The following is a 101,557-nucleotide window of genomic DNA, read 5'->3' as shown; positions in this document are numbered from 1 at the left end:
TTAGATTTGTATCTCGGCCATCGGGATTCCACATCAGCTCCAGGTGGCAACTCTCCCATGTCTTAAGGCATCTTCGCGCCTAAATTCCTTCGTCCTGCCTATCCTTGGAGTGGAACGTCAGTTATGCTCTCACACTGGGTCTATCGCCCTAATGTTTCAATCCTTTCTGACTGCCCGACTGTGATATACTGTTTTTAGAGAGGTTGTTCATTAGAATTGGTTGTCACTGTGTGAAATTTTGTATTATGGCAGAGTCTGGAAGCTATTCATGCATCTAAACCGGGCTGACACAGGCACCTTGTCAATTAAGCATAACAATGCATATTATCACATATTTACGCTTATTACAGTTTCCCAATCATTTCCGCAATCACTGAAATTCAACTCTATTTTAAAGAGATAATTTACATCCATCTTCTTCGTTGCAATCTATCCTGCTTGTAAAAATGCAAAGAAGGAAGCCAAGAATGTCAAATATTTCATCAAATACCACCAGGAGATTCAATGCCCTTCACATTTTTGTCTTGGTTGCGATATTCATGATAACTGCAATGTTTCCAGGTAGTGCCCTTAAGCGAGCTGATGCTGCAGGCGGAGGTTTAACTGTTGAGATCACTGTGTTTGGAATTCCGTCCGAATCAGAAGCATCAGTTACTTTCTATAAGGTAGTGGAAGATTTACCTTATGAGATCACTAAGCAAACAACGGATCATGTAGTTTCATTCACGACGACTTTTGGAGGCGAATGCACTGGATCAGCCGGCTCCATACCTGGATACAACAAACCGGATCCGATTACAATTCCACTTACAAAAATAAAAGGTCAGTTCGTCATCAGAAGATCACTTACATATGTTGCTGAATATATTAGAGTTGAAAGTATAGATGTACACCCATCTGTGATTCGAATACTGAAGGGTTTTAGCGAACTCCTTAAGGCAGATGTTATTCCTATTAACGCATCAGTTCAGAATGTAGTCTGGACATCAGGTGATACGAATATTGCAACAGTAGCTGAAGGTGTTGTTTCAGGTATCGGCATGGGGATCACAACAATCACCGCAACTATAACAGATGGTCCTAGCTACACTGATTCATGCGATGTAAGTGTATTTGAAATCACAGATGTTTCGGATATTCCATAAACCGATGCGTATCCCGGAGAAATCAAACAGCTTCCTGCGACTGTCAGTGCAACAGCTACAAATGGAGTCGGGGATATTCAATGGGATGAAGTTCCAATAGAGTCATGGTCTTGCACCGATGCGACCATTGCAGGAAACACAGCCATCTTTAGCAGCACAGGCACATTCCAGGTCATTGGTTCGATTAACGGGACCAATCTTACAGCAGAAATTGAAGTGATTGTCACTGGCTCATCAATTATTCAACCGACTTCATTAACACTCTTGCCATCAGCAATCACTGAGATCCATCCGACGGATCTTTATCCTACTGTACTGACTATAGATTCAGTTACTCCTGCAGATGCTGACCTTACTGATATTTACTGGATTAGCACCGATCCATCTGTTGCAACAGTTGTTAAAACCGGACTTCTTACTGCAGATGTGGCAGCTAAAAGCAATGGATATGCAGCGATTCAGGTATTTAGGAATGACGGTTTATTCCTGGGAAGCTGCCCGGTTACAGTCACAACAGACGAAACCCTGACTGATCCGGTATATATCCAGGCAACTGATTTCAATGGTGTCCCATTGGATCAGTTCCCCGACAAAGATTCCATTTACATTACCTGCTATAACCTGGACACCCATCCCGGTCCATATGCAATCAGGGTTTCCGAGAAAAGCAGCGACCCGATCCTTGGCATGAACCTGATTGACGGCGTGAAAGATTTAGTAATCAGTGAAGGCCAGTCAACCTACATGTTCAGACTAATAGATTACGTCGATTTTGAGCCAACCACAAACTTCTCAAAATCAAACTTCGTAAGCATGAGCCTTTCAGACAATTTCCCGACAGGAGACTATGAAGATGGCACTGCTCAGACACTGACAGATAATTTCAAGGTCACCTCTCCTGTGCCGACTGGAGACATCGATGTGGACATAAGGCAATTAGACCAATTTGATAAAGCCAGCGCATATTTGCATCCAAGTATCATAGGTATGAATGTAATACTAGGCAGGGAAATCAAGGACCAGACAGTACTGGAAACTACCTATGAAGATTACTTGAATCCTGCATGGTACGAGGGTGCACCTTCAACCATACCTAAATACACCGATGAAGCCAAGCTTATTGGACAAGTCGCTGATGTTGATCTAGATGGTGACTATGAGGTTCATTGGAATCCACCAAAAGAACCTCTAAATATAGGTGGCTATGTACTTCTCATATAAATCCCTGAGGTCTCGGGTGGATATTTCGAAACCAACCTCAATATTGATGACCCTTTCAATGAGGAAGAACTTGTGAAAGAAGTCCACATTTCCAGAGATAGCATTGTATATAAGATGATCCTAATGAATTTCAAACAAACTCCATGAAGTTAGTTGAACCCACAGGGTGCCTGAAAAGGCACTCTTTTTTCGCAAACACCAAACGGCAGGACATCTGTCCTGCCGCCTAGAGGTTGTTCAGTTCTACCTGCCGCCATATACGCCGTTCTGCTGCTCCTGCGACTGTACTGAACCTGTTCTTGTGTCTGGTCCTGAACCTGTTCCTGCTCCTGGTTCTGGACCTCCGCCTGGATTTGTGCCTGAGACATCGTCATTTCCTGTTGCTGCGTCTGATTCTGCTGCTGCATTTCTTCCTGAGCCTGCACCTGATTCATCTCTTGCACCTGCGCCAGCACCTGATTCTGTGTCATCTCCTGCGCCTGGTTCTGTATCTGCTCCTGTGACCCTGACATTGTTTGTGTTTGCGTTTGCTCCTTACTGGTCTCTTGCACCTGATTCTGTTCCTGAGACATTGTCATAGCCTGTTCCAAGTCTGAAGAACTATCTGTAGTGCAATCCTGAAGTCTTTCCCTGTCCCTGGTCTGGTCCTTGTCCTGGTCCGGATCTTGAAGCCTGTCCCTCGTTGACATCAAATCTAAGACTACTTCCAGTCCACCTTCAAATCTGATTTTTTCCATCAGCATCTCTCTTGATTCTGTCCTGATTTCTTCACTGTATGTGTTCTTTGCTGGTGTCCTGTTAACCGTTGCAGCGCCTGCTGAAATTGAAGCGACTATGAATGCAGTTGACGTGAATACTGATACGAAAACCCTTCTTTTCATTCTGGTCACTTCTTCCTTTTCTCTGCACTACCATGATATTGGGAAGTTGTGATATGAGTGTGTAAGGAAACGCAACGAATTGTTAATTTCTAGATTTTCATTTTTTATATCGAATCTGAAGATAATTCCTTCACCCTTGTACACCATCGGCACCAAACCTGGCTATGTGAGAGCCTCTTCAAGTATTCCTACTACGAGGCCCCTAATCTTACGTTGACATTGTCACCATTTAGCTGTCGTAACTGTCTTAAAATCTCCTCAACTTGGAGATTAATTGATAACATTTCACATAAGGTTCTCTATCGACTGTTCTATTATGTACCTGTCTCATTTTAGTCTAACCACGTCCTGTGAAACACATTCGTCTGTTATTATGCTGTCCTTCACAAGCACCTGGTATGTATTTGTAAAGTACTGAACAAGGCCTCTCATTTGAACTCTTGAAATGATAGATTCCAGGGACCGCTGCAATTCGCCTGAAGTCCGTACTCCATATTTTCCAGGCACTTCTTCGTACAATAAATACAAAATCGACGAAACCTTTCCAAGGTCCCGTCGATTTGTGTATTTTCAGCGGGCGTTCCGAGAAACACCTCCAATTGATCAAGTCAATCCTGTTCTATCACTTTGTCTTTCTTCCACCGCCACCATTTGGCTCTACAACCGTAACATCAATCCAGGTAAAGTCAGCGCCATTTACAATGTAGGACAAACCTTCCTTGTTCTGTGACAAACCCTCAGCCTTAAGTCCGAGGCTGAAAACGTAATGTTCATCATTGTTTATTACGGCACCTTCAAAAGAAATAAGCGGATCATCAACGTAGAAGAATATGCGATATGTCCCAGCTTTTGTAGGTATCCAACCACCTCCAGCTGAAGCGAAATTCATCTTTCCACTAGGTCCAATTGCAGGCTCAAGATTGATCTTTGTTACACCACCGTAAGTAAGGTTGATGGCTTCTGCCCTGAATTTATTGGTCAACACTGTTGCATAGTAGCTTTCAAATTTTGCACCATTCGTTCCGTAAACCTCGTCTGCAGAGCTAGGATATTCAAGACAAGCCATCGTATACGCTGTCATGGGTTCAGTAAGCTTCGTATATAGGTAAAGCTCAATAGGGAATCGGTACCCTACCTGCGGGTAGGTATTCTCCATCGGGTTACCCCAGTCAATGAAGTCAATTGTTACCGGTTCATACGTTCTTGCCCAGTCAGCCTGCCATGCATTTTGATAAGCATCGACATAATCCGTGTTCCATACATGGTTGTTGTTAAGGCTGTCGATTGCCGCCTCAAGATTTGTCCCATCATAAGCTATAGGAGTCGGAATAACTGTGAATACGCTGGCTTGCGGATACCACGGGCCATTAGAGTCAAGATAATCAACCATCGTAATCGGTGCAGTAAGGTCAGGTTTGCCATCCGGTGTTCCAACAATAACAATCCAAGCTCCATTATCATCAAAATACTGTGTATCATAGTCGACCGTCAGATTGTTTTCAATGATATACGTTTGATACAGGTCATCTTGTCCTTCATATGAATTGTCATGCGTATCGTTCATTGACTCAGTCACTTCAATTGGCACCGGTGACCCGTCAGCATCTTTGTATATGAACAGTTCATTTCCATCCAAAACTGTATCAGCATCCGTATTTTGCCAAACCTGGTTGTAGAACACCTCTACATCATCTGTAATTATGGCAGGTGTTGACAGGTTATTGTAGGGTGCAGTCAACAGCTGTGCAATTGTTGTCTTTTTTGCCGCATTTACTGAAAGCGGAGTTGCTGTAATTAGAGAAAGAGCCAGAAACATTATCATTAGTTTATATTTCCTTTTCATGATAACCTCCAAATCTCGAATTTTTTCCTGTATGGCATTTTCAGGCTGCCTTATACGCCCCCACCATGCTTAGGATTTTCACGTTGATGCCATCCCGGCGGTCCGTCGCCTAAAGGACCCTTATCTTCCGGTGGCGGCCAATCAGCAAATACCGTCACTGCCGGCAGAATGAACATCATAATAATTGTCACAACGAGCAGATTGATAATATTCTTTTTCATCTTATCCTCCTTCACATGCTTGTGACATGTATCAGACGGATGATACTGCTGCCTATTCTGAAATTGTGTCTCATCAGATTAGAATCATGTACAGTTCCGTTTATACTCAATACGGTATTGTTTTTGATTGAAATACTGATCACCCCTGACCAAGCGTCCATAACATAAAGCTTTAGTAGCGTCCAAGAAATAAACCTTGCTTATAAAAGCTCCTACCTCATGTGCATATGAACTGCAATAGCATTGGATAGATGCAAACCAGGAACTTACCCGTTTATTCGAAATTACAGGGGTTTCATAAGGGTATGCTGAAATTAGTTTGAATTTTTCTATTGGTCCTTATTTCAGCGCCTTTGGGTAACAAGACCGGAGCAGGTACCGGACCTGTTTAAGCGAGGCTCCCGTCTCCTCTGAACCGGGAGCCCCCTGCCTTAATACAAACTATCTTTCTGTGATTTTTGATTCCAATGTGCGAATTGCTTATGGTCATAATCCGCAAATGGTACGAAACAACTTATACTATGGTGTTATATATACGCCCATTCGTTTAGTCTGCACAAAGCTGTGGTTCCTCGTGATTCGACGGAAGATTGCGTCGCTCTTGTAAATCCCATCATCCGGGTCAATGCCGCTCTCATTCCATATTGCATAGAATACATTCCCGTTCGGCGACATTCTGATCTGAGCCTCTGCCTGAGCAGGTTTGTAATCACCATGGTCTTTAGCCAGCCATTCCCAAACCTCGACAACATCACCGGCATTATTTCCGTCGCTGTCTTCACTTATGGTCTTGAAGTATGAGTAGAAATCCTCCCCCTTGTTCTTGCTGTAGCTATAGTAGAGGTCGAGAGGCCCTGCCGATATCTCCTCGTCCTCATCGTCATTGCTTCCAATATGTGTGTCAACGTTATCTTCGGTACCGTAGGTAATCCAGAAGGAGCTCGTGTCCTGGACATCCTCCTTGTAGGCATAACCACCGGTAACCTTCACCATTGCATTCTTATCATAATACGCTGATTTATCATTTGTGACTGCAACAATCGTACCAGGAGTTCCTACTACTCTCGGTTCTATGACGCTCTCCTTGTTGTTTCGGAGCAGGGAGAGGTTTCTTGCTGGTTCATACTTCCCAGTCTTGAATGACTCAGTGTACTCATATCGTTCCAATGTGACAGGGTCTCTGAATATTTCTGTGTGCGTGATTCCGTCACCCTTTGGATCGGATGTCCAGTTTTTGCCGCCATCGAAGGACCTTCGGATATAAAGGTTGTATATATCGTTCCCGTTCCTTGCTGCTGTCCAGTTTGGCGTCCATGTGTACCCGACTATCAGAAGGTCTCCCTTCAGGAATCCTCGGTGTGCCCTGGCGTCATCATTGTCATAGAGGCCAGTCTTGTCATTCAGGTTGCCTTCGGTCTGCTTCCATTTCAACATCTTCAAATTTTCTTCATTGTCGGTTGGAACAAGGATTTCAGGAGTTACGCTGCTGATATTCTGGATCTTCTTCGACAGATATTTGATGTCGTAGGGATTTCCAGTGTCAAGCTTACTTACCTCCCACCTTTGCATCATAATGTCTGATGGTCTTCCTTTTCCTTCCGCACCCATCTTGTAGAGTACAACCATGACAGTTCCCTTGACATCATCCTTCTTGCCTGCAATCGCATTGGCCTTGGACTGGACAAGGAAACGAGGTCGGCGTGCGTTCTCGTAAGCAGGTATCGGATTTTTCATGAAGTCTAGGATCGGTTTTCCGAATTCGTCCACCAGATAGACCTTCTCATCCTTTGCATTGACCTCCTGCGGATTGAGGACTACACCACCGCTTACCTTATCAACTGTCTTGAAGTCATAGCTGTGATAGATCACGTTCTTCCCGGTATCCGGATAGTAACGATCATCACCATCCCCAGATTCATCAGCAATATCGTCACAGTCATCTGCTTCATCCGGTCCTGACCCGCTACCTTTAGTCTCCTCATACCCAAGTATGGCATAGGCACTATACTTACCGTCAGCTGTCTTATAAGGCTGCAGCATCAGATTTGCTCTGGAAGCACCTGTGTCACCGTCAAGCAGCCTGCCATCCATCGTTATGGCGACGTACTTGACAGCCTCCTGGTTGTTTACCTTCTTATAGAAGCGCAGATATTCGCTGTCTGATCTGACCAACGGATTACCATCATCCTTATAGAGCAATCCCTCCAGTTCATATCCATAGGTATGAGCACCGTCTTCATCCGAAAGTGCATCTGATTCATAAGTATTCAAAAGTGGCTGCAGGTCGTCAATATGGATTCGGAAAAAGTTTGTCTGATCAACTGTCGCGTCAGCCAATGTGACTGGATAATTCATAAACGTTTTATTACCTATTCCATATGAGACATTCATCTTCATGCTGTCGGTATTCAGCACATCATTATCCGTTAGCCTTACAGGCAGTGACATCTGTATAAGCGACTTAGGTCTTCCGTCACCCTTCAGAGGATCTTCCGGATCGTACTGCGGTTCTCCGTTAGATTCGAAATCTTCATCCACATCTTCAAAACCTGTCATTTCAATAAACGAATACCAGATGTCAGTCTTCTGGTTGGTGGTAGCACCGCTCCACCCTTCCCCCGGGCCTACGGCTTTGCCTGGCATAAGTCCATCTGGGTCCTCTTGCCACACAATTCCAAAACCTGCATTTTCAGCGGATGCGATAGTAATCTGGTTGGCATCCCTGCGGCCTGAAGTCAGTCTCTCAGCCTTGAACCAGGTAACATCGCCTGTAGTGGTGTCAATGAATCCACGGGTTACCCAGACTGCGCTGAACGGCACTTCAAGTCCTGCCCAGCCATCTTCAGTATAGTCACGTGACCTCTGCGGACCTCCTACACCCCATATGTCCTCGATTCCATCCTGCGTATAGGTTGGGGTCCCGCTTCTGGCGAACTTGCTGGTCCATGCTACCACTATCTTGTTGCCTTGCACCTTTATATTGGGTTTGAAGGTATCACCAAGATATTCAATTCCATTTTCCAGCATGAATGAAGACAGGTCTGCCGAACGGGACAGGTTCACCTTTTTCCATGTACCGCCGTCATCCATTGATACAGCTGCGAAGACATCTCTTGATCTGACAGTTGCTGTCGTGCCATCAACATCATGTACTTTAACAGAAGTTCCGGCAACCTCCTCGGCATAGACTGCAACGAGAGGCTTTGCGATTTTCCGGACGCTTTCAACATTACCCGCAGCATCCCTGTATGTAAGTTCGACAAGCTCGCCATCAGCCCTATGGGCTGGAGCATAGACAGGCATTACTTCAATCTTTGCCTTGTCAGTTCCAAGCTCCTCTTCCTTGGACACATTCTTGCTGTATACCAGTTCCTTGATCTGATAGGTTAGTTTTGTTCCAGATGCGAAGTCACCTTCTATGAACAGCGCATCATCCGCATTTCCAACCCATGCTTCATGTGAGGTATCCGCAAACTTGACATTGCAGTATACTGATACATTCTGCAGCAGCTTATATGCATCCTCGGGATACCAAGTCAGATTAAGGCCACCGAACAGATCGATGCTTAAAAGGTGAACTCCTGCATCAGGGTCCAGGTCTTTTCCAAATGTAAATTTTGCCTTGTCAGGTTTAGCTTCTTCGGTCAGCGGAATTGGACCAGTTCCCGAATAAGCAAAGACTCCATCAAGAAGCCAGCCCTCTTCGAGTTTCAGGTAAATCAAGAACTCAGCTTCATTGTGTGACAACCGCGCTTCGCCGATTACATCTCGATCCCCGTTGACCCCATCGACCACGTAGATCTCCTTCACTACATCGCGGTCCCTTTCCTTGAAGAAAAGGCTCGCATCTTCCAACGGATCGAGTGTTTCCTCGGCGTTAACGGACTTTGTGAAGCCGCTGTTCAATCCTATAAGCAGTGTCATGGTTACGAATGGGGCGACTAATCTGGATAGAAATCTTATTTTTCTGGGCATCACTTTCACCTCGATTAAATATTTATCCAATTGAGACACCGACCTGCCTAGCTGTGAGAGCAAGTGACGATACGTCATAGCCTTCAGATCTGTCTTCAGAAAACTCAGTTGAATAATGTAAGTTCCAGAGTAATTCACGATTATAAGATTGTGAATCGATATCTGTTAATCCAGTTTGTCCTTATGGTAGCTTTGAGTGAGAATCGTGCACCTTAATGAGAGAGAGAAAGTACCAGATTCCTATTTGGCAAGGTAACTTATCTGAAGGGAATTCTCACAGCAACAAACAGATTGCAATAGCTATAATAGGAATTCAGTAATCTGCAAGTAACACTCAAAGATCACAGCACCATATGCATCCAACGTATAAAATCGGGGATACTGACGCAGATCCGCCACCTGAACATAGCTGACAACTTGGTATAAACCCAAACTCAATGTAACTACGTGAAAATATCTTATCAGTGTTAACAGGGCAATATTCTTAATTATGAGTTTTTTGATAATTCTGATAATTCATTTGGAAAAACACAAGCTTTTTATAGTTGAAAAATCAGCAGTGTCTGGTTTGAATACTTTTTGTTCCTGTTGTTTCAAGAAGCACATGCAATCCGGATGATAGCAAATATGAGAGCACTCAATTCATAAGTTTGACACTTAACAACTGAAGAACTCTCAATAAATTTACTTAATCTGGTTATTTATAAAACTCCTGGTCAACACATTGATCACCCCTTATCAATATGTGGCATTAACTATCTACCCAGCCTTCTCCTGATTGAATTATGCCGTATTCAACATGGTTTTTGTGGATGAACTAACAATTTGAAGTTTACCAGCCTGATGACGATCACCCTGGTCCTGCAAAAGGGCTTGTCTTGATTCGCTTTAGTAACTATAGAATGGATTTTGAAACGTGCATTCAAGTTAAGGCCAGCGCCGTTTTCAAGAAAGCGAATTGTCAATTTTTAGCGATTACATGGTTTTGATTGCCTTTGAAAGTAACTTTTCTGGTAGCGCCAAACGGCAGGATTTCAGTCCTGCCGCCTCGAGGTGTTAGGATGAAACTGTAAAGTTCACCGCTATATTATTAGCCCAGCCATCCTTCCATTGCTACTGATCCAGTAAAAGTATGAGCATCAGGTCCGGAGTCTGTTCCTGCTCCTGACGCCGGACCTGATGCTGGCTTTGGAATTGAATTGTTCCTGTGCCTGCATCTGCTGTTCCTGATCATGGCAGTGAACCTGTTCCTGCTTCTGGTTCATAACCATTATCATCCTTGAAAGCTGAATCTGTTACTGTGTCTGCAACTGAATTACGTGCGCTGCTGTTTTTGCGTCTTCATGTGATAATGTGCCATCGACTGCTTCCCTATAATATTCCGTCAGAAACCAGTAGCTGCTCCTACTCGGTTTCATGATGTTTGAAGGATCAAATCAGCAAATCTTAGATGCCGCCAATTCCCTATTTTCAAATTCAGCTGTTGTTTATACAGCTGCCAAATTTCTCGTAATGTTCTTATTTCTTCAGTTTATTCTTCTCTGCACTTTCATGATATTGGGAATTTGTGATAGGAATGTGATAGGAAACATAATGAATTGTTAACTCAATGATTCGCATCAGGAATTTCAAACCAGAAGCATGTTCCTTCATTCTGTGCGCTGTCAACTCCATAAGTCGCCTTATGTGCTTCAAGTATGTTCTTTACAATTGAAAGCCCAAGACCTGAACCATAGATTTTCCGTTTCTTAATGCCCTTGGTCCTATAATACCTTTCCCAGATCATAGGAATCTCTTCTTCAGGTATTCCGACACCCTGGTCCCTCACCTCGACTCGAACCTGATTCCCCTTCACTTCCAGCACAAGTTTTACTGCTCCTCCGTCTGGGGAATAGTTTATGGCATTTCTCATCAGATTCTCTACCGCCTGCTCCAACCTGATCCTGTCGCCCTTTATTAGTATCTTTCCCGATGATTCATATCCCACCGTGACATCGCTGGATTTAATAAGCACCTGGTATTTATCCACCAGTTCCCGGACCATGTTGTCAAGGTCGAATTCTTCAATTTCCAGTGTTATTCCATCTGTAGTCATCCTTGAATAGTCCAGGATATCGCTGACCATTACACCAAGCCTGTTTGCTTCGCTTGAAATCACATCAAGCTGTGCATTCCTCTTCGCCTTATTGTCACCTGTCACATCCCTTATTGTTTCAGCGTATCCTCTTATCACAGAAATCGGGGTTCGTAATTCATGGGATACATTCTCCACGATTTCCCTCTTTATCCTGTCCGACTTCTGAAGTCGCTCTGCCATTAAGTTGAATGTCCTCCCCAGGCTTCCAACCTCATCCCTGCTCTTCACTTTCGCCCTGGTCTCCAGATTCCCATCCCCTATAGCTTCTGCGGCAGCGGTGAGTTTACGAAGCGGGTTCGCAATCGTATACGCAACCGCATACGATGAGAGCCCTGCAATTATGAGAATCAAGGGAATCAAAGCTATCATGGCCATTGAAATGAGCCCAATGATATCTTCAATTTGCGCCAGCGGTATCGCAGCCAGCGCTACATATGGTTCTCCCTGTTTCGAATTGAAGGATATTGATAGTACCAGCAACCTGAAACCATACTTAGGATGAACAATCTCTTCAGAATCCTCTATCCCGTCCAATGCATCCTCTATGATGCTATTCCTGGGGTCGCCCTCAGGCATGAAAGGGCTTCCATTTCTGCCTTCCCCACCACCTTGAGGATTTTCAGGACCTCCAGGCTCTTCAGTTCCGCCTCCGCCCTCTGTTCCCTGCCCGTCTCCAGATCCCTCTCCGCTTCCGGATCCCTCTCCGCTGCCGGATCCCTCTCCGCTTCCGGATCCCTGACCGCTGCCTGATCCCTGATTGACAGTGCTTCCCTGACCCGCACTTTTATACTGACCAACTTCCTCATCATGTACATCGGACGCTGCCTCACCAGCTACAGTCGGCTGCGTTCGGCTGTCGAAGCTTTCACCAGCGACGGATATAAACTTCAATTTACCCGGACCGCCTGCCATGGCAAGGACAATCGGCTTGGGACTATCCTTCACCTCGACGCTCTCAAACTGGGTACCAGGATTTTCTCCCGTAATATAGATGGTTTTTCCATCCTTGTTGATTACTTCAACACTTATGTTTTTACGGTAAGCCAGAGCATCCAGCTTAAAATAGGTATCGTCAGGATTCTCTGAATCGAAACCTTCAAGAACTTGGAATACATCATTGGAAACAGATTCTACCAGTCTGTTGATATAGATATCTTCAAGTAAATATTTCTGGAATCCCCAGATCAAAATGCAGAGCAGGAGTACAACAAACATAATCCCAGCCCAAATCTTGTATGATATCCTCCTCATTCTTTGTCACCTGCCTCGAGCTTATATCCAGTACCCCATACAGTCACAAGTATGTCCCTGTACGGTCCTATGCTCTCTCTAAGCATCTTTACGTGGGTGTCCACGGTCCTGGTCTCCCCATAGTAGTCGAAACCCCATACCGCTTCAAGGATCGCCTCCCTGCTCAGTACTATCCCTGCGTTCCTTATCATGTATTCAAGCAGGTCATATTCTTTCCTTGTCAGCCTGGCCTTCTCTCCATCAACTAAAACATTCCTGGATGCGAAATCCACTGATAGTCCCTTGAACACAAAACCCTTCATTCCAATATCGTTTCTCACTTTATCACTTCTCCGGAGCGCGACCCTCACTCGTGCCAGCAGTTCCTTCGGACTGAATGGTTTTACAACATAGTCGTCCACACCAAGATCAAATCCTTTTAGCCTATCATATTCCTCGCCCTTTGCTGAGAGTATTATCACAGGAATAATTGATGTTTCCCGAATTTTCCTGAGAACTCTCCAACCGTCAATTTTCGGAAGCATAATATCAAGTATAATCGAATCGAACATAGATTCGTCAAAAAGCCTTAGAGCTTCCTCCCCATCGTAAGCAACCGTAACCTCCAAGCCCGCGGCTTCGAGGTATTCCCTGACTATGTCCGATATGTCCGAATCATCCTCAACTACAAGTATTCTGGCAGGTTCCATGCCCCCACCCCCGTTCTGTCTATTCAGATGAATATTGCACTAGCTATAATATACCACCGGAATCAGTTATTCGATATTTATCACTTAGAGATTCTAATGGTATCTGCCATAAAAGTATACAGAAATAAATCAGAGGTGCTGCCTCCTATTTATCTTAAAAAATCCTATTATATTGAACTTGATTTTATATTTCCACAACTGAACCCTTCATGGCTATTTGAATAGCTCACCGTTTTTGACGCCATCGTGGCTGCCTCTATTCTGTGCTGCAAAAAAACTTCATATTATTCATCATTATCATTCTATCATCTGTAATTGTTTCATAATAAAGGGAATTTGTGACAGGAATATGTGAAAACAAAAAAGAAAGTATGAATCTACCAATTATGATTGTTAACATATTCACACTAAACCGAATTTACAGATGAAATCAAATCAGCGGCAGATTTGCCTGCCGCTGATTTGATTTAAAGTATATTATTTTCCGCCGTTTGTTCCCTGCATCTGATTCCCTGAACCATCACCATTCTGACTCTGAACCATCTGCCCACCATCTGTTGATTCTCCGATTTGAAGCTGAGCCTGAGTCTGTACCCCCTCAGCTACTTTCGCCTGTGTCTGAGTCTGCTCTCCCTCTGCTACCTTTGCCTGTGTCTGAGTCTGTACTCCCTCTGCTACCTTCGCCTGTGTCTGAGTCTGCACTCCCTCTGCTACCTTTGCCTTGGTCTGAGTCTGCACTCCCTCTGCTACCTTTGCCTTGGTCTGTGTCTGTACTCCTTCTGCTACCTTTGCCTGCATCTGAGTCTGCTCTCCCTCTGCTACCTTTGCCTGTGTCTGAGTCTGAACCCCCTCAGCTACCTTTGCCTGTGTCTTTGCCTGCTCTCCCTCTGCTATCTTAGCCTGGATCTTTGCCTGCTCTCCCTCTCCAACCATTGCTTTGTTCATGGTTGCAGCCGCCACAGAAAAAGTGGTTGCCATAAGGGCTGTTGCAGCAATCGCAGATACTGTCTTTACAATCTTCATTATCGTCATCCTCCTTTATCTTTATAGCTTAATGATAATGGTCATTTGTGATAAGAGTGTGTTAAGATCCAGAAAAGATTGTGAAACACTGGTCGTACTGTTGAGTAATGACGATAACAGCTTCGTAAGGATTCCAACTGCATTAAGCTGACTAAGCCATCAGATTGACCATGTTCATTATTTACCGAAATATGCTTCGTTACGCTAAAAAAGGACCCTAAGATGTTTATCTCAGAGATCCTACTTCCTTACCGTCTTCTCCTGTTTCAATTATTCACAACATCCAATTCTGACTCCACCAGTAAATATCGGGAATGCAAAAGGACCCCGGCAGGGGTCCTTGCAGGAATCATCGTTTTCAGTTTTTATCCGGCGTGGTTTATCCGGACCTGTTTCGGCAATTCCAACGTTATGGTGCAGATGATGGGACTTGAACCCATACGAGCTGTGCTCGCTACCCCCTTAAGATAGTGCGTCTGCCGATTTCGCCACATCTGCGCGTTCCAACCACATTTATTATTCTATTATCAGAACCGGGTTTCGTCAAGGATTTTTCCAAAATATTTTTGAGAGCATCACTCACAAATTGTGAGTCCCTTTGAGACTCATAAGGATATTGGCAAAAAAATTGTTTCCGGATTATCTTTTGGTCACCTATTGTTAACACTGCATTCACTTTACGCTCAAAAAAAGACACTATCCTTGAATCAGGGGAGTGATGTACATGAAAATCGGTATCATAGGGGCAGGCACTGTTGGATCTGTACTTGCCAGGTCCATGGCCATGTCAGGCCATGAGGTATACATAGCAAACTCAAGGGACCCCGGAACGCTTTCTGGTGTATTCAGTGAGTTTGAGACGGTCCACCCAGTCTGGAAGGATGATCTTAAGTCAGTATCGGAAATCCTTGTCCTTGCTGTCAGGTGGAAGGACACCGGTAAGGTTCTCGAAGAGCTTGGAGACATGGGTGGCAGGATACTCATTGATGTCACCAACAACGTGGACGAGAGCTTTGACCTCATTGACCTTGGCGGGAAACCCTCAAGCATGGTGATACAGGAACTCGTGCCATCAGCAAGGGTCGTCAAGGCATTCAATACATTCAAGATAAGCAGGTACCTTGATGACCGGGGAAAGGGTATCATCTCCTTCCTTGCGGGAGATGATGGACAGGCGCTTGAAACAGTGAGCAATCTCGTCACATCAATGGGATTCATCCCCTACATCACAGGAAGCCTCTCATTCGGCGGCAGGCTGATGAATGTGAAGGGAAGGCTTGCTGGAAAGGCACGTTCAAAGGATGAGGCAGACAGCATAGTCAGGGAAGAAGCTGCCAAAGAGACCTGAAGCAAAGGAAAGGAGCCAAACTAATGGCTCCTTCCGCATTTCCAATCCTATTAACCGAGTTCCGTTCCGTCTGATTCGATTACCTTTTTGTACCAGTGGAAGCTGTCCTTCCTGTACCTGTCCAGGTTTCCGTTACCATCATTGTCCTTGTCCACGTATATGAACCCGTAGCGTTTGTGCATCTCGCCTGTGGATGCGCTTACAAGGTCGATGCAGCCCCACGGGGTGTAGCCAATGAGGTCCACTCCGTCCTGAAGCGCTTCACCCATCTGCTCGATGTGCTTCCTGAGGTAGTCGATCCTGTAGCTGTCATGCACCTTCATGTCCTCAGTTATCTTGTCAACAGCACCAAGGCCGTTCTCAACGATCATGAGGGGTATCCTGTACCTGTTGTATATGTTGTTGAGCGTCCATCTGAGTCCCTTGGGATCGATAGCCCAGCCCCAGTCGCTGACTTCTAGATAAGGGTTCCTGACTCCGCCCATTAGGTTTCCTGAGCTGGCCTGAAGGTCAGGCTGGGTGCTCACGTTGTTAGACATGTAGTAGCTGAAGGTGTAGTAGTCTACTGTCCCTTCCTTAAGGATTTCCTCGTCTCCAGGCTCCATCTTTATCTCGATGCCGTTGTCCCTGAAGAATCTCTTTGCAAACCCAGGATATTCTCCCCTTACCTGGACATCAGAGCACAGGAAATTGGTCAGGTTATCCTTCTGCTGCGCCAGGACAATATCGTCAGGATTGCAGGTATGGGGATAGAAGGTCAGGTATGCAAGCATACATCCTATCTTGAATTCAGGGTTGATCTCATGGCCAAGCTTCACTGCCCTTGCGCTCGCCACAAACTGGTGGTGAAGCCCCTGGAACCTTACCTCCGGAATGTCATCCGCATTGTTCCCGAAGATCCCGCTCCTGTCAAGGATCATGCCTCCGCCAAGGAAAGCCCCCATTGGCATGGTGAGTATGTTTATCTCATTGAAGGTCAGCCAAAGCCTGACCTTGTCCTTGTATCTCCTGAATATGGTATCGCAGTATCTGACATAATGGTCGATGCATTCCCTTCCTGCCCAGCCGTTGTATTTCAAAGTAAGTCCCAGTGGCATCTCGTAATGGGAGATTGTTACAAGAGGTTCGATATTGTGCTTCCTGAGCTCATCGAACACGTCATCGTAGAACTTCAGACCTTCCTCATTCGGCTCAAGGTCGTATCCGTTGGGGTATATCCTGGACCATGCGATTGACAGCCTGAATACCTTGAATCCCATTTCCGCGAACAGCGCGATATCTTCCTTGTACCTGTGGTAGAAGTCTATAGCCTCGTGGCTCGGGTAATGTGTACCCTCCTCCAGCTCCATCGTTATCCTTCTTGGAATAGTATGGGTTCCTCCAGTCATGACATCTGCTGTCGAAAGTCCCTTGCCGCCCTCATTGTATCCGCCTTCGTACTGGTTCGCTGCAACCGCCCCGCCCCATAGAAAGCCCTCAGGAAACTTGTAATTTGTCATTGATATTCCTCCCTTGTTCTCATTTGTATTCTACAACCCAAGATATTGAATTATTCCATCAGCTACGCCACTTGCAACTTTCTGCCTGTACTCATCGGTCGAAAGGAGCTTATCCTCATTTGGATTTGTCATGAATCCAGTCTCAATTATGGTTACCGGAACCTCTGACCAGTTGATGCCTGTATAGCTGTTGCTTGCCCTGGCTCCCCTGTCCTTCGCTCCGGTCTCCCTGACGATACCCTCAAGTATCATAAGGGATGCTCTCCTGCTGTCATCGGAGAGGTGTCCTGTCCAATTGTTTCCCGCGCCGGGATAATATGCAGAAATTCCACTGACTTCAGTGTCATCAGCGCCATTTGCATGTATCCTCACAAACAGGTCTGAATCACTCTCATTTGCTATCCTTGCCCTGTCGATGTTGCTTAGGTCAACATCATCTGTTGTCCTTGTCATGACGACCTCTATCCCCTTCTCGACAAGGATTGCCCTTACCCTCAGTGATATGTCGAGTACAAGCTCATGCTCTGGTATTTTGGTTATAATACCCAATGTCCCTGAAGACACCCTCGCCTTCATCACATCAGATTCAGGGCCTATCGGTTCGAGGATTCTGCTTTCCTCAGCCTGATGTCCAGGATCAAGGGTAACCACATATCCCGTTCCAGCTTCAGTCTCAGTGCCTGCCGGCTCCTGAGACGGCACCGGCTGTACCGGTGCTTCAGATACTGTAGGGCTTCCTCCAAATACAGGCATCGTCGCCTGTACATATCCATTTTGCGAACATCCTGCCAAACCCACAGACAGGATTATTGCCATTGCAATGGGAATTCTTCTGTAATCCAAACATCCACCTCCCTAACCACACTCCACCTTCATTATATACACCGGGAAGGCAGCTGGCTTGCCAGAAAGTGAAAATACCTGTTAATTCCAGCACTTAAAAATTCACATTTCACCTTGATGCACTTTGTCGAAACAGGTGGATTTTTGCTTTGCTTTCTGTTATTTTTAAGGAGTTACGAATTTACGGCATAAATGCCGACAGCAAGGAAGTACTATGAAGATATTAACAAGAAAATTGAAGCTTGCACATATGACCTGCACAAGCTGCGAAGCTACCGTTGAGAGGGCTCTTATGGACATTCCCGGTGTCCTCAACGCAAGGGCGGACCACCTGGAGAATGCCTGTGACATTACATTCGATGAAGACATGTGCACGATTGATGAAATAAAGGAGAAGCTTTCCGAAACAGGATATATGCCGTCAGGGAACGGGACCGTCAAGGGTTATGCGATAGCTGCCACGGCAGGCATCCTCATATTCGCCGGAAGCATGTACGGTGCATTCGATCCGCTGAGGATAAGCAGCTCGGCCTCATATGCCATGCTTTTTGCCGCTGGTTTGTTTTCCTCTTTCCACTGCATAGGCATGTGCGGGGGAATAGCGCTCTCCCAGAGCGGAAGAGGCAGCTTCCCAAGGCTTGGCATGCACGGCTCATCTATCCTCTATAACCTTGGCCGAGTTGTTTCCTATACTGCTCTAGGTGCTCTTGCAGGTCTCCTGGGATCAGCTCTTTCTCTGACTCCGGGCATGAAGGGTGCCCTTCAGTTGGGAGCTGCGGCTGCAATGGTCATCATGGGGCTCAAGATCTCAGGAATAAGGCTGCCTTCCTGGCTTTCCCTAAAACTTCCTTCATTCGGTAGGATGAACACAGGCGGCTCACCATTCATAGTCGGGCTCCTTAACGGGCTCATGCCCTGCGGAGCACTTCAGACAATGCAGATCTTCGCACTTGGAACAGGAAGTCCGGTTCTTGGTGCACTTGCAATGCTTGCCTTCTCAATAGGTACCGTTCCTCTCATGCTGGGATTCGGAATAATTTCGGGAAGCCTCTCGAGAAAATCCGGCCGCCTTATTGCACATGCCTCAGGCATCCTAGTCCTTCTCTTCGGACTTTCACTGGGCGGAAGAGGCCTGGTTTCCCTTGGGATAGACCTTTCACCCGGTTCGTTCATTGCCGGCTTCTTCTCATCTGAAAAGGATGATTCTGCAGCAAAGGCTATCGTAAGGGATGGCAGGCAGTCAATAGAGATAAGGGTGACCGCATCAGGCTTCGAGCCGCAGATAGTATATGCACTGGAAGGTATTCCACTTGAGATAAACTTCAAGGCAGAGGAACTGACTCAATGTAATTCAGCACTTACAATTCCAGCCTTCAGGAAGGAGTTCCGCCTCTCTGAAGGAGACAATTTCGTCTCGATAACACCTGGCAAGGACGACATACTGTTCTCATGCTGGATGTCCATGCTGAAGGGCAGGATAATGGTTGTAGACGACCTTAAGACAGTCGACCTGACAGAAGAGAAATCCATAAGAAAAGGTAATGTGACCGCACCACGACCCGACTCGTATGTGGGTTTCGCCGAGGACAAAGGAACCTATCAGGAGCTGAAGGTCGTCGCATCGGGAGAGGAGCTGGTCCCCCTGATACTTGTCGCGGAGCCGAAAAAGGAACTGAAGCTTGAAATGGGGCTCAAGGACTTCCTCTACAAGGACAAGGAGATTGAAATTGTAAACGCCTGGACAAATGAGGAGAACGCTCACCTCACGACAAACGGCGACAATGCATCTGCCAGCCTTATCCTTGAAAAAACCGGCACCTATGTAATCCTGGCGGACCACAAGCTTGTGGGCCTTCTATACGTACCCGAGGACATCTCGTCTGAAAGTGCCGAATCAGTATGGCAAAGATATATGGGTAAATAAACTGCCACTTTCTTGCCACAGTTGTACCGCCCTTTCAACATGTTTTGTTCATAATTGTGTACTATCATATAGTAAACAAGATAAAGGCGGTGAAAACATGTTTCCAAGATTATTCAACAATTACAGATACGATGGAAGAGGCGGGATGATGGACTGGTATTACGGCAGGATGAACCCATGGCAGATCGGCTTCATGGTCGTAGTCGGAATCCTGATGCTAGCTCTCATAGTATATCTGATAGTAAGGATCGCAAGGCGCGGACATACGTCATACCATACAGATACGATGACGAGGACCTATTCCCCCGATGCTTTGAGGATACTCGATGAAAAGTTCGCCAAGGGCGAACTTACTGAAGAGGAATACCAGAGGAAGAAAAAGCTCATCACAGGATGACATATGACACAGAAAGGAAGTGACTAAAGATGATGTTTTTTCCAATACTCTTGGTGATACTGCTCTTCATGTTCTTCAATGACAACCATGGCGGAAGAAGATACGATGATTACAGGGAAGACAGGGGCAGGGCTAAGGAGATCCTTGACAGGAGATTCGCTGAAGGCGAAATATCCGAAGAGGAATATCTGAGAAGACGCTCAATGCTGAGAGAAAGATAAGATGTGGGGAAGCCTGAGGCTTCCTCATTTTTGTTTTACACACTATGTAGTATACTGAAGCTAATTAACAGCATCATTAAGTTGATACCTAAGGAGAGGATACCGTGACCTTTTCAGAGATGCAGAAAGCATATGATACGAGGGAATTCAGGGATAGCTACACCTATGACGGCGACGACCTTGGAGTGAGGGTTTCTCAGGGAAAAACCACATTCAGGCTGTGGTCGCCCTTTGCGGATTCAGTTAAGCTGAGGCTATTCAAATCGCAGAAAGGCGGTTTGCCCTACCTGACTGAAGATATGGCAAGGAGCATAAGCGGCACATGGCTGAGCACGCTTGACGGAGACCTTTCAGGAACCTACTACACGTTCCTCGTAAGCTTTGGCGGCCATTCAAATGAGACTGCCGACCCTTATGCCAGGGGAGCAGGGATCAACGGTGCAAGGTCAATGGTAGTGAATCTCGGGGATACGGACCCCCCCGGCTTCAGGGAACACAGGAAACCTGAATCTACCGACCCCGTGAACTCCATAATCTACGAGGTCCATGTAAGGGACCTTTCAGTAAGCAGGACCTCAGGTATAAGGAATAAAGGGCTGTTCCTCGGCTTTACCGAGACAGGGACAAGGAATCCCCATGGGTTCACCACAGGGATCGACCATATCAAGGAGCTCGGGGCGACACATGTGCAGCTGCTCCCTGTCTTCGACTTCCATACTGTCGACGAGGAGAAAGGCGGCTACAACTGGGGATACGACCCGTACAACTACAACGTGCCTGAAGGCTCATACTCCACTGACCCCTTCGACGGCAATAAGCGGATCAGGGAGCTTAAGGAAGCCATAATGGCCATGCACAAAAATGGCCTGAAGGTGATAATGGACGTGGTCTACAACCATACGGGCCTGACCGAAGGCTCATGGCTAAACCTTTCAGTCCCCTACTACTACCACAGGACAAAGGGACTGGAGTTCACCGATGCCTCCGCATGCGGAAACGAGACAGCCTCCGAAAGGCCCATGGCAAGGAAATACATGGTCGATTCGGTTCTCTACTGGTTTGAGGAATTCAGGCTTGACGGCTTCAGGTTCGACCTTATGGGAATCCATGACGTAGAGACCATGGCACTCATCGAGAAGAAGGTACACGAGAAGGACCCTTCAGCGCTTATCTACGGTGAAGGCTGGACAGCAAAGGACAGCCCCCTGCCTGAGGACCAGCGGCTGGTAAAGAAGAACATCATAAGGACAAGGAGGATCGGTGCTTTCAACGATGACATGAGGGATGCGATCAGGGGACATGTCTTCAAGGCCAAAAGCAAGGGTTTCGTTGCAGGGGCCTCAGGCAGCGAGGAATCACTGAAATTCGGAATCGTCGGTGCGGTGAGCCACCCACAGATCGATACGGGAGACCTGCTCTACTCTAAAGCTCCATGGGCAGGGAGCCCGGAGCAGTCGATCAGCTACTGCGCAGCGCATGACAACCACACACTTTATGATAAGCTCAAGATAGCTTCAGGAAACCATGAGGAGTACCTCAGGGACATGAACAGGCTTTCTGATGCGATAGTCCTAACCTCCCAGGGCATACCGTTCCTCCATGCAGGCTCAGAGTTCCTGAGGACGAAGGATGGAGATGAGAACTCATACAAGTCAGGAGACAGTGTCAACATGCTGGACTGGGACCTCAAGACAAGGAACATTGACATATTCCACTATTACAAGGGCCTTGCCGAGCTCAGGAAATCAAGGAAGGCATTAAGGCTTGGATCCGCTGAAGAGATAAGGAAGAACCTGGTCTTCTACGGAAAAGGCAGTGACTCATCGCTTAGGGTCAGGGAACACAATGTAGCAGCATATGTAGTGTCATCTGAAGCACCCGGCAAAAAGGGAAGCCTGCTCGTTGCATTCAACGGGAACAGGCATGACGTCATACTTGGAATACCTCACGGCAGCTGGAGCATCCTCGCTGACAAGGAAAATGCAGGTACCGAGCCCATAGGAAGGATCGATGGCGGGTCCTGTGTGCTGAAGGGAACATCAGCCCTCATCCTCGAAGCGGATGGAGACTTCGAGCTCAAGGCTGACTACAGGAACATCCTTGATTCAAGGAACAGGAAAATCATCCTGGCGGCAACGCTCCTTTCAGCAGGGCTTATCGCTCTGCATGGAAGGTTCAGGAAAAAGAAATAGTCTGCATGAAAACGGGAGGTGAATGAGCCAAAGCTCATTCGCCTCCCGTTCCTTAAGTATCATCGGAATATGATGTTTCCGGCTATCACCAGGAGCACAAGGGCTCCGAAAAGGACCGATACCAGCACCGTCACAGAACGGTCCTCATCCCTTACCACTGCTGCCAGGCCAAGGAAGAGTGCCGCTATTGCAGATGCCATGACTGGGGCGCCAATGTAATCCCCACCAGTCATAAAAGCATCCATACGCTCGAATATAAGGTATGTCAGCGCTATGAAGGCAAAAGATATCATTGTCAGCAGCACAGCTGCCCTTCCAAGTCCGGATCCGGGCAGAAACCTCATTTTGACCATCTCCTCTAAAGCTTCCAGAAATACAGAAGCCTGTATATTTTTTTCCTTAGTTCAATTTTCTCCACATAGTCCCTTGTCTCCGCGTACGGTATCTGGAGAAGGTTCTCGCCGTCTCCATAATCATCTGACGCTATCCATTCCCTGACCCTTCCAGGCCCTGCATTGTATGCCGCAAGGGCAGTCCTCTCGGTACTGAACAACCTGCCAAGGTACGACAGGTACCAGGTACCCATCCGTATGCTGGTTTCAGGGTCATAAAGCTTATCCTGCGTGTAACCCTCAATGCCAAGTTTTCCTGCTATGAATATTCCTGTAGACCCGTTGATCTGCATCAGCCCTCTTGCATCGGCTGCAGACACCGCTTCAGGATCGAAGCCTGACTCGGCATGGATGACCGCAAGTATGAGGACCCTGTCCACTCCATACTCCTCCGAGTACTTACCGACAGCATCAAGGTACCCGATCGGGAAAACCACGGTTGCCGCATACCAGGCAGCTCCAATTGCAATGAGGAGCAACGCAAGGATCAGTCCTGCCATTCTATTTTTCTTTCTCTTCTTCACATTCAATACCCATTTTCATGAAGACCATATCGATCTCCTCCTTGGTCCGTTCCAGGTCACCGCTGTTGTCCACAACGAAATCAGCCAGCTCCAGCTTCTCTCTGACAGGCATCTGGCTTCTGATCATGCGCCTCGCCTCTTCTTCCGTGATCTCATTTCTCTTCATCAGGCGCTGAAGCTGGACTTTGGCTTCAGCATAGACAAGTATGCTGCAGTCCATGTCCTTTTCAAAACCCTCCTCGAAAAGGAGCGGAGCGTCAAGTATGGCTGCTGCGAAGCCTTCCGATTCCAGCCTGTCAAGCCGCTTTTCGATCTCAAGACGTATGTAAGGCATGATGACGTCCGTATATTCCTTCCTGTCCATTTCGCTTGAGAAGATTATCCTCCCCAGCTCCTTCCTGTCAAGCTCCCCGCCACTGAAGACCTTCTCGCCATATCTGCCTTTAAGATAGTCAAGTATCTTCGGATACAATGACAGGACCTCTCTCGCTATGATATCGGCATCTACAACTGGTATGCCCTTACCTGAGATATATTTGACCACAGTGGTCTTTCCTGAAGCAATGCCTCCTGTTATTCCTATCCTAAGCATGCTATGCCTCATACCAGGTGGAGCCATATGAGCCTTCAGCCTTGAGTTCCACCTTGAGGTCGAGCGCATGCTCCATCTCGCTCGTAACGAGCTTCTGGACTTCATCGAGCTCCTCAGCGGGCACATTCAGGATGAGCTCATCGTGTACCTGGAGGATAAGCTTTGACTTCAGGTTCCTTTCCCTGAGCGCGTTGTAGACCTTCACCATGGCGACCTTAATGATGTCTGCGGCGCTGCCCTGGATAGGGCTGTTCATTGCCAGACGGACACCTGCCGCCTGCACTATCTTGTTCCTGTCATTCACCTCAGGAATGTACCTTTTCCTGTTCATAATGGTTGTCACATATCCGTTCTGCCTTGCTACCTCCACTATGTCCTCAAGGTACTTCTTTACCTTCGGATACCTTTCGAAATAGATCCTTATGTACTCCCCTGCCTCTTTCCTTGTTATGCCAAGGTCACCTGAAAGGCTGAAGTCGGAGATTCCATACACTATGCCGAAATTGACCGCCTTGGCGTTGCTCCTCTGCAGCGGCGTTACCTCGTCGAGGGGAACGTTGAAAACCTCCGAAGCGGTCTTCCTGTGTATGTCTATGTCATTGTTGAACGCCTCTATCATATTCTCGTCGCCTGCGATATGAGCGAGCACCCTAAGCTCTATCTGGGAATAGTCGGCTGAAACCAGCAGGTCCCCTTCCTTGTCAGGGATGAACACCTTCCTTATCTCCCTTCCCATCTCTGTCCTTATGGGGATGTTCTGGAGATTCGGCTCTGTGCTTGACAGCCTTCCGGTCGTCGCCAGAGTCTGGTTGAAGTTGGAATGGATCTTCCCGTCGGTATCTATCGCAGCCTTAAGCCCTTCAATATACGTCGAATAGATCTTGGTGAGCTGCCTGTAGAGCATTATCCTGCTTATTATCGGATGCTTGTCCCTGAGTGATTCAAGGACCTCCGCATTTGTCGAGTAGCCTGTCTTGGTCTTCTTGGTTGCTGGCAGGTCAAGCTTCTCGAAAAGTATGACTCCAAGCTGCTTTGGTGACGCTATGTTGAACGTCTCCCCGGCAAGCTCGAATATCTCCTTCTCCATTCCGGCGATGTCCTTCCTGAACCTGTCACCTAATGTATCGAGCATCCTGCCGTCTACCCTGAAGCCTTCGATCTCCATGTCTGACAGTATGAAGGTCAGCGGCATCTCCACATCAAAGAGAAGCTCCCTTAGCCCTGCTTCCTCTATCGCCTTTCCGAGCTTCTCATAAAGCGAGTGAAGCCCCCTTGTCTCGTTTACCCTTCCTTCAGCACCCTCTGTCAGGGTGAAGGACTCTATGTTCTTGAGAGCCAGGTCCTTAAGCGACAGCTTGCCGTCAGCCGGGTCTAGGAGGTAGGCGGCAAGGTTTGCGTCAAACACCACGCCCTTAAGCTCAATCCCATGACTCCTTAAGGTAGTGTATGCATCCTTGACATTGAAGCATACCTTCCTTATCTCCTCATCCTCAAGGAAATCCTTGAGGATTCCCAATGCCTTCCCATCTGACATGATGAATGACAGGCTGATAGCGTAGTCCCCCTTATCAGATGCCACATATACGGAAGTCACATCCCTTTCAGTGAGCATCATGGACTGCCTTATGTCGAAGGACAATGCGACAAGGTCGCCCTTCTTGAACTTTCCTTCAAGGGCAGCTAGTTCCGAAGGACTGTCAATGGCAGTGAATTCTGAAGGCAGAGGTGCCGTCTCCTCCTTCGCAGGTTCAGCCTTGAACTTGTCAAGAAGGCTCTTGAACTGGAGCTCAGAGAACATCCTTCTTATGTTGTCTATGTCATATGCCTCCTGGCTTCTCAGCTTTGTCAGGTCTATGTCAACAGGCGCTGTCCTTATTATCGTGGCCAGCCTCTTTGAGAATATCGCATCCTCCCTGTATTCGGTAAGGTTTTCCTTAAGCTTCTTCTGGGTTATGGAGTCGAGGTTCATGAGGAGGTTCTCTATTGAACCGTACTCGGTTATAAGCTTGAACGCGGTCTTCTCTCCTATACCCGGAACACCCTTTATGTTGTCCGAGGCATCACCCATGAGACCTTTCACGTCGATGAACTGGGTAGGGGTGATCCCGAATACCTCTACGAACCTGTCATGGTCGTAAACTTCGGTCTGCGAAACTCCCTTCTTGGTTATTACGACCTTTGTGAGCTTTGACGCAAGCTGCAGGGTATCCCTGTCTCCAGAGAGCACGAAAACCTCGTCCCCGTCCTCCTCTGCCTGAAGCGACAGAGTCCCGATGACGTCATCAGCCTCAAATCCGTCTATCTCAAGTATGTCCACGGCAAAATAGGAAAGCAGTTCCTTTATCACAGGAAACTGCTGGGCAAGCTCGTCAGGCATGCCCTTCCTTCCCGCCTTGTAGTCCTCATACTCATCATGCCTGAAGGTCTTACCCGGCCTGTCAAAGGCCGCGACTATGTAGTCCGGGGCTATGTCTTCCCTGATCCTGAGAAGCATGTTCATGAATCCGTAGACCGCTCCGGTGTGAAGTCCTGTGGATGTGGTAAAGTCCGGATTGGCATAGAATGCCCTGTTCATTATGCTGTTCGAGTCTATTACAAGTAATCTGGCCAAATGTTTTCTCTCCAATCTGTTCTTCGTATTCACCATTGATTATACCTTATTTTTGGCTCTCCCGTATGTTTTTGGATATCATGTTCAGCCATTGTTCATCCAATGGCTACATTTCACATTCCACATTTTTACACTTTTTTAAACTTATCCTTGAATTTTCCCACTTCCTTTGTTAGAATCATTAAGTAAGCTTCAGAAAGCATCTTGCCGGTGTGATGGAATTGGCAGACGTGCGGGACTCAAAATCCCGTGGTAGCGATACCGTGTCGGTTCGAGCCCGACCACCGGCACCAACAGAACCCTTTGATGCAAGAAGAGCTGAGCACCATGCTGACGTGGTGAAATTGGCAGACACGCAGGTCTCAGAAGCCTGTAGGAGTAATTTCCTGTACCGGTTCAAGTCCGGTCGCCAGCACCAACAAATAAGCCGAACTTTTTCATGATGAGAAAGTTCGGCTTATTTCATTTCCCTAACCAGCCTGCCTGACGGCCATCCGCAGTTTGAGCAGCCTTATTGCATATAGAGTCATCCAGGCTATTGTCAGCAGTCCTCCTGGTGTGGCGACTGCCATTGCAAGATTTTCAGTACCAGGCACAAATGTCACCAGCAGGAAATAGAACATGAAGAAAACAGAACCCGCTATCCCAAGATATGCGTTGACCTTGCTGAAGACGCCTCCTTTCAGCATGACCAGGGATATCATGAGGCTTGCTATTACCGGCAGCAAGAATCCAGGAAAAGCACCCGGGCTTCCATGAGCGCCTCGTGCGAGCAGCGCTTCACCGGCAGCAGCAAAGAGGTTTCTCTCGGCATCTGAAGCGGCAGCTGAGTATTTGCCGCTTAAGGCAAGCATTGGAAGAGCAACGTTATTTCCGACAAATATAGCCGTACCTATGGAAAATACGACCATGGCGAATGCCGACGTGATCAGATTTTCCCGGAAATGTGCCGCGCAAAGTGCAAGGAAGGCAGGAATCATTATGATTGCAGTGGTCATGTTCAACAGGTCAAGATAGTAGAGACCGATCAGGCTGTTGCCATGAAACTGGGCAAAACGGTCAATTGCAGACTGAGGAATAAAAGAGTGGCTGCTGCTTAGAATAATGCTTATCACAATATCCGAGAGACTCGCGAGAATGACAATGAATGCGGCAATTCCTCCAATTAGATACAGGCTCCCATACTGTTCCCCGGTTACTTTATCCTCGGTTATCTGATTTTTGGCGACCATCTTATTTACCCCTTTCTTTTTTTCAGCTATTCAGAACAGGCTGTCAACACAAAGGTCCACCAGCATATCGCGCTGCTTCGGTTCTTCCAGGTCAATACCATAGGCTTCCTTAATCACATCCTTTCTCAAAAAGGCTGCCTCTATTGAGGAAACAAGCATGTGAAGCAGGAGCTTCACTTCCTGGTCCGACTTGCCGTTTCCGCATATTTCCCTTGCTATCGGAAATAGCATCCTCATAACCTGGACGCTGTTATCAGATGCATCCGGTGAGACAAAATCCCTGGTAATCGAAATCCTGGAAACTCCGGGATTAACCACCATGAATGAGGTTATTCCCCGACCTAAGGTTTTCATCTGTTCGACCGGCGTCATCTCAGTATTCTGGTTCACAGTCCCCAGCTGTTCAATCGAGCTTCGGATCAGCTCAAGTGTACACAGGTTGATTAGATTGTCTTTTGTCTGAAAATGGTAATTGATAAGTCCGGTCCCAACACCAGCACCAGCCGCTATATCCCGGACAGTGATCATTGAAGTGTCTCCGTGCTTCTTAATCAGCTCGACCGTCGCATCAATTATCTTCCCCTTGATTTCCTTATCCTTCCTTACCATGATTTTCTCCTTCGTTTCCCTTTCTGGTTATCTCCAGGTTTATATATCCCAATATTTGTTGAACAATGTATTGAACGTCGTTAAACTACATGGTATGTCTGTTCCCGCTTCTTGTCAATAATAGAATTGTAAAGTTTTTAGCCTGAACACTAAGTCATTTCTTTTTTGTTTTCTGGCTCAATATCACGGCTGACATACCTTTCTGCAAATGTTCAAAGGGCTCATTCATGCGGTGCGTGAAGCTCAGACAGATCATCAGTATTTTCCGGCAAAATAAAGGAACCTCAGATTTAGCTGCGGTTCCTTCGATTCACTTATGGGTCACTTAGCGTTGACATCAGGATGGTGTATCCCGAATACGTTGCCCTCGGTGTCAATGTAGTACCCCTGCCAGGCCATGCCTGTGAGTGCGTACTTCGGCATGGCAACAGTTCCGCCGTTCTCAAGTATCTTCTTCTCAACTGTGTCGTAGTCATCAACCTCCATGGTGCAGACGAAAGCATTGGCCCCCTGCCCCATTTGGGGACTTGAGCCCTGTCTGCCCATGAGCCCGCCGTTTATCCCCGGCGTTCCCTCTTCTCCGGTTATCACCCCGAAGTACGGGGTCCCTGTAAACTCACCGTAGTCCACATATGTCCATCCAAAGACTTCAGCATAGAACTTCTTCGCCCTTTCGATGTCATCGGCATGTATCTCAAAATGTACCGGTCTTCCCATATTATCCTCCTTGTCCGGCCCAAATGGACCAAATATTCGTTATATCACCTGTGCTGGTCGAATAGTATCTGGTTCCCGTCCGGATCCAAAAGCATGAAGTTTCCCGGACCTTCAGTATCCGGCTGGACCTCACTCAGTAAGTCTATCCCTCTTTCCTTCAGTTCCTCCTGGATCACCCTTATGTCCCTGACCGGGTCCACTTCCTTCGCATCCTGGTCCCAACCAGGATTGAAGGTCATTATGTTCCTGTCGAACATGCCCTGGAAGAGTCCGATCACCGCATCACCGTTCTTCATGATGAGCCAGTTCTGTTCCTCTTCCCCCATCATCGCAGTGAATCCAAGCTTCTCGTAGAACTCCTTTGAGGCCCTTATGTCCTTTACAGCAAGGCTGATTGAAAAAGCACCTGATCCCATTGTCATCCCTCCGTTTTCATTCTGCACCTAAATTCTACAATAACCAAAGCTCCAATTAATCTCCACATTGAAACCAATGGGTGAACAAACGGAAAACCTTTTTTGACTGGTCACCTTTCCGGTTATAAGGAAGGCGCTCCGGAATCACCGAAGCGCCATGACAAATGATCTGTTCTAATTCTTACTTCTTCACAAGCTTCTCGAGAAGGATCAGCCCCTTCCCATCGGCAGTGAATGTGACCTTGCCTTTCCTGACAACAACCGCCTCCATTGAGTAGGCATCACGGATTGTGTCACCGTCAGCGAACACCGATGATACGTCGATCGTGGTCTTCCCTTTTGCTCCGATTACAGCAACGATCCTGTTGTCCAGCCCGTCCTTTGAGTAGACCCTTGAGAAGGTGTATGGCTCCTCCTTCAACATAAGGTGGTCACCTGCGCCTACAGCTATGTTCCTGTGCCTGAAGGAAGCAATTTTCCTGTAGTGCTGAAGTACCTCCTCATCAATTGAATCCCAGTTCATTCCAGACCTTGTCCCCTGGGTGTAGTCAGACCCTCCGTCTCCCATGGGCCTCGCTGTCTCATCTCCGTAGAATACCATGACAGCTCCGGGAAGCAGCATAAGGTAGGTGCTTCCATTGATGAGCCGTTTCCTGTCATAAAGGAACGTGTCATGCTGTGAAATATAGGAGAGTACGTTGAAGGAAGTATCCTCGTTAAGTGCATCCGCATAGTTCCCGAATACGCTCTCCATGGTGTCCATGTCGTATGCAGGCCCGTTCTTCTTTTCACCCTGGAAGGTGAAGTTGATCAAGGAATCGAAGCCGCCTTCGAAGTACCTGTCCTTGACGACCCCATGTCCCCATACCTCTCCGTTCATCCAGAAGCTTTCATCCCAGTCAGAGCCGCTTTTACCTGCATTCTTATCCCTCCAGTCTTCCAGAGCCTCATCTGCCTTTTTCGAAAGCCCGGTCCACCTTTCAAGCTCAACGTGCTTTGCGGTATCGACCCTGAATCCGTCTATCCCGAATTCCCTTATCCAGGCTGTAAGCCACTCTGTGATGTAACCTGCCGGTGAAAGGTGAAGGTCAGATCTCAAATTCTTTGCTTCAGGAACGATCCAGTCATCAAAACCCTCAGCTTCCTTGGCCCATTTAGTCAGAAGTATCGGAGGAAGACCGACATCACCGGTTTCCTCGGTCCTTATGTCTGGAAGACCTGCAAGGGTCATGGTTATGTCATCAGAACCGCCCTTCTCATAGCCTTCCTTGTCAGACCTGACCCACGAGCTTCCCCACCACCTGTCCCAGGCTCCGTCACCGAAGCCGAACTCCTCCATGTCCTTATCAGCTGCGTACCCCACGTGGTTCATGACAACATCCATCACTATCCTTATGCCCTGCGAATGTGCGGTATCCACGAACTTCCTGAACTCCTCCACAGTACCCATGTTCTTGTCCATCATGGTCCAGTCAAGCGCATAGTAGCCATGGAAGGGATAGTGCTGGAACTCATCGCTTGTGCCCTTGACATATCCGTGTATCTGCTCGTAGGGTGCCGTTATCCATATGGCATCCACCCCAAGGTCCCTGAAGTAGCCTTCCTCAAGCTTTTCGGTGACCCCTTTAATATCACCGCCGTGGAAGGTTGCGATATCCCTGCCCATCTCATCAACCTTCTGCCTGCCGTACGAGCTGTCATTGGATTCATCACCGTTTTTGAACCTGTCTGTTATCGCAAAATATACAGTGGCATCATCCCATGAAAATGAATCCTCGGATGTTGTCACCATCCCTTCTGTATCTACCCTGCCGCTGCCTGTGCAGGATGAGAGGATGACAGCTGAGACCAGTAAAGAGGCAACTGACATTATTAGTCTTCTCATCTTCAATCCTCCAGTACCCTTAGAGCAAGGAAGCCCATGGGCTCAATAGTGACTCCATCCGTAATCTGTCTTGTTTCTCCCGTATACAGGTCTGCAACCTTCGAAGGGATACCCTTCCTCAGTGTCCTTCTCGAATCCGAATTGTTGAATACTGCAAGTATCCTTTCATCTCCATAGCTCCTTGAGAACGCCACAAGCCCTCCTCTTGCATGCTCCATCCTGAGGTCACCGCTGACAAGTGCCGGATTACCCTTTCTGATCGATATCAGCTTCCTGAAGAAGCCTAAAAGCTCCCTGTCCTGCCTTTCCTCATCCCATACCATGCAGCCGCGGCAGAGCGGGTCCTTGCCCCCGGACATCCCTATCTCGTCACCATAATAGATGTATGGCACGCCGATGTAGAGGAACTGGAAGGCTGCGGCAAGCATGAGCCTTTTCTTGTCCTCGAAGGCTTCAGTAAGGAACCGCTGGGTGTCGTGGCTGCCGAGAAGGTTCCACATCTGATGGTTTATCCCTTCCATGTACATTGCCCTCGATGAAGCGAGTATCCCTGAGAACCTCCCGGCGTCTATGGCCCTCTTTGCAAAGAAGTCTACACAAGCCCCCTTGAAGGGATAGTTCATTATTGAATCAAGCTCGTCACCCTTGAGGAATGATGACGCCTCGTGCATGATCTCTCCTATTATCACCGCATCCGGATTCACCGACTTCACTGCCTTCCTGAATTCCTTCCAGAAGCTGTGGTCCACCTCATCGCATACGTCGAGCCTCCAGCCGTCGATCCCCATCTCCTTCACCCAGTACTTCCCGACCTCGAGAAGATATTCCCTGACAGCGGGATTTGAGATGTTGAACTTCGGCATTGAAGGTATGTTGTCCGCAAAGGTATGGTAGTTTACCTTGTCCGTGCTTACCGGAAATCCCTCAAGATGGTACCAGTTGGCATATCCTGAATCCTCCTGCTTCTCAAGGATATCGGAAAAGGCGAAGAAATCGCTTCCCGAATGGTTGAAGACAGCATCGAATATGACCCTTATGCCAAGGTTGTGGCACCTGTCTATCAGCTCCCTGACATCTTCAAGGCTTCCGAAGCTCTTGTCGACCTCATAGTAGTCCCTGGTGTTGTACTTGTGGTTTGAGGAAGAGGCGAATATGGGGGTCATGTAAATCAGGTCGGCTCCAAGCTTCTTTATGTGGTCAAGCCTTCCTGTTATCCCCTTAAGGTCTCCGCCGAACATGCTTTTTGTCGTTGGCTTCATGCCCCACCTGAGCGTGCCGGGAGGATCGTTACCCTCATCACCATTTTCGAACCTGTCAGGGAAGATCTGGTATGCGACGGACCTCTGGAGCCAGCCGCTTTCCCTGTAGACATCCGATTCACCGATATAGGCGTACTGGAATGCGGCCGCTTCCATGTTCTCCCCGGTGTCCTGAAGCCCTCTCTCGTCAAGAAGGAGCCTCTCCCCTTTCCTGTCAGTTATCTCGAAATAATACCTGTATCTGTTCCCTGGAAGGCTGATTTTGCATTCGAACCATTCGAACAGGCTGTCCTCCGCAAAGTGCGCCATCGCCTTCTCCCTGAACTTTCCCTTCCAGTCGTACCTGTCCTTGTATCTTACCCTTACCTCAGCCCTGTCGCCCCTTGCGACCCGGAGCCGGAGGCTAAGCGAATCCTTTCCTGCCGGATACGCGTAAGGTATATCTGGAAAATGTAGAATCGCGTGTCTGTTCAATATTTCCTCCTGTATGCACGAAGGGGCAGCGCTTAAGCTGCCCCTTCGAGTGTATTCGTTCCTTTTAAGGAGCCTTTCCTTCGGTTGACTGTCTCTTGTATATCGTATATGGGATTATTATCTTCTTGCCCCTTACTCCCTTTATCGCCTCAACAAGAACCTTCACCGAGCCTTCACCCAGCGCTGTCGCGTTGATGTCAACAGAGGTTATGGGGGTGTCCGAGTACCTTGAAAGCACGCTGTTATTGAAGCTTGCCACCGCAATGTCCTCAGGGATCGAGATGTTCATCAGCCTGAATACCTTGACTGCCCCGAAGGCAATAAGGTCATCAGTGACGATCAGCGCATCCGGCCTTGGCATCATCTTTGCGATCTCTGACCCATATTTGTAGCCGGTCTCTTCATCGAACTTGCCTGTGAACAGCAGACTGTCCTCGAAAGGCAGGTTGCTCTCGGTAAGGGCCTTCCTGTAGCCCTCGATCCTCTTCTGGGTCACAGTAAGCCTCTCGTCTCCGCCGATCATGGCTATCCTTTTCCTTCCGATCATGGAAAGGTACCTGGTAAGCTCATAGGCGGCCATGTAGTTGTCATTGTCCACGTGGTTTATCTTCTCGTCGAACCTGAAAGTCGAACCGATGAGGGCGAACGGGAAATCCACGCTCCTCAGGTAATCCACGCACTCGTCGCTGACCTTGCTGGACATGAGTATTATCCCGTCCACCTTGGAGCCTCTTATGAAGTTCTTGATGACGGTGAGCTCACCGCTCTTCTCGGTATTGGTCGAAAGCAGCAGGTCATAGCCCTCAGCCGAGGCGCCCTTCACGATTCCCCTGAGAGCCTCCGGGAAGAACGGATTGAGGAACAGGTCCTCCTTCCTCGTAGGCATTATGACACCGATCGTCCCTGTCATGCTCCTTGCGAGAGACCTTGCTATGGCGTTTGGATAGTAACCGAGCTCCTCCATGCATTTCTGAACCTTGTCCCTGGTTTCCTGGCTTATCTTGGGGTTGTTGGATATGACTCTTGAAACTGTCGATGGAGATACTCCAGCCAATTCTGCCACATCATTTACCGTCACTTTTACGACGTTCTTCAAGCCCCTTCCCCCCCTTCAAAATTTATTTGCACACTCTGATATAGTAACCCGAATGCGCCGATAATAAAAGCATCAGTTTATCCTCAGACCTGTTTCAGCGTCAAAGAAGTGCAGCGCGTCCAGGTCGAACCCGAACATGTACTTGTTCCCCGGCACATAATCAAGGTATCCGGGAACTGAAATTGTAATATCCTGTCCGTTCGGAAGCTTCGTGAAGAGGATCTTCTCCTTGCCGAGCATCTCCATGACATCCAGTTCGCATTCGAACGTGTCCCCAAGCGGCTCCTTCTCGACCCTCCTGAACCTTTCCGCCCTTATGCCTAATGAAACCCTCTTACCCTCGTATCCTGAAACCTTCACCTTGTCCTCCGGCTTAGGCTCAGCCTTGATATAAGAGTCATTGGACACGAATCTCCCGTTTTCTATTTTGCCTTCGAATATGTTCATGGTAGGGGACCCGATGAACCTCGCCACGAATATGTTCGCGGGCCTGTTGTAGAACTCTTCAGGCTTTCCGTCCTGCTGTATCTTCCCCTCGTTCATGAGGACTATCTTCGTAGCCATTGTCATGGCTTCGGTCTGGTCATGCGTTACATAAATGGAGGTTGTCCCAAGTGACTTGTGAAGCCTGACAAGCTCCACCCTCATGTGCTCCCTGAGCTTTGCATCGAGGTTTGACAGAGGTTCATCCATGAGGAAAACCTTAGGCTTCCTTACCATGGCACGGCCAAGTGCCACCCTCTGCCTCTGGCCTCCTGAAATATCAGACGGCTTCGACTGCAGATAGCTCGTTATCTGCAGAAGCTCGGCAGCCTCCCTTACCCTTTCGTCTATTACGCTCTTCCTCTCCCTTCTCATGTTAAGTGAGAATGCCATGTTATCGTAGACTGTCATGTGGGGATAAAGCGCATAGGACTGGAAGACCATCGCTATGTCCCTGTCCTTTGACGGAACCTTGTTCATCCTCTTCTCTCCGAACAGGAGGTCTCCCTCCGTTATTGAGTTGAGTCCTGCTATCATCCTCAGGAGCGTGGTCTTTCCGCAGCCTGAGGGCCCGAGTATGACACAGAAGTCCTTGTCCTCTATCTCAAGGTTTATGTTCCTCAGGGTGAATTCCTCCCTGCCCTCGTATTTCTTACCTATGTCCTTTAAAGTGACTTTCATCTATGATTCCTCCTCATTCATCTCTAGCCCTTGACCGAGCCCTTTGCAAGACCCGACACAAGCTGCTTCTGAAGCGCCGCGAACAGTATGACTATCGGGATTGCCGTCAGCAGCCCTCCAGCCGCAAATGCAGGCTGGTTGAGCGTCTCCCTGTTGTTTATGAGCGTGAACAGCCCTGCCGCAAGAGTATATGACTCGGGGCTTGTAAGGAGCACGCTTGGAAGCAGGTAGTCCATGAACGGTCCTATGAACGACCACAGGGCGATTATCGCAAGCATAGGCCTTACTATCGGCATGATTATAAGCCTGTATACCTGCATGTTCGAGCATCCGTCAATCTTAGCCGCGTCATCCAGCTCTGTTGAGATGGAATCGATGTAGCCCTTGAGAATGAATGTGTTCGATGCTATTCCTCCGCCCACGTAGATCATGATCAGCATAAGCTGCCTGGTGAACACGGGGGTTATCGAATTGAGTATGGAATACATCGTGAAGTATGCTGTGATTCCAGCGAACGAAGGTATGGTCTGAATGAGCATTATGGCCATGAGTGACGGCTTCCTGCCCTTGAACCTGAACCTGGAGTATGCATATCCCGTGAATGAGACTATGAGTATCGTGAGCACTGCAGTCGTCACCGCTATGAGTATGGTGTTCTTGACCCAGGTGAGGTAAAGCGTCTCCTTGAACAGGTAGTCAAAATGTATCGTTGAGAATTCGAATACGCTGTTCGATATCAGGTAGTCATACTGCTTGCCGTTGAATGCGGATATCACCATCTGCGACAGTGGCCAGAGTATGGCGAAGGCCCAGAATATGAGTATCGCATAGCTAAGGACGAGCATTATCACTCCGCCAAGGTTCAGAGGCTGCCTGTCTGAAAGGTAAAGTTCTTTTTTCTTCTTTGCCATTATAGCCTCTCCTCCTTGAATGCCTTTGAATTCCTGTAGCCGAAGAACGTGAACACCATGAGTCCAAGGGATATGACAATGGTAATTGCCGCTCCTATTGACTGGTACTGGTTGTCCATCGTCAGCTTGTAGATGTATGAAATGAGTATGTCAGTGGACCCTGCAAGGTTTCCGTAAACGGAAGGATTGAACGGTCCGCCTCCGTTGAAGAGGTAGATTATGGAGAAGTTGTTGAAGTTGAACGTGTACTGTCCGACCAGGAGCGGAGCTGTCTGGAACAGGACAAGAGGTACCGTTATCTTCATCGTCTTCTGCCATGCGCTTGCCCCGTCGATCTGGGCTGCCTCGTAGAGGTCCTCAGGAATTGCCTGGAGCACTCCCGTTGAAAGCAGGAATATGTATGAGCTTCCAAGCCACCCCTGCATGATGATGAGCGCTGTCCTTGTGAGCATCGCATTGTTCTTTACCTCGAACCTGGATCCGAACACGAATTCAATGACGTCTGTCAGAATCCCGTTAGGCGAGAACATGATGCTGAAGAACATTATGGTTATGAACGCAGGTACGGCCCATGGAAGCAGGTATACTATCCTGAAGAACGCCTTTCCCCTTATCCTCTCATTATTGGCAATGAGCGCCAGTGCGAATCCAAGGAAAATCGCGAGGGTCGTCGAAAGCAGCGTCCAGAGCACGGTCCATCCGAATATGCTGTAGAACACCTTTCCTGCAAGTCCCCTGCCTCCCGCTATGAGAGCATAGTTCTGTATCCCCACCCATGGGAACTTGGACTGGTTCTGCGGGTCCATCCCTGTGAAGGAAAGGAGTATCGCAGTGGAAATGGGCACGAGTACGATGAATACGATTACCAGGAGTGCAGGCAGTGAGACCATGTACGGGAAGCCTTCTTCACCGACCTTTGTCCTTGTTTCGAACCAGTTTCCGGGCCTTACACCCCTTATCATACCCTTCTCCACACCCAATGCGTCACGGAAGCTGAGGAATATCAGTACCACCGCAAATATGAGGAGGAAAATCGCAATTATCCCTTCAATCATGAATATCAGCGACTTGTCTATCCTTCTTGCGCCTTCAGCTAAAGTAATGAGTCCTGCAATGCCGTTGCCCTGGTAGTTTCCATATCCAAGGACATATGGTATGGCGATAAGGTATGTGAATAGTGTCGCAAGGAAGAACAGTCCGGCCTTTACCAGCTGTCCGTTTAGCAGCTGCCCGAGACCAGGTATCGGAACCGACAGGTAGGAGTACAGTGGAGCGGTCCTTTCGATTTCAACAGGATTGTTTCTCCTTGCATCCGCAATGTCAGCGTTGACGATCCTTCTTCTCACCTTTAGGTAATCCTTGAGCTCGAACCTCTTGCTCTTTATGAGTTCAGCATTCCTTTTTCCAGGTGAGTCATATGACTTGACCCTTACATTGTTCCTGTATTCCTTCCTGAGCTCCTGGACACCGTTCTTGAGTGCCTTGGATGATATGAGGCCGCTGGCCTTCTTGTCGGTAAGCCTTTTCTTCGCTGTCTCCATTGACTTCTTCTGCTGCATCACATAGTCGTCAATGTCAAGCTTCGCATTGTTCTCATCCTCGCTGCTGAAGGTCCCCTTGAGCCTAATGGCTTCAGAAAGCTCATTCTCTAGCCTTTCTGACGTCTCTATGATATCAGGCATGAGTCTCAGGATCACATTGCTCTCATCAAGCTTAAGCTTCGCGTCATACGTGAGGTCAGTGTAATCCTTGTAGAAGCCCTTCTGAAGCTTCGCCCTTTCGAGCTCCACCCTGAACTCCTTACCTTCCTTCGAGAGTCCTGCAGGGAGGGATGAAGTGAATACCCTGGTCCTTTCCTCAAGGGCCTTAAGGAAACCCTTCTCCCTTTCCTTGAACTCCCTAAGCCTGACGTTATACGGATGACTTTCCTTCGAGGATGTGAGGTCCGCAAGAGTCTTCGTCAATCCGGCCTTTTCTTCTGAAACGGCTTCCCCGATCCTCTTCTGGAGCAGGGCCACGTCCCTGAGGTAAAGGTTTTTTCTCTCGTACGCGTTGCCTATATAGTCGTATACGAATTCGCTGTATTTAGCCAAGACATTCCCACCTTTACTTATATTTCCCGCCGGAGTATGCGTCTGATACAGACAATACCGCTAGCAGCAGGATTGCATAGCCAGCCATTACAAGATAGAAAAAAACCGATGACGTGTTCCTCCCGATAAACGCATATGCTGCACCACCAGCAACCAGGACTGACCAGATGAACACGAAGAGGCTGCTTACCCCCAAGGAGCTGCGTGATGCTGCCGCATATACTGACAAGGCGACCGGTATCATTATCTTCAGGAAATATGTCATGAAGACCGCTGATATGTAGAGGCCAAGGTCAGCTTCTGTACCGGAGTTCATCGCCCAGGCATTGTACAGACCTATATCCTTCGCTGCCATGATAGCCTCAAGTGATGAAAAGAATATTATGAAGCCTGATGCCAGGATAATGGCATACAGGTTCTTTGTCGGTAGTTTGACGGTGTTTTCCATCGGAAATTCCTTTCTTATATGGGAAAAGAAAGGCCTTGGCCTCTCTTTTCCTATAAAGTTCCTATTTTTAGAAGTTGAGCATCATGGCGTCGAATGCAGCCTTGATTTCCTTGTAAGCTGCTTCAGCGTTAGCAGGCTTTACAGCCGACCATGAAAGAAGCGAGTTCTGCCATGTATCCCAAACTTGCCCCCACTCTGTGAAGAGAGGTCTTGCAGGTGCATCAGCGTAGGATGCCAGAACGTTCTCTATTACAAGCTTGTCTGTTGCGGAGAGGTCTGAAGCTGAATATGTTGCCGCAGGTACGTTCTCCATGATCTTTCCGGTAGCCTTGAAGAAGTCAACAGCATACTTGGGGTTCATGAGCTCAGCTATGAAAGCTTCAGCAAGAGCCATCTGGTCTGCGTTTCCATCGTTCCTTGCGTTGACCGCGAGTCCCCATCCGCCTTTCCAGTGGGTGAGCGGCTTGCCGTTCAGTGTAACTGTTCCTATCGGAGCTATCTTGAGGTCAGCTCCCTCTGCAGCGAGTTTCGAAAGCTTGCTTGTATCCCATGGACCTTCAATTCTTGCTATGGCCTTTCCGCCAGTTGTGAATTCAGTGTCCATGTGGCCCCATGCCGCATCCTTGTCCCACATTACTGAAGCTCCGCCTGAAGTGTATGTCTTCCAGTAGTTGTAGATCTCAGTGATGACCGCCTGCTTGTCTGCTCCAAGGTCTTTCCATTCCTTGGTCATGTCAGAGAAGAGCTTTCCTGAAGCGTCCTTTCCAAGGAGCTCGATGTCAGCTGAGTTAAGGAGAGCAACTCCATACCATGCATTGAATGCAGGTATCAGGACTTCTCCAACCTTCGAGTCCGAGATCTCGATTGCCTTTGTGTCAACATTCGCAGCTGCAGCATTCTTTGTGTTTATGAATGCTATGAGTGTCTCGATGTTCATCGGGAATGCCAGGTAGTCTCCTTCGATCTTGAAGTTTCCGCCAAGTCCCTTGTCATAGTCTGCGAATCCGCCGACCTTGTCAGCTATGGCCTTCGCATCGATAGGCGCTAAAGCCTCGTTCTTTGAAAGTCCGTATATCCTGTCAGCAGGGATCGCGAATACGTCAGCTACATCCTTGTTTGTGACGTCAGTCTTGTCAATCGCATCGAGATGTTCAAAGGAAGGCTTTACAATAAGGTTCACTACCGCATCAGGATTGGTTGCCTTGAACCTTGCTATTGCGGCTTCGTAGTAGGATTTCCATCCTTCCTCAGCCTGTACTGAGATCGTGCCCTTAAGTCCCTTGTCAGGAGTAGTAGGAGCGGCGGTTGGTGTCGTCGGGGTCTTCTGTCCGCAGGCTGCGACTGAAAGTGCGAGCATTGAAGCTACGACCAGACTTACAATTTTCTTCATTTTCCATCCTCCTAGAATGATTCTGCCCTGAGGCAGTTTTTGATTTTGAAACTGGTGTCAATCGAATACGTTTACTGGATGTCCCTTATGCAACGCGTGCAAAAATCTCTCAGGATTCATGCACGCGTTTGCACAATTTCGATAATGAAAACGCTTTACTTCTAAAGTATACCGTACTGAAACCGTATAATCAAGGTTTTTTGCATAAAATCAGCATTTTTGACAAAATAATCAATGCAAGCCCTTGCATTAACAAAGTGATACGTAACCGTGGAATCTACTGCAAAAAAATCAATTTTCAAGGCTCCAGATTTCATCTGCATATTCCCTGATCGTCCTGTCAGAAGAGAACTTTCCGGCTCCTGCGATGTTCATCAGGCACTTAACGGCATATCCCAGCCTGTCTTTGTAAGCCTTCCCCACAGCCTCCTGCGCTTCCCTGTAGGATGCGAAGTCAGCCAGGATGAAGTAGTTGTCGGGTCTGTGCCAGCTGGCACCCTTAAGCAGCGAATCATGGAGCTCCCTGAAGGCTCCTGTGCCTCCGTCGTCGAAGGTACCGTCTACAAGCGAATCCACCACCCTTTTAAGTCCTGGTATCTCCATGTATGGCACATGCGGATCATAGCTTTCCTTCATGGCTTCGATCTCATCGACCTTCAGCCCGAATATGAAGCTGTTCTCCTCACCGGCTTCCTCGACAATCTCGATGTTTGCTCCGTCCAGAGTGCCGATCGTCGGTGCGCCGTTCAGCATGAACTTCATGTTGCCTGTTCCCGAAGCTTCCTTTCCCGCTGTTGATATCTGCTCGGAGATGTCTGCTGCCGGGAACAGCTTTTCAGCATAGGATACCCTGTAGTTCGTGACGAATACAACCTTCAGCCTGTCCTTTGTTTCAGGGTCGCTGTTTACAAGGTTCGCTATCTCATTTATGTACTTTATTATGCCTTTTGCCCTCTTGTATCCCGGAGCGGCCTTTGCCCCGAATATGAACGTCCTTGGTGCGATCCCTTCGCCATTCCCTTCCTTGATCCTGTAGTAAAGGTCGAGGATGTGGAATGCGTTCAGAAGCTGCCTCTTGTACTCATGGAGCCTCTTTATCTGGATGTCGAATATCGAGTCAGGGTCTATCTCTATCCCCTCCACCTTCCTTATATGCTCAGCAAGCTGAACCTTCTTCATCCTCTTTATTGAATTAAGCCTCAGAAGCACATCTTCGTCATCAGCATGGTCCCTGAGTCCCTCAAGCAGGTCAAGGTCAGTTATCCAGCCGTCAGTTCCAAGAAGCTCAGTCACAAGTCCCGACAGCTCCGGATTTGACATCTTCAGCCACCTTCTCTGGGTTATGCCGTTGGTCTTGTTGTTGAACCTTTCAGGATAAATGTCATACCAGTGCCTTAGCTCTGTTTCCTTCAGGAGGTCTGTATGGAGCTCCGCCACTCCGTTCGTGGAATGGGTCCCGTATATGGAAAGCCATGCCATCTTTACGCTTCCGCCATGGATTATCCTGTACCTGTCCTGTGCCTTTCCTCTTATCCCCATTGACCTCAGGTCAGACTGGAGGCTTCTGTCTATCTTCCTTATTATCTCGTAGATGCCCGGAAGAAGCTTCCTGTAGAGCCTCACAGGCCACTGCTCCAGCGCTTCCGCAAGGATCGTGTGGTTCGTGTAGGCAAGCGACCGCCTCGTGATGTCAAAGGCTTCGTCCCAGTCCATGCCATGCTCCTCGGTAAGGAGCCTCATGAGCTCAGGAACAGCAACTGCTGGATGGGTGTCGTTCAGCTGTATCGCATGGTGTTCAGGAAACGCCCTGAGGTCAAGTCCCTTTGCAATATGCTTCGCCACAAGGTCCTGCAGCGATGCTGAAACGAAGAAATACTGCTGCCTGAGCCGCAGAAGCTTACCCCTGTCTGTGCAGTCATTCGGATAAAGCACCCTGGTTATCGTCTCCGCATTGTTCTTCTCCCTTACTGAGCCTTCGTAGTCCTCGTCATTGAACTCCTTGAATCCAAATGGCCTCACTGCCTCAGCCTTCCAGAGCCTTAAGGTGTTCACAGTCTTTCCTCCGTACCCTATGACAGGCGTGTCATAGGGTACCGCAAGGACAGGACCGTCAAAGAATGTTACCTTGACTGCTTCGTCAAGCCTTCTCACCGACCATGGGTCACCGTATTCCAGCCAGTTGTCACCTTCCTCTACCTGTGCACCGTCAATTATCGACTGCTTGAAGATGCCATATTCATACCTGATGCCATAGCCGTCCAGAGGATAACCAAGGCTTGCACCCGAGTCAAGGAAGCAGGCTGCAAGCCTTCCAAGTCCTCCGTTGCCGAGTCCTGCATCCTCCTCGGCCTCCTCGATGTCATTGAGGTTCATCCCCAGATTTCCAAGGACTTCCCTTGCTTCATCATCTATGCCCAGGTTCATCAGGTTGTTTCCGAGAGCCCTGCCCATAAGGAACTCCGCTGAAAGGTAGCAGGCCTTCTTTTTTCCCTCCTGCCTTTTCTTTGTGGCTGTCCAAAGCGGGACAACCTCTTCCATTATCGCCTTGGAAAAGGCGATATGGCTCTCCTTTGTGTCCAGTTCCTCCGGTGTCCTTCCGAAGGACACTGCTGCATGGGCGTTCATTCTCTCTTTAAGTCTTTTTTTGTCAAACATCTCTATCTCCCGTATCTTTTAGTCAGCTCCCTGATCTTCCTTGAAAGGCAGCTGTTCATTTCATCCTTGTCTACTCTCCAGGTCCAGTTTCCTCCGATAGTCGAAGGCTTGTTCATCCTTGCCTCCTTGCCGAGGCAGAGGAAATCCTGCATCGGCGCTATGGCAAGGTTCGCAACGCTTGACCATGCCCCACGTATGAAGCCCCATATGAGGCCTTCGTCGTAGTTGAGCTTCAGGTACCTTACAGCCTGGCTGAAATCATCCCTCTTTACGGTATCCATCCATTCCGCGGTGGTCTCATTGTCATGGGTGCCTGTGTACACCACGCAGTTCTTGTCATAGGTGTGCGGCAGGTAGTCGTTGGATTCACGTGAATCGAATGCGAACTGGAGCACCTTCATGCCGGGGAATCCGGTATCCCTTATGAGCTGGAACACCTCCTCGGTGAGGAAGCCCAGGTCTTCCGCTATGATATCCATTTCTCCAAGCTCTTCCTTTATCTTCCTGAAAAGCTTCATTCCGGGGCCCTTGGTCCATTCGCCCTTTACAGCGTCAAGGCTTCCGTACCTGATCTCCCAGTATGCCTCAAAGCCCCTGAAATGGTCGATCCTCACTGAATCGTAGAGGTCAAGGCTTGCCCTTATCCTTTCGATCCAGAAGCTGTAGCCTTCCTTCTCCATGGCATCCCAGTCATATATCGGATTGCCCCAGAGCTGTCCTGTAGCTGAAAAGGCATCCGGAGGGCATCCTGCCACAGTCTTCGGGTTCAGCTTCTTGTCAAGGTTGAAGAACCTTGGGTTCGCCCAAAGGTCTGAGCTGTCCTCTGCAACGTATATCGGTATGTCACCTATTATCCTTACGCCGTGGTTGTTTGCATACGCCTTAAGCGCCTTCCACTGCCTGAAGAAGAAATACTGGAGGAACACATGGAAGTATATTTCCTCTTTATTGTCCTTTTCGAATTCCCGGACCTTCCTGGATGTGAAGTCCCGCAGATCCTCATCCCAGCCAAACCATGATTTCCCTCCGTTCACCGACTTTATGGCCATGAACAGCGCATAGTCCGCGAGCCATTCTCCCTGATCCTCAAGAAAGCCTTCAAGTTCACCCTTAAGGACCCCAGCCGAGTTCATGTATGCCTTCCTGAGCAAACGGTTCTTCCCTTCATGCAGCTTTCCGTAGTCAACTGACAGAGGGTCGCTCCCCAGGTCTTCCTTTGCGATGTCCTTTTCTGAAAGGTAGCCCTTCGTCAGGAACTCATCAAGGTCAATGAAGTAAGGGTTGCCGGCAAACGCTGAAAAGTTCTGGTAGGGTGAATCCCCGTACCCTGTGACGCCCAGCGGAAGTATCTGCCAGTTGCCCTGGCCGCTCTCCACAAGGAAATCGACGAACCGGTAGGCTTCCCTTCCGAAATCCCCTATCCCGTATCTTCCGGGAAGGCTTGATATGTGCATCAGTATCCCGCTTGATCTCTTTTGCATGGTACACTTCCTTTCCTATATGGTTATTGTCTTCCTTGCCCTTACCCCGTCAGTTCCGAGTATGTCGACCGCGATTTCCATGACCTTTGGATTGTCATTCCTAACCTCAACTGAAAAGTCCTGTCCGTGCCTCGTGACCTTTATGGCTGTTGTGAATGACTCCCCGTTCTCGTATCCGTAGCTTTCCCCGTCATCGTCATAGAGCTCATATTCAGCCACCCTGTCAACGAAGGCAATCGCATGGAGCTTCCCGATGTCAAGGCTCATTGTATTCTTCGCAGGAGTGCAGTATGGCAATATCGAATCCTTCCTGAGGTAGAACTTAAGGCTGTCCAATCCGTATTCGAACCTCCTCAGGCCTGCATGGACCACCTCCATGGCTGCCTTGCCATCCTTTAGTGTTACCTCAGCCATCTCCTCAGGAAGATATGCCGTTCGTCCGCTGGCGTTAGGCCTGGTCACTGGTGCAAGCATAAGCTCCTTCCCAAGCAGCAGCTGGTCTTCCGTGTCCCTTGACGATTCATCTTTGTACAGGAAGGAAAGCGGCCTGAACATCATGGAGCCATCGATTACCGACTTCATCATCTCCGAGTAGATGTATGGGATAAGGGAATATCTTGCCCTTATGATCTCACGGTTCCAGGAAGTGACCTCTTCACCGAAGATGTAGGGCTCCTGGAAGTCATTTCCTATCGCCGAGTGGTTCCTAAGAAGGGGAGTGAACGCCGAGAACTGCAGCCACCTCGTCAGAAGCTCCCATGTGGTGCTGTTCCCGAAGCCTCCGGTGTCAGCCCCCACATAGTAGAAGCCTGCCATGTTTACGCTTGGCATCATCCTCACGTTAAGCTCCAGGTGGCTCCACCATGATGAATTGTCTCCTGTCCATATGCCTGAGTGCCTGTGCATACCTGTCGAAGACGCCCTTGAGATAAGCACATGCCTCTTTCCAAGTATCTTCCTCAGGCCTTCCCCTGCAGCGACTGTCATGTTCTGGCCGTAGAGGTTGTGGACCTTCTCGTTGACCACTACCTTACCGTCAACCTGATGGTAGAAGGTCCTGTAGTACCTCTCCCTGTTCCCCATGTCCTTGAACAGGTCCTTGAGCTCGAAGTACTTTAGGACGCCGAGGTTAGCTCCCTTTGAAGCAATCGCAGCATCCACTGCCTTCTCAAGCTCCTCCTCGTCATAGAATATCGCAGGCTCATTCATGTCGTTCCAGAAGCCTTCGATTCCAAGGTCCGTAAGCACCTTGTACTTCTCCCCCCACCATTTCCTGGTTTCAGGCCTCAGAAAGTCCGGCAGGTGTACCTTGCCCGGCCAGACTGCAGCCACATAGGGCTTTCCGGCTTCCGTCTTCACAAAGTGGTCTCCTATGATCCCTTCCTCGTATATGTCGTAGCCTTTCTCGATCTTGACTCCGGCATCTATGATCGGGATGATGTAGACGCCATCCTCCCTGAACTCCCTTACCATCTCCTCCATATCGGGAAACCTTTCGTCGGATACTGAGAAGTCCTTGAAATCCTCCATGTAGTCAAGGTCAAGGTATATCCCCTCAAGAGGGATCTGAAGGTCGTCAAAGCTTTTCCTTACACGCCTCACGTCCTTCGAGGTCTCATAGCCCCATCTGCTCTGGAAGTATCCAAGCCCCCACCTCGGCGGTACGTAGCTCCTGCCAATTATGGAATGGAAGCGCTGCACCACCTCATCCTCATTTCTGCCCTCGATCTCATATACTGCGAAATCAGTTCCCGCAACGTCTATTATCAGGGCATCCTTGTCCGAGCATCCTATGTCATAGGATATGAGTCCCGGGAAGTCAATGAAGAATCCCATGACTTCATCCCCTGCCACCATAAGGAAATTGTGGGCCGCATAAAGCCTCTTCTTCTCCTCGGAATGCACCGGTTCATCAGTGCAGTAGCTCTCGTACTTCCTGCCCCTCTTGTTTATCCCTCCGAGGTTCGCTCCAAGTCCATAGACGATATCCTTCATACCCAGCCCCAGGCTCAGCCTTGAAGCTTCAGGCCCGGTTTCCACAACAAAAGCCCCTGCTGCCACGGTCTCATTTCCACGCCTGCATACAACCGCACCGGTGTCCATCGGCTCACCGTAGACAAGCACCTTAATTCCTTCTGCGATATCAAATGCTTTCAATATATCACGCTCCTGAAGTTGTGCAAGCGATTGCACTGATAACTCCAATATAGCATAAAAAAGTTATTTGTAAAGGTTTTTTCTCTGAACGGCTGAAGCACAGGCTTCCGACTTCTGGATGAAACACTATAGGGAGTGTGCCTTGGGTATCGATATTTGCTATAATTGGAGTTGAAATCAGGACTGGATGTGATATTTTGAAGAATGTTAAGACAAATGCAATGAGGCTCCTTGAAAAGGAGAAGATAGGATATGAGCTCATGACCTATGAGATCGTTGAAGGTTCAATGTCGCCTGAATACCTTGCGGGGCAGATCGGTAAGGATGTCCTTTCCATATTCAAGACCATAGTGACAGTTGGCCACAGCGGAAACCACTATGTGTTCGTAGTGCAGCTTACCGAAGAGCTTGACCTCAAGAAGGCTGCGAAGGCAGCTGACGAGAAGAACATCGAGCTGATCGACCAGAAGGACCTCGAGAAGCTTACGGGTTATGTCCGCGGCGGCTGCAGTCCTGTTGGAATGAAGAAACAGTTTCGGACATTCTTTGACGACAGGATAGGCTCCTTCGAAAAGATAGTAGTAAGTGCAGGGAAAAGGGGCTTCCAGATTGAAGCTGACCCCAAAGACCTTGTGAGGGCGACACGAGCAGTCTTAACAGACATCAGAAAGGAAACGAAGAGCATATTCAGATAGGGAGGTGCTCACTTGTCACAGATAACCGTAAAGGACCTTACCTTCTCATACGAAGGAAGCTACGACAACATATTCGAGAATGTCAGCCTGACTCTTGACACGGACTGGAGGCTTGGCCTCACGGGAAGGAATGGGCGGGGCAAGACCACCTTCCTCAGGCTGCTGCAGGGTCTTCACGAATACTCCGGCAGCATATCGTGTGGAGTCAATTTCGAATATTTCCCCTATGTGGTGGACGATATGGAACAGATGACTCAGGATGTCGTAAATGGTATAAATCCTGATTTTATGCACTGGGAGCTCATTAGGGAGCTTAATCTCCTTTCAGCAGATGAAGATGTGCTCTTCAGGCCCTTTTCCACCTTAAGCAGCGGGGAGCGCACAAAGGTACTACTTGCGGCAATGTTCCTTAAGGAAACAAGCTTCCTCCTCATAGACGAACCCACCGACCATCTCGACCTTGAAGCAAGAAGAATTGTCAGCAGATATCTGTCATCAAAGAAGGGCTTCATCCTGGTGTCGCACGACAGGGCTTTCCTCGACAATTGCATTGATCACATACTCTCCATAAACAGGACAGGCATAGAGCTCATGAAGGGAAACTTCACCACCTGGTGGAACGAGAAGGAAATGAGGGACAGGACAGAGGCTGAGGATAACGAAAGGCTTAAGAAGGAGATCGGAAGGCTGAAGGATGCTGCACGAAGGACCTCAGACTGGTCGGACAGGGTGGAGAAGACAAAGATCGGGACAAGGAACTCTGGCTCTAAGCCTGACAAGGGCTATATCGGCCACAAGGCTGCCAAGATGATGAAGCGCTCCAAGTCGATCGAGCCAAGGAAGAACCTGGCCATAGAAGACAAGTCCAGGCTTTTCAAGGATACTGAAAGGACCTGCTCCCTTAAGATATCCCAGCTTGACTTCCACTCAGGAAGGCTCGTGAGCCTAGAGGACATATCCATTTTCTACGGCGACAGGACGATCCTTTCAGGAATAGGTTTCGAGATAAACAAAGGGGACAGGATCGCCCTCCGAGGCAGGAACGGCTCAGGGAAATCAAGCCTCCTCAGGCTGATATGCGGGGAGGACATGGGGTACACAGGAACACTTTGGAAGGGAGCCGGCCTCAGGGTCTCCTTCGTCTCCCAGGACACCTCGCGTCTTTCAGGCAGCATCAGGGACTACTGCGTCCGGAAGGATATTGATGAAGCCCTCTTCAGGGCCATACTCCAGAAGCTTGGCTTCGACAGGGTGCAGTTCGAAAAGGATATCGAGGACTACTCGAGCGGGCAGAAGAAGAAGGTTCTTATTGCAGGCAGTCTCTGTGAGAAAGCGCACCTCCACATCTGGGATGAGCCGCTCAACTTCATTGACGTGTTCTCAAGGATCCAGATAGAGTCGCCTGCTGCTTGAATATGAGCCGACGATAATATTCGTGGAACATGACAGCGCATTTTGCGATGCTGTGGCCACGAGGACAGTAAGCCTGACATGATCGATCATGTGGATTCATTGAACGGCAAAACCGGCAAAGGTTACCCCTGCCGGTTTTGTCGTCTCTATTGCATCAGCTCAGTATCTTCACCCTGTCAGCTACCGGAATGGCGTTCCTGTCTCCAGGCTGTGACTCCACGCTTCCGAAAGGCATCTGGGACATGAGCTTGTATGTGTCTGGTATTCCGAAGGTCTTCCTGACCTCGTCATCTATCAGGGGATTGTAGTGCTGGAGCGATGCTCCAAGACCTTCAGCAGTGAGCCCTGCCCAGACAGTGTACTGGAGCATGCCTGAAGACTGATATGACCATGGCACGAAGTTGTCCTTATAGAGCTCGAACTGCCTCTCAAGCCCTCTGACCACATCTGTATCCTCGTAGAACAGAACTGTTCCGAGTCCTGCGGCAAAGGAATCTATCTTGTCGCTGGTTGCCTGGAATGCGTTCTCAGGTACTACCTTCCTGAGCGTTTCCTTTACTATGCTCCAAAGCTTCGAATGGTTTTCGTCAAAAAGGACGACTACCCTTCCGCTCTGCGAGTTCATGGCTGTAGGTGAATACAGCATTGCATCCTCTACGATCGCCTTTATCCTTTCCTTCTCAACAACATCCCTTGCACCTATGTTGTAGAAAGACCTTCTTGCCTTCATTATTTCATTGAAACTGTTCATTTTTTTCCTCCTGTATTATCCTAGTTTTCCATCTCTTGCGCGTTCAAGTGCCTTCCTGAAGCTTTCAGGGCTCTGGGCGCCGCTTAGTGCGTATTTTCCATCGACCACGAAGAACGGCACGCCGCTTATCCCGTAATCCCTTGCATCCTTCTGGTCCTTCTTCACCTCGTAAGAATACTCGCTTCCCTCAAGGACTTCCATCGCCTCATCATGCGGTAATCCAGCTTCTCCAGCTATTGAGAGAAGAACATCCTTTGATGATATGTCCAGTCCGTCCACGAAATACGACCTGTACATCGCTTCGGTGAATTTCGTTCCTGATCCTGTCTTTCTTGCGAGATGCCCCAGCCTGTGCGCATCGAATGTGCTTACATGGAACAGCTCTTCCGTAAAATTAAGTCCGTCCCTCGAAGCCATCATTGCAACCTGCCTGATCCTTGACTTCGCCTCTTCATCAGATATGCCATACTTTTCAGCAAGGCTCCTGTAATACGGACCGCTTTCCCCTGCTTTCGCATCCGGGTCCAGCTGGAAGCTCCTGTATGTTATCTCAGCGCCTTCCTTCAGTCCGGTTTCCTCAAGGGCCTTCATCAGCCTTGTGGAACCTATGTAACAGAACGGGCACACATAATCAGACCATATGTCTATCCTCAAGTTCATCGCTCCTTCACGGCTCAACTCTTTGCCGTAATCCAATGATACCATAGATTTTATGCAATTTCATCGCATCTTATCAAATATAGGGAATTGATACTAATTAGTACTAGTTTAGCGAAAGCTTTGATTTATAAAAGCATGTCATTGATGATTTGATAATCCGATTTGTTCCGGTGGGCTTTCTTGACATGAAAATCCGGTAAATATTGCTATTTTATCATTATCCAAACCAATCATCGTTAATTTTTGTCAATTATTCCATATACCCCCAAAACAACATGGGAAGAGGAGACGACACTGAAGTCCGCTTCCTCTTCCCATTGTTTTTTGCTTCATAACATTCTTAAGCTCTAATTTTCATGTCCTTTAGGGTCAGCTGTCTTTGCCTTAAGCTATTTCTATAAATGAGCGCCGAGATCTTCCAATATCTTAGCCATCACAGCTTCATAGTTCTTCCAGAGGACCCTTATGTCATCTTCAGTCGCATCGTCGATGTGTATGCCTGCGACAACCGTGGTCTGGCAGGAGAACCTTGCAGCGAGCTTCAGTGCCGCGGCCCTTGCCAGCTCGTCCTCCTTGTGACCTGTGACGCAGATGACGCTTGCTGAAGCTGAGGTCTTCTCCTTGTCCGCAAGGCTCATCCTCGGGGATGCAAGCGCTACGGCTCCGATATGTGGAGTATCCCCTCCGCAGATGGCTGCTGAAATATCCCTGCCCAGTACAAGGACATCCGCTTCGACCCTGTAGATCCCTTCCCCCGCTTCATAGCTCAGGTGCTTCATTGGAGTCAGCTCCTTCCCATGGTATGAACTTAGTATGCCTCATGCCGAACTGCATGAGGATCTTCCCGACAACATGGTTTATCTGGTCATCGAGAGACTGCGGGTTGTTGTAGAAGGTAAGCATCGGAGGGACGATTGTACATCCTATGTCCGCGGCTTCCTTCATGTTCCTCAGGTGCACCTTGCCCATGGGCATCTCCCTAGGTACGAGCACCACCCTCCTGTTCTCCTTCAGGCACACGTCAACAGCCCTTACCAGTAGGTTCGAGGCATAGCCTGTGCTTATGGCAGACAGTGTCTTCATGCTGCAGGGCACAACTATCATGCCGTCGGTCAGGAAGGAACCGCTTGATATCGACGCCGCCAGGTTCTTGTTGCTGTGCACCACGTCAGCTATCTCAGTCAGCCTTGAAAGGGGCATTTCGGTTTCAAGCTCCCAGGTGGTCACCGCTCCCTTTGACATGACAAGGTGTACCTCGCAGCCTTCCTGCTGCTTCAACGCCTTGAGCAGGTAGTAGCCCATGACCACTCCGCTTGCTCCTGATATGCCTACTATAATCCTCATTCAAACCATCCTTTCAAGTGACCTCTTTACCATCATCATTTTCCGAGCGGCGGTATCGGAGGGATCATCTGCATGTTCCTTATCTTCTCGTCATCAAGCCTAAACTTCGGCAGTACGTTTATGGTCTCAGTGGATCTCCAGGAGAACCAGCACTTTTCACAGACATACACTTCCCATTCATCTCCCACCGGGGACTTGACCATTACCTTTATCTTGTCAGAATCGCATCTTGGACAAATCATCGACATTACCTCCTAATTGCCTTTCTTGAGCAGGTCGCGAAGGACAGCATCCCAAGCTTCAGAGCCCACAGGCTTCTCAAGCAGCTGGGTCTCGCGCGGGTTGGGTTCCGGAGCCACAGGTGTAGTCGCATCGATTATCATCTTGGTGTGCATTCCTGCAGGGAAAGATGAAGGGTCGAGAGGCATTCCGGGACAGTTCTCAATGAGCGAGACATCCTTGTCCGGCTTCACCCTTGTCGTAAGCGCCCACATTACCTGTTCCAGGTTGAAGGGGTCCACGAACTCGTCAACTATGATGACGATCTTCGAGTACGGCATCCCATGAGGGGTCGACAGCAGCCTGAAGGCCACTCCCTTGCCGTATCCTCCGTATCTTACCTTTGTCGATATTATGACACCCATTCCATGGGTATACATCGCATTGACTGCAACCACCTCAGGCATTGATTCCTTCAGCTGCTTGTATAGGGGAACGCTTGTGTTCAGCGCCATCAGGTAGTCAATCTCAGTCCATGGGACTCCAAGGTAGAGATTTTCAAAAATCGGATTGTCCCTGTGGGTGATCCTAGTAATCTGGATCTCACACTGCAGCCTTGCTCCCGAGTATGAACCGGGGAACTCTCCAAAGGGTCCTTCCACTACCCTGTGCCTCGGGATGATATATCCTTCGATTACCACTTCAGCACCTGCAGGCACCCATAGGTGGTCGCAGGTATCCGCCTTTACTATTTCGGTAGGTACTCCGTCCTGAAGGGCTCCGACGAACTCGTACTCGTTCTGGTTATAACCTACTGGAGTGCTCGCCATGAAGGTCACGAGCGGTGTGTTACCTAGGGTTATCGCTATGGGAAGCGGCTTGTTCTCCCTCTCAGCCTTTTCAAGCTGCACTGCTATGTCATGGAAGGCGAGCGCCTGGATGCCTACCCTGTCCTTGTCCTTGACCTGTATCCTGTAGGTACCCACGTTCAGCTTGTTGAAGTCGTCGGGGAACTCAGGGTCGCCTGTGACAACTGAAGCCTTTGACAGGAAGAAGCCTCCGTCCTGCTCGTTGATCCTGTACAGCGGAAGCAGCTCAAACAGGTTAATGTCCTCGGTTATCGTGTTCTGCTTGCATGGTGCCTCTTCCCTTGATACCACCTTTGGAGTTACGGGGAACTTATCCCATCTCCTGTTCAGTTCCTCGAACTGCTCCTTTACCGTAGCATCCTTGTCCATTCCCAGCATCAGGGCATGGTTCTTCCATGACCCGTGCACATTCGTAACCATTGAGTATCTGTATCCCCTGATGTTCTCCACGAGTACAGCAGGACCGTTCTTGATATCCGCTGCGGCCCTTCCTATCGCGCCCAGGTCCGGCTCGGGGTTGACTGGTCCTGCAACCCTAACCAGCTGCCCTTCCTCTTCAAGTGTCTGCAGGAATTCCCTAAGGTCTTTGTATGTCTTAGCCAATTTTCTTCCTCCTCTTGCACACATGTCATCCGGCATTTCCAGGCCTGAATCGGACATGTTAACTGTTAATACTGTAACAATCGAGAGGTGCAGTCAGCAATTCAGTATCGGAATCACCAGTTTCCATTTTGGAATGCATTGCTGGTAAAAAATTGAAACCCTTTCAGACATAAGGATAAGGTCAGCTTATTCCAAAATATCCAAATAGGGAGTAAAATTAAATCTTAATGACAACGATCAAGGCAGGGTGAAACGATGACCTATAGTCAAGTCCACTATTTTCTCATGATAGAGAGCAGCCGCAGCTTCTCACATGCCGCAGAAGAGCTGTTCATATCCCAGTCCTCACTTTCAAAGCAGATAAAGGCTCTGGAGGATGAGCTTGGCGTCCAGCTTTTCATAAGGACCTCCTCGAAGGTGGAGCTTACCTCAGCAGGAAACCACTTCCTTGAGTTTGCGAAAAAATCCAGAAGCGACTATCTTGAGCTGATCGACAAGCTTTCAATGATGGATACGCAGAAGGTATGCAGCGTAAAGGTCGGGACCTTGCCGCTTCTTGCCCCGTACAGGCTGCTTGGAAAGATAGCGAGGTTCCAGGAGACCAATGACAATATCCACCTTGACCTGCTCGAAAGGGAGCAGCAGGAGATAATATACCTTATTGACAACTACATGCTTGATCTTGCCATAGCTAGGACAGACTACCTTGATACTGACAAGTATGATGTCATGCCGCTCATTGACGATGACCTGGCAGTGGCCTGCTCGCTTTCAAGCCCCCTTGCAAAGCTCGGGAAAGTTAAGCTCTCTCAGCTCAAGGATGAAAAATTCATACTTCTGGACCAGAAGTCGACCATACACAGGCTATGCATTGATGCCTGCAGGAAGTCGGGCTTCAGCCCAAACGTCAAGTTCACGATAAGCCGCCATGAACCGCTTCTTGCCATGGTAGAGCTGGGTCTTGGCATCACGCTCTTTCCGAGAAGGCTCCTCATGGATGAACCGGGGCTTAGGCTTGCGATTGTTGAGCTTGAAGTGCCTGTTGTCTCAGGCGTTGCCATCATACGTCGCAAGGACAAGAAGATGAGCCTTGGCGCAGAGCGCTTCTTCAATACATTCCCCACCGCCTGAATGACAAAGGTCCTGCATGACTCCTCATGCAGGACCTTTTCAACCTTCCTTGCCCTTTGCTATCTCCTGGGAAAGCTCTTCAAGATATGCCCATCTCTCTATGGCTTCCTCAAGCTCCGCTTCACAAACCGACTTTTCTTCCATAAGGGAGCCTAAGGCTTCGAAATCAGCGGCATTCTTCTCCATTTCCTTATCAAGCGCCGATATCCTTTCCTCAAGACCCGCTATCCTGTCACCTATGCCCTCGTATTCCTTCTGCTCCCTGTAGCTGAACTTCCTTGCCCTTTCCTTCTTCCTTTCATCCCTGGCTTCAACCTTTGCTTCAGGGACCTTCTCCTCGGTCTGCTCCAGCCTTTCGGAAAGGTCTGTATAGTTGCCAGGGTGCATCGTGATCTTCCCGTTACCCTCGAAGTGAAGGATCCTCCTTGCCATGCGGTCAAGGAACCATCTGTCATGGGACACCGCAACTACAGCTCCGCTGAAGGTATCGAGAAAGTCCTCGAGCACCTCAAGCGTCATGGTATCAAGGTCATTCGTAGGCTCATCCAGAAGCAGGACGTTAGGCTTCTCCATGAGTATCCTAAGAAGCATGAGCCTCCTCTTTTCTCCGCCTGACAGCATGCTTATCGGTGTCCACTGGAATTCAGACGGGAACATGAACGTCTCGAGAAGCTGGGATGCCGTCGACATGCCGTCAGTGGTCTCGATCCTTTCAGCAGCATCCCTTATGTATTCAAGGACCCTCATGCTCTCGTCCCTGAAGGTGTAGTCCTGGGTAAGATATCCGATCCTTACCGTCTCACCGGTATCAACTGTTCCGCTATCCGGCAGAAGAGCCCCGGCCATGATCGCCAGAAGGGTTGATTTCCCGAGCCCGTTCACCCCGACTATCCCGACCCTGTCGTCGCGGAGCAGGTTATAGGAGAATCCATGGAGAAGCTCATTCCCGTCATACGCCTTGAATACTTCATTCAGCTCAATGGTCTTGCCACCAAGCCTCGATGACAGGGCCTTGATCTCAATGGAATTCTGCTCCTGCCTTGACTCAGTCTGTGCCAGCTCCTCGAACCTTCCTATCCTAGCCTTCTGCTTGGTAGTCCGGGCCTTGGCGCCCCTTCTCATCCACTCGAGCTCCTTCATGAAGAGCTTCCGCCTCTTCCTGTCTCCGGCTTCAAGGAGTTCCTCACGTTCAGCCTTCAGCTCAAGGAACCTTGAGAAGTTCGCCTGCCAGGATATGACCTCGCCCCTGTCGATCTCAAGCATCCTGTCAGCCACCCTTTCAAGGAAGTACCTGTCATGGGTCACCATGAGTATAGCTCCCTTCCTGTTCCTGAGCATGCCTTCAAGCCAGGAGACCGTGACATCGTCTATATGGTTTGTGGGCTCATCCAGGATAAGGAGGTCGCTTGGAAGGACCAGCGCCCTTGCCATGGCAACCCTTTTCTTCTGGCCTCCGGAAAGCTCCCCGGTCCTCTTGTGGAACTCGGTTATCCCGAGTCTCGTGAGGACGGCCTTGGCCTCAGATTCCAGGCCCCACGCACCCACGTCATCCATCCTGGCAGCCAGCCTCATGACTTCATCATGAAGGCTGATGTTGTCAGGTGACTCGTTTGACTTAACGACAGCCTCTTCGTATTCCCTTATTATTGAAAGCGAGCCTTCGCCGCTGAATATGGCTGAGATCACGGTATCCTCGGGATCGAACTCGGGATCCTGAGGCAACACCGATATCCTCACCCCGTTCATATACACAATCCTCCCGGTATCAGACGGAAGCTCACCCGAAATGACCTTGAGCAGTGTCGACTTTCCGGTGCCGTTGATTCCTATTACGCCTATCTTATCCCCTTCTGATATGCCGAAGGTGGCATCCCTGAACAGGACCTTCTCGCCAAAGCTCTTTGATATGGATTCCGCTGCAAGTATGTTCAATCTTAAGCTCCCCTTAATTTTCTACCGTTGATTTTTCCAATACAGTACATTCTACTACGAATCCACCTCCATTGCACCTCTCATTTGGGATTGGTATACTGTACGTGGGGGTGGATGATGGATTTTCGGATAAGGAAGAAAAAGGAATATCTGATATCAGGGATAGCATGGACAGTCCTTGCATGCCTGGTGCTTGCATTTGTCGCAATCAGCGGTGATGCGCTCAAGTGGTATTTTCTGATACCTCTTTCAGCGGTCGAGTTCGCACTTGCGCTTGCGGCCTACACCGCATTCACAAGGAACGGCGGTGTCTACCTCAGGCTTGAGGAGAAGTCTTTGAGGGTCATGTCCTCCGTCTTCAGGAAGCCCGCAATAGCATACTCCAACATGAGGCAGGTCAGGCAGTTCAAGGACCAGGTGACGATCGTCCTCAAGGAAGGGCAGGATGTCAAGATCATGCTCGAGCCCATGGATGAGCCTGTACGCAGGGAATTCGTGCAGAAGCTTAAGGAAAAGGCGGGACTCAAGTGAACAAGAGCCGGATGACAGATCATCCGGCTCTTGTTCATTCATCCTTCTCAAAGAATTTCATCACGAAGCATATCTCATCGTTTGAAACCTTCACACCGTATTTGGCGGCAAATCCCGCGAGAGCCTTCTCAACTATGTCGTACCGCTCCCAGTTCCCGGATATGTACTCATCCTTTCCTTCAAATGGAGTGACAGGCTCTCCCGACACCAGCCTGTCAACCATGCAGGCTACGTGTATTATCACTCCCGGCAGCATGTCTGAGGGTATGACGGACTTAAGGTCCCTCTCCATGCCCTTGATGAGGTCATGCACCCTGTAGTTCAGACCATCCTCCTTTATTGACACAAGCACATCCTTCAGCACCTGGTCCATGTTGACAATCAGCGTCTTGAGGTCGATCTCAGCCTGTATCTCCTTTATTGCGCTGAGGGACAGAACCTCGGTCAGAGAATATGACTTGATGTCCATCTCCACAGGTATTGATGAGACAAGGCTCACTACCGGCCTTTCTTCATTTATCCTTTTTACCTTGCTGACCAGAGATTCCCTGTCGATGGCATTTATCGCCATGATTTCAAAAAGGCTCTTGTTGTACTGGAGGTTTGACTTGAGGAAGCTCTTCATCACCTGCGAGCTCCCTTCGCCCGTAAGGCACGCGGTAAGGATCACATACCTTGCAGCCTGCTCCTCGTTCTGGTAGAGGCCCGGTATCATGCTCTGCGGAGTGACCGCTATCGTGTCCCTGTAGATCTCATCGAGGCTTACCCCTGAAATCGCCTTCCTAGTGGCATCAAGCACGTGGAGGGTCGAGACAAGGGGAAGCGTCTTGACATGCACCCCGAATTCCTCTTCAATCTCCATGCCGAAATTAGTGGGGCTGCCCATGTCAACCATCAGGAGATAGCCCTCTGTAGTCGGATTCTCTGAAACATGCTTCCTTAGCCTGTCGAAGATGACCTGAGGGCTTACCTCTATTGCCGCATCGATAGGGTGCGCCCAGCTTTCACCAAGGAGCTTGGTCGCCACATCCACCATGGAGCTTGCAGTGCTTCCCCCATGGGCGATCACAACTATCCTTACCCTGTCCTTTGCCTTGATGGTTTCATCAGCCGGAAGCCAGAACAGTGCAAGGAATGCCGCCTCATCTTCAAATATCTCAAGGCCGGTACTTATCCTTATCATGTTGAGGCATTCAAGCGCTACAGCGAACTGTTCAGGATATTTCCTCTTTATTACCCTTACCTGGGGATTCTCGATCTGGGAGCCCTGGTTGACCCTCTGGAGCAGGGCGAAGAGATGCAGTGCCAGAGCCACGAAGGTATTCCCGTTGTACTGTATCCCAAGGTTCGAGATCGCATGGGAGTATATCCTGTCGCTTAGCTCCATGATGTCCGAGCCTACTATGTTGGCAAGGTTCGCCTTTGTCAGGCCGTCCTTGTTCTTCTCGATGTAGGTGCTGACAAATTCCGATATGTACCCTTCCATCAGGGTATCTATCTCCTTCTCGTCAACTCCCCTGATCTTCAGCTCCCCTATTTTCCTCTCTATGAAGTCGTATATCGTGTTTTCCTTCGTCGTGAGTGACTGGACCTTGCTTCCGTTCCCGAAGGTGAAGCTGTCCAGGTCATCCTCGAACAGCCGGTTCCAAATGTCCCTGTAGCCCCTCTCGTTGAACAGGCTTTCCTTGATGTAAAGCGGAAGGTCAGCGCTCCAGAGCTCCACCTTCGACCTCTTCCCGGTCAGGAACTCAGCATAGGACTTGGCTGTCACTATCTGTATGTCATTCTTAAGCTGTCCCACGTTTCCTGTTGTCTCGTACATGAGAAGGGCCTTCATCAGGTTCATGGACACGTGTATCTCATGGCCTATCCTTGCCGCCTCCTCCCTGAAGAAGGTCTTTACGAGTCCGAGCCTCTCATCTATCGCCCTTTCCTTTAGTGAAGGTATCCTCAGTGTCATCGGTATCCTTCTGGTGAAGGTCTTTAGTAGGGCAGATGTAGGGTTTTCCGTGGTAGCTGTGATTATAAGCACATTTGAAGTCCTGTCCTCCGGATCCCCGACTCTCCTGAAGGTACCCTTGTCAAGGAACACGAAGAGGGCCTCCTGGCCTTCAGGCGGGAGCCTGTGCACCTCATCAAGGAACAGTATCCCGTTGTCAGCCTTTTCAAGCAGCCCTTCCCTATCCTGGTCCGCTCCTGTGAACGCACCCTTCCTGACTCCGAAAAGCTGTGCTGTGAGCAGCTGGGGATTATTCGCGTAATCTGCGCAGTTGAAGACTATGAACGGGGAGTTCTTTGACTTCACCCCTGATTCCACGGCATACTTGTACATCAGTGAAGCGAATGTGGATTTCCCGACTCCGGTATCTCCCAGGATTATGCTGTGCATCCCCTTTGGAGGATAGAGTATCGCTGCCTTGGCGTGGTCGACAACCGTCTTGAGGCTGGGACTTTCCTTACCCAGCCTGTCCAGCTCGCTTGTTACACCCTTGTGCAGGCTGTTGACATTTATTCCGGCAATGAACTTCACAGGCCTCCCTGAGAGCTTCATCACCCTTCCTTCCTCATACAGCCTGTTCAGGTCGAAGCTTACATTGGCCCTTGTAAGTCCCAAAGCTTCCGACAGCGTGTTGGCATCCACGCCGTCCTGGTTCTTGTATTCACAGAGCCTTGAGTATACCTTATCTATCCTCTTCATCATAACCTCACTAAAAATTCATATCTTTCTCCATAATACATAGTGTTTTATATTGTTTCAAGTGTAGTATAATTGTTTTGAAGAGTTTTATCGTTTTCACTTGAAAGCGGTCATCATCAAAGAACATGTTCGGAGGTAGATTTTATGTTGAAAGTTGTATTGTTCTGTGCAGCCGGGATGTCTACAAGCATGCTTATAAGGAAAATGGAGGATGCGGCAAGGGCAAAAAACATCGAACTGAAGGTGAGCGCATATCCCGAGTCTCAGCTCACGAAGTACGTTCCCACCGCTGACGTTGTCCTGATAGGACCCCAGATCAGGTTCGCCCTGAAGAAGATAGCGGCGGAATGCGAGAAGTACAAGATACCTGTCGAGGTAATAACGCCTCAGGACTATGGAATGATGAACGGGGCGAAGGTCCTTGAACAGGCCATAAGGCTTACTGCCAAGGAATAGCTGGAACATGCAGCTCTCACGGTGAAAATATCAGACATCTGATTGAAACTGGATATTTCAAAAATAACAAGGAGGTGAATGTATTGGAAGAACTCATAATGCAGATCATAATCGATTCCGGCGACGTAAGGTACCATGCCTACGAGGCTCTGACACTTGCAAATGAAGGTAAGTTCGAGGAAGCACGGGAGAGCATAAAGAGGGCCAACGAGGCAATGGAGAAGGCACATGAGGCACAGACATCAGTCCTCTTCAAGGAAGCAAACGGTGAAAAGGTCGAGATTTCAGCTCTGTTCGTACACAGCCAGGACCACCTGATGACAGCGATCTCGGAAAAGAACCTCATCGCTCAGCTCATAGAGATGAGAAAGTCCATCCAGGACCTTATCGAAGCCAAAAATAACTAAAGGGAGGAAGGAAAAATGTTGAAAATCGTACTTCTATGCGCAGCAGGCATGTCCACGAGCATGCTCGTCAAGAAGATGCAGGAGGCCGCAAAAGCCAAGGGGCTTGAGGCTGAAATTGCCGCATACCCCGAATCGCAGCTTGCAAAGGTCGGCCCTACGGCTGACGTCATCCTTCTCGGGCCTCAGATAAGGTTTGCCCTCAAGAAGATAACCGCTGAAGCTGAGAAATTCAACGTACCGGTAGACGTCATCCCACCTGCTGACTACGGCATGATGAACGGAGTCAAGGTACTTGCACTCGCCGAGAAGATTGCTGCAGCAAAAAAATAATACAGAACATTGCGCAGCCGCTTTCAGGCTGCAGGAATCATCATGTATCATACATAAGACATCATGGCTTTCCTGAATTTTTCTGCGCTTTTTGCTTGCGACAAAATTCAATGACAAGGAGAGAATAACATGGGTGAAAAGATTGTAAACAGCGTAATGACCTTCGTCAATACCAAGGCCGTACGCGCACTGAAGGATGGTATCATATTCACTCTTCCGCTCACCATGATTGGTTCTATCTTCCTGCTCCTGGCACAGCTTCCGAGTGACGCCATCAACAACTTTCTTGCATCAGTATTCGGCGAGAATTTCAGGACCCCGCTTTTCCAGGTATATGGAGCAACATTCAACATCATCGCGCTCGTTGCAGTCATAGCCATCGCATACCAGTATGCGAAGCTTTGCAACCATGACGGTCTCATGGCTGGATTCCTGGCACTCGTCACATTCCTTATCCTCGCTCCAGGATCCAAAACAGACGCAGCATCGGGAGTAACAATAGGAAACATCATTGACAAGGCCTGGGGAGGCGGACAGGGAATGGTCGCCGCCATCATCATAGGACTTGTTGTCGGTGCAATATATTCCAAGCTTCTCGACATGAACCTTACGATAAAGATGCCTGACGGAGTTCCTGAAGGCGTATCGAAACAGTTTGCAGCCCTGATTCCTGCCGGAATCATATTCACAGGCGCTATGCTCCTTTTCATCCTCTTCAATTCCATGAACACGAACTTCATGGCATGGATATACAAGGTTCTCCAGAGCCCGCTGCAGAACGTAACAGACTCGCTTCCTGCAATCATGTTCCTGGCAGCTCTCGCCCCGTTCTTCTGGATCTTCGGTATCCACGGAACAACGATAGTCAATGGAGTCATGGAAGGCATATTCCTTGCTAACACTGCAGCCAACCAGGCTATCCTTGACAGCGGAATGGCCCTCACGATAGCAAACGGAGCCAAGATTGTAACCAAGCAGTTCTGGGATAACTACATAATAATGACAGGTACGGGAATAACAATAGGTCTTGTCGTTGCAATGCTGTTCACAGCTAAGGCTGCAAAGAACAAGACTCTCGGAAAGATAGCTCTCGTTCCAGGGGTATTCAACATCAACGAGCCGGTAACCTTCGGTCTTCCTATAGTAATGAACCCGCTTATCGCGGTACCTTACATGGTAATACCGGCGCTTGCAGCGCTTATCACATACACTGCAATAAGCATAGGCTTCATGCCTCCATTCTCAGGAGTCATGGCACCATGGACAACACCACCTATCATCTCCGGCTTCATAGTAACAGGCTGGCAGGGCGCTGTAGTCCAGGCACTGATACTCGCAATGTCGGTTGTCGTATACTTCCCGTTCTTCAAGAAGCAGGATGCCAACGACGCCAAGGAAGAGGCTGCAATCCACGAGGAACACCTACACCATACTGAAGAATAACTGAATAAAGGTTTTTAGAAGGAAGTGAGACACTTACTTCATGAGGGAAGCGGAAACGCTTCCTTCTTTTAATTTCCTCGTTACCAATAAACTCACCTCATTTTGGATAGTGTTTCGGAAATTCCGGTCATAATCACTCCAATCCACACAATTTCAATCATAATTTCAGCTTTTTCAGTCATAAACGAAATTGTTTTACTTAGTTTTTGGCTTGTCCTTCTGTTTGGTTCTTAATGTTAATGTTTTCAAGAGTTTTGTTTTAGTGTTTTATGGCCATTTTTTGAAACACTGGGGAAATTGACCGAAACACTATAACTGACTATCGATACAATGCGAAACACTGTTTAATATCATGTTTTTACTTAAAAATTCTTGTCCGCTTGAAACCCGCTGTACGGGCTGTTTGGTTGATTCGCAATTATATTCCCCTGTGTTTTGCAGTGTTTTGGCACGGCAATTGCTATATGTAGAGTGTAGAACAAAGGAGGCGAATGCATTGGAAGAACTCATAATGCAGATCATAATCGATTCCGGTGATGTAAGGTTCCATGCCTATGAGGCATTAAGCCTTGCAAACGAAGGTAAGTTTGATGAAGCTAGGGAGAGCATAACAAAAGCGAACGACGCGATGGAGAAGGCACATGAGGCACAGACATCGTTCCTTTTCAAGGAAGCAAGCGGTGAGAAGGTTGAAATCTCCGCACTCTTCATACACAGCCAGGATCACCTTATGACGGCAATCTCGGAAAAGAACCTTATCGCTCAGCTGATTGAAATGAGAAAGTCAATCCAGGACCTGATCGAAGCAAAGAAATAGAAAGGGAGGAAAAAAATGAAAATAGTATTACTCTGTGCGGCAGGAATGTCCACAAGCATGCTGGTAAAGAAGATGCAGGAGGCTGCAAAGGCAAAGGGTCTCGATGCAGATATCGCAGCTTACTCTGAGTCACAGCTTACCAAGGTAGCGCCTGGTGCGGATGTCATCCTTCTGGGGCCGCAGATAAGGTTCGCACTTAAGAAGGTATCCGCTGAATGCGAAAAGTACAACGTACCGGTAGATGTCATCCCGCCTGCAGACTACGGCATGATGAACGGAGTCAAGGTCCTTGCACTTGCTGAGAAGCTTGCTGCAACAAAGAAGTAGCGTTAAGCCCGCGATCTGACAGCCTTAAGGCTGCCGCAATCATCATATTGATACATATTCATTTACATGTTTCCAATTGCACTAATATAAAATAATAATACTAAGGAGAGAAAAAATGGGAGAAAAAATTGTAAACGGCGTAATGACCTTTGTCAACACCAAAGCAGTCAGGGCACTCAAAGACGGTATCATATTCACACTTCCACTCACAATGATAGGATCGATATTCCTCCTTCTCGCACAGCTCCCGAGCCCTGCGATAAACAACTTCATCATATCAATATTCGGTGAGAACTTCAGGACACCTCTCTTCCAGGTATACGGAGCTACCTTCAACATCATAGCTCTTGTTGCGGTAATAGCCATAGCATACAACTATGCGAAGCTTTCAAACCATGACGGACTCAATTCAGGGTTCCTCGCACTGGTCACATTCCTCATCCTTTCACCAGGATCAAAGACTGATGCGGCTTCAGGCGTAACTATCGGAAACATCATAGACAAGGCCTGGGGAGGCGGACAGGGAATGGTCGCCGCCATCATCATAGGACTTATCGTCGGAGCCATCTACTCGAAGCTCCTCGACATGAAGATCACCATCAAGATGCCTGATGGAGTTCCTGAAGGCGTATCGAAGCAGTTCGCAGCCCTTATCCCTGCGGCAATCATCTTCACCGGCGCTATGCTCCTGTTCATCATCTTCAACTCCATGGACACCAACTTCATGGCATGGATCTACAAAGTGCTTCAGAGCCCGCTTCAGAATGTAACTGACTCGCTTCCTGCGATCATGTTCCTTGCAGCTCTCGCACCGTTCTTCTGGATATTCGGTATCCACGGAACCACAATAGTGTCAGGCGTAATGGACGGAATATTCCTTGCAAACACCGCAGCAAACCAGGCAATACTTGACAGCGGACTTGCACTTACCATAGCAAACGGAGCGAAGATAGTAACCAAGCAGTTCTGGGATAACTACATAATAATGACAGGTACAGGAATAACAATAGGTCTCGTCATAGCAATGCTCATAGCCGCAAAGGCATCGAAGAACAAGACACTGGGTAAGATAGCTCTTGTTCCCGGAGTATTCAACATCAACGAGCCGGTTACCTTCGGACTTCCGATAGTAATGAACCCTCTCATAGCGATACCTTACATGGTAATACCTGCACTTGCTGCTTTCATAACTTACATGGCAATCAGCATAGGCTTCATGCCTCCATTCTCAGGAGTCATGGCACCATGGACAACACCACCGATAATCTCCGGCTTCATAGTGACAGGCTGGCAGGGTGCCGTAGTTCAGGCGCTGATACTCGCAATGTCAGTAGTCATATACTTCCCGTTCTTCAAGAAGCAGGATGCTGCTGATGCGAAGGAAGAAGCTGCGATCCACGAGGAACATCTCCACGCGGCTGAATAACCAAAGAAAACACAACTAAAGATGCAGCGGGGAGGACAGTGGAAACACTTCCTCCCTTGATTCTTGAATAAGATATACGAAAGGATGACAGATATGCACTATAAGAAGCTCAAGGAATTCAGGAGCGACTTCCTATGGGGAGCCTCCACATCAGCCTATCAGGTTGAAGGCGCCTGGAACGAGGACGGAAAAGGACTCTCAGTAATGGATATGGGACACCACCCGGAAGGTCTTGCTGACTTCAAGGTCACAAGCGACCACTACCACCACTACAAGGAGGATATCGCACTCCTCCACGAACTCGGACTAAAGGCATACAGGTTCTCAATAGCATGGACAAGGATATTCCCTGAAGGTACTGGAAAGGTAAATGAGAAGGGACTTGAGTTCTACAGGAACCTCATTGACGAGATACTGAAGTATGGTATGGAGCCCATAGTCACCCAGTACCATTTCGACCTGCCTTATGCTCTCCACCTTAAGGGCGGCTGGTCGAACAGGGCGACGATAGACGCCTATGCAGAGTACGTGAAGGTCCTCTATGACAATTTCGGAGATAGGGTCAAGTACTGGCTCACTATAAACGAGCAGAACATGATGATACTCCATGGAGCTGCACTTGGAATAGTTGCACCAGGAACCGAGAACATCGAGAAGGAGATCTACCAGCAGAACCATCACATGCTCCTCGCACAGGCAAAGGCGATCACCCTTTACCATGAGATGAAGCTGCCTGGAAAGATAGGCCCTGCACCGAACATAACCACCATATACCCTGAGACCTGCAATCCGGACGATGTCATCGCGGCGATGAACTGGACATCCATAAGGAACTGGCTGTACCTCGACATGTGCGTGTTCGGAAGGTACAACTCAATCGCATGGAGCTACCTTGAGAAAAGGGGCTGGACTCCAGCCATAGAGGAAGGCGACATGGCCATCCTCGGACATTCACTTGCGAAGCCTGATTTCATTGCCTTCAACTATTACTCCACAGCTACGGTAGCAGCAAGCAGGAACGATGGCTCCGACAAGGCTGCAGGAGCTGACCAGCAGATTGTTTCCGGTGAGGAGGGAGTCTACAGGCAGGGAGAAAATCCAAACCTCAAGCTCACATCCTTCGGATGGACGGTTGACCCTCAAGGCTTCAGGAGCACGCTCAGGGAGATAAACGACAGGTATAACCTTCCCCTTCTTGTTACAGAGAACGGACTCGGCGAATACGACAAGCTTGAGGAAGGCGACATAGTGAACGACGACTACAGGATAAATTACCTCAGGGAACACATAGAGCAGGCAAGGCTTGCTGTTACAGACGGAGTCGACCTCCTCGGCTACTGCCCGTGGTCAGCCATAGACCTTGTAAGCACCCACCAGGGCTTCGGCAAGAGATACGGATTCATATATGTCAACAGGGAAGAGAATGACTTGAAGGACATGAGAAGGATAAAGAAGAAAAGCTTCGGCTGGTACAACAAGGTCATAGGCTCAAACGGAACCGACCTTGAATAGGGGAAGCAGATGATCAGGATAGTTCTTCTCTGCGGGGGCGGAATGTCCACAAGCATACTCATGAAGCGGATGCAGGCCGAGGCAGACAAGAGAGGCCTCGAAGCTGAAATCTCCGCCTTTGGGGAAGGCCACCTCCCGAAGGTGATTCCCTATGCTGATGTCATACTTCTCGGACCGCAGATCAGATTCTCATTCAGGAGGATTTCTGAAGAATGCACTAAATGCGGCATCCCTTCAGCAATGATCCCCCATTCGGATTATGGTCTGATGGACGGGAAGAAGGTGCTGGCCCTTGCTGAAAGGCTCATGGAAGAGGGAAAATCGACATAGCCTCCTGAGATCAGTATAAAGAAGAACAGAAGGTTCAGGCATTTCGCCTGAACCTTCTTCATATTGTGATATCCTGCCTTTTGCCCGCCTTACAGGACCTCACCGTTTGACTCAATAACCTTCCTGTACCAGTCAAAGGACTTCTTCTTTGACCTGTCGAGCGTCCCCTTTCCTTCATTGTCCTTGTCGACATAGATGAATCCGTAGCGCTTCTTCATCTCGCCTGTGGTGAAGGATACAAGGTCTATGCAGCCCCATGGTGTGTATCCCATGAGCTCCACTCCGTCCTCAGTTATCGCCTTTCCCATCTGTTCAATGTGGGACCTCAGGTAGTTTATCCTGTAGTCGTCGTTTATGCTGCCGTCTTCCTCGATGGCATCTACTGCGCCAAGTCCGTTCTCTACGATGAACATTGGCTTCTCATACCTCTCATGGAGGATTATCAGGGCATTTCTGAGACCTACAGGGTCAATGGCCCATCCCCAGTCCGAGGCAGTAAGGAAAGGATTCTTGACGCTTACATGGGACCCTGTTACAAGGTCCTTGTTCTCGCCTTCGGCACCTGACTTGACAGTGTCTGACATGTAGTAGCTGAAGCCTATGTAGTCCACTGTGCCTTCTTCAAGGATCTTTGCGTCACCTGGCTCCATCCTTATGTCAAAGCCTTCCCTCTCCCACTCCTTGAGGGCGTATGCGGGATAATGGCCACGGCAGTGGACGTCAGTGAAGAATATCCTGTCATGGATCGAATGCAGTGCCTGGAGCGTATCCTCAGGGTTTGATGAATAAGGGTATACCGGATGGAACGAGACCATGCAGCCTATCTTGAAGTCAGGATTGATCTCATGCCCGATCTTTACCGCAAGTGCGCTCGCCACAAGCTCGTTGTGGGCAGCCTGGTAGATCACTTCCTTCCTGTTCTCCCCTTCCCTGAACTGAATCCCGGAATTCGTCCATGCGAAGATCGGGTTCTTCAGGTTCATCTGGTTGTTGATCTCATTGAAGGTCATCCAGTATTTGACCTTGTCCTTGTATCTTCTGAACACTGTCTCTGAATACCTTGCGAAGCAGTCAATCACTGCCCTGTCTCTCCAGCCGCCGTATTTCCTGTAAAGCCCGTAAGGCATCTCGAAGTGTGAAAGGGTTATTACTGGCTCTATGCCATGCTTAAGGAGCTCGTCAAACATGTCATCGTAGAACTTCAGGCCTTCCTCGTTCGGAACCGTCTCATCGCCATTCGGGAATATCCTCGGCCAGTTTATCGACGTCCTGAAGCACTTGAACCCCATCTCGGCGAAAAGGGCTATGTCCTCCTTGTAGCGTCCATAGAAATCTATGGCTTCATGGTTCGGGTAGTTCTCTCCCGGTATGATCCCGTCTGTTATCCTTCTTGGCACTCCATGTGCCCCTGCAGTCATGACATCTGCAACGCTGAGCCCCTTGCCGCCCTTGTCGTAGCCGCCCTCAAGCTGGTGTGCGGCCACTGCTCCGCCCCATAGGAAACCTTTCTGAAAACCCATAATATCCTCCTCAAACTTATCTTTTGAAGGGGAGGCAAATCATTGCCTCCCCGGCCATTCTTAGTTCAATCCGAAAATCCCCTGTCCCTTGTGACATCCTTCATCCATTCGCCGGAAAGCTTTACCGTCCTCTTCTGGGTTGCAGTGTCTACGGCAACGAACCCATACCTGTTCTTGAAGCCGTTGTTCCATGACCAGTTGTCTGTAAAGGACCATGCATGGTACCCTCTGCACAGGGACCCTTCCTCAATTGCCCTTAATATCCACTTCAGGTGGTCCTTCATGTAGTCGATCCTGTAGTTATCATGTATCTCGCCATCCAGGCGGTACCTCTCCTCGTTTTCAACGCCTATGCCGTTTTCCGCTATGAAGCATGGAGGATTGCCATAATTGGTCCTGAGGTCAGTCAAAAGGTCGTATATTCCCTTCTCGTAGATTTCCCAGCCCCTGTACACGTTCATGCGCCTTCCCGGCATCCTGTAGTTGACGAAGTAGTAGCTTAGCCCTTCCTGCAGCCTGTCTGCAGGTGCCATGACCCTCCTTGGCTTGAAGTAGCTTACTCCAAGGACATCCACCCTGCTTCCCGAGATAAGCTCCCTGTCCCCTTCCCTTGCCTCGGGAAGTATCTCGCTTCTCTCAAGCATACGGACAAGCTTCTCAGGAAATTCACCTTTGAGCACCGGGTCCAGGAAAGACCTGTTAATGAACAGGTCGCAGGCCTCTGCCGCTTCCAGGTCCGCCTTTGAATCAGACCTCGGGTATACCGGGGAAAGGTTCATGATGATACCTATCTCACCTTCCGCTGCCATTTCCCTGAATGCCCTGACAGCCGCGGCATGGGCAACGATCATGTTGTAGCCTACCTGTATTGCCCGCTTGAGGTTCCTGACCTTCGGATAATGATGTCCTTCCACATAGCCCTGCTCAGCAGGAACCAGCGGATCACTGAAGGTGAACCAGTTCTTGACCCTGTCACCGAAAAGCTCGAAGCAGGTTACTGCATAATCGACATAGGCATCCACCGTCTCCCGCCTTTCCCAACCTCCCTTTTCCTGCAGGCTTACAGGCAGGTCGAAGTGGAAAAGGTTGATGTATGGCTTAATGCCCTGCCTGATCATTTCATCTATCACATTGTTGTAGAAATCAACTGCGTCCTGGTCAACTTCACCAGTTCCATCCGGTATCAGCCTTGACCACTCAATGGAGGTCCTGTAGGAATCGAGTCCCATTTCCTTCATGAGGCCAATGTCCTCGACGTACCTGTGATAGAAATCTGAGGCGGACTTCGGTCCCACCATATGGTAGAAGTCCTCAGGCTCACTCTCGTACCAGAACTCATAGATATCCATGCCCTTCTTTCCAGCGGTACCCTCAGTCTGCGGTCCTGACGCTGCTGCACCGAAAAAGAACTTATCCGGAAACCTGTATTCCATCTCAATCCCTCCCATCGAAAGTACATTGCCTTGATTCAATTATACGGTCCTTTATGCATATTTAGAATAGGCGCAAAAGTCCGGAATGCGCTGAAAAGCCCTGTTTCCAACATTTGGAAACAGGGCTTCCCTAAAAATTAATACATTCTTCACAAAAATCTCAAGGTACATAAGTACCTTTTGTAGTTCCCTGCCCTGATATCCCCCAGAGACCTTTTTTCCCGTCCCGGGCAATCCTCGCAAGCTTCATTATGATTCCTGAATATCTTATGTCCGGTGGGAACTCGTAGGGCTGTGCATATCCTCCGGTTACAAGCGTGGCATTGAACATATGCTCGCCTATCGCCTCGTCATCGACCTTGTCCGGAAGCTCCAGCCATACATACCTTAGAAGCCTTCCATAACTGTCAGTCTCAGAAGTATCCTTCTCCAGGTAGACCCTCCTGCCTTCGAGCATCGATTTGGTGAAAGCCTTGGCCTCGGCTCCATAAAGCTCCGATACCCCCGATGTCTCCGGAGTATTGATTCCGATGAGCCTTACTATCCTTCCGTCACCTGTCCTTATCGTATCACCATCAGCAACAGAGGTGACCGTCACCTCCTCGAACCCTGATGGGTCAGAGTACCTGAACGGATATCCGGTAAAGTGACTTGAAACTGCAGGAACGATGATTGCGAAAGCAATCACAGCGTATATCAGATTCCAGATTTTCCTTCTCATGTCAGTCCTTTCAGATGTCAGTCTAGAAGTGCAGCATACCCTTGTTCCTGGCATCGCCGTGCATGCTTCCCGCAAGGATGGCAATGGTGCAGATTATCTTCGGGGTCAGTGAATAGTTGTCGATGAGGTTAAGGAACACGAACACTATCATCGAAACGGCAAACCCTGAATAGAATGCCAGCCCGTCCCTCCAGACCTTCTCAGACCCAAGATACCTGACAAGGCTCCTGTACATGGCTACAAGCATGAGCATGAGCAGGACCATGCCCGGAATGCCGAGCTCCGCCTGTATGTTGAAGAGCGCATTGTGCGCATGGTAGACCACATTGTTGTCATATGGGTTGTTAAGCTCAGGAAAGCGAGCCACATATCCCGGATATTCGTGGAAAAAGCTGTTGAGCCCTATGCCAAGTATCGGGTGCTCCTTTGCCATGTATAGTGCGGCCTTCCATATCCTTAACCTGGAATAGTTCTGCTCATAGCTGAATATGTCGAGTATCCTGTTCCTTGAATATGGAACTACCATCAGCATGAAGGAGGCAGGTATAAGTACAACCAGGAACTTCCTGGAGCTGTAGAAGGCAAGCGTCAGTATCCCCAGGAATACTCCAAGCATGCCGGCTCTCGAACCTGTCAGGAATATCGAGCCGGTTATGAGGCATGAGACGAATGCGTACCAGGCGGCAAGCTTAAGGTCCCTCTTCCTGGTCCTGACAGCGAGGACTACCATTGGGAACAGGGCGATCAGCATGTAGCAGGCAAGTATGTTGCCATGCTCTATGAAGGAGGTATGCTCGGTCCTAACGAATGGTGCAGGGCTGAAGAAGGCAAAGAAAACAAGCTGGGCCGCATGGTATGCTGAAACCACTACCACTGAAGCAATGTAGGTCCTCAGCACCATCTTCGTATGGAAGGGCCTGTTGAGCTCGAACTTCAGTATGAAGAAAGCAGCGAACGCGCTGGCGTATATCGCAGCTCCCGCAAGTGACATCACCTTATCATCCGAGTAGACGACAGATACCAGGGACCAGACGGCAAGGAGCATGAATGCAAGGGAGAACCTTGACCTCCTGATTTCAGCAAGTGACCTTCTCATCCTTTGGTATGCATCCGGATTTTCCCTTGTATACAGGAGATAGAATATAACCACAGGCACAAAAAGAGCCGGTGTAATATACATCGGTACCAGGGGAACAAGGAATATTGCCGCAAGCATAAGCCTGAATAGATGGTTTCTGTTGAAAAAGCCCATACAGTCCTCCAAAATCAAATCTACATTAGACTATACCGTAAAAAAAGACAAAAGAAAAGAGACCCCGAAGGTCTCCTTGCCTGTTCCTTACTCGACTGTTATTGCTGATGTCGGGCAGCTGTCAGCAGCTTCCTTCGCAGCGTCAACGTCTGCTCCGTCAACCTCGTCTGCAACAGCAAAAGCCTTTCCATCGTCGTTCATATCGAACACTGAAGGAGCAACGCTTGCACAAACTCCACAGCCGATACAGAGATCCTGATCTACAAATGCTTTCATTCTCATAATCCCCCTTTCACGTGATACTTATATTATAAGGAAATTTACAATGACAATTGTGAACAAATTGTGAACATTGATATTTTATTGACTTATGCTTATGCCTCCGGATACGGTCTTGACCTTGTAAAGAGGGGCATTCCCGTTGTTTTCCCTTGAGGATCCTGTACTCTCGATGATGCTTCCGTTCCTCGATACCCTGATCTTTCCTGATACCGAGCTGAGGTCGTAGGAGAACTCGCCAGACGGGAGTCCCATGTCCACACCTCCGGATACAGTAACAACCGATCCTCCCTTCATTGACGAAGCTTCGATATCAACTGCTCCTGAAACTGTATTCACAGAAAAGCTTCCTTCAAGGCCCTTGAGCCCGATACTTCCTGAAGTGGTGGAGATATCTGCCCCATCGCTTCCGAACGAACCGTCAGCGGATATGCTTCCTGAGACGCTCGATGCGTCAAGCCTTCCCGCCTTGAACCCTGTCACTTCAATTCCCCCGGATACTGTCTTCAGCTTCAGTGAATGCGCTTCAATACCGTCTATGTCCACTTTTCCCGAAACGGATGCAATTGACATCGCTTCAATGTTAATTGCAGGAACGCTTACCACTATCCTGGCTTCATTCTGTCCAAGAAGGCCAGAAAAGCTTGAGTCCTTAAGGACTTCAACCGTTACCTTACCGTCCCTTGAGTATGCTGTCTCAATGGTGCCCTTGTAGCTACTGGAGACTCTTCCTGAGATATCCACGATGACATCAGTGCCATCATGGCTGATTACAGTAACATCCCCGATCGATGTGTCAACCGAGATTTCTTCAGCCTCCTCAGCTGAAAACGTGTAGGTCCTTGAGAAACCCTGTGTCAGCGTATTGTCGCCGATTATAGGAAGGTTCCCTGATTCAAAGAATTTCGTTATCTGGCTTGTGAACTCATTTATGCTGAAACCTGACTCGTAGAATATCCATGCTCCTATGCCGAACGATACCGAGGCGACCACGAGACAGACGATAATGATTTTCCGGAATGTATCCATTGCCATTTCCTCCTAAAATCTTCCGAAAATGCTCCTTATGATTCCTATTATCCCCATGACTATCGCCTTTATTATCTTTATTACAAGGGTGAAGCTCAGAACGAAGAGGGCGAGCACCCCTATTCCCATGAAGAACAGCGCGGCCGCCGGCAGTCCCAGCAGGATCGTGCCCGGCATCAGGAGGATAAGGAGAGGTGATGCTATAAGGGCCAGGGCCGCGACAAGAAGCCCGAAGGACACAGAAAGGAGCGCGATGATCAGGGACCCTATTACGCCGAAAATGGCTGGTCCTGCTACCATCAGCACCAATGCGATGATCATACCCTTTATGAATCTGTCTTTATCTCTTTTGTTCCTGTCATCGTACATGGCTCTGCCCTCCATACAATGACTATACCGCCCTTCGATTAAAGCTTAATTAAAATGCAAAGAAGCTGCAGGGAGGATATAATAAAGGGGAACAGAGAATATCGTGCGCTTTGGGGGGCAATCTCTATGGGTAAGTCTCATAACAGGGAATTTCAGGACAATCTTAGGAAAAGGTTCTCTTCGCCTGCATTCTTGAAGAAGCTGGGTCCGGGCAGGGATGCGGCGCTTTTCCTTTCGTCAGACAAGACCTTCATAAAGGACCTTTACAGCCTGTCAAGCCTTTCCGACTTTTCGGGAGGTACGCTTCTCGGTATCCTCAAGGGGAACCTGTCCCAGTTTTCAGATGTTCCTGACATGGACCTGAAGGACATATATGAGTATATGGTGAAGAAGGCCTTCAGGGATTCCAGGGACAGGGAGTTCAGCCCGGAGGAATCAGACTTTGCAGCGATATACGCAGCAGCATACAGGGAGCTTAACAGGCTTGAATCGCAGAGCGACTCCAAGGATTTCCATGTGGTTCACAGCTTCAGGTTCCTAACCAAAGAAGAGTATGAAGACCTCGAGGAGGATGAGTACGGCAAGTTCATGAAGGCAATGGAGGATGACTACATCCTTGAGATCATGAAGCTTTCAAGGGAGCTCTACGGCTTCAACACACTCGACCATGTGGCAGGAGTGCATTATGTAGGCATGAGGACAGCAAGGCAGCTGAAAACTCTCGGCCTTACCATAGACCTCGGAAGGGTATCAGGAGCTTTAGCCGGACACGATATCGGCAAGTATGGGGTTAAGACAGGTGAGATGGGAAGGGTTCCCTACCTTCACTACTATTATTCAGACATCTGGTTCAAGAAGCATGGGATAAACTACATCAGGAACATCGCTGTCAATCATTCCACCTGGGACCTTGAGCTTGAGAACCTGTCCCTGGAGGCACTGATACTCATATATTCTGATTTCAGGGTAAAGAACAGGAAAACTGACGGAAAGGACACAATGCACATTTATGACCTTGATGATTCCTTTGCGGTGATCCTGGACAAGCTTGACAACGTGGATGATACAAAGAGGAGAAGGTACGAAAAGGTATATGCCAAGCTCAAGGATTTCGAGGAATATCTCCGGACCCTGGGCGTAGTCACTGACCCTTATAAGCCAGCTGAACCTGCACGCAGACCTCTGAAGGATGCCAGCCTCTGCTTCGGCACGGAGATAGTGGACAGGCTCAAATACCATGCGATCGACCACAACATAAGGGTCATGTGGCAGCTGAGGAACGAGTTCTCCATGGAGACCATGCTGGAGGAGGCAAGGAGCCTCAGGGACTGGAGGGACCTCAGGGAGTACATAAGGATACTTGAGGAATACTCCACATACCTTACCCAGAACCAGAAGCTTCAGGTCATAAGCTTCCTCAAGGAGAACCTGGTCCATCCCGAAGATGATATCAGGCATCATTCAAGCGAGATAATCGGAAGGCTTGTCGGAACCTTTGACGAGGACTACAGGAAGGAGCTGCCTCTTGAGGAAACACAGCCATCTTCCATGGTCAAGGGTAAGGACCTGCTTGATTCTACGCTAAGGAGCCTTCTCTACCCAGACCACAACACCATCGAGAGCCACAGGTTCTTTCTGGGCTATTCGCTCGGAGGAATAATGCAGTCACTTTTCAAGTCCCTTCCTGAATCCAGGGTATGCGAGTATTCTGACGTGGTAATGAGAAACTTTACCGCTGCATCATTGAGGAACGAGGACACCTCATTGTTCCTTGCAGGCTCTCTCAGACACATCCCCTGTGATGCGCAACTCATGGAGGGATACCTTTCGGATATGCTTTCAGGCACATACATACAGAGGCTTGCAGCGCTTGAAGTGCTGACCTCCCAGGACATGTCCGGTGCATTCAGTGAGGACTTCATTGGGACACTCAGGAAAAGGGTCTTAAAGGTGAGACCTGATACCGAGACAGCTGAAATATACCTTCTATTCAGGCTTTCTGCAAGACTTAATGAGCCTTCAAGGAGGAAGGCACTTTCAGACGAGCTTGAACGCAGGAGGTCAGGCATATCAGAAATATACCTTGCCAACCTTAAGAGCGCCACGCACTGGATAGTCAAGAGGGTGTCAATAAGGCTCCTCCTTTTCTATACGCTTACTGGCGACGGCTCCATGGCACTCAACAACGCCATACACCTCTGCAACCTTCTCAAGGTATCTGCCATCGAGTCAGTAAGGAGGACCGCAGGAAACACGCTTCTGGCGCTTATGGGAAGACTGAGCCCCAATGAAAGGAACGAAGTATCCGTGGAGCTCCTTAGGGCCCTTGAGATAGAAGGCCACAGGTTCACAGAATACATTCCGAAGCCTCTTGGTAAGTCACTGCTATTCCTCCCTACCAAGGAATTCGATGAGATCATTGATGACCTCCTCCAGAAGGTCAAGACCTCTACCTCCTCGGTAAGGAGCCTCATCCTCAAGACCCTTGGGACAAGCCTCGAGTCCTTCATGGAGTTCGGCTTCAGGAACCTCTACCTTTCCGAGGATGAGAAATCTGCAAGGATAAGGAACATGGTGAGGGTTCTCCTTTACGGGCTGTCCGACTATGACCCCCTTACTATAAGGTCTTCATTCACAACCATAGGCAAGGTGCTTTTCGCTTCCGGAATGGTATCAGACGAGCATAAGAGACAGCTATTCGACATGATCGGAAAGAAGCTTCTGACCCTGCTTTCCCATGACGACAGGAACCTTCTGTTCCTTGCGCAAAGCGCAGGCCTTAACCACATATACAGGTTCATGTCAGGCTACATACATGACCACGGAGGCCTGAGGCTTACTGAGGCAACCAGATATGCCTTCTTCCCAGGCACCTTCGACCCCTTCACAATATCACACAGGAACATCGCCATACTCATAAGGGACCTTGGATATGAGGTATATCTTGCCATTGATGAATTCTCATGGTCCAAGAAGACACTTCCAAACAAGGTGAGGCGAAGCATACTTAACATGAGCACCGCAGGAGAGCTTGGCCTTTACCTCTATCCCGAGGACATGCCGGTAAACCTGTCGAGCCCTGATGACATAAGGATGCTCAAGGGGTCCTTCAACGGCGAAGTCAGCATGGTCTGCGGAAGTGACGTGGTTGAAAATGCCTCAAGCTACAAGAAGCCGCCTGAAGAGGATTCGATACATTCGTTAAGGCACTTGGTATTCGAAAGAAGCAGGGGCCGCAGCAGCAAGAGAAAGATACGGGGCATACTAAGCGATGTCGAATTCCTTGACCTTCCTAAGGACCTCAAGGAGATAAGCTCGACCCAGATAAGGGTGAACATCGACGAGAACAGGGACATCTCATCCCTTATCGACCCTCTTGCACAAAAATACATCTACACCAACGGATTCTACCAGAAGACACCTGTTGAGAAGACGCTGCTTCAGATGTCCTTCCTTGAGAAGAAGATAGCGCCTGCATATGATGAGGAGCTTGATTCAGATATAGCAAGGCTTTTCGGCGGGGACAGCGATGAAATAAGGAACATCGTGAAGACAAACTACAGAAGGCCTTCAGGCAGGGTCCTGGTCCTAAAGGACATCAACACCGGGCGTCCGGTCGGTCTCTCCATGTTCCACTGGGCAAGGAGCGAAAACATACTGAAGGAAGTTGGTGAACCAGGGCTTGCGAACCTTGTCAGGGAAAAGAACCAGGGAAGGATAATCGTACTTGACGGCTTCTTCTCGGATCCTCCCGACAGGCTTAGGAACTACAAGCAGATCCTTCTTACTGAGACCCTGTCCTTCGCAACCTCCAGGGACTACGAATACGCCCTCTACCTTCCGAAGCATGCTATCCTCGACGACCCTGGATTCCATTCGATAATGGAGCACTGCAACTTCAGGAGTCTTTCAGAGGACCATCCCCTGCTTTATGTGGACATGAGGACACCGTTAGTCCTGAACCTTGACATTGACAACATACTGAAGGACCCGTTCAGGACCAACCAGAAGCTCGGCGCAGCCATATCCTCGGCAAGAGGAAGGCTCCAGAAGGCCATCTGCGGTCTGTTCCCGGGAACTCTCCTCATACCCTATGAGCCCCTCATGTTGCACCAGGGAATGATCCAGAAGATCTGTCGGGATAACGGGGTCTCGATGAGGGTAACCGAGCCAAGGACCCTCGGCGAGCTCATGTGCGTACCATACGGTGACATACTGGACAGGGAACTGATACCGAACACGGTGACAAAATCCCTGCATACCGAGAAATACTTCAACTCAGACATGAAGGGTTTCACAATAAAGGAGGTCCCCTTCTACCTGTCCCTTGAGGACCAGGTGAGGACCCTCGCCTCCTTCAAGAGGCCTGTAATACTTGTTGATACACTCCTCCACAAGGGTTACAGGATGAAGGCACTGAACCCGCTTCTCAAGAAGGAGGGTATCGAGGTCAGGAAGATCATCACCGGGATCCTTTCGGCAAGGGGGCTTGACCTCATGGCCCACAAAGGCTATTCGGTGGACTCTGTGTACTACATACCAAGGCTCAAGGTCTGGTTCAATGAGATCGACCTTTACCCGTTCATCGGAGGAAACGCACTCTGGAGAGGATCGTTCCCTGAGAGGAACCTGATACCTTCAGTCAACCTGATCCTGCCCTACACCTCACCGAACTTCATACTTGAAGCCGGCAACAAGGCTCTGTTCGAGCTTTCAAGGGTATCAATAGAGTGTGCCCTTGAGATACTGAAGGTGCTGGAGGAGGAATTCCACAAATACTACGAAAGGAAGCTTACGCTATCCTCGCTTGGGCATGTATTCACAATGCCAAGGGTTCCTGACAAGGGCAGGGACATTGCATATGACCTGTCAAGAAGTCCATCGAGCTACCTGGAATCAGACCTGGAACAGCTCATGAGGTATGACAGACTTATAAGGTAGCAGGGATGCGGCCTGAAAGGAGACAATATGAGGAACACTTTCTCTCTTGATGAAATACTGGCTTACATTGAATGCTCGAGGCGCTCAAGCTCCCTTGATATTCCTGCCTTCCTGGACAGCCTTGAACCTGAGCTGCTCGATTCGGTGATGGCCCTGGTTGCCGAAAACGAGGAGGAAAACTGCCTGTCAGGGATCGATGAGCTTGCGGAATCTGGAAAACCCATATTCCTTGCAGATGAAAGGGTCAGGTTCAACAGACATGTGGCACAGAGCATGAAGGAGCTCCTGGGCAACACCGGTGTGAGGATCCTTATTGATGAGGAGGACTCGCTTGGAGGACTCAGGGTCCATATGGCACGTACTCTCCAGGACCTCGAACCTATGATCCCCTGGAAGCCCAAAATATCAATAGCAGGTCTCGGAGATGTGGGCGGAACCCTTTTGACAGGCCTGAGGCTCCTCGGCGGAGAAGACCTGGGAGCAATAAGGATATACGACCCTGACGCAAACAAGGTCAGGCGATACGAGCTGGAGATAAATGAGGTCAGCGACGGTGGACCCATGCCAGAAGTCATAGGCTCCTCATATCAGGAGCTTCTTGACTGCGACATCCTGGTTTTCACCGTTTCACTGGGTGTCCCGCCTTTAGGGACAAACCTCACTGACGTCAGGATGGTGCAGTTCGAAAAGAACAGCGCCGTGCTCCTGCAGTATGCAAAGGATGCTGAAAAATCAGGCTTCAGGGGTATGTACTTCATAGTATCGGACCCTGTCGACCAGCTGTGCATGAGCCTGATGTTAAACGGGGGCATAGCCCCTGAAAGGATACGGGGCTTTGGTCTGGGTGTCATGGAGGGCAGGGCAAGGTATATCGCGAAGGAGATGGGCGAATACAGGGACGACCTAAGGGTCTATGGACCCCATGGCAAGGGGATCATAGCAGTTAACTCGCTGTCAGAGTATGACGAGGAAGTCTCTCTCGAGCTTGCTGCAAGGACCGAACGCGAAAACTTCAGGATAAGGGAGACAGGCTTCAAGCCTTACATAGCCCCTGCGCTCTCATCAGGCGCCATTCAGATGGTGAAGGCAATACGCGGTGAATACCATGCATCTGCCTGGTTCGACGGCAAGGTTTTCTTCGGCGCGAGGAGCATGTTGAATGAAGGCTTCACCCAGCCTGAAAGGATCCCGCTGAAGGCAATCCTCCCGAGGCTTGAAGCATGCGAGGATTTTCTGCTGAGCTTTTTCAGACAAGGAGACATAGTATGAAACTTGAACTGCACTGCCACACTACCGCATCTGACGGCAAGCTTACCCCTGACGAGCTAATGGCCCTTGCTGCAAGTGAAGGCCTTGACACGCTTGCAGTGACAGACCATGACACAACAGCAGCCCTTCCAAGGCTCGCTGAGCTGTCAAGGGAAAATGGAATACAACTGATCCCCGGAATAGAGCTCACTACAAGCCGCAATGATGAAAGCATACATGTACTCGGCTATTTCACGGATGACAGCTACAGGGACCCTGAGCTCTGCGAATTCCTCCAGGGCAAATATACCCACAGGAACGACAGGGTGAAGAAGATGCTGAAGCTTCTGAAGCAGCATTTCGAGATCGACCTTGACTACGATGAGATAAGGAACAACTCCACAGGAGTCCTTACACGGGTTCACGTCGCCAAGGAGATAACGAAGCTCTACAAGCAGTATACTTTAGACTACATCTTCGACAACTTCATCTCAAAGGACAGCCCTGCATACGTCGAGAACCAGTACCTGCCGATAGAGGAAGGCCTGAGCCTGCTCAGGAAGTACAACTGCATAGCGGTGCTCGCCCACCCGGTGATCTACAAGAAGAACACCCTTGAGGACCTCCTCACGTACGGCTTTGACGGACTGGAATGCTACTACTTCCTTAACAGTGAGGAGCTGACGAACAAGTCGCTTCTCCTCGCACGTGAAAAGAACCTGCTTGTCACAGCAGGCTCAGACTACCACGGCATTAGGGGAGACAAAAAGCATGGCTATCTTGCCTCGATTGAATATGACCCTGACCATCTGGTACCGTTCCTGTCAAGGTTCGGACAGAAGCTGCAACAAGTCTGATGATTCGGGGTACCAGGCTATTCAAATCCGGAAAACCATTCGTAACTGACGGTCAGGTGATCTCATCGCCTGTCCGTTTTTTTCTCTGTACCGCAGGCATGATGCCACACATTGAAGCAGTACGGGTCCCATAAATCAGTCTTCTGCCGCATACAAAAAAACCGTCCATTGCGAACGGCTTTAAATCTTCTTCTATGCAGTTGGTGAGAGGTCAAGCTTGTTGAATACAGGCTCAGCCTTCTTCATGAAGAATCCCATGAGAGGCCCGAACATGAGCATCCCGATGATTGTTCCTTCCCTTACTGTAAGTGGTGTCTTTATTGCGAAGGCCAGTACCAGAACTACTACTATGCAGGCCAGATCAACCAGCTGCCTTAGCTTGCTGAACTGAATGCCTGTCTTTTCGGAAACCGCCATGCAGAGGCCTTCAAGTGCGAATGTGACCGCGTCAAGCTTCATAATGGCCCCTACCGCAGCTGATATTACAGTATATGCCGCAATAAGGACTGCCAGCCTAATCGCGTAGCTGTCAAATGACACGTTGCCAAGCACGTTGTAGAGAACGAAGTTGACAACCATTCCAAGCACAATGCTTACAGGTATCTGGAGAAGCTGCCTGAGCTTGAAATTCCTGCCCATCAGAACAAGCTGTCCCGCAACACAGGATATGTTTATTATCATTCCCATGGTGCCTACCTTCATTCCAGTCATGTTGCTGAGAGTCTGGTTCATCGCATCCCATGCTCCGACGCCAGCTGCAGCCTTAAGTGAAAAAGCAGCCCCTATGCCGGTTATTATGATAAGCACTGTCATCGTGATGTACCTTTTGATTTCTCTCAACTTGCATTTCTCCTTTGCTGCTGAAGTCCCCTGATCCTCATAGGATCACGTGTCCAGCTGTATCCATATCTGAATTCTACAGTAACCATGATATGCATTCAACGGGTTTTCAGAAACTGAAATTTCAATTACTGAAAACAGGAGAAAAGCCGCACAAGGCTCCTGTCACGAACCCTCTGCGACTTTCGTCCCCGCCCTAACGGCCTTCTTCATTATCGGCATGAGTATTGCTGAAAATATCAGCAACGCCCCTATTATCATCCTCGTCGAGATTACCTCCCGGAATACGATGACTGAGAATACCGTGGCGAAAAGCGCTTCCGTTGACATTATGACCGCAGCCCTCGTCTCATTTGTGAACTTCTGGCTGTAGGTCTGGAGGAAGAAGGCTATCGTGGTGGAGAACACTCCAAGGTAAACTATGGCCGCGTAGCCTGCCGGCTCTGCGCCAAGCATTGTGCCGCCTCTCATTGCAAGCACGATCGCTGAAAGCAGGAAGGATACGTTCATCTGTATTACCGTAAGGTCAATTGCACTTTCTTCCTGGGAATACATCCCCGTGAAGAATATGTGGAACGCAAAGGCTATAGAGCACAGAAAGCTCAGGAAATCTCCCGGATTTATGGAGCCTGACAGGTCAAGCGACAGCACACCCACCCCAATCAGGGCAAGTATGGCACCTGTGGTTTCCTTCCAGTTCAGTCTCTTCTTCAGCAATATGAAACCGAGGAACGGCACTATCACTACATTCACAGCCGTGAGGAATGCGTTCCTTGACGGCGTCGTAAGCTCAAGGCCCAGTGTCTGGAGAAGGAATGCGCAGAACAGGAATACCCCGATTATAATCCCCTTCCTCAGGGTCTCAATCCTAATTCCTTTAAGCCTTCTGAAAAAGACCATATCAAGAAGAAGCGAGGATACAAAGAACCTGCCTGCCATAGCCTGGTAAGGCGTCAGGTAATCAAGTCCTATTGCTCCTGCAATGAACCCGCTTCCCCATATCATGGCCACAAGAAGCAGCCCAGCTTCACCCTTGTATCTCTTCATTCCCCTACCATCCCTTCATCCTATGTGCGAATATGAATATATTATCACAATAAATGAGGGTCAGGCAAACGCCTGACCCTATTAATGTCTGTTTCTTCAGGATATCCTTTTCTGGGTCTTCACTCCATTGGGTATGAATCCTTCATCCTTATCATGTACCTTCCTGAGCCCACTTCTCCCCAGCCGCCGGTAAGTGGTTCTCCATCTATCGTGCCTTCGGTCCATGCACCGATTGAATCACTCGATTCATGGTTCATGAATGAAAAGTAGGTTGAACTGTATTTTGAGATCGACTTGTATGTCCTTTCATATTCGAAATGCCAGGTGCAGGATACTGACAGCGTGCCTTCCACAGGTTCCGGTTCTTCAGTTTCCTTGTCATCACCGGGGCTCCAGTCATATTCAGTCCACATTCCTTCAACATTCAAGTCAACTGAGAAGCTTTCGCCAAGTTTTTTTGGAAGCTGTATCTGATCAGCAGGTATTGAACCCTGGAATCGCCTGAGATGCTCCGTTACACCATCCATAATCACTTCAAAGTATTGAATCCAGTATGTCCCCTCTTCAGAAGTCAGTATTACGAGGTCTCTATAGGATCTCGTCTCATAGGTATCAGGATCATATTCCTCCCAGCCTGAATAGAGCTGTTTCTGGTCCCCCTTCAATACGATCACATTGCTCTTCCCATTTTCTGTCTTCTGTGCAGCTTTTACCTCAGGTTCTTCAGGCATCTCATCTTTGCCTATCATCATTCCCTTGTAGGATGAGAAGCTGACATCGCCGTCTCCTTCAAATTCCACTCCGCCTGCCGTTCCTGATGCTGTTCCTACAAATGTGACACCCTTGCTGAAATTGTTGAACTTGTATGGGGCCTGCCTTGACTTCGAGAGGTACATCTGCCTGGAGTCCTCATTGAGACCAGAAATCTCAAAATCGAAGGAATATGTCTTTTCGACAGGCTCGTTCCCGTCTTCAGGCATCTCCGGATTCCAGACATGCTCAATGCCTGCCACATCATCCAGTAATATATGCAGCGGGTCGAAATTCCTCGCGGGAATTACCAGCGACCCTTCAGGCAGCTGTGCTGAGAAGTCCCTGTAACCAAGGTACTCGCCTTCATCCGTGAATGATTCAGTCCAGTAGTATATGAATCCGTAACCGCCCTTCTCCTCCATCTCCCCAATTTGAATCTGAATCCAGTTCAACTCAGTTACACCATCTTCCCAGCTGCTCCAGCTTACCCTGGCTTCGGTGTATTCGTCAGTGTATTTCATTACGATTCCCGAATCCGCAAACGCAGTGACCGATGAAAAGATGAATGCCGCAAGCGTGAAAATGCAGATAATCAGCTTTCTCATGGCAAACCTCCAGATCATCATGAAACTATTCATGGTTCTTGCCTTTATTATAAGCCTATGACTAATTCCGATATACATCTGTAAGTGAATGAGGGTTTAAAATTGCGTGAATTTTGGGCGAGGAAATGCCGGCTGTCACCAGCCGGCACCAATCATCTCTTTCTTTTTTCAGTGCAGTCCCTGCAGACTCCCCTGAAGTTGAATATCTCGTGTGTCACCTCGAAGCCATCCAGGTCAGATGAAAGCTCAGACACCGGCACCCTGATGCTGACATCGAATATGTTGCCGCAGACATCGCACTTGAAATGTCCGTGCTCCATGGGATTGTAGATGTCAAACCTCGCTTCCTTTGCTTCAATGGGAAGCATCTCTATCAGCTTGTGTTCTATGAAGAGGTTCATCGTGTTGTATACAGTCGCCTTGCTGAGTGTAGGTATCTCCCCTATTAGGGCATCATAGATGTCGTTGATGGATGGGTGGTTGTGGGTGTTCATAAGGTACTCATATATCCTCTTCCTCTGGTACGAGGGCTTGACTCCATTTTCCCTCAGATAGACATCAATGTTCTTCACAGCCATGAACGACACCTCCTTATAACCATTATAATTTATATTAATTATATTTTAACAGATTCCCATGGAAATGTAACCTGTTTCTAGTCCAGGTCAACCATAACCGAATATTCGCCAAGCTTGTCCCTTGTCGCCACTTCCCTCATCCTCTGGTCTATGACTTCCGCTGGGGAAACCTTCGTAACACGCTGATGCCTGTAGTTTGCGGCTGCAGCCTCGATGATTATCGATATGTTCCTTCCGCTCCTTACAGGAACTGTTATCTTCTTGACCTTCACACCAAGGATCTCCTGATATTCATCCATTCCGAGGCGGTCATAGTCGCCGTCATCTCTCCAGTGCTCAAGGTGGATTATGATGTCGAGCCTCTTGTTCCGGACCATGGTAGACAGTCCGAACAGGGCTGACACATCTATTATTCCGAGGCCCCTTACCTCCATCATTCCGAAGGTTATCTCAGGCGACCTTCCCCTCAGTATCCCGTCGACCTCCCGGATGTCAACAGCGTCATCCGCAACCAGCCTGTGCCCCCTCTTAAGGAGTTCAAGCGTTGCCTCTGACTTTCCTATGCCGCTTTCTCCGGTGATGAACACTCCCATGCCGTATATGTCGACAAGCACGCCATGCATCCTGGTTTCAGGCGCAGTGGCGTTGGCGATGTATAAGGTGAGCTTCGATATGAAATTGGTGGTTGATTCCTTGGTGCGGAGCAGCCACCTCTTGTAGGTCTTCGCAGCATCCACTATCTCCTGGTGTGGTTCAAGACCCCTCGTTATTACCAGACAAGGTATGTTGTACCTCATGAACCTTCCCAGCCTTTTCTTCCTGAGCTCAGGTATGAGTTCATCGAGAAAGCTCCATTCCCCCTGGCCTATGACCTGGATCCTTTTCCTGCTGAAGTAGTTGTAGAAGCCTGCGAGCTGAAGCCCGGGCCTGTTGACGTCGGTTATGTTTATGACGTCATTCTCAGGGCCCTTCACCAGGACCTCCATATCGAATTCCTTGATTATCTTTTCCACTGTAACAGCCATCGACATATCCCCCGATTATTTTTTGCGTTCTATCCCCTCAAGGCTACTTCTAAGGTTTCCCTTCACCCTGCCAATATATTCTCTTCTCAAGCTTTCCCGTTCGAGTGTCTCTTCCGGGGTAAGCTCCCTTTCCCTGGCTATCCTTGAATATTCGTTTATCCTTGCAACAAGCTCATCATGTTCCATTATAATACTCCTTAATAAAAATTGCTCTGCAATAAATGCAGAGCAACCACAAACTTTCTAGTTTCCCGACATGCCGTTCACCTATTGATCCATACCTGCGCTCAGCAGGTGGGTTCTCCTCAGGTGGAATTCTATCTCCTTATGTTCCATGGAGAAGGTGTAGCTACTACCTTAAGTCTGATATCATCCATCTTGTTGGAGATCCCGGATATGTAATGTAGGTTGAATATATAGGCTACGCGTACATCTCAGGATTCCTAATTAGATTATAGCATACTTCCGGACATTTACAACAAACCTCTCAACAAATTAACTTAATATTCTGCAAAGTTCTTTGTCCCCCATGGATTAGCGGCGTTAGTCAGAGGCTCAGCTCTTCAAGCACTGTTTCAAAATCCACATCAAGGTCATCCTTCAGAAACATCAGTATGACCTCTATTGTGCCATAGTCTTCCGGGTCTATGTCGTAGGTCACGAACTGCCCGTCAATGTTCTCGTCCTCTATGATCTCCTCGACTATGTCACCTATGTTGTCTACGGCGAGGTCAGTAAGGAACGGGAACATGTGGTCAAAGTAGTATTCGTCACTCTCTTCTTCAGCTTCTTCTTTCGCAAAGCTTGCTGCAGATGCCAGTTCTTCTTCGTCGAAATCATAGAATGCCCTGACAACGAGCACTCCCTCTTCATCCTTCAGTATCTCAATGTCACTGAGGCCCTTGTCCTCCATCATGGAGATGATATCCTTCTTTTCCATTATTCCACCTCACCGTATAAAAGATTCTTGTATTCCTTCTTAACCTTCAGGAATTCCACGTCATCCTCAACGGCATTGAGCTCCTCTTTGCCTTCGGAATCCTTGTCCACCCTGAAAACGAACTCATCTTCGCTGTTCTCGTCCAAGGGGGCAAGTATCAGGTACTCCTGCTCTTCCACATATACCCTAGCCACGGCTTCAAGCTCCACCACGTTGCCTTCTTCATCCCTGAACTTCATTGTTTCACGTTCCAAAGCACACCCCCTGCATCATTTTGTCTGATTAAATAATAACACCTAAGAGAGCTTGCTTCAACGAACATCTTCTTAAGAAATGCAATTAAATCCTATCTGCACTTTTCACTTACCGCATCAAGGAACCTGTCCGCGAACTCATCAGAGAGCCTGTACTCCTCCTCCGATGCCACGAACTTGAACCTGAAGCCTTCGACAGGACTCATCTTCAGACCCTTCAGCCTTTCAGTGAGAAGCTGCACACCCTCTCCTGTCCATCCGTAGGACCCGAAAGCCCCGCAGACCTTTCCCTTGTTCGTTATCGCCGAAGCATGCCCAAGGAGCTCCCAGGCAGGCAGGACAGCATCCCTGTTGATGGTTGGTGAGCCTATGAGGAACGCCTTTGATTCCTCAAGCCTCCTTGATGCCTCCGGTATGCCGATTTCTGTGATGTCGTTGACATGGACAGTCTCGCCCTTGGCCCTCAGCCTGTCTGCAATATGGTTAGCAACATCAGCAGTATTTCCGTAGGCCGATACGTAGAGGATCTCTATGTCCTTATGGTAGCTGTCAGGAAGCTTTGCCCACTCCCTGTACTTCTCAAGGTAGAAGCCTATGTCCTCGGTATGCACAGGACCGTGGCTCACGCAGACCATGTCGAAGTCGTACTCGTTAAGCCTGTCCAGGGCCTTGTTGACGAAGCCCTTGAAAGGTCCCATTATGACATCGAAATAGTACTTCATCTCCTCAAGGTAGCTTTCAGCGTCATCAGCTGACTGTGCCTCCTCTTCGGCATAGTGGCAGCCAAGGAAGTCGCAGGTGAACATGGTCTTCATTTCCCTCGCATAGGCAAATATGGTGTCCGGCCAGTGCAGGTTCGGAGCAGATATGAACTCAAGGTTGAGGTCACTGCCAAGAGAGAGCACGCTCCTGTCCCTGGCATCGATCCAGCTGAAGTCCCTGTTCAGTATGTCCTTAAGGTAGTTCATGGCAGCCCTCGACGAGACCACCTGAGCCTCAGGATAGTCATCGAGAAGGCTTCCGATCGTACCCGAATGGTCGCATTCCGTATGGAGCGTAACTATATAGTCAACCTTCCTGTCACCTATGACGGATATTATGTTCTCCCTGAATTCCGGATAGAACGGATTCTTAACGTTGTCCACTACGGCAACCTTGTCCTCTCCAACCAGCAGGTAGGAGTTGTAGGTCGTTCCCTTCTTTGTCTCCATTATTATGTCAAATACCCTTAGCTCAGGGTTTTCAACGCCGATCCAGTACAGATTTTCCTTCAGAAGCTTCGCAGCCATTATAATCACCTCATATCAATTTTTAACGATTATATTGTATCAAATTTATAATCGTTTTGCACTACTTTTTTAGAATCATTATAAATTGTTTTTAGTGGTATGACGAAAGGAAAGTATTGAATGCCAGGTAGCATAAATTGTATTATAGTATAGTCAAGGAACTACAGGAGGTTATCATGGAAAGCAAAGCGGTCATACTTGGCTCAAATTACTATATAGGCCTGTCAATAATACGATGTCTCGGAAAAGAAGGGATCCATACCGTAGCAATGGATTATTCCACCGAAAACACATACGGTGCAAAATCAAGATATCTCAGGGAACAGCTCATCGTCCCCCACTACAGGAAGGATGAGGAGAAGCTTGTTGCCTACATGGTGGAATACTCGAAGAAGCAGGACAGGAAGCCTGTGCTGTTTCCAAGCGGTGACCCCTATGTCGAGTTCATCGACAAGAACTTCGACTTACTCAAGGAGCATTACCTGTTCCCGATGGACAGGAAGGGAAAATGGACGGACGCCCTCATGAAGGATTCACTGGAGAAGCTGGCAGTGAAATTCGGGATGCCGGTACCTGAAAGCGTCCAGCTCGACGATCCTGACATAGCAAGGAAGGTCGATGAATTGATCGGCTATCCGTGCATACTCAAGCCTACTGAATCCACCCAGTTCGTCGCAAAGTTCAGAGTGAAGAACTTCCTTCTGAAGAGCAGAGAGGACCTTGTAAAATACAGGGACACCATCATTGAAGCAGGAATGGGCGGCGTGGTGCAGAGGATAATCCCCGGCTTCGACGACCACATGTATACGTATGATGCGTATCTTGACAAACATTCTGATGTGACACACTGGATGACATGCCAGAAGCACAGGCAGTTCCCCATAAACTTCGGAGCCTCGGTTTACACTGAGCAGAGGCTGGTCCCTGAGCTCCACGAGATGAGCAGGAAGTTCTTCAAGGACATCGGATACAGGGGCTTCGGTGAGATAGAGTACAAGAAGGATTCCAAGACCGGTAAGTTCTACCTAATAGAGATCAACGCGAGGACAACGAACCTCAATAGCCTGCTTTACAAGGCCGGTGTGAACTTTCCGCTCCTTGCGTACAGGGAAATGACCGGAGGGACCGTTCTCCACGACAGGAAGACCTATGATACCGGGATCTATTTCAGATACCTCTACGAGGACCTCCTTGCGATGAGGGAATATGCCCGTGCTGGACAGCTTTCAAAGACATCCATGGCTCTTTCCCTCCTTAAGCGAAAGGCTCCAGCGATACTTGATCTTTCTGACCTGAAGCCCGGAATCGCATTCCTCAGGATGGTTTACGGGAAAGTCAAAAAGAGGGGCTGAGAAAATCCCAAAACCAAATGTTTCAGTCACGCAAAAAAGTATTGTACTGACAAGAGGGCGGCATGCTGGTCTGCATGCCGCCCTCTCTTTTTCTGTTACGCTGTTTCCTGCGATTTCTGGATTATGTCCTTGACCTTCATGAGCCTCGTTATCGTGCTTCTCTCATTTTCGTCAAGCTTCATCCTGATGAACTTGATGGTCTCCTTCAGTTCAGGTATGGTCCTGTATTCCAGGGCGTTTACCCTTCTTCTGGTCTTTTCTATCTCATCAGCCATCAGCTGGCAGGACTTCTCCACCTCTGCAAGCTCAAGGAGCTTTGGCATTATGGAGTAGAGCTTTGAAATGGCGTCGTCAAGCTCAGAGGAGGTCTGGGCGAATCCGTAAGGATAAATGCTGCCCTCGTCACCTTCAAGCTTCCTTATGAAGTTCATCACAGGAACGTTGACGCTCATTATGTTCTTTTTCTTGATGTCCACTGTTATGCTTTCTTTTGGGAAAGCGACAGCTTCCTGAAGGAACTCCGGAGACATTATTGCACTCGCAACCAGAAATTCCTTGAAGGACTTCTGGAGTTCTGACTCAACCGCGACTCTCAGTGCCTTGTTTCGCCTGATCATCTCGATGAACCTTCTCATGAGTTCATCCTGCTTGTCCTTGAGGAGCTTGTGGCCTCTGGAAGCGGTGGACAGCCTAACCTTGAGCTTTGTGAGCTCCATTCGGGTAGGGTTCACATTGAGCTTAGCCATGGCTATTCAACTCCTTTGGTCTCTTGGGGCATGTACTTCTCTATGTACTCGTCCCTTATCCTCTTCAGCTCATTCCTTGGAAGTATCGTAAGAAGTTCCCATCCAAGTTCAAGCGTATCCTTTATTTCCCTGTTGTTGTCATAGCCCTGGCTGACATATCTCTTCTCGAACGCATCCGCAAAGTCAGCGAACGCCTTGTCAGTCTCGGAAAGTGCCGATTCACCGAGTATGACCGCTAGCTCCTTGGCCTCCTTGCCTGTAGCATAGGCTGCGAAGAGCTGGTTCATGGTGTCGGCATGGTCCTCCCTGGTCTTGTTCCTTCCTATACCCTTGTCCTTCAGTCTCGAAAGAGAAGGCAGTACATCTATAGGAGGCTGGATCCCCTTCTTGTAAAGGTCTCTTGAAAGGATTATCTGTCCCTCCGTGATATATCCTGTCAGGTCAGGGATCGGATGCGTCTTGTCATCCTCAGGCATGGTAAGTATTGGAATCTGAGTTATGGATCCGCTTCTTCCCTTTATCCTTCCCGCTCTCTCATATATGGTTGAAAGGTCGGTGTACAGATATCCCGGATAACCTCTTCTTCCAGGTACTTCCTTCCTGGCTGCTGAAGTCTCTCTAAGGGCTTCAGCATAGTTGGTAAGGTCAGTAAGTATTACAAGTACATGCATGCCCTTCTCGAAGGCAAGGTACTCTGCGCATGTGAGCGCCATTCTCGGTGTTGCTATTCTCTCTATGGCCGGGTCGTCAGCAAGGTTCATGAAAAGAACGGCCCTGTCTATGGCTCCTGTCTTGTTGAAGTCATCCTTGAAGAACTGTGCCTCCTCAAATGTTATACCCATTGCCGCGAATACGACCGCGAACTTGTCACCCTTGCCAAGCACCCTTGCCTGCCTTGCGATCTGAGCCGCAAGGTCAGCATGAGGAAGTCCTGACCCGGAGAATATGGGCAGCTTCTGTCCTCTGACCAGTGTATTCAGTCCGTCTATGGCTGAAATTCCTGTCTGGATGAACTCTGACGGGTAATCCCTTGAAACCGGGTTTATCGGAACTCCGTTGATGTCCAGTCTCTTCTCCGGAATGATCTTCGGTCCGCCATCCTTTGGCCTTCCTAGTCCGTCGAATATCCTTCCAATCATATCCTCGGAAACTCCGAGTTCAAGCGGCTTGCCAAGGAACCTGACCTTCGTGTCCCTCAGGTTGATTCCTGACGAACCCTCGAACAGCTGTACCATGGCCTTGTCCCCGTTGACCTCAAGGACTCTTCCCCTTCTCTTTTCACCGGTCTGGAGCTCGATCTCAACCAGTTCTTCGTACTTTATTCCTTCTACCCCGTCGACAACCATAAGTGGTCCGACGACTTCGCGGACGGTCCTGTACTCTTTAAGCATTAAGGATTCCTCCTTCCTCTATGAGGTCGTCCACGGCTTTGACAAGCTCCTTCATAACCTCGTTGATTTTTGATATTTCATTTTCAGGCAGGTACTTCATTCTTGCTATCCTGTCCCTGACACTCAGCTTGATGATGTCGTTAAGGTATATGCCGTTGTCAAGCGCCCTCTTTCCTTCGTCATAGAAGGCAAGTACGCACTTCAGCATGAGGTTCTGCTTGTCGAGCGAGCTGTAGGTATCCACTTCATGGAACGCATTCTGCTGAAGGTAGTCCTCTCTTATCGACTTTGCAGCTTCCAGCTTCAGCTGGTCGCCTTCGGAAAGAGAATCCCTTCCGACAAGCCTTACTATTTCCTGGAGTCCTGATTCTTCCTGAAGAAGAGCCATTGCCTTTGCCCTGTTCGAGGCGAAGGTGTTCTCCACATTGGCATCCATCCACTTGTCTACCTTTGCCTGGTAGAGCGAATACGAATTCATCCAGTTGATCGCAGGGAAGTGCCTTCTGTAAGCGAGGTTCGCATCCAGTCCCCAGAAGACCTTTACTATCCTAAGTGTTGCCTGCGATACAGGTTCGGAGATGTCTCCACCTGGAGGTGATACCGCTCCTATTACTGTTATCGCTCCCATCCTGCCATCAGATCCAAGGCAGACTACCTTTCCTGACCTTTCATAGAAGTCGGCGGCCCTTGAACCCAGGTAAGCCGGGTATCCTTCATCGCCAGGCATCTCTTCAAGTCTACCGGACATTTCCCTGAGGGCCTCGGCCCATCTGGAAGTTGAGTCAGCCATTATGGCTACTGAGTATCCCATGTCCCTGAAATATTCAGCTATGGTTATGCCTGTGTATATTGAAGCCTCTCTGGCCGCAACAGGCATGTTTGATGTGTTTGCTATGAGGACTGTCCTCTTCATGAGCGACTCACCGGTCTTAGGGTCCTTTATCTCAGGGAACTCCATAAGAACGTCGGTCATCTCGTTTCCACGCTCTCCGCAGCCGACATATACGACTATCTCTGAATCAGCCCATTTTGCCAGCTGGTGCTGAACGACCGTCTTTCCTGAGCCGAAAGGTCCCGGAACTGCGGCAGTACCTCCCTTGGATACAGGGAAGAACGTGTCTATTACCCTCTGTCCTGTAACAAGCGGCGCATCAGGATTGAGCTTGTGGTCATATGGCCTTCCGCGCCTTACGGGCCATTTCTGGATCATGTTGATCTTTGTGCCGTCCTCAAGCGTGCAGACCGTGTCAGCGACAGTGAAGTCACCTTCAGCTATTTCCTTGACGGTTCCCGAAATTCCCTTCGGAACCATTATCCTGTGCTCAATTATGGATGTTTCCTGTACTGTTCCTATGATGTCACCATGTGAAATGCTGTCGCCAGCCTTTACAACGGGGACGAAATGCCAAACCTTCTCCCTGTTAAGTGCAGGTACTTCGACTCCCTTGACAAGGAAGTCCCCCACCAGCTCCATAATAGAGGTAAGAGGTCTCTGTATGCCGTCAAACATGGACTCAAGAAGTCCAGGCCCCAGCTCTACCGAAAGAGGCGTACCTGTCGTATAGACCGGCTCTCCTGGTCCGATGCCTGTAGTTTCCTCGTATACCTGTATGGAGGCTCTGTCGCCTCTCATTTCTATTATCTCTCCGATGAGCTTATTGTCTGAAACCTTGACAACGTCATAGACGTTGGCTTCATCCATTCCCTCGGCGACAACCAAGGGACCGGATACTTTGATTATCTTTCCTACTTTCAATCTAAGCTCCCCTTCTACAAAATATTTGAACCAACGGCTTTTTCAACGTTCTCGTTGATCCTTCTGAGGCCTATGGAAAGGGATCCCTGGTTGCTCGGTATGAGTATAACCGCAGGAACTATCTCCTTGTTGTATCTTTCAACGGTCTCTGGGATCAGCTCAGCCATCTGCTCAGTGATGAAGATGATACCGTATTTCCTTGCGGCCAGGGTATCAACTGCCTTTCTTGCCTCGTCCTTGTCCAAAACGGGATAGACATCGACTCCAAGTGCCTTGAAGGCAAGTATGGAATCCTTGTCGCCCACAACTCCTATCTTATACATAAAGCTCACGCAGCCTTTCCCTGATTGATTCAGGTGAGATCTTGTTAAGCTTCGACACCATTATGATCCTCAGTGCCTTCATCTCGGCCTCTTTGGCGGCGAGGTAGGAGAATACCGGCTCCGGTCCGAAGACTATGGATTTGGACTGCAGGTTCAGCTTCATGAGATAATTGTCGAGAATCCTCTCGAATTCCGAAAGCCTCATGGTCCTCTGATATGACTCCAGTCCCTTCCTAAGCTCATCGCTTATCTTGTAGCCCTTGAACTTCGACATCATGGTCTCCAGTGAATCTGACAGGGAAAGAAGAATGTCACCCTTAGGTATGCTTCCACCCTCGATTATGGCTTCCTCAAGGAACTTGATGTCCTTTTCAAGCCTCTTCACCCTGACCAGAGTCTTTACGTTGGTAAAGTCAATGATAGTCCTGACATAATCTGTGAAAAGCGGAATTCCTGATTCATCTGCAACTGCAGAGACATGCGAGAAATAGTGCCTGTCCAGTATGATGTCTGTCCTCTGAGGGTCTCCTGTAGCTTCCATGTCCCTGGATGCCTCAATGAGCGCATCCCTCAACCTCGGCTCAACATCCCTGAGGTCCCCGGCAGCATATGCAGCCTTCACCTTCTGGATGTCCCTGCCTCCAAGATTCACGTACATTTCCTTGAAATCAGCCTTCATGGCTGTCTCCTTGACGAGCACCTTGAGGTTGTGGTAGTCATACTTAAGTGAAAGTATCTCTACCACAGAACTTTCGGTTGTCATCTCACCAACGAGCTTGTATACCCTTTTGAGCTCCTGCGAGAGAATCCTCTCGTAATCCTCGCCCCTTGCGACACCGGCCATTGAAGACTGGTATTCAGTTTCAGCCAGTATCTTCAGTGCCTCGTCAATATCCCTTGCGTCGACCATCCTCTCGATCCTTGCCCTGGACAGGAGTCTGGTCTCCAGGACCCTGGTCCTGGTAACAGCCTGGGCGAAATCCATTCTGTTCATAAGTACCTCCTATTCCTTGAAAAGAGCGGAGGCTACATCTGCTTCGAGCTCGTCCCTGAGAAAATCGACCATGTCACCGAAAGTGTAGTTAAGCAGCACTCCCTTGTCCTTGACAAGGAATCCGGAGGCTGATGTCTCTTCGTCAGAGACACTGAAGCCCAGGTCAAGAGCCTTAACCTTCTCCTTCATGGGGCCGGTCACTATGATGGTCTCAGTACCCTTGAGTGAGAGACCTGCCAGCGTATCCTTCAGATACTTGACATAGTCTTCTTCCCCCAGCTCAATCAGGCTTTTCTTCGCAAGGTCAAATACCCTGTCGATTACTCCCTGCTTAGCCTTCAGGCTTTCATTCCTTACTTTGAGCTCTCCGTTGGAGATCACCCTTTCTTTCAAGAGGTTGGCTTCGAAGGCTGCCTTTTCTATGATCCTGTTCTTCCTGTCGTTCGCTTCCTTGATCTTCGAATCAACAAGATCTTCCTTGACCTTGACTGTCTCATCGAGGATGGCCTGGGCTTTTTCCCTGGCGTCCGCGAGGATCTTCTCAGTCAGATTGTCCAGATTTGACATTCCCTCACATCCTTCCATATTTTCTCATGTAACCTTCAGGCTGAGCCTAGAAAGTCACCGCATTGAGAAGTATTAGGGATATGACGAATGAAAGAAGTGCGTATGTCTCAACCATTACGGCGTATATTATACCCTTTGTTGAATGCTCTTCGTTCTTTGCAAGTATCGCAAGACCTGCCGCTGCAGTTCTGCCCTGTGCTATTGCCGATACCCAGCCAACAAATGCTATCGGAAGGCAGGCTATGAATATGTACATTCCCTCCTGGATAGAAAGACCTGCGTCAAGCTTTCCAAGAGCCATAAGTCCTATAACGAATCCATAGAGGCCTTGCGTACCAGGAAGGAGCTGAAGAACAAGTGACTTACCGAACTTCTGTGGTTCTTCCACTATAAGGCCTGTAGCTGCCTCACCGACAAGACCGACACCCTTAGCTGAACCGAAGCCTGAGAATATAACCGCGAAGGCTATACCGAGTACCGCAAAAACAACGCCACCATTATCAAACAAGAACTGTGAAAAAGTCATTTACATTTCCTCCTAACTACTTTAAATTGATGTATTTTGAAGCATTTTTGAATAAATTGAATGGCTTTCCGCCGCCTGTGTAGAACTTTCCGAAGAACTCAACATAGGTCAGCCTCGATGTATGGACATAAGCCCCGAGAAGGCTCAGGAATATGTTGAACGCCTGTCCTCCGACGAACAGGACGACTCCGAAGAGTATACCGATTATCCCCATTCCTGAAAGCATCCCTATCATCATGTTTATCGCTGATGCTATGAAGCCTCCTGAAAGTCCCAGAGCCATGAGCCTTGAATAAGACACGAAGTCCCCCACGTAGCTTGATATGCCATAAAGGCTGTAGAGTCCGCCGGCAGCCTTGCCGACCATGGACTGGTTCTCCCTTCCTCCGGTTACTACGATTCCACCCATTCCGACTATCATAAGTACCATTGAAACGGTCTTGACTGCCGGTGGAAGGTCAAGGAACATCGGAATAAGGAAGCCTATGGCACCGATAAGGGCCATGTACCAGAAACCTGCGTCAAACAGTGCCCCTACCGGGTCTCCTCCCTTGACGTAAAGGAAAGCCTTTACCCCAAGCGCGAAGAAGACATGGACAAGCCCAAATATGATGGACATTATAAGTATCATCATATAGTCCTTTGCAGGGTCGATCAGTCCAGGTATCTTTATTATCCCTCCGAAGAAGGAACCATAGATGGCACCCCAGAAGATGGTGGGTATGCTCAGATAGAAGAAGAACCTTATGAACTTCTCGGTATTTTCCGCGAGGTTCGCTATCTTGAGGATAACAGCGGTTCCAATGAGCATCAGTGCACCATACCCCACGTCCGCCACCATCATTCCGAAGAAGAACAGGTAGAACGGCGCAAGCAGAGGTGTAGGGTCTATTTCATTGTACTGCGGCAGCGCATACATCGCTGTAAGCGACTCGAAGGTCTGGTTGACCTTGTTGTTCTTTAGAAGTATCGGTATGTCAGCCTCATCGGTAGCTTCCTTTACATCCAGGTAGTAGGCGTTCTTCTGGGACGCCTCCACAGCCTTCCTGAAATCACCGGCCATTTCCGTCGGGATATAGCCTCTTATGACATTCACGCTGTCTGTCCTAAGGAAATTCTCTGAAGCATGCAGCCTTACCTTCTTGTTCATGAGGTACTCGTAATAGATCTCCAGGTCAGGCAGATGGACTGCCATTTCCTTTATCCCGTTCTTTACGGCTTCCCTTTCCGACTTGAGTTCTGCGAGCCTCTCGGCTATCTTGTGCATCTCCCTGTCGGGCTCAGCTTCGCCGGATATCCTAATGCTTGAGAAGCTGTTGTTCCTCAGCACCTCGTTGACTGCATCCTTCTCATCCTTTGATGAAATCGCCAGAAGATAGGAATCGTCCTTGCCCTCGCTTATGACCTCATAGTAGGTGTAGTCGAAGGGCAGAAGTTCATTCATCAGCTTATCCTTCAATTTCTTCGGCACTGTTCCTGTAAAGACTTCACTCTGGCTGAAGCCTTTCATTGAGGCTACAGGATACCCTAAGGTCACCCATGGCTTCAGTTCATCAGATGCCGCAATCAGTCTCATCTCTTCCTGGTTAAGGCTCTCGACCTTTCCCATCCTGTCCTTCAGGCTTTCGAAAACAGGCTTGTAGTCATATGCGCCTGCTGTCTCTTCAAGTCCTTCAAGTGTGAAGTTCGCCTTTCCCTTTATCATCGCCTTGAACCCGGTTTCCCTTGGATCATTCTTCGAAAGGATCTCGAGTGCATACTTTATGTTCGCGATGTCCTGGTCAACCTCGGTTATTCCCTCGGGAACGACCACATCACGCAGTCCCTCTTCCTTGAGAGTCTCATCATTGGCCAGGTCAGAAAAGTGAACATATCCGAACTTCTGCAGTTCATGGAGGAGGTTATCCCTTTCGGAATCGAAGGCAAACAAGCTGAAGGAGCTCATTTTAACTATCGCCATTTGTCTTCACGATCCTCTCGATAATGATGTTCACCGCATCCTTAAGCTTGTCATCACTTAGCGATGCGATATCCTTTGCATCCTGCAGGCCTTTTTCAATAATCGGCTTTGCAATTTCCTCCCCCTCTCTGACAGCGGAGGCTTTCATGTCTTCAGCTTCCTTTTCAGCTTTCTGGAGGATTTCTCTATATGACCTCTCAGCCGAAATTTCAGCTTCTCGTTTTGAATCCCTGGCCTTCTGCCCGGCTTCCTGCAGTATGTCCTTTGCCCTTTCTTCCGCTGCCTTTACAGCTTCGATCGCTTCTTTCGCCACTTTCTCACCACCTTTTAAAAAAGAATAAGTACCACTTAATATGATTTAAATTACCGCATAGACATTATCTTATACCAAGTTCGTCTGATTTTCAATTGTTATCGTTGTCACAATGTGATAATTTTACCATGCGTTCTGCTTTTATCGAACAATACAGCTACCGGACCCGGGTTTCTTTCGTTACCTGATATGTGCGAAACAACATCATTCTCAAACCATTCTACGTGGCCTACCACCCCTTCTTCCCTTTTTAGTTTTCTCCTTATATCGTTCGTATCCTTATCGATCCTTTCCAGGAAAAAAGGAATACCCTGTCTCCTGTTCCAGAGGAGAAAGTCATACTTCACAAGGTCCCTCATGAGACCTGGTTCGAAGCCGGCCTTCATCTCCAGCACCCTTGCTGAGTACATGAGAAATATCCTGTAGTAGTCATCTGATGAGGGTGAGCGTACCCTGTACCCCTCACTGTCAAGGGCATTTCCAAGACCTTCAAAGAATACCAGAGGATCTTCATGGAAGCTTGCTGCATATGTCAAAGAATTAACGAACTTTCCAGAATTATGATACTTGTCCAACGCCTTCTCTGCAGCCTTGAGACGCCCCACATCAGCCCTTCCCATTGTAGCTGTACTTATCACCTGATATGGAGGGAAGGGACTGTGCACCATTCCCCATCTCTTCACTTCACTTTCCATCGGCGTCCCTCTGATGATCTTCAGGAATCCCAGCTGCAGGACATCCGGTCCCAGCGAATATACTTCATTGAAGCTCCGTCTGAATGATTCCATGGTATCCATCGGCAGACCGGCGATAAGGTCAAGATGGTGGTGTATGTTCCCAAGTGTCAGAAGGCTTAGAAGGCCTTCCCTGAAGCCCTTGGAATGTCTCCTTATAAGATGCAGGACATTCTCGTCAGTGCTCTGAACACCTGTCTCGAACTGGATCCTCCCGGGCGGTGCTTCTTTCAGCACCTCCATCTGAGCGTCATTTACCATCGATGGCGACATCTCGAAATGGAATACAGCGGATGTATCAAGGGAGATTATCCTCCTGAATACCTCAGCGGCATCGGGATGTGCATTGAATGTCCTGTCCATGAACTTCACAAGCTTAGCACCAAGTTTCAGGAGACTTTCCACATCATCCATAACAGAAGCCACAGACCTGAACCTCAGGTCCTTCTCCGCTGATGAAAGGCAGTAGGAGCAGCTGTAGGGGCACCCCCTTGAAGCCTCTATGCAGGCAATCCTGTCTGAAAGGTCTTCATCCATGGAGTATGGGAATGGAAGCCTTGCCAGGTCCATCTTATCCCTTGGGGGATAGACCATGGGGATCCCGTTCCTGATAGTTGCAAGCCCTCTTACCTCATCATTGTCCCCAAGGCTGAATGAACCTGATGTTTCCATATTGTCCAGGCATTTTTCAATGAGCTCGCGATAGGTCTCCTCACCCTCGCCTGCAATGATATAGTCACCCTTCAGTCCCATAAGGCTTTCTTCAGCGTTCCAGCTCACCTCAGGCCCTCCGAAAAGCAGACGGATGGAAGGTCTTGCAAGCCTTATGAGTCTGGAGATGCGGCTCACCTGCTCCACATTCCAGATATAGGTTGAGAATCCCACCATGTCAGGCTCGCAGTCCAGTATGTCGTCCAGCATATCCATCAGGGGACTCTGTATTGTATATTCCATCATGAGGCAGTCATATTCAAGGTCCTTCGTGAATGCCTTAATGTATCTCAGGGCTATGTTAGTATGTATGAACCTGGAGTCAATCGATACCAGGACTACCTTCGGCCTATTCCGCATAATACAGCTCATAGAAGTCCAGAAGCAGTCCTGCCGTAGTTCTCTGGGCCTCGGCCAGAAGTCTTGTGGACAGCTCGTAATAAAGCCTGTCCCGGTCCTCTTCCCTTCTGAACTCCTCAACGGTCCTGTTGGCTGACTTGGCATTTTCCCTGATATAATCATCGAATTCACTGAAGCGATTGACTCCGTCAGATACGGAATAATCTATCTCCTCGAATATCCTGTTCTTTATCCAGGTCTCATAGGACTTGTGGCTGTCCAGCAGCTTGTTGTTGACATGCTGAGGTACCGTCATGTCCTGGGAAAGGTGGCATATCGCTCCGAGATAGAATACTGACTTGTGGGTATTGTTCCTGCTCAGGTAGAAAAGGCTCTTCTCCCTGTATTTCTTGGCCTCGCTGAGAGCATCTGAAAAACCATACAGACCCTTCTGCATCTTGTTGTGGTAGAAATGGTTTATCGACTTGAAGTCCTGGTCTGCCCATGTGGCCCCTTCGTTAAGGGGCTTTATGAACTCCTTGTAGAAACCTGCAGCATCGTGGTGACCCTCGTTCTCAAGTATCTGGACAGCCTGTATGTTAATGAACCTGTGCACCATGCACGGTGTCTTGAAAGCCATTTTTTTAAGTGGATTGGCCGCTACCATGACTCCGGTAAGGACCATTCCGTATGTGTATTCGACGGCGCCCTTGGGCTTCTTGTCTATCGCACCCTCCATCTGGGATCAGCTCCTTGATGTTAATGATTACATTATACTCCTTAACATGTCTTTTTTTGCAAATCTTGCGTCAATTCACTGTATTGCCGCTCATTTATTGAACAATCTATAATAATACCGTTTACAATTTTAAAATCATCAATTTTTCAAAATATATATTCTATTATCGATAAGGCAATGTTCGCCATTGTGCCACATTGGCAAATATCGGCTTTGCGGACACCCCGTTTCAACACATCCGGCACTTGGTGGTACAATGATATTAATATCATCTCTGGAGGTAAAAGTTAAAAATGAAAGACCCAAGAATATCAAAACTGGCATGGAATCTCATAAACTATTCAACAAGGCTGAAAGAGGGCGAGAAGGTCCTCATAGAGTGCACCGGACTCGAGCATGAATTGGTATCTGCAATCGTGGAGGAAGCGTACAGGGTAAAGGCACTTCCGTTCGTGACCATAAAGGACGCCAGGGTCCAGAGGTCGCTTCTTATGGGAGCAACAAAGGAACAGCTTGACATGATGGCAAAGTATGAGGCTGCGAGGATGGAGGACATGGACGCCTACATAGGGGTCAGGTCGGGGATGAACATCAGCGAGACCTCTGATGTCCCGTCTGAAAAGATGGACCTTTACTCTAAGCACTTCATGCACCCTGTCCATTTCGACATTAGGGTCAACAGGACCAAATGGACAGTCCTCAGGTACCCTTCCCCGTCAATGGCCCAGGCGGCAGGAAAATCCACAGAGGCCTTCGAAGACTTCTATTTCGATGTCTGCAACCTTGACTACTCAAAGATGTCAGAGGCCATGGACAGTCTTGTGTCACTTATGGAGAAGACCGACAGGGTCAGGCTCGTTGCTGAGGGCACTGACATTTCCTTCAGCATAAAGGGCATTCCAGTCATAAAGTGCGCAGGGGAAATGAACATACCTGATGGTGAGGTCTATACGGCCCCGGTGAAGGATTCCGTCAACGGGGTGATATCCTACAACGCACCGTCACTCTACCAGGGCTTCACCTATGAGAACATAAGGCTTGAGTTCAGGGACGGCAAAATAGTATCAGCTGCGGCCAACGACACAGAAAGGATAAACAAGGTATTCGACACCGATGAGGGTGCCAGGTATGTCGGGGAGTTCGCGATAGGGGTGAACCCTTACATACTGACACCGATGAAGGATACGCTCTTTGACGAGAAGATCTCAGGCTCGATCCACTTCACCCCAGGCAACAGCTACGAGGACGCCGACAATACTAACAGGTCTGCAGTCCACTGGGACCTTGTCCTCATTCAGAGGCCTGAATACGGCGGA

88 protein-coding genes, 3 tRNA genes and 1 pseudogene (1 of these 92 running past the window's edge) are annotated in these 101,557 nt (G+C 48.8%); 27 read left to right on the top strand and 65 right to left on the bottom strand.

The window, feature by feature from the left end; translation table 11 throughout:
- The first annotated feature begins 467 nt into the window (after window positions 1–467).
- Both T472_RS14880 and T472_RS14875 read left to right on the top strand, forming a co-directional pair.
- A complete protein-coding gene (locus T472_RS14880; protein WP_023385553.1) occupies window positions 468–1,145 on the top strand; it encodes an Ig-like domain-containing protein in 678 nt (225 codons plus the stop codon).
- A gap of 264 nt (window positions 1,146–1,409) precedes the next feature.
- On the top strand, window positions 1,410–2,366 hold the full coding sequence (locus tag T472_RS14875) for an Ig-like domain-containing protein (RefSeq protein WP_207643982.1): 957 nt from the start codon (window positions 1,410–1,412) through the stop codon (window positions 2,364–2,366).
- A 149-nt stretch (window positions 2,367–2,515) separates the two neighbouring features.
- Here T472_RS14875 and T472_RS14870 read toward each other — a convergent pair whose 3' ends face one another.
- From T472_RS14870 to T472_RS14840, 9 genes are all read right to left on the bottom strand, one after another.
- Complete coding sequence (locus T472_RS14870; RefSeq protein WP_023385558.1) at window positions 2,516–3,247, bottom strand: hypothetical protein; 732 nt, start codon at window positions 3,245–3,247, stop codon at window positions 2,516–2,518.
- Window positions 3,248–3,869: 622 nt separating this feature from the next.
- Window positions 3,870–5,090, bottom strand: coding sequence for a hypothetical protein (locus T472_RS14865; RefSeq protein ID WP_023385560.1), 1,221 nt, complete (start codon window positions 5,088–5,090; stop codon window positions 3,870–3,872).
- A 50-nt stretch (window positions 5,091–5,140) separates the two neighbouring features.
- Window positions 5,141–5,311 (bottom strand): hypothetical protein, encoded by a 171-nt coding sequence (locus tag T472_RS19800; protein ID WP_023385562.1) that lies wholly within the window; start codon window positions 5,309–5,311, stop codon window positions 5,141–5,143.
- Window positions 5,312–5,830: 519 nt separating this feature from the next.
- The gene (locus T472_RS14860; protein WP_023863676.1) at window positions 5,831–9,286 is read right to left on the bottom strand and encodes a choice-of-anchor O protein; all 3,456 of its coding nucleotides are present in this window, start codon (window positions 9,284–9,286) and stop codon (window positions 5,831–5,833) included.
- A gap of 1,090 nt (window positions 9,287–10,376) precedes the next feature.
- The gene (locus T472_RS20150) at window positions 10,377–10,520 is read right to left on the bottom strand and encodes a hypothetical protein (protein ID WP_023387778.1); all 144 of its coding nucleotides are present in this window, start codon (window positions 10,518–10,520) and stop codon (window positions 10,377–10,379) included.
- Window positions 10,521–10,892: 372 nt separating this feature from the next.
- Window positions 10,893–12,674 carry a sensor histidine kinase gene (locus T472_RS14855; protein WP_023387777.1) on the bottom strand — a complete coding sequence of 594 codons (1,782 nt, stop codon included), beginning with the start codon at window positions 12,672–12,674 and terminating at the stop codon, window positions 10,893–10,895.
- Entirely contained in the window at window positions 12,671–13,363 is a 693-nt protein-coding gene (locus tag T472_RS14850) for a response regulator transcription factor (protein ID WP_023387776.1), read from the bottom strand. Before T472_RS14850 ends, T472_RS14855 begins: the two co-directional genes overlap by 4 nt.
- 477 nt (window positions 13,364–13,840) lie before the next feature.
- Window positions 13,841–14,386 carry a hypothetical protein gene (locus T472_RS14845; RefSeq protein WP_023863675.1) on the bottom strand — a complete coding sequence of 182 codons (546 nt, stop codon included), beginning with the start codon at window positions 14,384–14,386 and terminating at the stop codon, window positions 13,841–13,843.
- Window positions 14,387–14,798: 412 nt separating this feature from the next.
- A tRNA-Leu gene (locus T472_RS14840) sits at window positions 14,799–14,884 on the bottom strand.
- Window positions 14,885–15,110: 226 nt separating this feature from the next.
- On the opposite strand from T472_RS14840, the gene T472_RS14835 reads away from it, so the two are divergent.
- Window positions 15,111–15,734, top strand: a complete 624-nt coding sequence (locus T472_RS14835; RefSeq protein WP_023388061.1) for an NADPH-dependent F420 reductase — start codon at window positions 15,111–15,113, stop codon at window positions 15,732–15,734.
- Window positions 15,735–15,784: 50 nt separating this feature from the next.
- On the opposite strand, the gene T472_RS14830 is transcribed toward T472_RS14835, so the two are convergent.
- Together T472_RS14830 and T472_RS14825 are read right to left on the bottom strand one after the other, a co-directional pair.
- Window positions 15,785–17,233 (bottom strand): glycoside hydrolase family 1 protein, encoded by a 1,449-nt coding sequence (locus T472_RS14830; protein WP_023863674.1) that lies wholly within the window; start codon window positions 17,231–17,233, stop codon window positions 15,785–15,787.
- A gap of 30 nt (window positions 17,234–17,263) precedes the next feature.
- Window positions 17,264–18,076, bottom strand: a complete 813-nt coding sequence (locus T472_RS14825) for an N-acetylmuramoyl-L-alanine amidase family protein (RefSeq protein ID WP_023388763.1) — start codon at window positions 18,074–18,076, stop codon at window positions 17,264–17,266.
- 214 nt (window positions 18,077–18,290) lie between these two features.
- Between T472_RS14825 and T472_RS14820 the strand changes: the two genes are divergently transcribed.
- From T472_RS14820 to pulA, 4 genes are all read left to right on the top strand, one after another.
- The gene (locus T472_RS14820) at window positions 18,291–20,000 is read left to right on the top strand and encodes an urease accessory protein UreH domain-containing protein (protein WP_023388764.1); all 1,710 of its coding nucleotides are present in this window, start codon (window positions 18,291–18,293) and stop codon (window positions 19,998–20,000) included.
- Between the two features lie 97 nt (window positions 20,001–20,097).
- Window positions 20,098–20,397 carry an SHOCT domain-containing protein gene (locus T472_RS14815; RefSeq protein ID WP_023388765.1) on the top strand — a complete coding sequence of 100 codons (300 nt, stop codon included), beginning with the start codon at window positions 20,098–20,100 and terminating at the stop codon, window positions 20,395–20,397.
- Between the two features lie 29 nt (window positions 20,398–20,426).
- Window positions 20,427–20,618, top strand: coding sequence for an SHOCT domain-containing protein (locus tag T472_RS14810; RefSeq protein ID WP_023388766.1), 192 nt, complete (start codon window positions 20,427–20,429; stop codon window positions 20,616–20,618).
- 104 nt (window positions 20,619–20,722) lie between these two features.
- Window positions 20,723–22,810 carry a type I pullulanase gene (gene pulA / locus T472_RS14805; protein WP_023388767.1) on the top strand — a complete coding sequence of 696 codons (2,088 nt, stop codon included), beginning with the start codon at window positions 20,723–20,725 and terminating at the stop codon, window positions 22,808–22,810.
- Between the two features lie 59 nt (window positions 22,811–22,869).
- Here the strand turns inward: pulA and T472_RS14800 are convergent, their stop codons facing one another.
- From T472_RS14800 to polA, 4 genes are read right to left on the bottom strand one after another with little or no spacing between them, the layout of a single operon-like run.
- A complete protein-coding gene (locus tag T472_RS14800) occupies window positions 22,870–23,154 on the bottom strand; it encodes a hypothetical protein (protein ID WP_023388768.1) in 285 nt (94 codons plus the stop codon).
- A 14-nt stretch (window positions 23,155–23,168) separates the two neighbouring features.
- Window positions 23,169–23,702 carry a lytic transglycosylase domain-containing protein gene (locus tag T472_RS14795; RefSeq protein WP_040907821.1) on the bottom strand — a complete coding sequence of 178 codons (534 nt, stop codon included), beginning with the start codon at window positions 23,700–23,702 and terminating at the stop codon, window positions 23,169–23,171.
- Between the two features lies 1 nt (window position 23,703).
- Complete coding sequence (gene coaE, locus T472_RS14790; RefSeq protein WP_023388770.1) at window positions 23,704–24,318, bottom strand: dephospho-CoA kinase; 615 nt, start codon at window positions 24,316–24,318, stop codon at window positions 23,704–23,706.
- A 1-nt stretch (window position 24,319) separates the two neighbouring features.
- Window positions 24,320–26,965 (bottom strand): DNA polymerase I, encoded by a 2,646-nt coding sequence (gene polA / locus T472_RS14785; RefSeq protein WP_052011827.1) that lies wholly within the window; start codon window positions 26,963–26,965, stop codon window positions 24,320–24,322.
- Between the two features lie 170 nt (window positions 26,966–27,135).
- Here polA and T472_RS14780 point away from each other — a divergent pair.
- Both T472_RS14780 and T472_RS14775 read left to right on the top strand, forming a co-directional pair.
- Window positions 27,136–27,222 (top strand) — tRNA-Leu (locus T472_RS14780).
- A gap of 36 nt (window positions 27,223–27,258) precedes the next feature.
- Window positions 27,259–27,347: transfer RNA gene (locus tag T472_RS14775), tRNA-Leu, on the top strand.
- A 52-nt stretch (window positions 27,348–27,399) separates the two neighbouring features.
- Here the strand turns inward: T472_RS14775 and T472_RS14770 are convergent.
- The 15 genes from T472_RS14770 to T472_RS14700 all read right to left on the bottom strand — a co-directional run bounded on the left by T472_RS14770 (window position 27,400) and on the right by T472_RS14700 (window position 46,916).
- Entirely contained in the window at window positions 27,400–28,161 is a 762-nt protein-coding gene (locus T472_RS14770) for a DUF4386 family protein (protein WP_023388772.1), read from the bottom strand.
- Window positions 28,162–28,191: 30 nt separating this feature from the next.
- Window positions 28,192–28,770, bottom strand: coding sequence for a TetR/AcrR family transcriptional regulator (locus T472_RS14765; protein ID WP_023388773.1), 579 nt, complete (start codon window positions 28,768–28,770; stop codon window positions 28,192–28,194).
- A gap of 321 nt (window positions 28,771–29,091) precedes the next feature.
- Complete coding sequence (locus T472_RS14760) at window positions 29,092–29,487, bottom strand: VOC family protein (RefSeq protein ID WP_023388774.1); 396 nt, start codon at window positions 29,485–29,487, stop codon at window positions 29,092–29,094.
- A gap of 44 nt (window positions 29,488–29,531) precedes the next feature.
- Window positions 29,532–29,903 (bottom strand): VOC family protein, encoded by a 372-nt coding sequence (locus tag T472_RS14755; protein WP_023388775.1) that lies wholly within the window; start codon window positions 29,901–29,903, stop codon window positions 29,532–29,534.
- Between the two features lie 181 nt (window positions 29,904–30,084).
- Entirely contained in the window at window positions 30,085–31,788 is a 1,704-nt protein-coding gene (locus T472_RS14750; RefSeq protein WP_023388776.1) for an alpha-amylase family glycosyl hydrolase, read from the bottom strand.
- A 2-nt stretch (window positions 31,789–31,790) separates the two neighbouring features.
- Window positions 31,791–33,521: a glycoside hydrolase family 13 protein gene (locus T472_RS14745; protein WP_023388777.1), complete on the bottom strand. Its 1,731-nt coding sequence runs from the start codon at window positions 33,519–33,521 to the stop codon at window positions 31,791–31,793.
- Window positions 33,522–33,585: 64 nt separating this feature from the next.
- Complete coding sequence (locus tag T472_RS14740) at window positions 33,586–34,617, bottom strand: LacI family DNA-binding transcriptional regulator (protein ID WP_023388778.1); 1,032 nt, start codon at window positions 34,615–34,617, stop codon at window positions 33,586–33,588.
- A 72-nt stretch (window positions 34,618–34,689) separates the two neighbouring features.
- Window positions 34,690–35,781, bottom strand: coding sequence for an ABC transporter ATP-binding protein (locus tag T472_RS14735; RefSeq protein ID WP_023388779.1), 1,092 nt, complete (start codon window positions 35,779–35,781; stop codon window positions 34,690–34,692).
- Between the two features lie 23 nt (window positions 35,782–35,804).
- Window positions 35,805–36,692 (bottom strand): sugar ABC transporter permease, encoded by an 888-nt coding sequence (locus T472_RS14730; RefSeq protein ID WP_023388780.1) that lies wholly within the window; start codon window positions 36,690–36,692, stop codon window positions 35,805–35,807.
- Window positions 36,692–38,785: an ABC transporter permease subunit gene (locus T472_RS14725; protein ID WP_023388781.1), complete on the bottom strand. Its 2,094-nt coding sequence runs from the start codon at window positions 38,783–38,785 to the stop codon at window positions 36,692–36,694. The genes T472_RS14730 and T472_RS14725 overlap by 1 nt, the downstream gene beginning before the upstream one ends.
- A gap of 13 nt (window positions 38,786–38,798) precedes the next feature.
- The gene (locus tag T472_RS14720; protein ID WP_023388782.1) at window positions 38,799–39,233 is read right to left on the bottom strand and encodes a hypothetical protein; all 435 of its coding nucleotides are present in this window, start codon (window positions 39,231–39,233) and stop codon (window positions 38,799–38,801) included.
- Window positions 39,234–39,300: 67 nt separating this feature from the next.
- On the bottom strand, window positions 39,301–40,623 hold the full coding sequence (locus T472_RS14715) for a sugar ABC transporter substrate-binding protein (RefSeq protein WP_023388783.1): 1,323 nt from the start codon (window positions 40,621–40,623) through the stop codon (window positions 39,301–39,303).
- A gap of 291 nt (window positions 40,624–40,914) precedes the next feature.
- On the bottom strand, window positions 40,915–43,278 hold the full coding sequence (locus T472_RS14710) for a glycogen/starch/alpha-glucan phosphorylase (protein WP_023388784.1): 2,364 nt from the start codon (window positions 43,276–43,278) through the stop codon (window positions 40,915–40,917).
- Between the two features lie 2 nt (window positions 43,279–43,280).
- Window positions 43,281–44,759 carry a 4-alpha-glucanotransferase gene (gene malQ / locus T472_RS14705; protein ID WP_023388785.1) on the bottom strand — a complete coding sequence of 493 codons (1,479 nt, stop codon included), beginning with the start codon at window positions 44,757–44,759 and terminating at the stop codon, window positions 43,281–43,283.
- A gap of 15 nt (window positions 44,760–44,774) precedes the next feature.
- Entirely contained in the window at window positions 44,775–46,916 is a 2,142-nt protein-coding gene (locus T472_RS14700; protein ID WP_023388786.1) for a TIM-barrel domain-containing protein, read from the bottom strand.
- Window positions 46,917–47,113: 197 nt separating this feature from the next.
- Here T472_RS14700 and ybaK point away from each other — a divergent pair, with 197 nt between their 5' ends.
- Together ybaK and abc-f are read left to right on the top strand one after the other, a co-directional pair.
- On the top strand, window positions 47,114–47,611 hold the full coding sequence (gene ybaK / locus T472_RS14695) for a Cys-tRNA(Pro) deacylase (RefSeq protein ID WP_152975178.1): 498 nt from the start codon (window positions 47,114–47,116) through the stop codon (window positions 47,609–47,611).
- 12 nt (window positions 47,612–47,623) lie between these two features.
- Window positions 47,624–49,106, top strand: a pseudogene (abc-f, locus tag T472_RS14690) (ribosomal protection-like ABC-F family protein).
- A 72-nt stretch (window positions 49,107–49,178) separates the two neighbouring features.
- Here the strand turns inward: abc-f and T472_RS14685 are convergent.
- From T472_RS14685 to T472_RS14660, 6 genes are all read right to left on the bottom strand, one after another.
- A complete protein-coding gene (locus T472_RS14685; protein ID WP_023388788.1) occupies window positions 49,179–49,775 on the bottom strand; it encodes a nitroreductase family protein in 597 nt (198 codons plus the stop codon).
- 15 nt (window positions 49,776–49,790) lie between these two features.
- Window positions 49,791–50,480, bottom strand: coding sequence for a DsbA family oxidoreductase (locus T472_RS14680; RefSeq protein WP_082447721.1), 690 nt, complete (start codon window positions 50,478–50,480; stop codon window positions 49,791–49,793).
- 350 nt (window positions 50,481–50,830) lie between these two features.
- The gene (gene lpdD, locus T472_RS14675) at window positions 50,831–51,214 is read right to left on the bottom strand and encodes a prenylated flavin chaperone LpdD (protein ID WP_023388790.1); all 384 of its coding nucleotides are present in this window, start codon (window positions 51,212–51,214) and stop codon (window positions 50,831–50,833) included.
- Window positions 51,195–51,779: a UbiX family flavin prenyltransferase gene (locus T472_RS14670; RefSeq protein ID WP_023388791.1), complete on the bottom strand. Its 585-nt coding sequence runs from the start codon at window positions 51,777–51,779 to the stop codon at window positions 51,195–51,197. Before T472_RS14670 ends, lpdD begins: the two co-directional genes overlap by 20 nt.
- A gap of 35 nt (window positions 51,780–51,814) precedes the next feature.
- Complete coding sequence (locus T472_RS14665) at window positions 51,815–52,021, bottom strand: non-oxidative hydroxyarylic acid decarboxylases subunit D (protein ID WP_023388792.1); 207 nt, start codon at window positions 52,019–52,021, stop codon at window positions 51,815–51,817.
- A 12-nt stretch (window positions 52,022–52,033) separates the two neighbouring features.
- Window positions 52,034–53,470, bottom strand: coding sequence for a non-oxidative hydroxyarylic acid decarboxylases subunit C (locus tag T472_RS14660; RefSeq protein ID WP_023388793.1), 1,437 nt, complete (start codon window positions 53,468–53,470; stop codon window positions 52,034–52,036).
- 255 nt (window positions 53,471–53,725) lie between these two features.
- Between T472_RS14660 and T472_RS14655 the strand changes: the two genes are divergently transcribed.
- Window positions 53,726–54,601, top strand: coding sequence for a LysR family transcriptional regulator (locus T472_RS14655; protein ID WP_055831798.1), 876 nt, complete (start codon window positions 53,726–53,728; stop codon window positions 54,599–54,601).
- Window positions 54,602–54,640: 39 nt separating this feature from the next.
- Here T472_RS14655 and T472_RS14650 read toward each other — a convergent pair whose 3' ends face one another.
- Window positions 54,641–56,533, bottom strand: coding sequence for an ABC-F family ATP-binding cassette domain-containing protein (locus T472_RS14650; protein ID WP_023388795.1), 1,893 nt, complete (start codon window positions 56,531–56,533; stop codon window positions 54,641–54,643).
- A 117-nt stretch (window positions 56,534–56,650) separates the two neighbouring features.
- On the opposite strand from T472_RS14650, the gene T472_RS14645 reads away from it, so the two are divergent.
- Window positions 56,651–57,064: a hypothetical protein gene (locus T472_RS14645; RefSeq protein ID WP_023388796.1), complete on the top strand. Its 414-nt coding sequence runs from the start codon at window positions 56,651–56,653 to the stop codon at window positions 57,062–57,064.
- A 34-nt stretch (window positions 57,065–57,098) separates the two neighbouring features.
- Here the strand turns inward: T472_RS14645 and T472_RS14640 are convergent, their stop codons facing one another.
- Window positions 57,099–59,762: a sigma-54-dependent transcriptional regulator gene (locus T472_RS14640; RefSeq protein ID WP_023388797.1), complete on the bottom strand. Its 2,664-nt coding sequence runs from the start codon at window positions 59,760–59,762 to the stop codon at window positions 57,099–57,101.
- A 144-nt stretch (window positions 59,763–59,906) separates the two neighbouring features.
- Here T472_RS14640 and T472_RS14635 point away from each other — a divergent pair, with 144 nt between their 5' ends.
- The 9 genes from T472_RS14635 (at window position 59,907) to T472_RS14595 (ending at window position 66,810) form a co-directional block, all read left to right on the top strand.
- Window positions 59,907–60,218: a PTS sugar transporter subunit IIB gene (locus T472_RS14635; RefSeq protein WP_023388798.1), complete on the top strand. Its 312-nt coding sequence runs from the start codon at window positions 59,907–59,909 to the stop codon at window positions 60,216–60,218.
- 74 nt (window positions 60,219–60,292) lie between these two features.
- Window positions 60,293–60,625: a PTS lactose/cellobiose transporter subunit IIA gene (locus T472_RS14630; protein WP_152975177.1), complete on the top strand. Its 333-nt coding sequence runs from the start codon at window positions 60,293–60,295 to the stop codon at window positions 60,623–60,625.
- A gap of 15 nt (window positions 60,626–60,640) precedes the next feature.
- Window positions 60,641–60,955, top strand: a complete 315-nt coding sequence (locus tag T472_RS14625) for a PTS sugar transporter subunit IIB (RefSeq protein WP_023388800.1) — start codon at window positions 60,641–60,643, stop codon at window positions 60,953–60,955.
- A gap of 129 nt (window positions 60,956–61,084) precedes the next feature.
- A complete protein-coding gene (locus T472_RS14620; RefSeq protein ID WP_023388801.1) occupies window positions 61,085–62,398 on the top strand; it encodes a PTS sugar transporter subunit IIC in 1,314 nt (437 codons plus the stop codon).
- A 511-nt stretch (window positions 62,399–62,909) separates the two neighbouring features.
- Window positions 62,910–63,215: a PTS lactose/cellobiose transporter subunit IIA gene (locus tag T472_RS14615; RefSeq protein WP_040907815.1), complete on the top strand. Its 306-nt coding sequence runs from the start codon at window positions 62,910–62,912 to the stop codon at window positions 63,213–63,215.
- 15 nt (window positions 63,216–63,230) lie between these two features.
- The gene (locus T472_RS14610; protein WP_040907746.1) at window positions 63,231–63,542 is read left to right on the top strand and encodes a PTS sugar transporter subunit IIB; all 312 of its coding nucleotides are present in this window, start codon (window positions 63,231–63,233) and stop codon (window positions 63,540–63,542) included.
- Between the two features lie 115 nt (window positions 63,543–63,657).
- Window positions 63,658–64,968: a PTS sugar transporter subunit IIC gene (locus T472_RS14605; protein ID WP_023863673.1), complete on the top strand. Its 1,311-nt coding sequence runs from the start codon at window positions 63,658–63,660 to the stop codon at window positions 64,966–64,968.
- 93 nt (window positions 64,969–65,061) lie between these two features.
- Window positions 65,062–66,480, top strand: a complete 1,419-nt coding sequence (locus T472_RS14600) for a glycoside hydrolase family 1 protein (protein ID WP_040907814.1) — start codon at window positions 65,062–65,064, stop codon at window positions 66,478–66,480.
- 9 nt (window positions 66,481–66,489) lie between these two features.
- Window positions 66,490–66,810 carry a PTS sugar transporter subunit IIB gene (locus T472_RS14595; protein ID WP_023389079.1) on the top strand — a complete coding sequence of 107 codons (321 nt, stop codon included), beginning with the start codon at window positions 66,490–66,492 and terminating at the stop codon, window positions 66,808–66,810.
- An 89-nt stretch (window positions 66,811–66,899) separates the two neighbouring features.
- Here T472_RS14595 and T472_RS14590 read toward each other — a convergent pair whose 3' ends face one another.
- The 7 genes from T472_RS14590 to T472_RS14560 all read right to left on the bottom strand — a co-directional run bounded on the left by T472_RS14590 (window position 66,900) and on the right by T472_RS14560 (window position 73,413).
- Window positions 66,900–68,330, bottom strand: a complete 1,431-nt coding sequence (locus T472_RS14590) for a 6-phospho-beta-glucosidase (RefSeq protein WP_023389078.1) — start codon at window positions 68,328–68,330, stop codon at window positions 66,900–66,902.
- 65 nt (window positions 68,331–68,395) lie between these two features.
- Entirely contained in the window at window positions 68,396–69,763 is a 1,368-nt protein-coding gene (locus T472_RS14585) for a glycoside hydrolase family 1 protein (protein WP_023389077.1), read from the bottom strand.
- Between the two features lie 160 nt (window positions 69,764–69,923).
- Complete coding sequence (locus tag T472_RS14580; RefSeq protein ID WP_023389076.1) at window positions 69,924–70,538, bottom strand: thermonuclease family protein; 615 nt, start codon at window positions 70,536–70,538, stop codon at window positions 69,924–69,926.
- Window positions 70,507–71,736, bottom strand: coding sequence for an O-antigen ligase family protein (locus tag T472_RS14575; protein WP_023389075.1), 1,230 nt, complete (start codon window positions 71,734–71,736; stop codon window positions 70,507–70,509). The genes T472_RS14580 and T472_RS14575 overlap by 32 nt, the downstream gene beginning before the upstream one ends.
- Window positions 71,737–71,823: 87 nt before the next feature.
- Window positions 71,824–72,012 (bottom strand): ferredoxin, encoded by a 189-nt coding sequence (locus tag T472_RS14570; protein ID WP_023389074.1) that lies wholly within the window; start codon window positions 72,010–72,012, stop codon window positions 71,824–71,826.
- Window positions 72,013–72,096: 84 nt separating this feature from the next.
- Window positions 72,097–73,044 carry a DUF4097 family beta strand repeat-containing protein gene (locus T472_RS14565; protein WP_023389073.1) on the bottom strand — a complete coding sequence of 316 codons (948 nt, stop codon included), beginning with the start codon at window positions 73,042–73,044 and terminating at the stop codon, window positions 72,097–72,099.
- Between the two features lie 12 nt (window positions 73,045–73,056).
- Complete coding sequence (locus tag T472_RS14560; RefSeq protein WP_023389072.1) at window positions 73,057–73,413, bottom strand: hypothetical protein; 357 nt, start codon at window positions 73,411–73,413, stop codon at window positions 73,057–73,059.
- A 126-nt stretch (window positions 73,414–73,539) separates the two neighbouring features.
- Here T472_RS14560 and T472_RS14555 point away from each other — a divergent pair, with 126 nt between their 5' ends.
- From T472_RS14555 to T472_RS14545, 3 genes are read left to right on the top strand one after another with little or no spacing between them, the layout of a single operon-like run.
- Window positions 73,540–78,354, top strand: a complete 4,815-nt coding sequence (locus tag T472_RS14555) for a cytidylyltransferase (protein WP_023389071.1) — start codon at window positions 73,540–73,542, stop codon at window positions 78,352–78,354.
- A gap of 27 nt (window positions 78,355–78,381) precedes the next feature.
- Entirely contained in the window at window positions 78,382–79,623 is a 1,242-nt protein-coding gene (locus T472_RS14550) for a Rossmann-fold NAD(P)-binding domain-containing protein (RefSeq protein WP_023389070.1), read from the top strand.
- Entirely contained in the window at window positions 79,620–80,459 is an 840-nt protein-coding gene (locus tag T472_RS14545) for a PHP domain-containing protein (RefSeq protein WP_023389069.1), read from the top strand. The genes T472_RS14550 and T472_RS14545 overlap by 4 nt, the downstream gene beginning before the upstream one ends.
- Window positions 80,460–80,651: 192 nt before the next feature.
- Here the strand turns inward: T472_RS14545 and T472_RS14540 are convergent, their stop codons facing one another.
- The 9 genes from T472_RS14540 to T472_RS14505 all read right to left on the bottom strand — a co-directional run bounded on the left by T472_RS14540 (window position 80,652) and on the right by T472_RS14505 (window position 87,790).
- On the bottom strand, window positions 80,652–81,299 hold the full coding sequence (locus tag T472_RS14540; RefSeq protein ID WP_023389068.1) for a YczE/YyaS/YitT family protein: 648 nt from the start codon (window positions 81,297–81,299) through the stop codon (window positions 80,652–80,654).
- Between the two features lie 165 nt (window positions 81,300–81,464).
- Window positions 81,465–82,346: a DMT family transporter gene (locus T472_RS14535; protein ID WP_023389067.1), complete on the bottom strand. Its 882-nt coding sequence runs from the start codon at window positions 82,344–82,346 to the stop codon at window positions 81,465–81,467.
- A gap of 119 nt (window positions 82,347–82,465) precedes the next feature.
- Window positions 82,466–83,704, bottom strand: a complete 1,239-nt coding sequence (locus T472_RS14530) for a hypothetical protein (protein ID WP_023389066.1) — start codon at window positions 83,702–83,704, stop codon at window positions 82,466–82,468.
- A 152-nt stretch (window positions 83,705–83,856) separates the two neighbouring features.
- A complete protein-coding gene (locus T472_RS14525; protein WP_023389065.1) occupies window positions 83,857–84,282 on the bottom strand; it encodes a Fur family transcriptional regulator in 426 nt (141 codons plus the stop codon).
- A gap of 77 nt (window positions 84,283–84,359) precedes the next feature.
- Window positions 84,360–85,307 carry an HPr(Ser) kinase/phosphatase gene (gene hprK, locus T472_RS14520; RefSeq protein ID WP_023389064.1) on the bottom strand — a complete coding sequence of 316 codons (948 nt, stop codon included), beginning with the start codon at window positions 85,305–85,307 and terminating at the stop codon, window positions 84,360–84,362.
- A 15-nt stretch (window positions 85,308–85,322) separates the two neighbouring features.
- Window positions 85,323–85,493 carry a DUF896 domain-containing protein gene (locus T472_RS19410; protein ID WP_023389063.1) on the bottom strand — a complete coding sequence of 57 codons (171 nt, stop codon included), beginning with the start codon at window positions 85,491–85,493 and terminating at the stop codon, window positions 85,323–85,325.
- 361 nt (window positions 85,494–85,854) lie between these two features.
- Complete coding sequence (locus T472_RS14515; protein WP_023389062.1) at window positions 85,855–86,247, bottom strand: hypothetical protein; 393 nt, start codon at window positions 86,245–86,247, stop codon at window positions 85,855–85,857.
- Complete coding sequence (locus T472_RS14510) at window positions 86,247–86,501, bottom strand: DUF1292 domain-containing protein (RefSeq protein ID WP_023389061.1); 255 nt, start codon at window positions 86,499–86,501, stop codon at window positions 86,247–86,249. Before T472_RS14510 ends, T472_RS14515 begins: the two co-directional genes overlap by 1 nt.
- A gap of 92 nt (window positions 86,502–86,593) precedes the next feature.
- The gene (locus tag T472_RS14505; RefSeq protein WP_023389060.1) at window positions 86,594–87,790 is read right to left on the bottom strand and encodes an FprA family A-type flavoprotein; all 1,197 of its coding nucleotides are present in this window, start codon (window positions 87,788–87,790) and stop codon (window positions 86,594–86,596) included.
- 176 nt (window positions 87,791–87,966) lie between these two features.
- Between T472_RS14505 and T472_RS14500 the strand changes: the two genes are divergently transcribed.
- On the top strand, window positions 87,967–89,142 hold the full coding sequence (locus T472_RS14500; protein WP_023389059.1) for a carboxylate--amine ligase: 1,176 nt from the start codon (window positions 87,967–87,969) through the stop codon (window positions 89,140–89,142).
- 95 nt (window positions 89,143–89,237) lie between these two features.
- Here the strand turns inward: T472_RS14500 and T472_RS14495 are convergent, their stop codons facing one another.
- The 11 genes from T472_RS14495 to T472_RS14445 form a co-directional block, all read right to left on the bottom strand.
- Window positions 89,238–89,888: a V-type ATP synthase subunit D gene (locus T472_RS14495; RefSeq protein ID WP_023389058.1), complete on the bottom strand. Its 651-nt coding sequence runs from the start codon at window positions 89,886–89,888 to the stop codon at window positions 89,238–89,240.
- 2 nt (window positions 89,889–89,890) lie between these two features.
- A complete protein-coding gene (locus tag T472_RS14490) occupies window positions 89,891–91,279 on the bottom strand; it encodes a V-type ATP synthase subunit B (protein WP_023389057.1) in 1,389 nt (462 codons plus the stop codon).
- The gene (locus tag T472_RS14485) at window positions 91,272–93,035 is read right to left on the bottom strand and encodes a V-type ATP synthase subunit A (protein WP_023389056.1); all 1,764 of its coding nucleotides are present in this window, start codon (window positions 93,033–93,035) and stop codon (window positions 91,272–91,274) included. The genes T472_RS14490 and T472_RS14485 overlap by 8 nt, the downstream gene beginning before the upstream one ends.
- Before the next feature lie 14 nt (window positions 93,036–93,049).
- A complete protein-coding gene (locus T472_RS14480) occupies window positions 93,050–93,358 on the bottom strand; it encodes a V-type ATP synthase subunit F (RefSeq protein ID WP_023389055.1) in 309 nt (102 codons plus the stop codon).
- On the bottom strand, window positions 93,351–94,352 hold the full coding sequence (locus T472_RS14475; protein ID WP_023389054.1) for a V-type ATP synthase subunit C: 1,002 nt from the start codon (window positions 94,350–94,352) through the stop codon (window positions 93,351–93,353). Before T472_RS14475 ends, T472_RS14480 begins: the two co-directional genes overlap by 8 nt.
- A gap of 9 nt (window positions 94,353–94,361) precedes the next feature.
- Window positions 94,362–94,919, bottom strand: a complete 558-nt coding sequence (locus T472_RS14470) for a V-type ATP synthase subunit E (protein WP_023389053.1) — start codon at window positions 94,917–94,919, stop codon at window positions 94,362–94,364.
- Between the two features lie 46 nt (window positions 94,920–94,965).
- Complete coding sequence (locus T472_RS14465; RefSeq protein WP_023389052.1) at window positions 94,966–95,445, bottom strand: V-type ATP synthase subunit K; 480 nt, start codon at window positions 95,443–95,445, stop codon at window positions 94,966–94,968.
- 16 nt (window positions 95,446–95,461) lie between these two features.
- Window positions 95,462–97,405 (bottom strand): V-type ATP synthase subunit I, encoded by a 1,944-nt coding sequence (locus T472_RS14460; protein ID WP_023389051.1) that lies wholly within the window; start codon window positions 97,403–97,405, stop codon window positions 95,462–95,464.
- The gene (locus tag T472_RS14455) at window positions 97,392–97,718 is read right to left on the bottom strand and encodes an ATPase (protein ID WP_023389050.1); all 327 of its coding nucleotides are present in this window, start codon (window positions 97,716–97,718) and stop codon (window positions 97,392–97,394) included. Before T472_RS14455 ends, T472_RS14460 begins: the two co-directional genes overlap by 14 nt.
- Before the next feature lie 107 nt (window positions 97,719–97,825).
- A complete protein-coding gene (locus tag T472_RS14450) occupies window positions 97,826–99,523 on the bottom strand; it encodes a B12-binding domain-containing radical SAM protein (RefSeq protein ID WP_023389049.1) in 1,698 nt (565 codons plus the stop codon).
- On the bottom strand, window positions 99,513–100,241 hold the full coding sequence (locus T472_RS14445; RefSeq protein ID WP_023389048.1) for a zinc dependent phospholipase C family protein: 729 nt from the start codon (window positions 100,239–100,241) through the stop codon (window positions 99,513–99,515). The genes T472_RS14450 and T472_RS14445 overlap by 11 nt, the downstream gene beginning before the upstream one ends.
- A 293-nt stretch (window positions 100,242–100,534) precedes the next feature.
- Here T472_RS14445 and T472_RS14440 point away from each other — a divergent pair, with 293 nt between their 5' ends.
- Window positions 100,535–101,557: the 5' portion of an aminopeptidase gene (locus tag T472_RS14440; RefSeq protein ID WP_023389047.1), read on the top strand. It continues 93 nt past the right edge of the window; the window shows 1,023 of its 1,116 coding nt (coding positions 1–1,023); its start codon is at window positions 100,535–100,537; its stop codon lies off the right edge, out of view.

Source organism: Youngiibacter fragilis 232.1, from assembly GCF_000495435.3.
Taxonomy (GTDB): Bacteria; Bacillota; Clostridia; order Clostridiales; family Clostridiaceae; genus Youngiibacter; species Youngiibacter fragilis.
The sequence above is the reverse complement of the archived record's forward strand: the minus strand, read 5'-3'. Positions and strand labels throughout refer to the sequence as shown.

What these genes read in the sequence shown, in the direction of transcription:
- T472_RS14730 (WP_023388780.1), bottom strand. Translation starts at nt 36,692, where the DNA reads ATGGCAAAGAAGAAAAAAGAACTTTACCTTTCAGACAGGCAGCCTCTG.
- T472_RS14880 (WP_023385553.1), top strand. Translation starts at nt 468, where the DNA reads ATGTCAAATATTTCATCAAATACCACCAGGAGATTCAATGCCCTTCAC.
- T472_RS14620 (WP_023388801.1), top strand. Translation starts at nt 61,085, where the DNA reads ATGGGTGAAAAGATTGTAAACAGCGTAATGACCTTCGTCAATACCAAG.
- T472_RS14765 (WP_023388773.1), bottom strand. Translation starts at nt 28,770, where the DNA reads ATGGTAAGGAAGGATAAGGAAATCAAGGGGAAGATAATTGATGCGACG.
- T472_RS14800 (WP_023388768.1), bottom strand. Translation starts at nt 23,154, where the DNA reads ATGAGGTTTCTGCCCGGATCCGGACTTGGAAGGGCAGCTGTGCTGCTG.
- T472_RS14850 (WP_023387776.1), bottom strand. Translation starts at nt 13,363, where the DNA reads ATGGAACCTGCCAGAATACTTGTAGTTGAGGATGATTCGGACATATCG.
- T472_RS14735 (WP_023388779.1), bottom strand. Translation starts at nt 35,781, where the DNA reads ATGAAAGTCACTTTAAAGGACATAGGTAAGAAATACGAGGGCAGGGAG.
- T472_RS14640 (WP_023388797.1), bottom strand. Translation starts at nt 59,762, where the DNA reads ATGAAGAGGATAGATAAGGTATACTCAAGGCTCTGTGAATACAAGAAC.
- T472_RS19800 (WP_023385562.1), bottom strand. Translation starts at nt 5,311, where the DNA reads ATGAAAAAGAATATTATCAATCTGCTCGTTGTGACAATTATTATGATG.
- malQ (WP_023388785.1), bottom strand. Translation starts at nt 44,759, where the DNA reads ATGCAAAAGAGATCAAGCGGGATACTGATGCACATATCAAGCCTTCCC.
- T472_RS14755 (WP_023388775.1), bottom strand. Translation starts at nt 29,903, where the DNA reads ATGGGATCAGGTGCTTTTTCAATCAGCCTTGCTGTAAAGGACATAAGG.
- T472_RS14835 (WP_023388061.1), top strand. Translation starts at nt 15,111, where the DNA reads ATGAAAATCGGTATCATAGGGGCAGGCACTGTTGGATCTGTACTTGCC.
- T472_RS14625 (WP_023388800.1), top strand. Translation starts at nt 60,641, where the DNA reads ATGTTGAAAATCGTACTTCTATGCGCAGCAGGCATGTCCACGAGCATG.
- T472_RS14635 (WP_023388798.1), top strand. Translation starts at nt 59,907, where the DNA reads ATGTTGAAAGTTGTATTGTTCTGTGCAGCCGGGATGTCTACAAGCATG.
- T472_RS14450 (WP_023389049.1), bottom strand. Translation starts at nt 99,523, where the DNA reads ATGCGGAATAGGCCGAAGGTAGTCCTGGTATCGATTGACTCCAGGTTC.
- T472_RS14590 (WP_023389078.1), bottom strand. Translation starts at nt 68,330, where the DNA reads ATGGGTTTTCAGAAAGGTTTCCTATGGGGCGGAGCAGTGGCCGCACAC.
- T472_RS14845 (WP_023863675.1), bottom strand. Translation starts at nt 14,386, where the DNA reads ATGAAGATTGTAAAGACAGTATCTGCGATTGCTGCAACAGCCCTTATG.
- T472_RS14490 (WP_023389057.1), bottom strand. Translation starts at nt 91,279, where the DNA reads ATGCTTAAAGAGTACAGGACCGTCCGCGAAGTCGTCGGACCACTTATG.
- T472_RS14600 (WP_040907814.1), top strand. Translation starts at nt 65,062, where the DNA reads ATGCACTATAAGAAGCTCAAGGAATTCAGGAGCGACTTCCTATGGGGA.
- T472_RS14615 (WP_040907815.1), top strand. Translation starts at nt 62,910, where the DNA reads ATGCAGATCATAATCGATTCCGGTGATGTAAGGTTCCATGCCTATGAG.
- lpdD (WP_023388790.1), bottom strand. Translation starts at nt 51,214, where the DNA reads ATGAAGCACCTGAGCTATGAAGCGGGGGAAGGGATCTACAGGGTCGAA.
- T472_RS14480 (WP_023389055.1), bottom strand. Translation starts at nt 93,358, where the DNA reads ATGTATAAGATAGGAGTTGTGGGCGACAAGGATTCCATACTTGCCTTC.
- T472_RS14655 (WP_055831798.1), top strand. Translation starts at nt 53,726, where the DNA reads ATGACCTATAGTCAAGTCCACTATTTTCTCATGATAGAGAGCAGCCGC.
- T472_RS14855 (WP_023387777.1), bottom strand. Translation starts at nt 12,674, where the DNA reads ATGAGGAGGATATCATACAAGATTTGGGCTGGGATTATGTTTGTTGTA.
- T472_RS14645 (WP_023388796.1), top strand. Translation starts at nt 56,651, where the DNA reads ATGGATTTTCGGATAAGGAAGAAAAAGGAATATCTGATATCAGGGATA.
- T472_RS14500 (WP_023389059.1), top strand. Translation starts at nt 87,967, where the DNA reads ATGGAAAGCAAAGCGGTCATACTTGGCTCAAATTACTATATAGGCCTG.
- T472_RS14610 (WP_040907746.1), top strand. Translation starts at nt 63,231, where the DNA reads ATGAAAATAGTATTACTCTGTGCGGCAGGAATGTCCACAAGCATGCTG.
- hprK (WP_023389064.1), bottom strand. Translation starts at nt 85,307, where the DNA reads ATGGCTGTTACAGTGGAAAAGATAATCAAGGAATTCGATATGGAGGTC.
- T472_RS14595 (WP_023389079.1), top strand. Translation starts at nt 66,490, where the DNA reads ATGATCAGGATAGTTCTTCTCTGCGGGGGCGGAATGTCCACAAGCATA.
- T472_RS14870 (WP_023385558.1), bottom strand. Translation starts at nt 3,247, where the DNA reads ATGAAAAGAAGGGTTTTCGTATCAGTATTCACGTCAACTGCATTCATA.
- T472_RS14820 (WP_023388764.1), top strand. Translation starts at nt 18,291, where the DNA reads ATGAAGATATTAACAAGAAAATTGAAGCTTGCACATATGACCTGCACA.
- T472_RS14715 (WP_023388783.1), bottom strand. Translation starts at nt 40,623, where the DNA reads ATGAAGAAAATTGTAAGTCTGGTCGTAGCTTCAATGCTCGCACTTTCA.
- T472_RS14470 (WP_023389053.1), bottom strand. Translation starts at nt 94,919, where the DNA reads ATGTCAAATCTGGACAATCTGACTGAGAAGATCCTCGCGGACGCCAGG.
- T472_RS14580 (WP_023389076.1), bottom strand. Translation starts at nt 70,538, where the DNA reads ATGCCAGGAACAAGGGTATGCTGCACTTCTAGACTGACATCTGAAAGG.
- T472_RS14505 (WP_023389060.1), bottom strand. Translation starts at nt 87,790, where the DNA reads ATGGCTGCGAAGCTTCTGAAGGAAAATCTGTACTGGATCGGCGTTGAA.
- T472_RS19410 (WP_023389063.1), bottom strand. Translation starts at nt 85,493, where the DNA reads ATGGAACATGATGAGCTTGTTGCAAGGATAAACGAATATTCAAGGATA.
- T472_RS14860 (WP_023863676.1), bottom strand. Translation starts at nt 9,286, where the DNA reads ATGCCCAGAAAAATAAGATTTCTATCCAGATTAGTCGCCCCATTCGTA.
- T472_RS14680 (WP_082447721.1), bottom strand. Translation starts at nt 50,480, where the DNA reads ATGGTATCATTGGATTACGGCAAAGAGTTGAGCCGTGAAGGAGCGATG.
- T472_RS14565 (WP_023389073.1), bottom strand. Translation starts at nt 73,044, where the DNA reads ATGGATACATTCCGGAAAATCATTATCGTCTGTCTCGTGGTCGCCTCG.
- T472_RS14665 (WP_023388792.1), bottom strand. Translation starts at nt 52,021, where the DNA reads ATGATTTGTCCAAGATGCGATTCTGACAAGATAAAGGTAATGGTCAAG.
- T472_RS14770 (WP_023388772.1), bottom strand. Translation starts at nt 28,161, where the DNA reads ATGGTCGCCAAAAATCAGATAACCGAGGATAAAGTAACCGGGGAACAG.
- T472_RS14810 (WP_023388766.1), top strand. Translation starts at nt 20,427, where the DNA reads ATGATGTTTTTTCCAATACTCTTGGTGATACTGCTCTTCATGTTCTTC.
- T472_RS14460 (WP_023389051.1), bottom strand. Translation starts at nt 97,405, where the DNA reads ATGGCGATAGTTAAAATGAGCTCCTTCAGCTTGTTTGCCTTCGATTCC.
- T472_RS14530 (WP_023389066.1), bottom strand. Translation starts at nt 83,704, where the DNA reads ATGAGAAAGCTGATTATCTGCATTTTCACGCTTGCGGCATTCATCTTT.
- T472_RS14830 (WP_023863674.1), bottom strand. Translation starts at nt 17,233, where the DNA reads ATGACAAATTACAAGTTTCCTGAGGGCTTTCTATGGGGCGGGGCGGTT.
- T472_RS14445 (WP_023389048.1), bottom strand. Translation starts at nt 100,241, where the DNA reads ATGGAGGGTGCGATAGACAAGAAGCCCAAGGGCGCCGTCGAATACACA.
- T472_RS20150 (WP_023387778.1), bottom strand. Translation starts at nt 10,520, where the DNA reads ATGATCAGGAACAGCAGATGCAGGCACAGGAACAATTCAATTCCAAAG.
- T472_RS14575 (WP_023389075.1), bottom strand. Translation starts at nt 71,736, where the DNA reads ATGGGCTTTTTCAACAGAAACCATCTATTCAGGCTTATGCTTGCGGCA.
- T472_RS14465 (WP_023389052.1), bottom strand. Translation starts at nt 95,445, where the DNA reads ATGACTTTTTCACAGTTCTTGTTTGATAATGGTGGCGTTGTTTTTGCG.
- T472_RS14670 (WP_023388791.1), bottom strand. Translation starts at nt 51,779, where the DNA reads ATGAGGATTATAGTAGGCATATCAGGAGCAAGCGGAGTGGTCATGGGC.
- T472_RS14545 (WP_023389069.1), top strand. Translation starts at nt 79,620, where the DNA reads ATGAAACTTGAACTGCACTGCCACACTACCGCATCTGACGGCAAGCTT.
- T472_RS14515 (WP_023389062.1), bottom strand. Translation starts at nt 86,247, where the DNA reads ATGGAAAAGAAGGATATCATCTCCATGATGGAGGACAAGGGCCTCAGT.
- T472_RS14815 (WP_023388765.1), top strand. Translation starts at nt 20,098, where the DNA reads ATGTTTCCAAGATTATTCAACAATTACAGATACGATGGAAGAGGCGGG.
- T472_RS14550 (WP_023389070.1), top strand. Translation starts at nt 78,382, where the DNA reads ATGAGGAACACTTTCTCTCTTGATGAAATACTGGCTTACATTGAATGC.
- T472_RS14795 (WP_040907821.1), bottom strand. Translation starts at nt 23,702, where the DNA reads ATGGCAGGACTGATCCTTGCGTTGCTCCTCATTGCAATTGGAGCTGCC.
- coaE (WP_023388770.1), bottom strand. Translation starts at nt 24,318, where the DNA reads ATGCTTAGGATAGGAATAACAGGAGGCATTGCTTCAGGAAAGACCACT.
- T472_RS14865 (WP_023385560.1), bottom strand. Translation starts at nt 5,090, where the DNA reads ATGAAAAGGAAATATAAACTAATGATAATGTTTCTGGCTCTTTCTCTA.
- T472_RS14570 (WP_023389074.1), bottom strand. Translation starts at nt 72,012, where the DNA reads ATGAAAGCATTTGTAGATCAGGATCTCTGTATCGGCTGTGGAGTTTGT.
- T472_RS14525 (WP_023389065.1), bottom strand. Translation starts at nt 84,282, where the DNA reads ATGGCTGTGAAGAACATTGATGTCTATCTGAGGGAAAATGGAGTCAAG.
- T472_RS14585 (WP_023389077.1), bottom strand. Translation starts at nt 69,763, where the DNA reads ATGGAATACAGGTTTCCGGATAAGTTCTTTTTCGGTGCAGCAGCGTCA.
- T472_RS14750 (WP_023388776.1), bottom strand. Translation starts at nt 31,788, where the DNA reads ATGAGAAGACTAATAATGTCAGTTGCCTCTTTACTGGTCTCAGCTGTC.
- T472_RS14605 (WP_023863673.1), top strand. Translation starts at nt 63,658, where the DNA reads ATGGGAGAAAAAATTGTAAACGGCGTAATGACCTTTGTCAACACCAAA.
- T472_RS14685 (WP_023388788.1), bottom strand. Translation starts at nt 49,775, where the DNA reads ATGAACAGTTTCAATGAAATAATGAAGGCAAGAAGGTCTTTCTACAAC.
- T472_RS14555 (WP_023389071.1), top strand. Translation starts at nt 73,540, where the DNA reads ATGGGTAAGTCTCATAACAGGGAATTTCAGGACAATCTTAGGAAAAGG.
- polA (WP_052011827.1), bottom strand. Translation starts at nt 26,965, where the DNA reads ATGGTGAATACGAAGAACAGATTGGAGAGAAAACATTTGGCCAGATTA.
- T472_RS14760 (WP_023388774.1), bottom strand. Translation starts at nt 29,487, where the DNA reads ATGGGAAGACCGGTACATTTTGAGATACATGCCGATGACATCGAAAGG.
- T472_RS14720 (WP_023388782.1), bottom strand. Translation starts at nt 39,233, where the DNA reads ATGGAAAACACCGTCAAACTACCGACAAAGAACCTGTATGCCATTATC.
- T472_RS14495 (WP_023389058.1), bottom strand. Translation starts at nt 89,888, where the DNA reads ATGGCTAAGCTCAATGTGAACCCTACCCGAATGGAGCTCACAAAGCTC.
- T472_RS14560 (WP_023389072.1), bottom strand. Translation starts at nt 73,413, where the DNA reads ATGTACGATGACAGGAACAAAAGAGATAAAGACAGATTCATAAAGGGT.
- T472_RS14535 (WP_023389067.1), bottom strand. Translation starts at nt 82,346, where the DNA reads ATGAAGAGATACAAGGGTGAAGCTGGGCTGCTTCTTGTGGCCATGATA.
- T472_RS14475 (WP_023389054.1), bottom strand. Translation starts at nt 94,352, where the DNA reads ATGAACAGAATGGATTTCGCCCAGGCTGTTACCAGGACCAGGGTCCTG.
- T472_RS14710 (WP_023388784.1), bottom strand. Translation starts at nt 43,278, where the DNA reads ATGTTTGACAAAAAAAGACTTAAAGAGAGAATGAACGCCCATGCAGCA.